At 59.9% G+C, this 113368-nt stretch carries 112 protein-coding genes and 1 pseudogene (2 of these 113 running past the window's edge); 61 read left to right on the plus strand and 52 right to left on the minus strand.

Features of this window, described 5'->3' with window-relative positions; translation table 11 throughout:
* From astA to C4J90_RS20085, 3 genes are all read right to left on the minus strand, one after another.
* On the minus strand, positions 1-882 hold the 5' portion of the coding sequence (gene astA, locus C4J90_RS20075; protein WP_124420653.1) for an arginine N-succinyltransferase. Its footprint begins 144 nt before the window's first position; only the first 882 of its 1026 coding nucleotides appear in the window; it begins with the start codon at positions 880-882; the stop codon falls past the left edge of the window.
* 60 nt (positions 883-942) lie between these two features.
* Positions 943-1962, minus strand: a complete 1020-nt coding sequence (gene aruF, locus C4J90_RS20080) for an arginine/ornithine succinyltransferase subunit alpha (RefSeq protein ID WP_124364050.1) — start codon at positions 1960-1962, stop codon at positions 943-945.
* A gap of 195 nt (positions 1963-2157) precedes the next feature.
* Positions 2158-3378, minus strand: a complete 1221-nt coding sequence (locus C4J90_RS20085; RefSeq protein ID WP_124364051.1) for an aspartate aminotransferase family protein — start codon at positions 3376-3378, stop codon at positions 2158-2160.
* Positions 3379-3681: 303 nt separating this feature from the next.
* Here C4J90_RS20085 and C4J90_RS20090 point away from each other — a divergent pair, with 303 nt between their 5' ends.
* On the plus strand, positions 3682-9585 hold the full coding sequence (locus C4J90_RS20090; protein ID WP_124420654.1) for a dermonecrotic toxin domain-containing protein: 5904 nt from the start codon (positions 3682-3684) through the stop codon (positions 9583-9585).
* Between the two features lie 10 nt (positions 9586-9595).
* On the opposite strand, the gene C4J90_RS20095 is transcribed toward C4J90_RS20090, so the two are convergent.
* The 6 genes from C4J90_RS20095 to C4J90_RS20120 all read right to left on the minus strand — a co-directional run bounded on the left by C4J90_RS20095 (position 9596) and on the right by C4J90_RS20120 (position 14952).
* The gene (locus tag C4J90_RS20095; RefSeq protein WP_124364053.1) at positions 9596-10576 is read right to left on the minus strand and encodes a GlxA family transcriptional regulator; all 981 of its coding nucleotides are present in this window, start codon (positions 10574-10576) and stop codon (positions 9596-9598) included.
* A gap of 207 nt (positions 10577-10783) precedes the next feature.
* Positions 10784-11548, minus strand: coding sequence for an ABC transporter ATP-binding protein (locus C4J90_RS20100; protein WP_124371612.1), 765 nt, complete (start codon positions 11546-11548; stop codon positions 10784-10786).
* Positions 11549-11575: 27 nt separating this feature from the next.
* Entirely contained in the window at positions 11576-12688 is a 1113-nt protein-coding gene (locus tag C4J90_RS20105) for a succinylglutamate desuccinylase/aspartoacylase family protein (RefSeq protein ID WP_124420655.1), read from the minus strand.
* A 1-nt stretch (position 12689) separates the two neighbouring features.
* Complete coding sequence (locus tag C4J90_RS20110) at positions 12690-13388, minus strand: ABC transporter permease (protein WP_124364055.1); 699 nt, start codon at positions 13386-13388, stop codon at positions 12690-12692.
* Entirely contained in the window at positions 13385-14074 is a 690-nt protein-coding gene (locus C4J90_RS20115; protein WP_124420656.1) for an ABC transporter permease, read from the minus strand. The genes C4J90_RS20110 and C4J90_RS20115 overlap by 4 nt, the downstream gene beginning before the upstream one ends.
* A 92-nt stretch (positions 14075-14166) precedes the next feature.
* Positions 14167-14952, minus strand: a complete 786-nt coding sequence (locus C4J90_RS20120; protein WP_124420657.1) for an ABC transporter substrate-binding protein — start codon at positions 14950-14952, stop codon at positions 14167-14169.
* Positions 14953-14994: 42 nt separating this feature from the next.
* Between C4J90_RS20120 and C4J90_RS20125 the strand changes: the two genes are divergently transcribed.
* A complete protein-coding gene (locus C4J90_RS20125; RefSeq protein ID WP_124364057.1) occupies positions 14995-15252 on the plus strand; it encodes a hypothetical protein in 258 nt (85 codons plus the stop codon).
* A gap of 384 nt (positions 15253-15636) precedes the next feature.
* Here C4J90_RS20125 and acs read toward each other — a convergent pair whose 3' ends face one another.
* A complete protein-coding gene (gene acs, locus C4J90_RS20130; protein ID WP_124368069.1) occupies positions 15637-17592 on the minus strand; it encodes an acetate--CoA ligase in 1956 nt (651 codons plus the stop codon).
* Between the two features lie 398 nt (positions 17593-17990).
* Between acs and C4J90_RS20135 the strand changes: the two genes are divergently transcribed.
* The 8 genes and pseudogenes from C4J90_RS20135 (at position 17991) to C4J90_RS20170 (ending at position 24125) form a co-directional block, all read left to right on the plus strand.
* Positions 17991-18260, plus strand: coding sequence for a DUF2790 domain-containing protein (locus C4J90_RS20135; RefSeq protein WP_124364059.1), 270 nt, complete (start codon positions 17991-17993; stop codon positions 18258-18260).
* A gap of 482 nt (positions 18261-18742) precedes the next feature.
* A complete protein-coding gene (locus C4J90_RS20140) occupies positions 18743-19993 on the plus strand; it encodes a ribonucleotide-diphosphate reductase subunit beta (RefSeq protein WP_124364060.1) in 1251 nt (416 codons plus the stop codon).
* 311 nt (positions 19994-20304) lie between these two features.
* On the plus strand, positions 20305-20883 hold the full coding sequence (locus C4J90_RS20145; protein WP_124420658.1) for a Bro-N domain-containing protein: 579 nt from the start codon (positions 20305-20307) through the stop codon (positions 20881-20883).
* Positions 20884-20982: 99 nt separating this feature from the next.
* Positions 20983-21696, plus strand: a complete 714-nt coding sequence (locus tag C4J90_RS20150) for an HNH endonuclease (RefSeq protein WP_124420659.1) — start codon at positions 20983-20985, stop codon at positions 21694-21696.
* Positions 21697-21769: 73 nt separating this feature from the next.
* Entirely contained in the window at positions 21770-22417 is a 648-nt protein-coding gene (locus C4J90_RS20155) for an HAD-IB family hydrolase (protein ID WP_124365199.1), read from the plus strand.
* Between the two features lie 82 nt (positions 22418-22499).
* Positions 22500-22634: pseudogene (locus C4J90_RS27315) on the plus strand (MFS transporter); the annotation flags it as partial.
* A 54-nt stretch (positions 22635-22688) separates the two neighbouring features.
* Positions 22689-23636 (plus strand): hypothetical protein, encoded by a 948-nt coding sequence (locus C4J90_RS20165; RefSeq protein WP_124415420.1) that lies wholly within the window; start codon positions 22689-22691, stop codon positions 23634-23636.
* A 108-nt stretch (positions 23637-23744) separates the two neighbouring features.
* Positions 23745-24125 (plus strand): helix-turn-helix transcriptional regulator, encoded by a 381-nt coding sequence (locus C4J90_RS20170; RefSeq protein WP_124420660.1) that lies wholly within the window; start codon positions 23745-23747, stop codon positions 24123-24125.
* A 74-nt stretch (positions 24126-24199) separates the two neighbouring features.
* Here C4J90_RS20170 and C4J90_RS20175 read toward each other — a convergent pair whose 3' ends face one another.
* From C4J90_RS20175 to C4J90_RS20185, 3 genes are all read right to left on the minus strand, one after another.
* Complete coding sequence (locus C4J90_RS20175; protein WP_124421236.1) at positions 24200-25651, minus strand: amidase family protein; 1452 nt, start codon at positions 25649-25651, stop codon at positions 24200-24202.
* A gap of 198 nt (positions 25652-25849) precedes the next feature.
* Positions 25850-26587 (minus strand): hypothetical protein, encoded by a 738-nt coding sequence (locus C4J90_RS20180; protein ID WP_177413410.1) that lies wholly within the window; start codon positions 26585-26587, stop codon positions 25850-25852.
* Between the two features lie 107 nt (positions 26588-26694).
* Positions 26695-27753: an MBL fold metallo-hydrolase gene (locus C4J90_RS20185; protein WP_124420661.1), complete on the minus strand. Its 1059-nt coding sequence runs from the start codon at positions 27751-27753 to the stop codon at positions 26695-26697.
* A 121-nt stretch (positions 27754-27874) separates the two neighbouring features.
* On the opposite strand from C4J90_RS20185, the gene C4J90_RS20190 reads away from it, so the two are divergent.
* From C4J90_RS20190 to C4J90_RS20200, 3 genes are all read left to right on the plus strand, one after another.
* Positions 27875-28495 carry a TetR/AcrR family transcriptional regulator gene (locus C4J90_RS20190; RefSeq protein ID WP_124420662.1) on the plus strand — a complete coding sequence of 207 codons (621 nt, stop codon included), beginning with the start codon at positions 27875-27877 and terminating at the stop codon, positions 28493-28495.
* 211 nt (positions 28496-28706) lie between these two features.
* The gene (locus C4J90_RS20195) at positions 28707-30026 is read left to right on the plus strand and encodes a PAS domain-containing methyl-accepting chemotaxis protein (RefSeq protein ID WP_124421237.1); all 1320 of its coding nucleotides are present in this window, start codon (positions 28707-28709) and stop codon (positions 30024-30026) included.
* Between the two features lie 73 nt (positions 30027-30099).
* Entirely contained in the window at positions 30100-30615 is a 516-nt protein-coding gene (locus tag C4J90_RS20200) for a DUF1003 domain-containing protein (RefSeq protein ID WP_124371623.1), read from the plus strand.
* On the opposite strand, the gene C4J90_RS20205 is transcribed toward C4J90_RS20200, so the two are convergent.
* Positions 30612-31496 carry a LysR family transcriptional regulator gene (locus C4J90_RS20205; RefSeq protein WP_124420663.1) on the minus strand — a complete coding sequence of 295 codons (885 nt, stop codon included), beginning with the start codon at positions 31494-31496 and terminating at the stop codon, positions 30612-30614. The two genes, C4J90_RS20200 and C4J90_RS20205, sit on opposite strands and share 4 nt — an antisense overlap.
* A 79-nt stretch (positions 31497-31575) precedes the next feature.
* Here C4J90_RS20205 and C4J90_RS20210 point away from each other — a divergent pair, with 79 nt between their 5' ends.
* Together C4J90_RS20210 and C4J90_RS20215 are read left to right on the plus strand one after the other, a co-directional pair.
* Positions 31576-32283, plus strand: a complete 708-nt coding sequence (locus C4J90_RS20210) for a CTP synthase (protein WP_124420664.1) — start codon at positions 31576-31578, stop codon at positions 32281-32283.
* Positions 32280-32603 (plus strand): antibiotic biosynthesis monooxygenase, encoded by a 324-nt coding sequence (locus tag C4J90_RS20215; RefSeq protein ID WP_124364076.1) that lies wholly within the window; start codon positions 32280-32282, stop codon positions 32601-32603. Before C4J90_RS20210 ends, C4J90_RS20215 begins: the two co-directional genes overlap by 4 nt.
* Before the next feature lie 534 nt (positions 32604-33137).
* Here C4J90_RS20215 and C4J90_RS20225 read toward each other — a convergent pair.
* Complete coding sequence (locus C4J90_RS20225; RefSeq protein ID WP_124364078.1) at positions 33138-33461, minus strand: DUF2025 family protein; 324 nt, start codon at positions 33459-33461, stop codon at positions 33138-33140.
* Positions 33462-33693: 232 nt separating this feature from the next.
* Here C4J90_RS20225 and C4J90_RS20230 point away from each other — a divergent pair, with 232 nt between their 5' ends.
* From C4J90_RS20230 to C4J90_RS20245, 4 genes are all read left to right on the plus strand, one after another.
* On the plus strand, positions 33694-34845 hold the full coding sequence (locus C4J90_RS20230) for a glycerophosphodiester phosphodiesterase family protein (RefSeq protein WP_124415426.1): 1152 nt from the start codon (positions 33694-33696) through the stop codon (positions 34843-34845).
* Positions 34846-34936: 91 nt separating this feature from the next.
* Complete coding sequence (locus C4J90_RS20235; protein WP_124364080.1) at positions 34937-35245, plus strand: PepSY domain-containing protein; 309 nt, start codon at positions 34937-34939, stop codon at positions 35243-35245.
* Positions 35246-35392: 147 nt separating this feature from the next.
* Positions 35393-36415: a transporter gene (locus C4J90_RS20240; RefSeq protein WP_124364081.1), complete on the plus strand. Its 1023-nt coding sequence runs from the start codon at positions 35393-35395 to the stop codon at positions 36413-36415.
* A 193-nt stretch (positions 36416-36608) separates the two neighbouring features.
* Positions 36609-38225, plus strand: coding sequence for an inorganic phosphate transporter (locus tag C4J90_RS20245; protein WP_124368081.1), 1617 nt, complete (start codon positions 36609-36611; stop codon positions 38223-38225).
* 13 nt (positions 38226-38238) lie between these two features.
* On the opposite strand, the gene C4J90_RS20250 is transcribed toward C4J90_RS20245, so the two are convergent.
* A complete protein-coding gene (locus tag C4J90_RS20250) occupies positions 38239-39135 on the minus strand; it encodes a LysR family transcriptional regulator (RefSeq protein WP_124420665.1) in 897 nt (298 codons plus the stop codon).
* Positions 39136-39240: 105 nt separating this feature from the next.
* Between C4J90_RS20250 and C4J90_RS20255 the strand changes: the two genes are divergently transcribed.
* Entirely contained in the window at positions 39241-40002 is a 762-nt protein-coding gene (locus C4J90_RS20255; RefSeq protein WP_124420666.1) for an SDR family NAD(P)-dependent oxidoreductase, read from the plus strand.
* A gap of 11 nt (positions 40003-40013) precedes the next feature.
* On the opposite strand, the gene C4J90_RS20260 is transcribed toward C4J90_RS20255, so the two are convergent.
* Positions 40014-40451 (minus strand): multidrug/biocide efflux PACE transporter, encoded by a 438-nt coding sequence (locus tag C4J90_RS20260; protein WP_124420667.1) that lies wholly within the window; start codon positions 40449-40451, stop codon positions 40014-40016.
* A gap of 88 nt (positions 40452-40539) precedes the next feature.
* Between C4J90_RS20260 and C4J90_RS20265 the strand changes: the two genes are divergently transcribed.
* The 4 genes from C4J90_RS20265 (at position 40540) to C4J90_RS20280 (ending at position 43591) form a co-directional block, all read left to right on the plus strand.
* Positions 40540-41394, plus strand: a complete 855-nt coding sequence (locus C4J90_RS20265; protein ID WP_124420668.1) for a LysR family transcriptional regulator — start codon at positions 40540-40542, stop codon at positions 41392-41394.
* A 180-nt stretch (positions 41395-41574) separates the two neighbouring features.
* Positions 41575-42093 carry an N-acetyltransferase gene (locus C4J90_RS20270; protein ID WP_124420669.1) on the plus strand — a complete coding sequence of 173 codons (519 nt, stop codon included), beginning with the start codon at positions 41575-41577 and terminating at the stop codon, positions 42091-42093.
* A 42-nt stretch (positions 42094-42135) separates the two neighbouring features.
* On the plus strand, positions 42136-42390 hold the full coding sequence (locus tag C4J90_RS20275) for a helix-turn-helix domain-containing protein (RefSeq protein ID WP_124364088.1): 255 nt from the start codon (positions 42136-42138) through the stop codon (positions 42388-42390).
* Positions 42383-43591 (plus strand): type II toxin-antitoxin system HipA family toxin, encoded by a 1209-nt coding sequence (locus C4J90_RS20280; protein WP_124420670.1) that lies wholly within the window; start codon positions 42383-42385, stop codon positions 43589-43591. Before C4J90_RS20275 ends, C4J90_RS20280 begins: the two co-directional genes overlap by 8 nt.
* Before the next feature lie 20 nt (positions 43592-43611).
* Here C4J90_RS20280 and C4J90_RS20285 read toward each other — a convergent pair whose 3' ends face one another.
* Positions 43612-44094, minus strand: coding sequence for a GyrI-like domain-containing protein (locus C4J90_RS20285; RefSeq protein WP_124364090.1), 483 nt, complete (start codon positions 44092-44094; stop codon positions 43612-43614).
* A 194-nt stretch (positions 44095-44288) separates the two neighbouring features.
* Between C4J90_RS20285 and alaC the strand changes: the two genes are divergently transcribed.
* Positions 44289-45506, plus strand: a complete 1218-nt coding sequence (alaC, locus tag C4J90_RS20290; RefSeq protein WP_124364091.1) for an alanine transaminase — start codon at positions 44289-44291, stop codon at positions 45504-45506.
* Between the two features lie 483 nt (positions 45507-45989).
* Here alaC and C4J90_RS20295 read toward each other — a convergent pair whose 3' ends face one another.
* Complete coding sequence (locus C4J90_RS20295; protein WP_124368091.1) at positions 45990-47342, minus strand: GntP family permease; 1353 nt, start codon at positions 47340-47342, stop codon at positions 45990-45992.
* An 83-nt stretch (positions 47343-47425) separates the two neighbouring features.
* Positions 47426-47959: a gluconokinase gene (locus tag C4J90_RS20300; RefSeq protein ID WP_124415434.1), complete on the minus strand. Its 534-nt coding sequence runs from the start codon at positions 47957-47959 to the stop codon at positions 47426-47428.
* Positions 47960-48171: 212 nt separating this feature from the next.
* Here C4J90_RS20300 and C4J90_RS20305 point away from each other — a divergent pair, with 212 nt between their 5' ends.
* Positions 48172-49203: a LacI family DNA-binding transcriptional regulator gene (locus tag C4J90_RS20305; protein WP_164488040.1), complete on the plus strand. Its 1032-nt coding sequence runs from the start codon at positions 48172-48174 to the stop codon at positions 49201-49203.
* 10 nt (positions 49204-49213) lie between these two features.
* Here the strand turns inward: C4J90_RS20305 and C4J90_RS20310 are convergent, their stop codons facing one another.
* Entirely contained in the window at positions 49214-50359 is a 1146-nt protein-coding gene (locus tag C4J90_RS20310) for a hypothetical protein (protein ID WP_124371642.1), read from the minus strand.
* A gap of 432 nt (positions 50360-50791) precedes the next feature.
* Between C4J90_RS20310 and C4J90_RS20315 the strand changes: the two genes are divergently transcribed.
* From C4J90_RS20315 to C4J90_RS20350, 8 genes are all read left to right on the plus strand, one after another.
* The gene (locus tag C4J90_RS20315) at positions 50792-51154 is read left to right on the plus strand and encodes a hypothetical protein (RefSeq protein ID WP_124420672.1); all 363 of its coding nucleotides are present in this window, start codon (positions 50792-50794) and stop codon (positions 51152-51154) included.
* Between the two features lie 176 nt (positions 51155-51330).
* Positions 51331-51708, plus strand: a complete 378-nt coding sequence (locus tag C4J90_RS20320) for a hypothetical protein (RefSeq protein ID WP_124420673.1) — start codon at positions 51331-51333, stop codon at positions 51706-51708.
* A 220-nt stretch (positions 51709-51928) separates the two neighbouring features.
* Complete coding sequence (locus C4J90_RS20325; RefSeq protein WP_124420674.1) at positions 51929-52168, plus strand: DUF6124 family protein; 240 nt, start codon at positions 51929-51931, stop codon at positions 52166-52168.
* A 165-nt stretch (positions 52169-52333) separates the two neighbouring features.
* On the plus strand, positions 52334-52762 hold the full coding sequence (locus C4J90_RS20330; protein ID WP_124420675.1) for a hypothetical protein: 429 nt from the start codon (positions 52334-52336) through the stop codon (positions 52760-52762).
* 264 nt (positions 52763-53026) lie between these two features.
* Positions 53027-53662: a glutathione S-transferase family protein gene (locus C4J90_RS20335; protein ID WP_124364099.1), complete on the plus strand. Its 636-nt coding sequence runs from the start codon at positions 53027-53029 to the stop codon at positions 53660-53662.
* Between the two features lie 13 nt (positions 53663-53675).
* Entirely contained in the window at positions 53676-54413 is a 738-nt protein-coding gene (locus tag C4J90_RS20340; RefSeq protein ID WP_124420676.1) for an NAD(P)-dependent oxidoreductase, read from the plus strand.
* Positions 54414-54425: 12 nt separating this feature from the next.
* Entirely contained in the window at positions 54426-55835 is a 1410-nt protein-coding gene (locus C4J90_RS20345) for an MFS transporter (RefSeq protein ID WP_124420677.1), read from the plus strand.
* A 134-nt stretch (positions 55836-55969) separates the two neighbouring features.
* Complete coding sequence (locus tag C4J90_RS20350; RefSeq protein WP_124420678.1) at positions 55970-56440, plus strand: hypothetical protein; 471 nt, start codon at positions 55970-55972, stop codon at positions 56438-56440.
* A gap of 36 nt (positions 56441-56476) precedes the next feature.
* Here C4J90_RS20350 and C4J90_RS20355 read toward each other — a convergent pair whose 3' ends face one another.
* Positions 56477-57403 (minus strand): aliphatic sulfonate ABC transporter substrate-binding protein, encoded by a 927-nt coding sequence (locus C4J90_RS20355; RefSeq protein WP_124420679.1) that lies wholly within the window; start codon positions 57401-57403, stop codon positions 56477-56479.
* Positions 57404-57609: 206 nt separating this feature from the next.
* Between C4J90_RS20355 and C4J90_RS20360 the strand changes: the two genes are divergently transcribed.
* On the plus strand, positions 57610-58008 hold the full coding sequence (locus tag C4J90_RS20360) for a GNAT family N-acetyltransferase (RefSeq protein ID WP_124420680.1): 399 nt from the start codon (positions 57610-57612) through the stop codon (positions 58006-58008).
* Between the two features lie 172 nt (positions 58009-58180).
* On the opposite strand, the gene def is transcribed toward C4J90_RS20360, so the two are convergent.
* From def to C4J90_RS20375, 3 genes are all read right to left on the minus strand, one after another.
* Positions 58181-58720 carry a peptide deformylase gene (gene def / locus C4J90_RS20365; RefSeq protein WP_124408002.1) on the minus strand — a complete coding sequence of 180 codons (540 nt, stop codon included), beginning with the start codon at positions 58718-58720 and terminating at the stop codon, positions 58181-58183.
* Positions 58717-59673 carry a YihY/virulence factor BrkB family protein gene (locus C4J90_RS20370; RefSeq protein ID WP_124364107.1) on the minus strand — a complete coding sequence of 319 codons (957 nt, stop codon included), beginning with the start codon at positions 59671-59673 and terminating at the stop codon, positions 58717-58719. Before C4J90_RS20370 ends, def begins: the two co-directional genes overlap by 4 nt.
* Before the next feature lie 180 nt (positions 59674-59853).
* Complete coding sequence (locus C4J90_RS20375) at positions 59854-60039, minus strand: CsbD family protein (protein WP_124420681.1); 186 nt, start codon at positions 60037-60039, stop codon at positions 59854-59856.
* 201 nt (positions 60040-60240) lie between these two features.
* On the opposite strand from C4J90_RS20375, the gene C4J90_RS20380 reads away from it, so the two are divergent.
* Positions 60241-60618 carry a hypothetical protein gene (locus tag C4J90_RS20380; RefSeq protein ID WP_124415441.1) on the plus strand — a complete coding sequence of 126 codons (378 nt, stop codon included), beginning with the start codon at positions 60241-60243 and terminating at the stop codon, positions 60616-60618.
* A 115-nt stretch (positions 60619-60733) separates the two neighbouring features.
* Here C4J90_RS20380 and fadD1 read toward each other — a convergent pair whose 3' ends face one another.
* Both fadD1 and fadD2 read right to left on the minus strand, forming a co-directional pair.
* Positions 60734-62425 carry a long-chain-fatty-acid--CoA ligase FadD1 gene (gene fadD1 / locus C4J90_RS20385; protein ID WP_124420682.1) on the minus strand — a complete coding sequence of 564 codons (1692 nt, stop codon included), beginning with the start codon at positions 62423-62425 and terminating at the stop codon, positions 60734-60736.
* Between the two features lie 380 nt (positions 62426-62805).
* Positions 62806-64494, minus strand: a complete 1689-nt coding sequence (gene fadD2, locus C4J90_RS20390) for a long-chain-fatty-acid--CoA ligase FadD2 (protein ID WP_124420683.1) — start codon at positions 64492-64494, stop codon at positions 62806-62808.
* A gap of 212 nt (positions 64495-64706) precedes the next feature.
* On the opposite strand from fadD2, the gene C4J90_RS20395 reads away from it, so the two are divergent.
* Positions 64707-65651: an alpha/beta hydrolase gene (locus C4J90_RS20395; RefSeq protein ID WP_124420684.1), complete on the plus strand. Its 945-nt coding sequence runs from the start codon at positions 64707-64709 to the stop codon at positions 65649-65651.
* 57 nt (positions 65652-65708) lie between these two features.
* A complete protein-coding gene (locus C4J90_RS20400; RefSeq protein ID WP_034115694.1) occupies positions 65709-66179 on the plus strand; it encodes a MaoC family dehydratase in 471 nt (156 codons plus the stop codon).
* A gap of 136 nt (positions 66180-66315) precedes the next feature.
* On the opposite strand, the gene C4J90_RS20405 is transcribed toward C4J90_RS20400, so the two are convergent.
* Positions 66316-66783: a PA2169 family four-helix-bundle protein gene (locus tag C4J90_RS20405; RefSeq protein ID WP_124420685.1), complete on the minus strand. Its 468-nt coding sequence runs from the start codon at positions 66781-66783 to the stop codon at positions 66316-66318.
* Between the two features lie 204 nt (positions 66784-66987).
* Between C4J90_RS20405 and C4J90_RS20410 the strand changes: the two genes are divergently transcribed.
* Positions 66988-67224: a DUF3820 family protein gene (locus C4J90_RS20410; RefSeq protein ID WP_104505342.1), complete on the plus strand. Its 237-nt coding sequence runs from the start codon at positions 66988-66990 to the stop codon at positions 67222-67224.
* 14 nt (positions 67225-67238) lie between these two features.
* The gene (locus C4J90_RS20415; RefSeq protein ID WP_124420686.1) at positions 67239-68414 is read left to right on the plus strand and encodes an aminotransferase class V-fold PLP-dependent enzyme; all 1176 of its coding nucleotides are present in this window, start codon (positions 67239-67241) and stop codon (positions 68412-68414) included.
* 202 nt (positions 68415-68616) lie between these two features.
* On the opposite strand, the gene C4J90_RS20420 is transcribed toward C4J90_RS20415, so the two are convergent.
* From C4J90_RS20420 to zwf, 3 genes are read right to left on the minus strand one after another with little or no spacing between them, the layout of a single operon-like run.
* Complete coding sequence (locus tag C4J90_RS20420; RefSeq protein WP_069076884.1) at positions 68617-69282, minus strand: bifunctional 4-hydroxy-2-oxoglutarate aldolase/2-dehydro-3-deoxy-phosphogluconate aldolase; 666 nt, start codon at positions 69280-69282, stop codon at positions 68617-68619.
* Positions 69283-69299: 17 nt separating this feature from the next.
* Positions 69300-70013: a 6-phosphogluconolactonase gene (gene pgl, locus C4J90_RS20425; protein WP_124420687.1), complete on the minus strand. Its 714-nt coding sequence runs from the start codon at positions 70011-70013 to the stop codon at positions 69300-69302.
* Positions 70000-71466: a glucose-6-phosphate dehydrogenase gene (gene zwf / locus C4J90_RS20430; protein WP_124364119.1), complete on the minus strand. Its 1467-nt coding sequence runs from the start codon at positions 71464-71466 to the stop codon at positions 70000-70002. The genes pgl and zwf overlap by 14 nt, the downstream gene beginning before the upstream one ends.
* Before the next feature lie 220 nt (positions 71467-71686).
* Between zwf and C4J90_RS20435 the strand changes: the two genes are divergently transcribed.
* Positions 71687-72547, plus strand: a complete 861-nt coding sequence (locus C4J90_RS20435; protein WP_170039859.1) for a MurR/RpiR family transcriptional regulator — start codon at positions 71687-71689, stop codon at positions 72545-72547.
* A gap of 129 nt (positions 72548-72676) precedes the next feature.
* On the opposite strand, the gene C4J90_RS20440 is transcribed toward C4J90_RS20435, so the two are convergent.
* The 10 genes from C4J90_RS20440 to C4J90_RS20485 all read right to left on the minus strand — a co-directional run bounded on the left by C4J90_RS20440 (position 72677) and on the right by C4J90_RS20485 (position 83998).
* A complete protein-coding gene (locus tag C4J90_RS20440) occupies positions 72677-73522 on the minus strand; it encodes a D-hexose-6-phosphate mutarotase (protein WP_124368116.1) in 846 nt (281 codons plus the stop codon).
* A gap of 100 nt (positions 73523-73622) precedes the next feature.
* Complete coding sequence (locus C4J90_RS20445; protein WP_124364121.1) at positions 73623-74969, minus strand: carbohydrate porin; 1347 nt, start codon at positions 74967-74969, stop codon at positions 73623-73625.
* Positions 74970-75054: 85 nt separating this feature from the next.
* Positions 75055-76215: an ABC transporter ATP-binding protein gene (locus C4J90_RS20450; RefSeq protein ID WP_124364122.1), complete on the minus strand. Its 1161-nt coding sequence runs from the start codon at positions 76213-76215 to the stop codon at positions 75055-75057.
* A gap of 2 nt (positions 76216-76217) precedes the next feature.
* Complete coding sequence (locus tag C4J90_RS20455) at positions 76218-77063, minus strand: carbohydrate ABC transporter permease (protein WP_034115702.1); 846 nt, start codon at positions 77061-77063, stop codon at positions 76218-76220.
* Positions 77056-77964: a carbohydrate ABC transporter permease gene (locus C4J90_RS20460; RefSeq protein WP_124364123.1), complete on the minus strand. Its 909-nt coding sequence runs from the start codon at positions 77962-77964 to the stop codon at positions 77056-77058. Before C4J90_RS20460 ends, C4J90_RS20455 begins: the two co-directional genes overlap by 8 nt.
* Before the next feature lie 174 nt (positions 77965-78138).
* Positions 78139-79425 (minus strand): ABC transporter substrate-binding protein, encoded by a 1287-nt coding sequence (locus C4J90_RS20465; RefSeq protein WP_124364124.1) that lies wholly within the window; start codon positions 79423-79425, stop codon positions 78139-78141.
* A 104-nt stretch (positions 79426-79529) separates the two neighbouring features.
* Positions 79530-80789 carry an AGE family epimerase/isomerase gene (locus C4J90_RS20470; RefSeq protein ID WP_124420688.1) on the minus strand — a complete coding sequence of 420 codons (1260 nt, stop codon included), beginning with the start codon at positions 80787-80789 and terminating at the stop codon, positions 79530-79532.
* Between the two features lie 263 nt (positions 80790-81052).
* Entirely contained in the window at positions 81053-81877 is an 825-nt protein-coding gene (locus tag C4J90_RS20475; protein WP_124420689.1) for an ATPase, read from the minus strand.
* Positions 81878-82004: 127 nt separating this feature from the next.
* Positions 82005-83003, minus strand: coding sequence for an NAD(P)-dependent oxidoreductase (locus C4J90_RS20480; protein ID WP_124420690.1), 999 nt, complete (start codon positions 83001-83003; stop codon positions 82005-82007).
* Between the two features lie 98 nt (positions 83004-83101).
* Positions 83102-83998 (minus strand): LysR family transcriptional regulator ArgP, encoded by an 897-nt coding sequence (locus C4J90_RS20485; RefSeq protein WP_124364128.1) that lies wholly within the window; start codon positions 83996-83998, stop codon positions 83102-83104.
* Positions 83999-84094: 96 nt separating this feature from the next.
* Between C4J90_RS20485 and C4J90_RS20490 the strand changes: the two genes are divergently transcribed.
* From C4J90_RS20490 to C4J90_RS20520, 7 genes are all read left to right on the plus strand, one after another.
* Complete coding sequence (locus C4J90_RS20490) at positions 84095-84496, plus strand: ACT domain-containing protein (RefSeq protein WP_124420691.1); 402 nt, start codon at positions 84095-84097, stop codon at positions 84494-84496.
* A 5-nt stretch (positions 84497-84501) separates the two neighbouring features.
* Positions 84502-85104 carry a LysE/ArgO family amino acid transporter gene (locus C4J90_RS20495; RefSeq protein ID WP_124420692.1) on the plus strand — a complete coding sequence of 201 codons (603 nt, stop codon included), beginning with the start codon at positions 84502-84504 and terminating at the stop codon, positions 85102-85104.
* Between the two features lie 177 nt (positions 85105-85281).
* On the plus strand, positions 85282-85878 hold the full coding sequence (locus tag C4J90_RS20500) for a superoxide dismutase (RefSeq protein ID WP_065949384.1): 597 nt from the start codon (positions 85282-85284) through the stop codon (positions 85876-85878).
* Between the two features lie 155 nt (positions 85879-86033).
* Positions 86034-86213, plus strand: a complete 180-nt coding sequence (locus C4J90_RS20505; RefSeq protein WP_104504514.1) for a hypothetical protein — start codon at positions 86034-86036, stop codon at positions 86211-86213.
* A gap of 210 nt (positions 86214-86423) precedes the next feature.
* Entirely contained in the window at positions 86424-88475 is a 2052-nt protein-coding gene (locus C4J90_RS20510) for a bifunctional diguanylate cyclase/phosphodiesterase (RefSeq protein ID WP_124364131.1), read from the plus strand.
* 127 nt (positions 88476-88602) lie between these two features.
* Positions 88603-89943 (plus strand): imelysin family protein, encoded by a 1341-nt coding sequence (locus C4J90_RS20515; RefSeq protein ID WP_124368127.1) that lies wholly within the window; start codon positions 88603-88605, stop codon positions 89941-89943.
* Between the two features lie 244 nt (positions 89944-90187).
* Complete coding sequence (locus C4J90_RS20520) at positions 90188-91642, plus strand: TrkH family potassium uptake protein (RefSeq protein WP_124364134.1); 1455 nt, start codon at positions 90188-90190, stop codon at positions 91640-91642.
* Here the strand turns inward: C4J90_RS20520 and C4J90_RS20525 are convergent.
* The gene (locus C4J90_RS20525) at positions 91599-92657 is read right to left on the minus strand and encodes an AraC family transcriptional regulator (RefSeq protein WP_124420693.1); all 1059 of its coding nucleotides are present in this window, start codon (positions 92655-92657) and stop codon (positions 91599-91601) included. The genes C4J90_RS20520 and C4J90_RS20525 overlap by 44 nt on opposite strands.
* A 162-nt stretch (positions 92658-92819) precedes the next feature.
* Here C4J90_RS20525 and C4J90_RS20530 point away from each other — a divergent pair, with 162 nt between their 5' ends.
* The 3 genes from C4J90_RS20530 to C4J90_RS20540 all read left to right on the plus strand — a co-directional run bounded on the left by C4J90_RS20530 (position 92820) and on the right by C4J90_RS20540 (position 94929).
* A complete protein-coding gene (locus tag C4J90_RS20530; RefSeq protein WP_124415450.1) occupies positions 92820-93131 on the plus strand; it encodes a DUF962 domain-containing protein in 312 nt (103 codons plus the stop codon).
* 314 nt (positions 93132-93445) lie between these two features.
* Entirely contained in the window at positions 93446-93628 is a 183-nt protein-coding gene (locus C4J90_RS20535; RefSeq protein ID WP_124420694.1) for a hypothetical protein, read from the plus strand.
* A 104-nt stretch (positions 93629-93732) separates the two neighbouring features.
* Positions 93733-94929: an MFS transporter gene (locus C4J90_RS20540; protein ID WP_124364138.1), complete on the plus strand. Its 1197-nt coding sequence runs from the start codon at positions 93733-93735 to the stop codon at positions 94927-94929.
* On the opposite strand, the gene arfB is transcribed toward C4J90_RS20540, so the two are convergent.
* The 3 genes from arfB to C4J90_RS20555 all read right to left on the minus strand — a co-directional run bounded on the left by arfB (position 94926) and on the right by C4J90_RS20555 (position 98170).
* On the minus strand, positions 94926-95339 hold the full coding sequence (gene arfB / locus C4J90_RS20545; protein ID WP_017847165.1) for an alternative ribosome rescue aminoacyl-tRNA hydrolase ArfB: 414 nt from the start codon (positions 95337-95339) through the stop codon (positions 94926-94928). The genes C4J90_RS20540 and arfB overlap by 4 nt on opposite strands.
* A 92-nt stretch (positions 95340-95431) precedes the next feature.
* Entirely contained in the window at positions 95432-96571 is a 1140-nt protein-coding gene (locus tag C4J90_RS20550; RefSeq protein WP_124420695.1) for a hypothetical protein, read from the minus strand.
* Positions 96572-96748: 177 nt separating this feature from the next.
* Positions 96749-98170, minus strand: coding sequence for an amino acid permease (locus C4J90_RS20555; protein ID WP_124415452.1), 1422 nt, complete (start codon positions 98168-98170; stop codon positions 96749-96751).
* Between the two features lie 646 nt (positions 98171-98816).
* Here C4J90_RS20555 and C4J90_RS26945 point away from each other — a divergent pair.
* On the plus strand, positions 98817-98954 hold the full coding sequence (locus C4J90_RS26945; protein ID WP_003237751.1) for a hypothetical protein: 138 nt from the start codon (positions 98817-98819) through the stop codon (positions 98952-98954).
* A gap of 73 nt (positions 98955-99027) precedes the next feature.
* Positions 99028-99987: a leucyl aminopeptidase gene (locus C4J90_RS20560; protein ID WP_124364142.1), complete on the plus strand. Its 960-nt coding sequence runs from the start codon at positions 99028-99030 to the stop codon at positions 99985-99987.
* Positions 99988-100184: 197 nt separating this feature from the next.
* On the opposite strand, the gene rluB is transcribed toward C4J90_RS20560, so the two are convergent.
* From rluB to C4J90_RS20590, 6 genes are all read right to left on the minus strand, one after another.
* Positions 100185-101396, minus strand: coding sequence for a 23S rRNA pseudouridine(2605) synthase RluB (gene rluB / locus C4J90_RS20565; protein WP_124364143.1), 1212 nt, complete (start codon positions 101394-101396; stop codon positions 100185-100187).
* Between the two features lie 144 nt (positions 101397-101540).
* The gene (locus C4J90_RS20570) at positions 101541-101732 is read right to left on the minus strand and encodes a DUF1289 domain-containing protein (RefSeq protein ID WP_124420696.1); all 192 of its coding nucleotides are present in this window, start codon (positions 101730-101732) and stop codon (positions 101541-101543) included.
* 119 nt (positions 101733-101851) lie between these two features.
* Entirely contained in the window at positions 101852-102766 is a 915-nt protein-coding gene (scpB, locus tag C4J90_RS20575) for an SMC-Scp complex subunit ScpB (protein WP_124420697.1), read from the minus strand.
* Between the two features lie 12 nt (positions 102767-102778).
* Complete coding sequence (locus C4J90_RS20580) at positions 102779-103477, minus strand: ScpA family protein (RefSeq protein ID WP_177413426.1); 699 nt, start codon at positions 103475-103477, stop codon at positions 102779-102781.
* Between the two features lie 120 nt (positions 103478-103597).
* Complete coding sequence (locus C4J90_RS20585) at positions 103598-104227, minus strand: L-threonylcarbamoyladenylate synthase (protein WP_124364147.1); 630 nt, start codon at positions 104225-104227, stop codon at positions 103598-103600.
* Between the two features lie 13 nt (positions 104228-104240).
* Positions 104241-105104 (minus strand): PHP domain-containing protein, encoded by an 864-nt coding sequence (locus C4J90_RS20590; RefSeq protein ID WP_124415454.1) that lies wholly within the window; start codon positions 105102-105104, stop codon positions 104241-104243.
* Positions 105105-105191: 87 nt separating this feature from the next.
* On the opposite strand from C4J90_RS20590, the gene C4J90_RS20595 reads away from it, so the two are divergent.
* The 7 genes from C4J90_RS20595 to C4J90_RS20625 all read left to right on the plus strand — a co-directional run bounded on the left by C4J90_RS20595 (position 105192) and on the right by C4J90_RS20625 (position 110780).
* Complete coding sequence (locus C4J90_RS20595; protein ID WP_124420699.1) at positions 105192-105788, plus strand: septation protein A; 597 nt, start codon at positions 105192-105194, stop codon at positions 105786-105788.
* A gap of 1 nt (position 105789) precedes the next feature.
* A complete protein-coding gene (locus tag C4J90_RS20600) occupies positions 105790-106089 on the plus strand; it encodes a YciI family protein (protein WP_124364150.1) in 300 nt (99 codons plus the stop codon).
* A 106-nt stretch (positions 106090-106195) separates the two neighbouring features.
* Positions 106196-106603 carry a translation initiation factor 2 gene (locus tag C4J90_RS20605; protein ID WP_124364151.1) on the plus strand — a complete coding sequence of 136 codons (408 nt, stop codon included), beginning with the start codon at positions 106196-106198 and terminating at the stop codon, positions 106601-106603.
* A gap of 7 nt (positions 106604-106610) precedes the next feature.
* Positions 106611-107288, plus strand: coding sequence for a response regulator transcription factor (locus C4J90_RS20610; RefSeq protein WP_124405115.1), 678 nt, complete (start codon positions 106611-106613; stop codon positions 107286-107288).
* A gap of 229 nt (positions 107289-107517) precedes the next feature.
* Positions 107518-107979, plus strand: coding sequence for an LTXXQ domain protein (locus C4J90_RS20615; RefSeq protein ID WP_124420700.1), 462 nt, complete (start codon positions 107518-107520; stop codon positions 107977-107979).
* Positions 107980-108046: 67 nt separating this feature from the next.
* Positions 108047-109390 carry a HAMP domain-containing sensor histidine kinase gene (locus tag C4J90_RS20620; RefSeq protein ID WP_124364154.1) on the plus strand — a complete coding sequence of 448 codons (1344 nt, stop codon included), beginning with the start codon at positions 108047-108049 and terminating at the stop codon, positions 109388-109390.
* 40 nt (positions 109391-109430) lie between these two features.
* Complete coding sequence (locus tag C4J90_RS20625; RefSeq protein WP_124420701.1) at positions 109431-110780, plus strand: CoA transferase; 1350 nt, start codon at positions 109431-109433, stop codon at positions 110778-110780.
* A 91-nt stretch (positions 110781-110871) separates the two neighbouring features.
* Here the strand turns inward: C4J90_RS20625 and arcD (C4J90_RS20630) are convergent, their stop codons facing one another.
* A complete protein-coding gene (gene arcD, locus C4J90_RS20630; protein ID WP_124420702.1) occupies positions 110872-112299 on the minus strand; it encodes an arginine-ornithine antiporter in 1428 nt (475 codons plus the stop codon).
* 401 nt (positions 112300-112700) lie between these two features.
* Between arcD (C4J90_RS20630) and arcD (C4J90_RS20635) the strand changes: the two genes are divergently transcribed.
* Positions 112701-113368 carry the start of an arginine-ornithine antiporter gene (gene arcD / locus C4J90_RS20635; protein WP_124364157.1) on the plus strand. 760 nt of this gene lie beyond the right edge of the window, so 668 of the gene's 1428 nt are visible here — the first part of the coding sequence; its start codon is at positions 112701-112703; its stop codon lies beyond the right edge, outside the window.

Here is a 113368-nt window from a genome sequence, read left to right on the forward strand (position 1 = left end):
GCGTTTGCGGTTATGGATCAGGAACGGCGTGGCGTCGTCCCCCGGCGTGCCGATGGCCAGCACCAGCGCCTGGCTGTCGCGCACCGCACGAATCTTGCTGGTTTCACACTCAACCGCCGGGCCGGCATCGAAGATATCCACATAGCCCTGGTAGCTGAAGCCTTCGCTCTTGAGCATGCTCAGCGCCGGCTCGGTATCCGGATGGACCTTGCCGATCACATTGCGCGCGTCTTCGGAAAGAAAGCAGCTGTACAGCGGAAACTTGGGCATCAGCTCAGCGATAAACGCTTTGTTGCCGACACCGGTGAGGTAGTCGGCCTGGCTGAATTCCATTTTGAAGAAGTGCCGGCCCAGGCTTTCCCAGAACGGCGAGCGCCCCGCGTCGTTGGACACGCCGCGCATCTCGGCGATGATCTTGTTGCCGAACAGTTGCGGGAATTCGGCAATGAACAGCATGCGCGCCTTGGCCAGCATGCGGCCGTTGAGGCCGTTGCGGTAATCGGCCTGCAGGAACAACGAACACAGCTCGGAGTTGCCGGTGAGGTCGTTGGCCAGGAACAGCGTCGGAATTTCGCGGTAGATGTTCAATTCCTGGGAGGCGCTGACCGTCAGGCCGACCCGGAAGTTGTACCACGGCTCGCGCAGGCCGACGGCGCCGGCGATGGCCGAGATGCCCACCACGCGGCCTTCGTCGTTCTCCAGCACGAACAGGTAGTCGGCATCGCCGCGCCCGGCTTCGCCGCGAAAGGTTTTCTCGGCCCAGCCCACGCGGTGGGTCAGGCGCTCTTCGTTGGCCGGCAAGGTGGTGAGGCCGGTGCCGGTGCTGCGCGCCAGATCAATCAGGGCCGGTAAATCGCTGCTGCGTACGGGACGAACGATCATGCTATCTCCTCGAACGGGCCGCTTTGCAGCCACCCGCGAAACTCTGTTTTATACCGGCTCTCAAACTGCAACAAGACGCACGCTCGCGCCTTCGCCAACGCCCAGGGCTTCGGCGGCGGCGAGGTCCAGCGTCACCGGTTTGCCGGGCGCGTAGTCCAGCTCCAGCATCACCGCACGGTAATCCTGCAACTGCGCGTTGCTGACCAGGTACTGGCGGCCGACACCCTTGAGCATCTCGCCGATCTTCACCGGCACCACGCGGCTCTGGGCGATCGAGCGGATGCCCGAAACCCGCGCGTGCAGGGTCGGGCCGCCGTCGAAGATGTCGATGTAATGGTCGGTTTCGAAGCCCTCGCGCATGAGGATATCGAAGGTGATCTGCGCACGCGGGTGCACCTGGCCCATGGCTTCCTGGGCTTCGTCCGGCAACAGCGGCACGTAGATCGGGTAATGCGGCATCAGCTCGGCGAGGAACGTACGGCTTTTCAGCCCGCACAGGCGCTCGGCGGCAGCGTAATTGAGGTCGAAGAAGTTGCGACCGATGGCGTCCCAGAACGGCGAATCACCGTTCTCGTCGCTGTAGCCGACGATCTCGGTCACCACTGAATCGGCAAAGCGCTCCGGGTGGCTGGCGACGAACAACAGGCGGCCACGGGAGTTGAGCTCCGACCACGGCGAACCGACCAGCTCAGGCACCACGTAGAAACTGGTGAGCAGGCTGTTACCGGTGAGGTCGTGACACTGGGACAACACGTGGATCTTGTTGTGGATCTTCAGCTCGCGGGAGGCGTGCACGAAGGTTTCATTACGGAAACTGTAGAAGGGCTCCGAGTAGCCGGCCGACGCGACGATGGCTGAGCAGCCCGCGAGCTTGCCCGTCTCGGTGTCTTCGAGCACGAAGAAATAGCTTTCTTCACCGTTGAAACTCACCTCGGCCGCGAAGGACGCTTCGCTGGCCGCGATCTTGTCGCTCAGGCGTTCCACATCATCCGGCAAGGAGGTGACACCAATCGGGCTGTCCGCAGCCAGACGCTGTACCTCGCCCAGATCAGCCATTTGCGCGGGGCGCATCACCAGCATGGTGTCACTCCTTAACTCGAAAAAATCATAGGGAAAAAATACCGCAAGGCCAGGCACACCATAGTTCCCAATGTGGGAGGGGGCTTGCCCCCGATGGGGGTGGGTCAGCTACAGATAACCTGGCTGATACACCGCAATCGGGGGCAAGCCCCCTCCCACATTTGACCCGGGTCCAGCCGGCAGAGGGTGTAGTTATCAGGCTTGGGTCAGCGTTTTTACGGCACGTTCGAAGCGATCCAGACCTTCGTTGATGTCCGCCTCTTCCACCACCAGGCTCGGCGCGAAACGCACCACGTCCGGGCCGGCTTGCAGGATCATCAGGTTTTCTTTCTCGGCGGCGTTGAACACGTCCTTGGCCTTGCCCTTGAACGCATCGCTCAACACGCAACCGATCAGCAGGCCCATGCCACGCACTTGGGTGAAGATGCCGTACTGCTCGCCGATCTGCTCCAGGCGCGCCTTGAACAGGTCGTGCTTGGCATTCACGCCGGCCAGCACCTCGGGAGTGTTGATCACGTCGATCACCGCTTCAGCCACCGCGCACGCCAGCGGGTTGCCGCCGTAGGTGGTGCCGTGGGTGCCGACCACCAGGTGCTTGGCCAGGTCTTCACGGGTGAGCATCGCGGCAATCGGAAAACCGCCGCCCAGGCTCTTGGCGCTGGTGAGGATGTCTGGCACCACGCCGTAGTGTTGGTAGGCGAACAGGTGGCCGCTGCGGCCCATGCCGGTTTGCACTTCGTCGAACACCAGCAGCGCGTTATTGGCGTCGCACAATTCGCGAGCACCTTGCAGATAAGCCAGCTCGGCCGGCAGTACGCCGCCTTCGCCCTGGATCGGCTCCAGCACCACGGCGCAGGTCTTGTCCGACACGGCGGCTTTCAAAGCCTCCAGGTCGTTATAAGGAACGTGGGTGATGCCGGTGATTTTAGGCCCGAAACCATCGGAGTACTTGGACTGACCACCGACGTTGACGGTGAACAAGGTACGGCCGTGGAAGCTGTTCAGCGCGGCGATGATCTCGTACTTCTCGCTGCCGAAACGGTCGAACGCCACGCGACGGGCCAGCTTGAAGGCGGCCTCGTTGGCTTCGGCGCCGGAGTTGCAGAAGAACACACGCTCGGCAAACGTGGCGTCGATCAGCTTGTGCGCCAGGCGCAGCGCCGGCTCATTGGTGAACACGTTGGAGACATGCCACAGCTTGTTGGCCTGTTCGGTCAGTGCGCCGACCAGCGCCGGGTGGGCGTGGCCCAATACGTTGACCGCGATACCGCCGGCAAAGTCGATCAGCTCGCGACCCGCCTGGTCCCACACGCGGGAACCTGCGCCACGCACGGGAATGAACGCGGCAGGTGCGTAGTTAGGCACCATGACCTGGTCGAAATCGGCACGTTGCACCGGGGCTTGCTCAACGGACATCGGAGTCTCCTGAAGAGGAACGCCTGCCTGGAACTGGCGGGCGATGCAGGGATTGTAAGGACAGTTTTCAGTGCGGCCTTGCCGCCAAGCGACAACTTCTTATAGCGCCAACCCGCGTTTTACGCGGGTTTACGCCAATGCGACAAATAGCGTCGCAATGGCGCAGTTTAAACCGTGCGCCCGCTCCATGGGCAGGTGATCTTCGCAAATTGGCCGAAGCACACCGCGCCAACTATCTACCGCCGTTAATCGAGCCTCGACTGGTCTGCTGGAAACAAACCAACACCGTCAAGGATCGATCCCATGCCGCACCGCGCCACCCCCGACGCCCACCTCGCCATCCTCATGCAGGCCGTTCCCCCGTGGCTGGGCGACGCCTCGCCAGCCCGGCGCACCGCCCTGGGCGAGCATTCGCCGAACTTTCCCGACTGGTACACGCACGCCAGCGCGGCCCAGCACAAAGAACTCAAGCGCCTCAACGGTGAGACCTGGACCCATCAGAATCGCCTGGACAAAGCCCTGGCCGGGCTCAAAAGCGCGGAAACCTTTGGCGCCGAGTTGCTGCAAACGGCGCTCAAGCGCCAATACGGTCTTGACCTGGATGTGCGCAGCACCTGGCTGCAGCTTTACGTGCCCTTGACCGTCGCCGGGTTTCGCGTGAAAGCCGGGGCTTCGCGCACCTGGAGTGTGTCCCTGCTCAACGCAGCCCTGCACAACTTCGAACCGGATGAGGCGAAACCCAATGCCTATGAACGCAATTCCGGCTTCAGCACCCAGCCCAATGCCGTGGGGCAGTTCCAGACACTGCCGGCGATTGCCGAAAAAATCAGCACCGCGCAATTCGCCACGCTGTGCCGCGACCTCGATATCGGTGGCCGCTACCAGCACTACCTCGAAGATTACCTGGGGATGACCAACCCAGTGGCCAAGGCCGTCCTGCAAACCCGCGTGGAACAGACCCAGGCCAGCGCGCTCAAGCTGTCGTTGTACATGGCGCTCCTCAAGAGTGATATCACGCAAGCCGGGTATGACGCGGTCCATGGCCTGATTGATCGCGGCAATAACCTCTCGACCCTGGTCGCCCATGAACTGGTGATCATGTCCAGCCGCCTGACCGGCATCGTGCTGTTTGCGCAGAATCTGGAGGCAAGCCGTGAAGCCGTACCGGTGATCGCCTATATCCCCGATGACCCGCAACATCCGATCAAGCAATACGCCAGCGCCCAGGCCTTTATTCAGGCGCTCACCACGCGGCTGCGCTCCACGGATTTCCAGCACTTCTTCAGCCGTTTCGTCAGCCACGCCGACCTGGGACGTTTTTTCGCCGACCTCACCGGCCGCTTGAGCGAAGTGACCTGGCATCCGCATACACCGGGCGACCCCTTGCCCAGCTGGCGCAAAACCGACGTCGAACGGCCCGATCTGCAATTTCGCGGCATCGCCATCCAGCAGCCCCTGTTCCAGCACCTGCACCAGATGAAGTTGAGCAAGCTGCTCGACGACGCAGGCAGCCAAGCCGTGTCCACCGCAAGCGTCAACCGCAAGGCCCGCTGGGAGCGCTGGGACCTGGTGAAGAAAATCGCCTCGGTGGTCCTGCAAGTGGCAGCCTTGATTGCCACCCCCTTTGTCCTGCCCCTGGGCCTGCTGACGCTCGGCTATACCGCCTATCAACTGTTGGACGAAGCCTTTGAAGGGGTTATCGACTGGGCTGAAGGCCTGACGCGTGAAGCCTTCGGGCACACGCTGGCGTTCGTCGAGCAACTGGTGCAATTGGGGTTGTTTGCCAAGGGAATCCCCATCGCCCAAGACCTCCTGCGCAAAGCATTGCCCGCCGCCAGCCAGCGTTTTATCGACGGCCTTATACCGGTGACGACGCCCGACGCAAACCAGCGCCTGTGGAAGCCGGACCTGGCGCCCTATCGCCATACATTGACGCTGCCCAAGACCGTGCGCCCCGACCCGCAAGGCCTGTACCGCTACAACGCCAAGTGCGTATTGCCCCTGGGCGAGCACCTTTATAACGTCGGGCAGGACCCCGCCAGCCAGCGTTATTTCCTGCTCCATCCCACACGGCCGTCCGCCTACCAGCCACGGGCCATGACCAACGGCCAGGGTGCATGGCTCACCGAAGTCGAACACCCCCTGAGCTGGGACAGCGCCACCCTGATGCGACGCCTCGGCTACCCGGCCGAGGGCCTGAGCCCCGCTCGGCTGCAACAGGCACGCAGCGCCAGCGGCACCCACGACAACGCCTTGCGCAAGATGCACCTGGGCCAGCAAACACCACCGCCCCTGCTGGCCGATACGCTCAAGCGCTTCCAGATCGACCAGGCCCTGCAAGACTTCATCGCCCAGATGAACAGCGACGATCCGACGGTTTTCAGCCAGGCGGATACCCAGACCCAGCTGCAGGTCTTGACCTATCACGAGCTGTGGCCAGCCTCCAGGACCTTGCGTTTTCTGGACGACAGCGGCAATACCCAATGGGAATTTGCCGGCCAACCCGGCGCCAGCGTGGTGCAGGTCCACGAAGCCCAACTGGAAAAGGGCGATTTATTGCACATTCTGCTGGAAAGCCTGACCGAACCTGAACGCAAGTTACTGCTGGAAGAACCCGCCGACCAACCAGCACCTCACACCCACCTGCGCGTTGCGGCCTTGCGCAAAAAAATCGCGCGCCAGGCCTACGACAAACGCTTCTCCCTGTTCGACTCGCACTACCGCACGGCAGAACGCGTCCATAGCCCGTCACTGCAAAAGATCATCGATGCCGCGCCAGAACCCGGCCTCCCCACCGCTGTAGCCGAGGAGCTGCTGGCCAATGCCAGCGGGGAGGAGTGGCGGGCCATCGACCAGGGCAAGGTACCGCCACAGATTGTCGCGCAGGCCGCCGCGGCCCAGTTGGATGTGCGCACCACCCGCGCCTATGAAGGCTTGTACCTGGACGCCGTCGACAACCCGGACACACACCTGCTCACCCTGTTGTCGCTGGAACGCCTGCCCGGATGGTTGGGCAACCTACGCCTGGAAGTGCGCCAATACCGGGTCGACGGCCCACTGCTGGAGGCCGTCGGGGCCGAGGATGCGCCCCTCAAACGAACCATCATCCATACAGACACAGGCCGCTACACCCCTGTCGATGAAAAAGGCCCGGTATTTGGCGACGGCGATTTCTACACCGCCATTCTCCAGGCCATCCCGGACAACCAGCGCGACGCCCTGAACATCCACATCGCTCAAGGCGAACGCCTGCGCCAGGCCGTAGGCGAACATGTAATAGGGCGCGACCGCTTGCGCGCATTGCTGGGTAAGGACACTTACCGCAAGCCCACCTATGACCCCAAGGTCATGCGCTTGCGCGGCGGTATGGAAGGCTATCGCGCAGGGCCATCAGCTGCACCGGAACCGACCCTGGAACAGCGCGCTCACCATCTACTTCCCAGCCTCAACCGGGAGCAGATCAGCGAACTGATACAAACCCTGGAAGGTCGGCCAGATGGCGCCCTGTCAAGCCTGATCACGCTGCAAGCCGAATACAACAAACTGGACACCGACCTGGCCGTCTGGGAGCACACCACGTCGCCCTTCCACCCCGTGACAGAGATACTGCTCACGCCCCAGGAGTATCAATACGCCCGGCGCAATCGCGCGCTATGGGCTCAGGAGATCAGGCGCGGCTGGCGTCAGGAAACCGATATCGATCCGTATCATGAGCAGCTCGCCCTCAATGGCCATACATTGCAATTGACGATGCCCATCTACGGCGAGCTGCCCTTGCTCACCGCGCGCTTCGAGCACATCACTCTGTTGGAAATGAGGGGCGAAGGCACCGCATTGGAGATCAACGATTTTGTGCAGTTGTTCCCTCGGTTGCGCCACCTGAACGTCAGCCGTTTTTCCCTGGGGCGCCTTGCCCCGAGCATTCCGCAACTGCGCCACCTCAACGCACTGATATTAATTGACTGCAACATCACGCTGACCGAAGAAAGCCAGGCAGCCCTGGGCGGTATGACCCGGTTGGTGGCCCTGGACCTGTACAACAACCCCCTGGGCCTCACCCCCAGCGTCGCCAACATGCCCCAGTTGCAAGACCTGGACCTGAGCCGTACCGGCATCAGCGAGCTCCCAGCGGGCATACTCAATCGGCCCGAGCTGGAGCTGGCGGTGCTTTCCAATAACCAGATCCACGAGCTGCCGGCAGCGCTGTTTGATTTGCCGGTTGCCACCAGCCGCAAATTCGACCTCTCCAGCAACCCGCTATCGCGAATGACCCTGCAACGGGTCAAGGCCTACCACCAAAGGACCGGCGGCCGCTGGGAGATTGACGCCCCCCGCGCAGACATCGAGCAGGCCAGACGCCTGTTACCCACCCTGAGCGACGATGACATCAACCAGCTCATCTTCGAGCTGCCGGGGGACCTGGATGCTGGCCGCGCCGCGCTGGCGCAACTGGAAGTCGACTATCTCAGGATTCGCCAAGACCTGCTGCCGTGGGCTGAAGACACGCAAGCCTCCGCCCAGGAGCGCACTTATCGCTCACTGTTCGTGGACATGCTTGAGGCGGCCTGGCGCCGGGAAACCGAACTGGATGAACATGCCCATGGGAACCACCCGTGCTACAACCTCAGGCTGCCATACCCCATCAACGGCGATATCCCCACCCTGCGCACGCCGCTCACCCACATCTCATCACTGGCAATGACCGGCAATGGCGCCACCGTGCAACTGGGGAACTTCCTGCGCAGCTTCCCTCGGCTGGAGCGGCTGTCCATCGAACGCTACGCCCTGGGTCATCTGCCCAAGTCCCTGCCCCAACTGGCGCAGTTAACCCATCTGCGCCTGGACCGCTGCGGCCTTACACTCAACCCCGTCAGCGCCCAGGTGCTGTCCGGCATGACCCAGCTCAAACACCTGGACCTGGCGAACAATCGGCTGAGCTGGCTGCCGGACTTTAATCGCCTGACAAACCTGGGCAGCCTGTCGCTCAGCAACACCGGCCTGCGGGAGATCCCGTTGGCGCTGCTCTCCCGCACCGTCGTGCGGACACGGGTGGATCTGAGCCTCAATGCCGTCGAGCACATCCCCGCACAAGGCTTCGGGCTGCCCGCCACCCTCAGCGCCGCCTTTGACCTATCCGGTAACCCACTGTCCCGACAAACACTGGAACGTCTGAAAGCCTACTGCCAAGTCACCGCCGAACACTGGAATGTCCAGGCACCTCAACCACAGCTGCAGCAGTTACAGGCGCTGTATCCGACGCTCGACAGGCGCGAAGCCAGCCGTCTGTACTTCCAACTGCCCGGCGACCTGAACGCCGCCGCCCCCGAAATCGCGCGCCTGGGCGACGAATATCAGCAGATGCAAACCCGGTTGCAGGCCTGGGCCCTGGACGTTCCGCAAAGGGATCCTTTGCTCGATACTCCGCTGGACGAAGACACCCGAGCGCAAGAGCAGATCCGTCGCCTGCACTTCAAAGACCTGCTCGAACGCTGTTGGCGCCGGGAGGGCGAACTGGATGACTCCAACGGCGTTACCCGCCGCCGCTACAAGCTGGTGTTTCACGGGCAATTATTGGGGGATCTGCCGGCGCTGACCGCGCGCTTCAACCATGTCAGCCTGCTGGAGATCATCGGCGACGGTACCAATCAACAGGTCGATGGCTTGCTCAGGTGCTTTCCCAACCTGATCAGCCTGACCCTGGAGCGCCACACACTGGGAGACATCCCCGCCACAGTGTTCCAACTCGGGCGCCTGCGCGACCTCAAGCTGGCAGAAAACCATATTCGCATGACGCCCGAGAGCAAGGAGCAGCTCTCACGCCTGGTCCACCTGGAGTACCTGGACATGAGTGACAACCCGCTGAGCCTGACACCTGATGTTCGCAACCTGGGACGACTGACGTCGGTCTACCTGCATCGCTGCGGGCTGACACTGGTGCCTGAAGGGCTCTTCAGCCTCGACCGCCTGCGCGTCGTGGACCTGAGTGATAACGAAATCGTGGAATTACCCAGCGATCTGCTGGAAATGCCCCTGCCGCTCGATGACGATTCCGACTTGAGCGGCAACCCGTTGTCCGAGCAAAGCATCACGCTGCTGCGCAACTACTATCGCCAGACCGGTTACGAATTGGGCGTAGACGAAGCGATGTTCGACGAGTTCGGCGTGGCGCTGCAGGTTCCAGGTACACCGGTACCGATGGAGGAATAAACCGCGCGTCTCAGCCGCGCTCGGACGGCACCGACGAGAGTTCGAACGGGCTGCTGCTGCGCCGCTGGTTGCGGTCTTCACGCGGGGTGGCGCCAAAGAAGTTGCGGTAGGCGCTGGAAAAATGCGGCCCCGAGGAGAAGCCGCAGGACAGGCCGATCTGGATGATCGACTTGCTGGTTTGCATGAGCATCTGGCGGGCTTTGTTAAGGCGCAGTTCCAGGTAGTACTGGCTGGGGACGCGATTGAGGTACTGCTTGAAGATCCGCTCCAGTTGTCGTCGCGACACGCACACGTGCTGGGCGATTTCATCGGTGGTCAGCGGCTCCTCGATATTGGCTTCCATCAGCAACACCGCCTGGGTCAGCTTCGGATGGCTGGAACCCAGGCGGTTTTGCAGCGGGATGCGCTGGCGCTCGCCGCCTTCGCGGATGCGCTCCACCACCAGTTCTTCGGAGACCGCACCGGCCAGTTCGGCGCCGTGGTCACGGGCCAGCACCGCCAGCATCAGGTCGAGTACCGACATGCCACCGCAGGCGGTCAGGCGATCACGGTCCCAGTCGAACAGATGGCTGGTGGCGATGACCTTGGGGAAACGCTCGGCAAAATCATCCTGCCAACGCCAGTGCACGGCGGCGCGGTAGCCGTCGAGCAGGCCGAGCTGGGCCAACGGGTACACACCGGCCGACAAACCGCCGATCACACAACCGGCGCGCACCAGCTGCTTGAGCGCCGAACTGAGCTGGGAAGCAATGACGGTCGGCGGCTCGTCGGCCAGCAGGAACAGTTTCTGGAAGCCTTCCAGCTTGCCGGCCCACGGTTCGCCCGGCAGTTGCCAGGCGCCTTCGGTGGCCGGCTCTGCGAGCAAAAACGACAGCTCGTAGACCACGTCCGGATGCACCCGCTGAGCAACGCGCAAGGCCTCCTCAGCCAGCGCAAGCGTGAGTGCTTTTGTGCTGGGCCAAATCAGGAAACCAATTTTATGGGCGGTCATGGAAGGCTATCCGAAGCGAGTAACGGTAATGAAGACAAAGGCCAATGCTAGCCCGTAAACCAACACAAATCTCAAAAACCATGAAGATCCCATGTGGGAGGGGGCTTGCTCCCGATAGCGGCGGATCAGTCAGCAAATGTGTATCTGATGTACCGCTATCGGGAGCAAGCCCCCTCCCACAGGGTGCAGCGTCTCCAGTGAAGTGGATTATTTCAAGCTGCCGGAGAGGAACTGCTGAAGACGCACAGACTGCGGATTCACCAGCACTTCACGCGGATTGCCGCGCTCTTCGACGATGCCTTTGTGCAAGAACACCAACTGGTTCGACACCTCACGGGCAAAACCCATTTCGTGGGTCACCACCACCATGGTGCGGCCTTCCAGAGCCAAATCCTGCATCACCTTGAGCACTTCGCCGACCAGCTCCGGGTCGAGGGCCGAGGTGGGTTCGTCGAACAGCATCACCTCCGGCTCCATCGCCAGGGCACGGGCGATCGCCACGCGCTGCTGCTCGCCGCCGGACATGTGGCCAGGGAACGCATCCTTGCGATGGCCCACGCCAACCTTGGCCAGATAATGCTCGGCCTTCTCACGGGCGTCTTTTTTCGACATGCCAAGCACATGCACCGGCGCTTCCATCACGTTTTCCAGCGCGGTCATGTGCGACCACAAGTTGAAATGCTGGAACACCATGGACAGGCGCGAACGCATGCGTTGCAGTTGTTTAGGGTCGGCGGCTTTCATGGCGCCGTCTTTGTTCGCGACCAGTTTCAGCTCTTCGTTATTGAGCAGAATCTTGCCGGCGTGAGGTTGCTCGAGCAGGTTGATGCAGCGCAAAAAGGTACTTTTGCCCGAACCGCTGGAGCCGATGATGCTGATCACATCACCGGCAGCGGCGGCCAGGGACACGCCTTTGAGCACTTCATGACTGCCATAGCGTTTATGCAGGTCTTGGACTTCAAGTTTGTACATGCGGTCGGTTCTCACAAAAACAGGTGGTCAGTCGTTGAGCAAGCGCCCGTGACGCAGCGCTTCGCGCCCCGCCACCTTGGCCAGCCAGAAACCCGCTTGGGCATAACGCAGCCGTTCAACGGCGAACAACACCCCGGACGTGCCCGCGCAGACGATGCTGACGCGGTCGGTCAGAGGATCAATCACTTCAAAAATCGGTTCGCCGGTTTCAACCCAGTCACCGGCTTCACGCAGGTAACTGATCACGCCGGCGTGGGGTGCGAACAGCAACTCGGTGCCCTCGAAGGGCATGCCTTCACACGCCTCGTGCTGCGGCGCGGGCCACTCGCCCTTGATCAAGCCTTGTTCGGCGAGGAACGCCAGGATGCCCTCGGCATGGAAGATCGCCTCGTCGCGGCCGGTGTCGGCCTGGCCGCCCAACTCCAGGGTTGTCGCCAGACAGGCCAGCGGGATCTGCGCCTCGGGGAACGCCCGGGACAAGCGCAGCCACGGCAGCGAACACGCCTCGTCAAACGAACTGCCACCGGAATCTTCCGCCAGCAGGCCGACCTTCACATTCAAATGCGCCGACAGCGAACGCCACTGCGGCCAGTGCTGAGGCAGCGCGTACATGTGCAGCGCGGCTTCGGCGTCGCAGTGCAGGTCGAGGACGATGTCGGCGGTGCAGGCATGGCTCAGCAGAATGCGTTGCATGCCTTGCAACTGACTACTCGGCGGCGGCAAGGCGCTGAGCACGTCGCTCATGGCCTGACGGATCAGGCGCACATTGGCGTGGGGGTCATCGCCCAGTTTGCCGTGCAGACGCTCAGCGACGGGCGCGCTCAACTCAACAAAATCGCGGTTGAAATTCTTGCCGCTGCCAATCTCGAAACGCCCCTGGTGGCTGCCCTGCAGCAATTGGCCCAGGCCCATCGGGTTGGCAACGGGCACCAACTCGATCACGCCATTGAGCGCCCCTTGGCGTTCCAGGTCGGTAAGGCGTTTTTTCAACTCCCAGGCGGCGCGCATGCCGGGTAACTCATCGGCGTGCAGGCTGGCCTGGATATAGGCCTTGCGCTCGCCACTGCCGAAACGGAACACACTCAGTTGGCGCTCACAACCCAGGTGGCCCCAGGGCAGCAGGTGATCGATACGTTCCATATCAATGCTTCCGTGGAGCCAGGTAGCTCAGCCAGCGGCGCTCGGCCAACTTGAACAGGCGCACCAGGATGAACGTCAGGCACAGGTAGAACGCGCCGGCGGTGATATAGGCTTCAAACGGCAGGTAGTACTGGGCATTCACCGTGCGCGCGGCGCCGGTGATGTCGATCAAGGTGACGATGGAGGCCAGGCTGGTGGTCTGCAGCATCATGATCACTTCGTTGCTGTACTGCGGCAGCGCGCGGCGCAGGGCCGACGGCAACAGGATGCGACGGTACAGCTTGTAGCGCGACATGCCCATGGCCTTGGCCGCTTCGATCTCGCCATTGGGCGTGGCCTTGAGGCTGCCGGCGATGATCTCGGCGGTGTAGGCGCTGGTGTTGATCGCGAACGCCAGGCACGCGCAGAACGTGGCGCTGGACAGCAACGGCCACAGGAAGCTTTCCCGCACGGACTCGAACTGGGCCAGGCCGTAGTAGATCAAAAACAGCTGCACCAGCATCGGCGTGCCGCGGATCACATAGGTGTAGAGCCACGCCACGCCGTTGACGATCGGCTGCTTGGACACGCGCATCAAGCCCAGGGGCAAGGCGGCGAGCAAGCCGAAGAACAGCGAGATGGCGAGCAGTTTCAGGGTGGTCAGCAAGCCGCCAAGGTACAGCGGCATGGCCTCCCAGATGACGTTGTAGTCGAAGATCATAGATCAGCCGCCCTTACGCCTACCGAGTAGCGCTTCTCAAGATAGCGCAGGGCCAGCAACGACACGCTGGTGATCACCAGGTACATCGCCGCCACTGCGAGGAAGAAGGTAAAAGGCTCGCGGGTGGCGTCGGCCGCCTGCTTGGCCTTGAACATCATGTCTTGCAGGCCCACCACTGAAATCAGCGCGGTGGCCTTGGTGAGTACCAGCCAGTTGTTGGTAAACCCGGGGATTGCCAGCCGAATCATCTGCGGCACCATTACCCGGAAAAACACCTGAAAGCTGCTCATGCCATACGCCAGGCCGGCCTCGGCCTGGCCCTTGGGAATGGCCATGAAGGCGCCGCGGAAGGTTTCCGACAGGTACGCGCCAAAGATGAAACCCAAGGTGCCGATACCGGCGGCCAGGGGGTTCAGGTCAATATATTCGTCAAAGCCGAGCATCGGCGCGACGCGGTTAAGCAAGTCCTGGCCACCGTAGAAAATCAGTAGGATCAGCACCAGGTCGGGGATCCCGCGGATCACCGTGGAGTACAGGTCGCCCAGCCACGCCAGCCAGCGCACCGGCGACAGGCGCAACGCGACCCCGATCAGACCCAGAACAATGGCCAGGGCCATGGACGACAAGGCGAGCTGAAGCGTCAACCATGCGCCATCGAGGATGACGGCCCCGTAGCCTTTCAACATGATTCAGGTCCTCGAAAAGGGGGATGAAAAAATGGCGCAAACTTCAGAGTGTTCTGTTGCTTGCGCCATTTCGGACAGACAGCTGCGACTATTTACTTGGCATCAGCGCCGTAAATATCGAAGTCGAAGTACTTGTCCTGGATCTTCTTGTATTCGCCGTTGGCACGGATCGCGGCGATAGCGGCGTTGATGCGCTCCAGGTTTTCCTTGTCGCCTTTGCGAACCGCGATGCCTACGCCGTCGCCGAAGTATTTGACGTCGGTGAACGCGGGACCTGTGAACGCGTAGCCCTTGCCGGCGTCGGTTTTCAGGAAACCGTCCTGCAGCAGGGTGGCGTCGGCCACGGTGCCGTCGAGGCGACCGGCTTCCACGTCCAGGTAGATTTCGTTCTGGGTGCCGTAGGGAACGATGGTGGCGCCCTTCGGTGCCAGGACTTCCTTGGCGAAACGGTCATGGATCGAACCACGCTGCACACCGATCTTCTTGCCTTTCAATTCATCCAGGCTGTCGCTGACGGCAGTGCCTTCCTTCATCACCAGGCGAGCTGGGGTCAGGTAGTAGCGGGTGGTGAAGTCCACGGATTTCTTGCGGTCTTCAGTAATGGACATGGATGACAGGATCGCGTCGATCTTGCGCACTTTCAGCGCCGGGATCAGGCCATCGAATTCCTGCTCGACCCACGTGCACTTCACGTCCATCTGCTTGCACAGGGCGTTGCCGATGTCGTAGTCAAAACCGACGATGCTGCCATCCGGCGCCTTCGAGGCAAACGGAGGGTAAGCGGCTTCGATACCAATTTTCAGCGGTTTGCCTTCAGCGAAAGCCTGCATGGACAGCACGGACAGCGCCAGGGCGCCCAACAGCACGAGTTTCTTCATCTTGGGACTCCATCGGTATAGGGCAAAACAGCAGTATGAGCCATGGCCCACGATGCGGCGAAGGTGAAACCGAAAGCGGTGCAGCGTCCTGCGCCAGTGCGTGCCAGCGACGACGAGCGAGTGATCGGCATTCTAACGACAGGCTGGAAGCCGATATTTCCTCAATGCGACAACAATTTACAGAAGCACCGAGAAAGCGGTTCCAACTCATTGACAGCCTCTGAATTTTATGCAGAGACAAAAGATATTAAACCAGCTGATGCTGCAAATTGCGGGCCTATTATTCGCAAACCCTTCTAGCACGGCAAGGGTGGCGTTTAATCTTATTTCAAAGGGTGTCTGAAATGCGGTTTTCCTGGGCGTGAGCGTAGCCGTTTGCCTCATGCCTGGGCGCGGGGTTACACATTTGCGTTAACCGGTAACATTCAGAAACGTCCTACTGTGCAAACCGATATTTATTTGCCAGCTGGCTATGCAGGCAGCAGCTGTACATGCCTTGAAATGCAATCCAAATGTGGGAGGGGGCTTGCTCCCGATAGCGGCAGGTCAGTGACAGCTGTATCAACTGACCCACCGCTATCGGGAGCAAGCCCCCTCCCACATTGATTTTTAGTGTTTTCGAGAGCGTATGAAAAAGCCCCACCCGGCCTGCGCCGAATGGGGCTCTTTCCCACCAACCCCGCCTTACGCGACGTTCATGGTCTTGTGCGTCTCGATCAAATGCGCCACCACCCCTGGGTCGGCCAGGGTGGAGATATCCCCCAACCCGTCATACTCCGCCGTGGCAATCTTGCGCAGAATCCGCCGCATGATTTTCCCCGAACGCGTCTTCGGCAAGCCTGGCGCCCACTGAATCACGTCCGGTGAGGCAATCGGGCCGATTTCCTTGCGCACCCAGTTTTTCAGCTCCAGGCGCAGTTGTTCGGTCGGCTCTTCGCCACCGATCAAAGTGACATAGACATAAATGCCCTGCCCCTTGATGTCATGCGGCACGCCGACCACCGCCGCTTCCGCGACTTTTGGGTGTGCCACCATGGCGCTTTCGATCTCGGCCGTGCCCATGCGGTGGCCGGACACGTTCAACACGTCGTCCACACGCCCGGTGATCCAGTAGTAGCCGTCCTCGTCGCGCCGCGCACCGTCGCCGGTGAAATACATGCCACGGAAGGTCTTGAAGTAGGTATCGACGAAACGGTCATGGTCGCCAAACAGCGTACGCGCCTGGCCCGGCCACGAATCAAGGATCACCAGGTTGCCCTCGGCCGCGCCTTCGATCAGGTTGCCGAGGTTGTCCACCAACGCCGGCACCACGCCAAAGAACGGCCGCGCCGCTGAACCCGGCTTGAGCGCATGGGCGCCCGGCAGCGGGCTCATCATGTTGCCGCCGGTTTCGGTCTGCCACCAGGTGTCGACAATCGGGCAACGGGATTGGCCAACATTCTTGTAGTACCAGTCCCAGGCTTCCGGGTTGATCGGTTCGCCCACCGAGCCCAACAGGCGCAGGCTGCTGCCATCGGCGCCTTCAACGGCGGCGGTGCCCGATGCCATCATGGCGCGGATCGCGGTGGGCGCGGTGTAGAGAATATTGACCTTGTGCTTGTCGACGATCTTCGCCACCCGGGTGATGTCCGGATAGTTCGGCACACCTTCAAACAGCAAGGTGGTCGCGCCATTCGCCAGCGGGCCGTAGACAATATAGGTGTGGCCGGTGACCCAGCCCACGTCGGCGGTGCACCAGTAGATTTCGCCGGGGCGGTAGTCGAACACGCGCTCATGGGTCAGGGCTGCATACAGCAGGTAACCGCCGGTGGTGTGTTGCACACCCTTCGGCTTGCCGGTGGAGCCGGAGGTATAGAGGATGAACAGCGCTTCTTCGGCGCCCATCTCTTTGGGCGCACACACGGTGCCCGCCACTTTCATCAGGTCTTCGTACCAGATGTCGCGATGCTGGTTCCACTTGATCGTGCCATTGGTGCGCTTGCACACGATGACCTTCTGGATGCTGCTGGTTTCCGGGTTGGTCAGCGCGTCATCGACGTTGGCCTTCAGCGGAATCTTCTTACCGGCGCGGATGCCTTCGTCGGCAGTAATCACCACCTTCGACTTACAATCGATGATGCGACCGGCCAGGGCTTCCGGCGAGAAACCGCCGAACACCACGGAATGAATCGCACCGATGCGGGTACAGGCGAGCATGGCGACCACGGCTTCGGGGATCATCGGCATATAGATAGTCACTACGTCGCCGCGATGCACATCCTGGCCGCGCAGGGCGTTGGCGAATTTGCAGACTTGTTCATGCAGCTCGCGGTACGTGATGTTGCGGCTCTCGGCAGGGTCATCGCCCTCCCAGATGATCGCGATCTGGTCGCCACGCTCGGCGAGGTGACGGTCCAGGCAGTTGTAGGAAACGTTCAGGGTGCCATCGGCGAACCACTTGATGTCGACATGGTGATCGTCGAACGACGTCTGCTTCACCGTGGTGAAAGGCTTGATCCAGTCAAGACGCTTGGCTTGCTCGCGCCAGAAACCATCGGGATTGACCACCGATTGCTGGTACATCGCCTTGTAGGTCGCCTCGTCGGTCAGCGTGTTGGCTGCTACTTCGGGGCGAACGGGGTACAGGGAAGCCGCACTCATCTTTCTTACCTCGGTGACATAGTTGTTGTTGTATGGCCCCTGTTGTAGCCGGGGTGGGCCTATAGAACCATTCGACGATGGTAGTAACAAGACCCTACAAATTACCCAGCTATGCCCAACTGCCGCTCTGGCCCGCGCCCCGTGGCGCTTCGCGGGTTTCTGAAAAAACCTTCATCGGGGGATTGTTACAAAAACTGCCAAAAGTGTTTATCAAAACCACGGGTATATGAATATAAGCCGCAGGCCTAGAATCAACCCCGTCAACACGACACCGAGATTAACACCGCAACAGCCCCCACGAAGGCAACGTTAATCCGAACTTCCCAACTCTCAAGTTACACACGCGGCCTCACAAGGGCCCCGTGACCCCTTTCGCCCTGAAGAAGGTAAATAGAGAAATGAAAGCGTTATTAGTTTTAGCCCTCAGCAGCCTATGCGCCACCGCCGCCCTGGCCGACGAGGCCCCGACCGAGCTGGCTGGCCAGAACGCCCCGATTGTTGAGGACTATACCTACAGCACCCACTTGGACGTCGCTAAAGTAGTCTCCATGAGCAACATCCCGGAAGTATGCGAAGTTGTACCGGCGAAGATGGAATATGAGGATTCGCAAGGTCAACGTCATATTCTTAATTATCATGTAATGGGTAACGGCTGCTCTAACGGCTGATTATTGGTTAGTGGATTCTTGTTCGCCGCAAGAAATCGTTCTTGCGGCAAAGAGCCGGTCCTTAATCCACCGCCCTCCCCTCCACAAAAAAACATCCCACCGCCCGTCAAAAACTTCCTACCCCGCCAACCCCCTGCAAACCCTCGCCCTGGCCCAAATAGCAGCCTTTTTGTCCGCTCACCGGGACAATCCGCCACAACACAAACCCGAATTTTTCCCTATAATGCGCGGGTAAATCGGGCCTGCAATATCCCTTTACACAGGGACGAAGAGCCAGACCTGAGGCCTCCGCTGGAGCAAGCCCCGCCGCTCCGCACCTCAAGCCTCATGCAGAACCCGTAGCCCAATTGCGTTTAATGCCTGCGCTAGCTGCTGCAACAAACGATTCCTTAAGATCCACCGCGGCCCGAGGGCCGTGTGAATACCCAACCATCCGGTTTCACACGGGCACCTTTGAGCCCTCACGCAGGAGACGACACGTCATGCTGAGCTGGGACGAATTCGACAAAGAAGAAGAAGGCGAAGTAGCCACCAAAGGCGCCAACGCCGGCCACGCCACCGAAGCCAACATGGACCGCCTCGACGGTGCCGGCGCTGCTGCCGCCATCGAAGCCCGCGCCGTCACCGCCAATGACTCCGCCGCCATCGTGCGCGCCAAGGCTGCCCTGGACAAACTCGACGTCGCCGAAGGCCTCGCCGAACTTGAAGGCGCCTCCGCCCGCGTCGCCGTTGACGAAAAACGCATGATCAACTGCCGCGCCGACCTCAACCAACTTGTGCCCTTCAAGTACGACTGGGCCTGGCAGAAATACCTCGACGGCTGCGCCAACCACTGGATGCCGCAAGAGGTCAACATGACCGCCGACATCGCCCTGTGGAAAGACCCCGAAGGCCTGACCGACGACGAACGCCGCATCGTCATGCGCAACCTCGGCTTCTTCTCCACTGCCGACTCCCTGGTTGCGAACAACCTGGTGCTGGCCGTATACCGCCTGATCACCAACCCGGAGTGCCGCCAGTACATCCTGCGCCAGGCCTTCGAAGAAGCGATCCACACCCACGCCTACCAGTACTGCATCGAATCCCTGGCCATGGATGAAGGCGAGATCTTCAACATGTACCACGAGATTCCATCGGTGGCCAAAAAGGCCGCCTGGGGCCTGAAGTACACCCGTTCGATCTCCGATCCGAAGTTCGAAACCGGCACCGTCGACACCGACAAGGAACTGCTGCGCAACCTGGTCGCCTACTACTGCGTGCTGGAAGGCATCTTCTTCTATTGCGGCTTCACCCAGATCCTCTCCATGGGCCGCCGCAACAAAATGACCGGCGTGGCCGAGCAGTTCCAGTACATCCTGCGCGATGAGTCGATGCACCTGAACTTCGGTATCGATGTGATCAACCAGATCAAAATCGAAAACCCGCATTTGTGGGATGCCGAGATGAAGGAAGAAGCGACCCAGATGATCCTGCAAGGGACGCAGCTGGAGATCGAATATGCGCGCGACACCATGCCACGCGGCGTTCTCGGCATGAATGCAGCGATGATGGAGGACTATCTGAAGTTCATCGCGAATCGTCGGTTGTCGCAGATTGGGTTGAAGGAAGAGTACCCAGGCACGACCAACCCGTTCCCGTGGATGAGCGAGATTATGGACTTGAAGAAAGAGAAGAATTTCTTTGAGACCCGTGTGATCGAGTATCAGACGGGTGGGGCGTTGAGCTGGGATTGATTCCCAAGCTAAGCAAACTTGAGAAGCCCTGACTTGTTCAGGGCTTTTTTACGCCTCCATGAATAGGAAGTGTCTTACACCTTGATCATCCACAAAATGATTGATGCGAATTTCGATACTGATAGCCTCGTCTGCCGGTGCCTAAGAAACGCCCAACGTAGACGCTAGCCCTGATCGAACAGTAGAAATCCGCCTGATCTTTGGTCATGTGGGTGTAATGCTGCATTGATGGCGAGCCTGTTGGAGTTTCTTGAATCCGCTCTCTACGTTGGGCCCTAGCCCTCCTGAAAATCACGTAGAGGTCATAGGAAATGCCTAACCCATATCCGCTCGACTTACCGGCGGCCAAGAATGCAGTAATGCCTGAGCCTTCTATTGCTGTCGTGTTCACCAGACATCATCTTCCTCTACACGCCCTCCTTTTAGAAAACCAACCATGGTTCTGTGCGCGGGATCTCGGGCGCTTGATGGGTTACTGCTTGGATGAACGAACGACTCGTAAGCTCGATGCCGATCAACGGCAATACTTGAAATTGCTGTTCCACGGTCAACCGGAAGAGATGCTGATGGTCAGCGAGTCCGGTGCATATGCACTGCTGGTCTATCACTACGCCCCAGAGAACAGGCTGTTACGGAGTTGGCTCACTCATGAAGTCGTCCCGACGTTGCGTGACGAGCACCAACCCCGAACGGTGGAACGACCGCTATTGAGCATGTTGGACTGGCCGGAGATGTCGTTGAACTTGCTGCACTGGCAGGATGAAGGCTGGATCCGCCTCAGAGACATGCCATATCTGTTGGTTAATCGAACCTACCGGAAAGAGTCAGCAAGGACTCCGTGGTGGCGCAAGGTCACTCAACCTTTCCGAATGAAGCAGCGAAACTACTAACGCGAACGACCGCCGAATCCTACCAATGCGTAGGAAATTTCGTAGACTCAATAGTGGCTACTCAGTATCGTCCGAGGGTTTTCTACCCTCGGCAGCTGTATGGACATTACGAAAGACAAAACGGACTGGAACGACGCAGAGTTGGCCGCAGCGGTCGAGGCGTACTTGAAGATGTTGGCCTGGGAAAAGAGCGGCCAACCTTTCAACAAAGCTCTCGAAAACCGCCTCCTACGCGAAGGCCCGGTGGCAGGTCGTGCAAAGGGTTCCATCGAATTCCGCATGCAAAATATCTCCACCGTGCTTGTGCGTATGGGCTGGGACCGCATCGAAGGCTATAAACCTGCGAAGAACGTGGGCACAGGCGTGGAGCAACGCATCCGCCAAGCGCTGGCCGCACAGGGTGTATTCGAGTCCGAAGACGCGGCCCAAACAGCGGACGAGCAAATGCTTATCCGCCGCGCGTCCAAACTGCAGCAACAACCTTTCCCTAAGCTACCGGACGGCATTGCCCAGCCGCAGAGGGTCTCGACCGTCAGCACCGCTTTTGTTCGCGACCCAAAGGTACGCGCCTGGGTGCTCAAGCAAGCCAACGGCATCTGCGAAGGCTGCGGTTCAAACGCACCTTTCGAGGTCGACGGTTTGCCATTTCTTGAAGTACATCACGTCAAGCACCTAGTCCAGAAGGGTTCGGATCGCATCAGCAATGCTGTAGCCTTGTGCCCCAATTGCCATCAGCGTTGTCACCGGTCGAGTGACCGGGAGGCGTACACCGAAGGGCTTTACGCCAAGATCGGAAGATTGGCACGGGAGTAGACTCCTGCTGTCACACCTGATGCACATTCAAAAAAATACTAGATAGGACCGAGGCCAACCCGTGAACCCAGACATGCTCGAAGCCGGCCCCGTTGACGCCAAAGTACTTTCCGTCTTTGACTTCGACGGCACCCTCACCCACCACGACAGTTTCGTGCCCTTCCTCAAGTTTGCCTTTGGCACTGGCGCTTTTTACGGCCGGATGGTGAAGCTGGCGGTACCGGGGCTGCGCTTTTTGGTGCGGCAGATCAGCCGGGATGAGTTGAAGGCGCAGTTGATCCGCACCTTTATGACCGGGGTGGAGAAGGCGTGGGTGCAGCGCAAGGCCGAGGAGTATTGCCAGCGCAATTGGGCGCGGTTGATGCGCCCGGCGGGCGTGTTGTCGGTGGAGCAGGAGTTGGGCTCGGGAGCGGTGGTGACGCTGTGTTCGGCGTCGCCGGCGCTGGTGTTGCAGCCGTTTGCCGATCGGCTGGGGATCCGCTTGATCGGGACTGAGCTTGAGGTGGTCGACGGGGTGTTGACCGGTAAGCTCACCGGGAATAATTGCCGCTGTGAAAATAAGGTGCTGCGGCTTGAGGCGGTGTATGGGGATTTGGGCGAGTATCGGCTGCGGGCCTGGGGCGATACGCGCGGAGATCGGGAGTTGCTGGCGGCGGCGCAGGATGCGCATTTTCGGCATTTTCATGCGAAGAAGAAAAGGCGGGCCCGGTTGCAGCGGTGATGCGGGCACAGGGGTGGCTGGGAGACTGAGGTGATCCCATCGGAGCCTCGCTAAAGCTCGACACCTCCCACATTTGATTGTCATCGGTCCGGTGATTTGCGGGTACCTGCTGATCAATGCCGCGCTGGCGAGCATGGTGTATGCCCTGGCGGCATTGACCGCAGCCGGGGGAACACTGTGCTTCCTGAGTGGACGATGGGTTGCAGGTTCTTGCTGATATTTGCGCAGGTTCTCGCTATTAATAGCCAAACCTCTCACGGACCCGAGCCCCATGAAATTCGACACGGCCTACAGCCTGAGTCTCGATGACAAACTGTCAATCTATGACGTACGAGACCTGAATTTCGACGAAACCGCCGATTTCGATTCCGACAAGGAGCGCTTTCTCTGCCCCAACGATGTGTGCCGTGCGGCGTTTGATGAGGGCAATACGCTGAGCACCTTCAACGCAAAAAACCTCAACTACCAGCGCACGCCCCATTTCAAGAACAAGACCAGCACCCTGCATATCGACGGTTGCCGCTACGCCAGCACGCATAAGAACGCGACCGGTGAAAATGATGACGAGCGCGAGGAAAATTTCCCTTCGGAGTTTGTGCTCACACCACGTCAATACGCACGTAGGAGCCCGCTGACAGGCGCCGAGAACGTCGCCCTGCAAGACCCAACGAAAGCCCCTGCAAATCAAGTCGCCACATCCCACGCCAACAACGACACCACCCCGGATAAAACCAGCGTATTCGCCCACCCGGTGGAATGCTACGTGTCGAATATCGACGACAAGGACAAGCTCAAATCAATGCCGTTGAAAATCGGCGAGCACACGGCGACGTACTGGACGTTTTTCAAGAAAATCGAATACCTGCAAGACAACCAGGGCCTGATCTATTGGGGCAAGATCAAAGCCATCAAGGACTACACCAACAGTGTTCGCATCGATTTCGAAAAGAAGGTATGGCTCGACAAGAAGCCCTACTCAGTCAATGTCTACCTGAGCAAGAAACTGCTCGATAGCTACCGCAAGCGCACGGCATTCCTGGCGCAGATCAAGGCTGCGGCGGGCAGCGAACGACCGTTGTATTGCTTTTTCTATGGCGTGACGCCGCAGCTCAAGCAGGTACCGAGCCAGAAGAACCCCGAACAGACGTTCGGGGTATTCAGCGCGAATATTGAAAACCTGGATCATTTGATCATCCGGGAGGCGCCGGGGATGGAGTAAACGCACACTGAAAAACACCACCCATTGCCCTGAGTTGATGAGCGGTACAAACAACTGTATAAAAACACAGTATAGTTGTGCCTCCCCTGTCGAACCTGGAGAAATCCCATGTCCTCTCTGGCAATGAGCTCTTACGTAGAACAGCAGATCGTCCTTCATCAATTCACCGCCAAACACAGCGCCCAGGCGCGCCTCATGTTGGGCTGGAGCCGCGAAGCACTGGCCCGCGAGGCTGGCGTGGCGGTGCAAGCCGTTCAACAATTGGAAAGCCACGGCGACGTGGATGATGACACTCGATTGGCCCTGGCATTTTGCCTGGAAGCGCAAGGGCTGGTGTTTTTCCCGGGGTTCGCACCGGGGTGGGGGATGAGTAAACGCCGGTTCGACAGCGCGTCGGCCGAACCGGCGACGCCGGGCCTCCTCTCTCGGTTGCTGGGCTCACCCGCTGCATCAAATGAGTCACCCACTCCCCAACCGAATGGTGCGTAGAGTCCAGCCTGATCACCGGCAACGCAATGGATTAACCCGCGTTCATGCTGCTTCAAGCAGAAACTGAATCATATTCAGACGTTGCCTGCAGGCCCCTCAACCGCGTTATCTGTCATTACGGGTGCTGGCGTAAAGGGCGCGCCAGGGCGGAATGCCGGCTGTTTAATCGCCTGTGTGGCTTGCTCATAAACATAGGCAGCCGACAGCACTGTGGCTTCGTTGTTAGCCGACCCGTAAAGGTAAAGCGCCGTGGGCATCCCTTCATCATCCATCCCGGACGGAACGGACATTCCCGGGTAACCTGCCGCAGCGCTGAAAAAATAGTTGTTTGAGAGGAAGTTCGACGCCAGGGCATCGAGCCTGTGTTTGTTCATCGGATCATCGATGGTTTTCTGGAAAACCGGAATGACGGCCGCCCACAGCTCATCGCGCTGGTCCTGAGTGCTCACCAGGCCATTGATAAGCTCCAGCAGGTTCTGGTCGGGCTCACCGGGCTGCTGGTGACGCTTATTGAAAGCAATCAGCTCCGAAAGCGATTTGACAGGCAAACCCTCGCGCCCGGCGAGATACTCTTCCAGTTGGTGCTTGACGTCTGAAAATAATGCCTCGTTGTAATCGGCGTAGGTTTGCTCAGCGACGCCATCCTCCAGCGTTCCCACGGGCACCAGGATCGCACCTTGAGACTTCAACACCTCAAGCGCATCCGCGTAATGCTTACGGTCCGCCCGCTTCGCGGGGTCTTTGGCCTCCTCTACGGACAATTCAGGCACAGGCGTGTAGCCAATTCGCTTGCCTTTCAAGGCATCGGAGCGCAGTCCCTCGGTGTAAAGCGTGGTCTCGGTCATGGCGTTGAGCGCTTCTGCCGCATCGCAGACATTGCGCGTGAACGTGCCAATCGAATCCATGCGTGAACTGGTCATGACACCCTCGGTACTCAGCAAGCCCACGGAGGTTTTCAAGCCAAAAACGCCGTTGTAGGCCGCGGGAGTAATGATCGATCCGCTGGTTTCCACCCCTAACGCCAGCGGCACATGCCCCTGGGCTACCGCCACGGCGGAACCTGAACTCGATCCTGCTACCATCCCGCCCAGGCGATGCGGGTTCAGCGTCTGGCCCCCTCGGGAACTCCAGCCATCCACCGGTAATTCAGAGCGGAAGTTCGACAGCTCGCTCATGTTGGTTTTACCTACAACCACCACGCCGGCCTTCAGCAAGTTGTCCACGACCTTGGCATTTTGAGTGGCGGCCTTGCCCACCAGAGCCTTGGAACCGGCGCTTGTCTGCATCCGGTCCTTGGTTTCGAATACATCCTTGAGCGCGATCGGAACGCCGTGCAAATACCCGCGCACCTGGCCTTTTTCACGTTCAAGGTCCAGCGCCCTGGCTTGCTGGAGCGCATCCGGGTTGGTTTCTATGAACGCGTTACCGCCCTGCAGCCCATGATCAATATTGGCAATTTGTCGGAACGTGTCTTTCACCAGCGATTCTGAGGTGACCCCGCCGCGGCTGGCCATTTCCACAGACATTTGACATGCGCCCTTGAAGCCCTGCGGCGGATTTGAAAGCGCTTGCAACAGGCCTGTCGCCCACCCACCTGCCGAAACTGGTCCGATCATGGAAATACCCCTAATTGACTGAAAGAGAGCTATCGGCCGATAACCCAACACGAGTCTAAGAGGCTGTTCCGGCGTCGCTATCCAGGCGAATCCTGCTGCCCGGTATGATCATTCCGTACCCGGTGTAGGCGCGACAGTTGATAGAAGCTGGCGGTAAGTTCGCAGCAGGACCTGCACGCGATCAGCCGCCCAGCGGGCCCCGTAAAACCAGAGTTGGGTACCATCCTCCAGCGCCTGACAGGCGCTGGGGTATCCACTTCTGCGCGCTGCATGAAACGCCGCACTCTGATCGTCTGACACCAGGGCATCCAAACGATGACTGGCCACGAGCGCATCGATGGCCGTACCGGATTCGAGCGGGTCGTCCGTACGCTGCGCGTCCACTGCGACTAATTGCACACCCGCTTGGCCGAGGATAACGAAGGCACGGTGCAAGGTTGCACGCTGGTCCGTGGGTTCAACATGCCCACCGCGTACGTAGCGGATGGCATAGCCGATGCGCCACCCCGCCAGCACAGGAGAGGCAGTAAAAGCGCTGTTGTTTTGCACCAGGGGCACTTCAACCATCACGGGCCCAGTGGGGTCGACACCACTGAGGGCAACCAGTGATAACGCGGGGTCTCGCGTGGGCTTGATCATTGGAGGCAAGGCGTTATAGCCGGGTATGAGTACCGTCCCCTCAGCACGTCCGGCACCGAAAACGATAGCACCGGTGCTGGCGTTATCGGTTCGCGCCTGGATGACGGTTGAAGAACCAGGATCGGCATGCTCGCCTGATACGGCGAGCGACGATGCTGAGAGGCACGGCATGCCCAGTCGCCAGAGTTTCTTGCAGTCCTCGTTCATTGCAACGCCCCTCGAAATTAACTTTCCGACGGATCATCGCACTCTCTTCTGACGTTTGTCGCAGAGTCGAAACACCCTGAAAAACACCTTTTTCACAGGCTCTTTAACTAACCCGCAGCCTGTTCTTTCACATCCTGAGTCTCTACCTCCAACCACCACGCATGCCCTCGTTCGGGCTGGTTGAGCCGGAACGCTTGCCCCATCGCCGGCGTAGTAATAGACACATTGCGCTCCCAGGCCAGCGCCATGATGCGGTCGAACGGCTCGTGCCAGGCATGAAACGCCAAGTCGAAGGTGCCGTTGTGAATCGGTAGCAACCAGCGGCCCCTGAGGTCGATATGCGCCTGTAACGTTTGCTCCGGCTGCATATGCACATGAGGCCAGTCGACGTTATAGGCGCCGGTTTCCATCAGGGTCAGGTCAAACGGTCCGTATTGCTCGCCGATCCGCTTGAAGCCGTCGAAATAACCCGTGTCGCCGCTGAAAAAGATCCGCCGCGCGTCATCGATCATCACCCAGGAACACCACAGGGTCTGGTTGCCGTCAAACAGGCCACGCCCGGAAAAATGCTGCGCCGGCGTGGCAACAAAACGAATGCCATCAACCTCGGTGCCCTGCCACCAATCCAGTTGCCGCACCTTGGCGGCGTCCACCCCCCATTTGACCAAGGTGTCTCCCACGCCTAAGGGCGCAAGAAAGTACCGCGTCTTGTCGGCCAATTGGATCACAGCTGTGCGGTCGAGATGGTCGTAGTGATTGTGGGAAAGGATCACCGCTTCCAACGGCGGCAACTCTTCCAGGCTGATCGGGGGTTGGTGGAAGCGCTTGGGGCCGGCCCAACTGAACGGTGAGGCGCGCTCGGCGAACACGGGGTCGGTGATCCAGAATTTACCGCGCATTTTCAACAACACGGTTGAATGGCCCAGGCGGAACACGCTGTGATCAGGGGCTGCCGCCAAGTGTTCGCGGGTCAGGGGTTGTACCGGGATGTTGCCCACCGGCCTTGTGGTGCGCGGCTTGTTAAACAACATGTTCCAGAAGATACGCAAGGTCTTGCCAAAGCCACCGTGGGGCACCAGCGCGTCGTTGGTGAAATGCCCCTGGTCGCGCTCGGCAGGCCTGAGCGCAGTGGATGTCGGGCCAACACGTGTTGAAATCGTAGCCATTACAGAGTGACTCCTGCGTCCGCTCATAAATTACACTGCACAGTGTAGTTTCTACATTGCAACAAAACTCGAAGCAAGTAAACTGCCGAGTGTAATTTCATTTTTGAGCCGAACCTCCTCCATGACTGCCTCCCAACGCCTCACCGACCGTAAACGCGAAGCCATCGTGGCAGCGGCCATCGCCGAATTTCGCGAGCATGGCTTCGAGGTCACCAGCATGGACAGGATCGCCGCCACGGCCGGGGTTTCCAAGCGCACGGTCTACAACCACTTCCCCAGTAAAGAAGAGCTGTTCGCCGAAATACTGCACCAATTGTGGGCCAGCAGCGCCGCGCAACTGGATGTGGCGTACAGCAGCGACCAACCACTGCGCAATCAACTGCGCGGGTTGCTGGAAGCGAAAATGAAGATGATGGCGGATGCCAACTTCCTCGACCTGGCACGCGTGGCCATCGCGGCCACCATTCATTCGCCGGAACGGGCCCAAGACATGGTCAACCGCTTGAGCGAGCGCGAAGAAGGCTTTACCCAATGGGTTCGTGCCGCCCAGGAAGACGGCCGCCTGAGTTGCAAAGACCCGGCGTTCGCAGCTCACCAGATACAAAGCCTGCTCAAAGCCTTTGCGTTCTGGCCGCAGATCACCCTTGGCCAGCCTACCCTCGACGCAACGTCCCAGGCTCATGTGATCGAATCGGCGATTGATCTGTTCCTTGCAGGCTATGAGGTCAGTCCGCCGCAGTAGCACAATGCCGCCATTGGTCGCCTCGCCAGAAATGTGCCGCCCCGAAGGCGAACTTCCTGGCAGGCCGATCACTCTGAACCCGTTGTTCCACCCCCCTCTGTCAGCACAAGGAGCTGACAATGAGCAAGTCAACCGTGAGGCCCAGGTGCCCTACGGGGTCAGGCGCATTTACATGGATCCCTCATACGCATGCCTGCTCGAGCTTCCGATCATGCTATTCAATGCTTACAAAAAAACCATCACCGCCTTGCAACACACCAGTGCGCAACAGGCCAGCCTGCTGGACGCGATCGAGCGCTCGATGGCGGTTATCGAATTCGATGTGCAGGGCACCGTGCTGCGCGCCAATGACAATTTCTTCAAGACCCTGGGCTACCGCGCCGACCAGATCCTGGGCCAGCCCCACCGGATGTTCTGTACACCGGCGTTCGCGCGCAGCGCCGACTACAACCAGCTGTGGACACATCTGCGCAACGGCCAATTCCAGTCCGGCACCTTTGAACGGGTAGGCGCCAACGGCGCATCGGTGTGGCTGGAAGCCAGCTACAACCCGGTACGCGATGAAGCCGGTCGCGTGGTCAAAGTGGTGAAGTACGCCATGGACGTCACCCCCCGCCTGCAAGCCGAAAGTGAAGCCAATGCCAAGCTGCAAGCCATCGACCGCGCCATGGCGATGATCGAATTCAACCTCGATGGCACCATCATCACCGCCAATGCCAACTTCCTGCAGCGCATGGGTTACAGCCTGGCGCAGATCCAGGGCAAGCATCACCGCCTGTTCTGCACCCCGGCGCTGGCCAGCAGCCCAGCCTATAGCGAGTTCTGGAAGCGCCTGAACCAGGGTGAACTGTTCAGCGGCCAGTTCGAGCGGGTGGACAAGCACGGCAATACGCTGTGGCTGGAGGCCAACTACAACCCGGTGTACGACGCCAGCGGGCGCCTGTGCAAAGTGGTTAAGTTCGCTTCGGACGTTACGGCCCGTGTGCAACAGCATGCGGCCGACGCGCAAAGCGCTGCGCAGGCTTATCACCTGTCGCTGAACACCCAGGACATGGCCGAAAAAGGCGCCGAGGTGATTCAGAAAACCGCCACCGGCATGCGCGACATCGCCGTTGATATCGACGCTTCTTCGCAACTGATCGCCAAGCTGGGCGAGCGGTCGCAACAGATCACCACCATCGTCAACACCATTCGCGGCATCGCCGACCAGACCAACCTGCTGGCCCTCAACGCCGCAATTGAAGCGGCCCGCGCGGGCGAGCAAGGCCGTGGCTTTGCCGTGGTGGCCGATGAAGTACGCCAATTGGCGGCGCGTACCAGCGGCTCCACGGCGGAAATCTCCGGCATGATCGCCATGATCCAGGACGAAACCCGCCAGGCCATCGACAGCATGGACGCCACCCGCGACCGTGCGGCCCAGGGCGTGGAACTGGCCAACCAGGCCGGTACGGTGATCCTGCAGATCCGTGAAGGCACCAGCGAGGCGGTACAGGCGGTGAGCGCGTTTGCCAACGAGCGGGGCAACCGCTGACGGCTTCTTCATGTGCGGGCCGAGGGCTGGGTCTATAGTGCGTGATGCCTCACGCCACCGACTCGAGCCCGCCATGACCGATAAACCTGACCCTACCCCTGTCGACCCCTTGCGCTTCCACCGACATCACGCCCACCTGGCACCGACCTTTGGCAACGATACCTTTGCCCTCAAGGCCGAAGCCTTTGCGCGGTTCTTTGGCACACCGACCTTCCTCGGCGCGCAAACCGCCATTGTGGTGCTGTGGGTGGTGCTGAACGCTACCGGCATTACCCACTTCGATGTATACCCATTCATCCTGCTCAACCTGGCCTTCAGCCTGCAATCGGCTTACGCCGCGCCGTTGATCCTGCTGGCCCAGACGCGCCAGGCTGCGCGCGACAAAGCCCAGTCCGACGCCGACGCACAACACCGCGAAGCCCTGGCCACCGCCAACACCGCACGCCAGGCCCAGGCCGCACAAACCACCAAACAGTTGCTGGAGCTACTGGAACAAAACACGCGGCTGACGGAAATGACTAAACAGCTGACCGAACGTATCGAAACGCTGACGTGCGAAATACATGAGCAATTTGTGCGCAAAACCTAATTGCGCAACCCGCTTACATGTCGCCCCAGCTCATCAAACAGGGTCACCACTGAACGCAACGCCCGGCAGTCGGGGCGCGTCAACAGCCATAGCGCCGTGTCATGCCCTGCCAATGCGCAGCCCAGTGGTTGCAGGCCATCGCCTATCAGAAAATCCGGCAGCGCCGCCACCCCCAGCCCGGCGCGCACCAACTCGGCCACCGACTGCATGCTGTTGCAACGATAACCGGGACGCACGCCCGGCAGATGCTCACGGCGCCAGGCCACTGTGGGATGGTCGGGTAAAAAGTCGTCCGGCGCGATCCAGGCCAGGTCAGCCAGCTCCTGGCCTGCATGCCGACGCGCATAGTCGGCGCTGGCGCACACCTGATACGTCACCGTCCCCAGGCAACGTCCGACAAGATGCTCCGGCGGCTTGCTGGTCAGACGCAGCGCGATATCGGCATCGCGGCGGCTGAGGTTGGCGAAATCATTGGAGGTGCTCAGTTCCAGGATCAACGCCGGATAATTCGCCATGAACTTGGCCAGGGCCGGCAGCAGCAGACCTTGCAGCACAGCGTCGGTGCAGGTCAGGCGCACCGTGCCGCTGATCACTTCCCCGCCCTGCTCCACACCGATGCGCGCGGCCTCTAGGGCAAGTTCTGCGCGCTCGGCCTGTTGCGCCAAGTGGGTGGCCAATCCGGTGGGCAGATAACCGGCACGGTTTTTTTCAAACAACGTCTGGCCAAGGGCAGCTTCTAGGCGCCGCACCGCCCGGAACACTGTGGACACATCCACCCGCAGCAGCCCGGCAGCCCGCGCCAGGGTGCCGCCGCGAACCAGGGCGAGGACCAGCGACAGGTCGTTATAGTCGACTTGATAGTGCACGGCTGCATTGAGCATGTGGGCAAATGCCAATATTGATTGCGTGAGCGCCAATCTATAGTGCCCCTCAGGACACCACAAGCCATGGGATCACACGATGAAAGACGCCCCGCTGCACCTCGCTCTGATCGGCGATTACAACCCTGACGTGATTGCGCACCAGGCCATTCCCGTGGCGCTGCAACAAGCAGCCCAAGCCTTGAAGCTGAGCGTCAAGGTGCAATGGCTCGACACCGACACCATCACCGCCACGGCCTCGCTGCACGGGTTCGACGGTTTCTGGTGCGTGCCCGCCAGCCCGTATCGCGACACCGAAGGCGCACTGCGAGCCATCCGGTTCGCCCGCGAACAGCGACGGCCTTTCCTCGGCACTTGCGGTGGTTTTCAGCACGCGGTGCTGGAATATGCCCGCAACGTGCTGGGCTGGGCGGATGCCGAACACGGCGAGTTGGTACCGGGCGCTAAACGTGCCGTCATCACGCCGTTGAGTTGTGCGCTGGTGGAGGCCAACGACACCGTGCGCCTGGAGCCCTACACCCGTATCGCGCAAGCCTATGGCAGCCTGGATATCCACGAAGGTTATCGGTGCCGCTACGGCATCAACCCCGAGTTCGCTCATGCACTGCTTGAAGGAGAGATGATTGCCAGCGGTCACGACGCTGCAAACGACCTTCGAGCGGTGGAGCTGCTGAACCACCCGTTTTTCGTCGCCACCCTGTTCCAACCCGAACGCGCCGCCCTCAAAGGCATCACGCCGCCGCTGGCGATTGCCCTGCTCACGGCGTGCCAGGAGGCCTCGGCATGATCGCCAGAACGCCTGCGCCGCCCTACTACGCGGTAATCTTCAGCTCACTGCGCACCGATGGCGACCAGGGCTACGGTCAGGCCGCCACGCGCATGCTGGAACTGGCGCGTGAACAGCCGGGATTTCTGGGCGTGGAATCGGCGCGGGAAGAGGGCCTGGGGATCACCGTGTCTTATTGGAGCAGCGAAGCGGCGATCCTGGCCTGGAAACAGCAGGCCGAACATCAGCAGGTGCGCGAGCAAGGGCGCTCCCTCTGGTACACAGCGTTTCATACCCGCGTGTGCAAGGTGGAGCGGGCCTATAGCTTCCACACTGAATGATCGTGCGTCTGCAAAATGCATAGGTATCTACACAAGTGTGTAGCAGCGGCCTACGCTAACCACGATGCGAAGCGAGCCGCTCTTGATCTTGCTCTTGATCTTAAGCGCCCCGTTAAACCACGCTGGCCGCAATTCGATAGTGATTTGGGGGGTAAACCGGCAGGGATGCCGGTTTAGCCGCCCCGCGCCATGGATGGCGCGTGGCGGCGGCCCCCCAAATCACTGTCGGATTACGGGCACACCGAGCCTAGGCGAGGTGCCGAGTGGTGGGGCAAGAGCCCTTTGGTTACTTTGGGGCTCTTTTCCAAAGTGACCCGCCGTCAGGGCGGAACCCTAAGCCGCCGTTACCGCAGCAACGGATATGTACTCGCCCTGATCCAACATCCTGGTCGGCCCTGAGGCCGCCATCGGGAGCAAGCCCCCTCCCACATTTGGAACGCGGGGCATCAGTTAAAGAGACTTCGGCTCCGAGCCGCCACTGGTTCGGGGCCGAACCAAATTTGTGTAGATACCTACGCTGCAAATGGCCTGCGCTTAACTGACCAAACTACGCACCGCACTGATCTGCGGGATCTCAACCCGGCGCATATACACCCGCAGCGGTTCGCTGATGTTGATGCGATCGTCAATGTTCTGTGCGAGCAGCAACTGAATGCGCGCTCGGGACAGGATCATGCTGTGGTCGGCAGCCGGCTCCCAGACGAACTCGGCTGTGGGGATGATGCCGTCATCGGCCACGTCCATGCCGAAGGCGTCTTCACTGAAACGCACGATGTACTGGCCAGTTTTGCGATTCAGGCCTACAAAACCGTGGAGTTGGTCGGCGGCCTGGCAGATAAGTTCGGAAGTGATGCGCATGGTAAACCTCACTGAAAAGTCCTACTGGGACTGGAAAGATGGTTTACACGCGTGGCAGAAAATACCGTCCTCTAACGGGACAGCTTCGGCTAAGAGTACTGCAATGCATCACAAAAAAACCGACGAAATTGGCCCGCGCACACGTTAATGTCGGTTTGGTGATAGCGCCTTTCGCAATCAATTGTTAAAAAGGACACCTTCTCAAAGTTACCTCCACGAAAGGACTTCGCATATGCCTGTCACGTTAACCAACGGCCCGGTACCCGCCACTCTAGGGAGTGCCCTGCTGCTGGCGCTGATGCTCGGCCTTGGCCCTGCACAGGCTGCCGACCCCATCAGCCCGGCTGAATTGGCGACAAACGAAGGCATTCCCTACCCTGCCGTGATCGCCCACCGTGGCGCCTCCTATGACGCCCCCGAGTCCACCGCCGCCGCTTACAAGGTCGCGCGCGACCTGGGCGCCGACTACCTGGAGCTGGACCTGCAGCGCAGCAAGGACGGCGTATTGTTCGCCCTGCACGACAACAACCTGCAACGCACCACCGACGTGGCGACCAAGTTCCCCGAGCGCAAAGACGCGCCGGCCAACGAGTTCACCTGGAAAGAGCTGCAAACCCTCGACGCCGGCAGCTGGTTCAACGCCGCCTACCCGGACCGCGCACGCCCTGGTTTCGTCGGCCTGAAAATCCAGAGCCTGGATGACATCATCAAAATTGCCGAAGGCAACCCGCAACACAAACCCGGCTTGTACATCGAGACCAAGGAGCCCAAGCAATTTCCGGGCATCGAGGCCGACCTGAAAAACAAGCTGCTGGACAAGGGCTGGTTGAGTTCCGCCGGCTCCAAGCTGGGCAAGAGCAACACCGGTGTCGGCCAAGGCAAGGGCCGCGTGGTGCTGCAAACTTTCGAGGTGGCCAGCCTGAAAGAACTGCAGAAAGAAATGCCCAACACGCCGAAGATCCTGCTGTTGTGGGTCGGTGAAGGCAGCATCGAACCGAAGTCCAAAGTGCCCTTCGCCGAATCCGGCGAGCCGACCAAAGCCGCCTATTACGCTAAGCAGGAACCAAAGGACGCGGCCGAGTTCGAAAAATGGGTCGACCAGGCCAAGAGCCTGGGCGCCATCGGCACTGGCCCTTCGGCGGAGCTGACCGACCACGGCGACCAGAGCTACACCGACCTGGTCAAGCCTGAAATGAACCAGCTGACCCACGACAAGGGCCTGCTGGTGCATGTGTACACCGTGGATGAACCGGTTGATTTCGACAAGGTGATGAAGGCCGGCGTCGATGGCATCTTTACCAACCGCGCTGCCGAACTGCTGAAGTTTTACAAGCGCTGGCCGTCGTCCAGCGTGCAGGACCTGCTGAACGACCATAAGTACTGAGGCGTTTGTGGCAGTCAGCCATTAAGCATGAGTTAAGTTGCGCCGGTTAATCTGGCGCCACTTAAACAGTTCAACCAGAAGGACACACACCATGAAAACCTTGACCACTCTGTTCGCCGCCACTGCCCTGACCCTGACTGCCGGTTTGGCACAGGCTGATGTTCGTCCGGATCACATTGAAGGCCTGCTCAAGTCCGGTGCCGTGATGAAGTTCGATCAACTGAACGCTGCGGCCGTCGCCAAACACGCTGGCGCAACGATCAACGACACCGAGTTGGACCACAATAACAGCGGCGTATTGGTCTACGAAGTGGACCTGACCGACACCACTGGCAAGAAATGGGAAGTGAAGCTCGACGCCAAAACAGGCGCCGTGCTGGAAGACAAGCTAGACACCTGAGTTCAAACTCAAAAACGCGCCACCTCCGGGTGGCGCGTTTTTTTATGGGCGCTCGCCAGACCGTCACATAACCGTCATCGCGCCTTGCAATGATTCGCGCATGCGAACCTGTGAAACGTCCTACAGGCGCTTTGTCTGCGAGCCTCCATGAACCACAGCATCGATCACGCCCATCAGGATCCCGATCTGTTTGGCCTGCTTTACGGTTTCCGCTTTCTGCCCGGCGAAAAGGGCGAGCAGATTGACTCGGCCACCGCGCTTGCGTACCTGCAACAACCCGGCGATCCGCAAGCATTTCTCTGGCTGCACCTGAACCTGGCCCACGCCGCCTGTGAGCGCTGGATGCAAGCCCACCTGGAATTGCCCGAAGAGTTCTTCGAAGCATTGCACGAAGGCTCGCGCTCCACGCGCATCGAGCACGTCGATTCCGCCCTGTTGGCGGTGGTCAACGACGTGGTATTCAACTTCAGCAGCATGGTGTCGTCGGATATTTCCACGTTGTGGGTGTGTGCGCGCAGTCGCCTGCTGATCAGTGCGCGCCTGCAACCGCTGCACTCGGTGGATAAATTGCGCTCGTCGGTGAAAGCCGGTGAACGCTTCCGCTCGCCGCTGGAGTTGCTGGTGCATTTGCTGCGCGACCAGGGCGAAGTACTGACGCAAATCGTGCGCAAGACCAGCCTCAGCGTCGACCAGATCGAAGACCAGTTGCTGTCCTCGCGCCTGTCCACCAACCGCGCCGAACTCGGTGCCGCGCGCCGCGTGCTGGTGCGTTTGCAACGCTTGCTGGCGCTGGAACCGGGCTCGCTGTTGCGCCTGCTCAACCGGCCGCCGCAATGGCTGCAAAAGGAAGACGTGAAGGAGTTGCGCAAATCCACCGAAGAGTTCGCGCTGATCATCAACGACCTGACGGCCCTGGGCGAGCGCATCAAATTGTTGCAGGAAGAGATCGCCGCCAACCTCAACGAACAGAGCAACCGCACCCTGTTCACCCTCACGGTGGTGACGGTGCTGGCGCTGCCGATCAATATCATCGCCGGTTTTTTTGGCATGAATGTGGGTGGGGTACCGCTGTCCACCGACCCGGAGGGCTTCTGGATCCTGGTCGCGCTGGTGGCGACCTTTACCTTGATTGCCGGGCGCTGGGCATTCAGGAAGCGCAAGGATTACTGAATGACGATCGTTCCCACGCTCCCGCGTGGGAATTCAGCCCGTGACGCTCTGCGTCCCCGTGCGCGGTTTTGGCGGTGCCTACCTAATAGACCAGCGGCACCCGCATATCCCTTAAACACTGACCTGCCGCAGCATCTCTGTAACATTCTGCAATGATCATGGGCGACATCCTCATCACACTGGATGCTCCGGCATGGCCACCCCTTCCCTGACTGCCTCCCCCCACGCCTCACCCACCGCCTCCACACCCCGCCTGGACACCAAGCCCGGCCTGGTGACGGTGATCATGTTCTTCGCCGTACTCGCCATGGGCCTGTTGTTCACCGCCTATAGCCTGATGCATGACATGCACGAACTGGGCACGGTGGTTACCACCTGGACGCCGTTCCTGTTGCTCGGCGTGGCGCTGTTGATCGCCCTGGGCTTCGAATTCGTCAACGGCTTTCACGACACCGCCAACGCGGTGGCGACGGTGATCTACACCAACTCGCTGCCGCCGCATTTCGCGGTGGTGTGGTCGGGCTTTTTCAACTTTCTCGGCGTGCTGCTTTCCAGCGGTGCGGTGGCGTTTGGCATCATCGCCCTGCTGCCGGTCGAGCTGATCCTGCAGGTGGGTTCATCGGCCGGCTTCGCCATGATCTTCGCCCTGCTGATCGCCGCGATCCTGTGGAACCTCGGCACCTGGTGGCTGGGTTTACCGGCGTCGTCGTCCCACACCCTGATCGGTTCGATCATTGGCGTGGGCGTGGCGAATGCCTTGATGCATGGCCGCGACGGCACCAGCGGTGTCGACTGGAGCCAGGCCACCAAAATCGGCTACGCCTTGCTGTTGTCGCCGCTGATCGGCTTCGCGTTTGCCGCCTTGCTGTTGCTGGCCCTGCGCGCCTTCGTGAAAAACCGCTCGCTGTATAAAGCGCCCCAAGGCGATACCCCGCCGCCCTGGTGGATTCGCGGCATGCTGATCGTCACCTGCACCGGTGTGTCGTTCGCCCACGGCTCCAACGATGGGCAAAAAGGCATGGGCCTGATCATGCTGATCCTGGTGGGCACCCTGCCGATGGCCTACGCGCTGAACCGCACCATGCCCGCCGATCAGTCGCTGCAATTCGCGGCGGTCGCCGAGGTAACCCAGGCCGCATTGGTGAAGGCGGTACCGCAGCCGGCACCCGCCGACTCCCGCGCAACCTTGTCGACCTATGTACGTACCAAGGAAGCCACACCGGAACTGGTGCCCGCCCTCGCCGCCATCACCGGCCATATCGGTGCCGAGGTCAAAGGCTATGGCTCCCTGGCCGCCGTACCGGCTGAAGCGGTAGGCAACGTGCGTAACGACATGTACCTGACCAGCGAAACCATTCGCTTGATGGACAAGGGCAAGGTCGGCGGTTTCGACGCCGACACCCAAGACAAGCTGCAGCTGTTCAAGCAACAGATCGACAGCGCCACGCGCTTCATCCCGCTGTGGGTCAAGATCGCGGTGGCCATCGCCCTGGGGCTTGGCACCATGGTTGGCTGGAAGCGCATCGTGGTGACGGTGGGCGAGAAGATCGGCAAGACCCATCTGACCTACGCCCAAGGCGCCTCGGCCGAAACCGTGGCGATGCTGACCATCGGCGCGGCCGACATGTTCGGTCTGCCGGTGTCGACCACCCACGTATTGTCATCGGGCGTGGCGGGAACCATGGTAGCTAACGGCGGCGGCTTGCAGATGCGCACCATCCGCAATTTGCTGATGGCCTGGGTGCTGACGTTGCCAGCGGCGATTGTGTTGTCGGGCAGCCTTTACTGGCTGTTCACGCAACTGTTCTGAGCCACGTTCGCCTCTAGAGATGCGCGTGCAGCGTGGCCGCCAACCACTCCATGAACACCCGCACGCGCAAGGGCAAATGCCGCTGGCCGGCGTAGAGCAACGACACGTCCAGCGGCGGCGCAGGGTAATCCGGCAGCACCGCCACCAGCTCGCCGCTGCCCAACAATTCGCAGATGCCCAGGCGTGGCACTTGAATGATGCCAAAGCCCCCCAGGCACGCCGCCTGGTACGCATCGGTGCTGTTGACGGTCACGCGCCCGGCCATCGGCAGCCGCTGCACCTTGCCGCCTTGCACGTATTCGAACCCCGCCGAGCGTGCGCCCAGCGGCCTTACGTAATGCACCAGTTGATGGTGCTCAAGGTCCGCCAGGGTTTCGGGCCTGCCGTAGCGCTGCACATACGCCGCGCTCACGCAGTTGACCATGGGCAGGCTGCACACCCGCCGCGCCACCACGCTTTGATCGGGCTGGGCGCCCACGCGCACGACACAGTCGAAGCCTTCGGCGATCAGGTCCACCTGGCGGTCCGAGCTGCTGATCTGCATGTCGATCAGCGGATGCCGCTCCATGAACGGGGGCAAGTTGGGCACGATCAAGGTGCGCGCCATCGCGTTGGGCATGTCCACCCGGATGCTGCCGGCCAATTGTGTTTCGTCCTGTCGGAACAGCCCTTCCAGTTCCTCCATATGCGCCAGCAAATCCTTGCTGCGCTCATACAACACCCGACCGTCCTGGGTGGCCTGCACCCTGCGCGTGGTGCGTTGCAACAGGCGCGCACCGAGCAGTTCTTCTAGAGTCCGCACCTGCTCGGAGACGGTGGAGCGCGGCAGGCCAAGGCTCTCGCCAGCCTGGGTGAAACTCGACAGTTCGGTGACACGCACGAACGTGCGCAGCAGCTCCAGTTTATTCATGGGATTGTTCGCCTTGCCCGACCAGTGATTCCGATATAGCCATGTTTATCACGTTGCCGGCGTACAAATACACTCAGTCCCACCATCACTTCAGAGGACTGCAGCATGACCCCACGTAAAATCGCACTGATCACCGGCGCCAGCCGCGGCTTGGGCAAAAGTGCTGCACTGCACCTTGCCGCACAGGGCGTCGATATCATCGGTACCTACCACAGCAAGGCCGACGAGGCCCAGGCGTTAGTGGCGCAGATCGAACAACTGGGCGGCCGCGCCGCCATGTTGCAACTGGACGTGAGCCAGAGCGCGACGTTCGCAGGGTTCGTCGCTGAAGTTACCGGCGCGCTCAAGGATGTTTTCGCACAGAACCACTTTGATTTTCTGATCAACAATGCCGGCATCGGCCTGCATGCAAGCTTTGCCGAAACCACCGAAGCCCAGTTCGACCACCTGGTGGCGATTCATTTCAAGGGACCGTTTTTTCTCACACAGAAGCTGTTGCCGTTGATTCGCGACGGTGGGCGCATTCTCAATGTGTCCAGCGGCCTGGCGCGTTTCAGCCTGCCGGGCTACGCCGCCTACGCGGCCATGAAAGGCGCGATGGAAGTGCTGACCCGCTACCAGGCCAAGGAACTGGGCGCACATGGCATCAGCGTCAATATCCTAGCCCCCGGCGCGATTGAAACCGACTTCGGCGGTGGCGCGGTGCGCGACAACGCTGACATCAATGCCATGGTCGCCAATAACACCGCCCTGGGCCGCGCCGGTTTACCCGACGACATTGGCGGCGCCATCGCGCTGCTGCTGGCCGATGGCAGTCAATGGATCACCGGCCAGCGCATTGAGGCTTCAGGCGGCATGTTCCTGTAGGCGCCTGGCGCTTACAGGGAAATCGGGGTCTTGCTGGCAATCCTTTCGCGTATCACGTCATAGCCCCAGTGATAGACGTAGGTGTACGGCAGGAAAAACAGCAGCACCCCGATGTCGAGGATGAAGGCTTCCAACAGGCTGATCTTCATCAAGGCGGCAATCAATGGCACCGCCAGCAGGATCAAGCCACCTTCGAACAGCAGCGCGTGCAGCACCCGCGTCCAGCCGCCGCTGGGCAGTTGCAGGCGCACTTTAAGGCGGTCGAAGAAGCTGTTGAAAATGACGTTCCAGCTCAGCGCCAGCAAGCTGATGCCCAGGGTCACCGCGCCCATTTCCAGGGCCGGTCGGCCGGTCACCCAGACCAGCAAAGGCGTACAGATCAACAAAGCCAAACCCTCAAAACCCAGGGCTTGCAGAACGCGTTCAGTCATCGATTTGGTAGGGTTCATGACCCGGCTCCGTGAAGGACGATGGTTGCCATGATTACCCCTTGAGCCGATACTTCATAACTAATAACCATCGATCAAGGCGATACTCATGGCGTCCCATGAAGTGCTCCAGGCGTTTGTCCAGGCGGCGACCCAAGGCTCGTTTTCCGGGGCGGCGCGTAAGCTGGGCAAGAGTCAGTCCACCATCAGTGCGGCGGTGGCGAGCCTGGAGATTGATCTGGATGTGGTGCTGTTCGATCGCAGCAGCCGCAAACCGACGCTGACCCCGGCCGGCCAGGTGTTGCTGCAGCGTGCGGAGCAGGTGCTGGAGGCCAGCAGCCGGCTGGAGCTGGCGGCGAGCCAATTGGGCCAGGGCTTGGAGCCGAAGCTGAGTATCGCCATGTCCGATACTTACCAGTCCGACCACTTCGAGGTTGCCCTCAGCGCCTTTGAACAACGCTACCCGGACCTTGAGTTGGAATGCCTGATCGCTGAATGCGAAGACTTGATCGCCTTGGTGCAAAGTGGCCGCACACACATCGCGTTTATCGAACAGCAGGAGGTCTACCCGCCGGATCTGACGTTTGCCCCCCTTGAAGAACGTACCGAAATCGCGCTGTTCGTTTCGCGTAAACACCCGTTGGCATGCCTGGCCAAGGTTCACCCGCAGACGCTGCAGCTGCACCGGGAGTTGCGCTTGGCGAGCATCATCAATCCCAATGAAAGCCGCAGCAACCAGCGCGTATGGTCGGCCCCCAGTTACCTGATGTTGATGGAGATGGCGCAACTGGGCTTCGGCTGGGCTCCGATCCCGCGCTGGCTGGTGGAGCGTTTTGGCGGTGGGCAATTGGTCGAACTCAAGGTGCGCAGCTGGCCCCGCTCGGTGGCGGTGGATGCGGTGTGGTCGCGACAAAACCCACCGGGACCGGCGGGTAGTTGGTTGCTGGGCAAGATGCTTGAGTGAGTCACTGTTGATGGGCTTGGAGTTCGGCCAGTAAATCACGCGCTGCACGCTGTCGAGGCGCTCGGGCGACTCGGCCAGGAACGCACTGCAGGCAAATCGACAGTCCGCACAAAAATAATGTCGCCTCCGGCAAAAACGCTAGAATCCGCCCCTCTTCGTAGGATTTCGGATATGCCGCACATGGAAACCCGCCTCGTCCCCTATCAGGCGCTGAATGCTGTACAAAAACAGCAGCTCGACGGACTGGAAGTCAATCCAGAACAACTGGCGTATTCCGGTGATATCTATTGCGCGCTGAACAGCCTGCTGGTCAATCCCAACCCCGACGCTATCAAAGGCTTCGCCCTGCTCGCCGACGAGCGGCCGGTAGCCTTCCTGCTCCTCAAACGCCCACCTTGCCTGCCTCATTGGGCCGACGAACACAGTGCGACGCTGCATGCGTTGCAGGTCGATCGGCATCAGCAGGGTCGTGGGTTTGGCAAGGCCTGTTTGCAGGCGCTGCCGGAGGTGGCGCTACAGGCGTGGCCGCAGATCAAAGCACTGGAATTGTCGGTGGATGCGGACAATGAAGCGGCGATGGGGTTGTATCTGGCAGCCGGTTGGGTGGATAGCGGTGAGGCTTACAGGGGAAGGATTGGGTATGAGCGCAGGTTGAGATGGGTGTTTAGTCAGCCTGGTGTTGACAACGCCAAAATGTAACGTATACATAACTTAACAACAGCAAAGTAATGTATACGCGACATGGACACTTCTGTAATTACTCAACGACTCGGCGTCCAGCTGCGCACCATGCGCTTGAATCGCGGATATAAGCAGGTGGATCTGGCGAAGTTGGCCGGAATTACCCGGCAAAAACTGATCGAAATCGAAAAAGGCAGCCTCTCGGTCTCGATGAATGCCTATGCTCGTGTGGTCGCCGCCTTGGGCAGCGAATTCAAATTGGTGCCTGTGACCTTGCCGACCCTGGAGGAACTGGAGGACTTGTTCAATGAATAGCCCCACGCTACGCGTTCATACGCCTCAAGGGGACAGCGGCAGCGTGCTGGTCGGTGCTCAAGACTATTTGTTCCGGTATAGCGATAACGCAAAAGCCGACAGCGCAATCAGCCTGTCGATGCCCGTCCGCGCGGAAGAATACCGTCGCCGGGACCTGCACCCTATCTTTCAGATGAATTTGCCCGAAGGCTACGTGCTGGAGCAACTGCGCAATCGCCTCGCCAAAACGGTGAAGGTCGACCCGATGTTGCTGTTGGCGCTCTCGGGAAGCAGCGCGCCAATCGGTCGGGTTTTCGTATCTTCTGAACAGGTGAACGAGCTGATCCATCGCAACAGCCCCCACACAACCGGAGAAAACCTCGACGAAATTCTTGCGTGGGACGGCGCGGAAGATCTGTTCGCCGAGCTGGTGGATCGCTACATCCTGCGAGCAGGTATTTCCGGTGTGCAACCCAAAGTATTGGTGCCGGAAAAACCACAAACGCCCGAACAGAAATTCACCTCGAAAACCGACGATCTGATCATTAAAAGCGGGCGCGACGAGTTTCCGGGGTTAGCCATCAATGAATACCTGTGCATGTCCATTGCCCGAGACGCGGGCCTGCCCGTACCGCAGTTTTATCTGTCCCGCAACCATAAGCTGTTCATCATGCGGCGCTTCGATCGGGACGCACAGCTCAACCCACTGGGCTTCGAAGACATGACCGCGCTGATGGGCCTGTCCGCCGAGCAAAAGTACACCAAGAGTTACGCCGCCATAGCCAAGGCTGTACGCGTGTTCTGCGCCCCGGCGCATCAACGCAGTTCGCTGGATCAATTGTTCGATAGCGTAGCGCTGAGTTGCATCGTGGGTAATGGCGATGCCCATCTGAAGAATTTCGGCGTGCTCTATAGCAATCCGGTGAAATCAGATACGCGGTTGGCACCGGCCTACGACATCGTGAACACCACCGCTTACATCCCGGAAGACTCACTGGCATTGGACCTGGGCGGAAATAAATCGTTATTCGCCTCGCGCCTGGGCATCCTCGAATTTGCCAGGACCTGCGAAGTCGAACATCCCGAGGAGCGTATCCAGGCGCTGTTGCAGACCCTTGAAATGGTGCTCAAGCGCGAAGATGACTACTGCCGGTTGGCACCTGAGGTGGCGAGCGCGATACGTCAATCCGCTCAAGGTTATCAAAATAGCTTCGGGGGCTGAGTCGCCCCCGGTTTTGGCTCTCAGGCTTTCTGTCCAACCGGCAGCCAGATTTCCACCGTTCCGGTGCCCTTTTTCCCGTCAAAGTCCGCGCTATAACGCTCGAAATCCGCGCCCATCACCTTGTAGCCCGAATGCGGCAGCCATTCGAACATGATGCGCTCGTACGTCTGTTCCAGCGCCCGCACAGGCCCGTAATGCGTGAACACGGCGTAATTGAGCGGCGCAATTTCGATGAACTGGAAATTGCTCGGCACATCGCCCTTGGTCGGGACTTCAACACCGGCCATGTAGTCGAATTCGCCGTGCTTGGGGTTATGGCAAACACCATACGTCACGCCGCCGACGCGCTTTTTGATGTCCTTGATGCACGTGTCGAACAACTCCCACAGATTGGGGATATCGCCCACGGTAGCCTTCGAATAGCGCCCCTGAACGCCGGCGATCACCATGGCCTTGCCGGCTTCCATGCGTGGCTCCAGCGGTTGTTTTGTCTGCTGATCCATACGAACAGTCTCCTTCTTATGAGGGAACAAACCCGCATCGAGTATAGGGGCATATCCGCGTCGCGCTCCATGTGGAAATTTTTCCTACGCATCTGGACAACTGGCCATCATCGACCGTATTGTCTGCCCGCAGGCCACCGCAGTGGCCGACGTCGCTCGGACGGTTCCGGGCGCTTACGTACCTCGAGGCAACAATGGCAGACCAAGGTTCGCCGCGCCGCTTTGCGCGCATAGATCGACTCCCCCCCTACGTGTTCAATATCACTGCCGAGCTGAAGATGGCTGCGCGTCGGCGCGGCGAAGACATCATCGACTTGAGCATGGGTAACCCCGACGGCGCCACGCCCCCGCACATCGTGGAGAAAATGGTCACCGTCGCCCAGCGTGAAGACACCCACGGCTACTCCACGTCCAAAGGCATTCCGCGCCTGCGCCGGGCGATTTCGCGTTGGTACAAAGATCGTTATGAGGTGGACATCGACCCCGAGTCGGAAGCCATTGTCACCATCGGTTCCAAAGAAGGCCTGGCGCACTTGATGCTGGCCACCCTGGACCAGGGCGATACCGTGCTGGTGCCCAACCCCAGCTACCCGATTCACATCTACGGCGCCGTGATTGCCGGCGCCCAAGTGCGCTCGGTGCCGCTGGTGCCCGGCGTGGACTTCTTCGCCGAGCTTGAGCGGGCGATTCGCGGCTCGATCCCCAAGCCGAAAATGATGATCCTCGGCTTCCCGTCCAACCCCACCGCGCAGTGCGTGGAGCTGGATTTCTTCGAACGCGTGATCGCCCTGGCCAAGCAATACGACGTGTTGGTGGTGCATGACCTGGCCTACGCCGACATCGTCTACGACGGCTGGAAAGCCCCGTCGATCATGCAGGTGCCCGGCGCCAAGGACATCGCGGTGGAGTTTTTCACCCTGTCCAAGAGCTACAACATGGCCGGCTGGCGTATCGGCTTCATGGTGGGCAACCCGGAACTGGTCAACGCCCTGGCGCGGATCAAGAGCTACCACGACTACGGCACCTTCACGCCGCTGCAAGTGGCCGCGATTGCGGCGCTGGAAGGCGATCAGCAGTGTGTGAAAGACATTGCCGAGCAGTATCGTCAGCGCCGTAACGTGCTGGTAAAGGGTCTGCATGAGCTGGGCTGGATGGTGGAAAATCCGAAGGCGTCGATGTATGTCTGGGCCAAGATTCCCGAGCAGTATGCCGCCATGGGCTCGCTGGAGTTTGCCAAGAAACTGCTGCTGGAGGCGAAGGTGTGTGTATCGCCGGGGATTGGCTTTGGTGAGTATGGTGACGATCACGTGCGCTTCGCGCTGATCGAGAACCAGGACCGGATTCGCCAGGCGGTGCGGGGGATTCGCGGGATGTTCCGGGCGGACGGGCTGGTAGCAAAACCCGGCGTCTGACTCGGTCAAAAAGTGGGAGGGGGCTTGCCCCCGATGACGGTGAATCAGTCACCACATGCAGTGGCTGACACCCTGCTATCGGGGGCAAGCCCCCTCCCACATTGGATTGGGTTTCCAGCTTTTGTTGCGGGGTGTGGCTTAGACCGCCAACGACAGCAACATGCCGAAGATCAGCGCCCGACTCGGTCAAAATTGTGGGAGGGGGCTTGCCCCCGATGGCGGTGGATCAGTCACCACATACAGTGGCTGACACCCTGCCATCGGGGGCAAGCCCCCTCCCACATTGGATTGGGTTCCCATATCTGCTGTGGTGGTGTGGCTTACACCAGCAACGACAGCAACATGACGAAGATCAGCGCCCGACTCGGTCAAAATTGTGGGAGGGGGCTTGCTCCCGATGGCGGTGAATCAGTCACCACATGCAGTGACTGACACCCAGCTATCGGGGGCAAGCCCCCTCCCACATTGGTTGAGTGGTGTTGCTTACACCACCAACGACAGCAGCATGATGAAGATCAGTGCCACCACGGACAGAATGGTCTCCATCGCCGTCCAGGTCTTGAATGTCTCGGCCACGGTCATGTTGAAGTACTGCTTCACCAGCCAGAACCCCGCGTCGTTGACGTGCGACAGGATCAACGACCCCGCCCCCGTCGCCAACACCAGCAGCTCGCGGTTAACCCCTGGGATCATGCCCACCACCGGCACTACGATGCCCGCGCCGGTAATGGTCGCCACGGTGGCCGAACCGGTTGCCACACGAATCACCGCCGCCACCAGCCACGCCAGCAGGATCGGGTTGATCTGCGCGTTCACCGCCATGTGGCCGATCACGTCGCCCACGCCGCTGGTCACCAGCATCTGCTTGAAGCCGCCACCGGCGCCGATGATCAGGATGATCGCGGCGGTCGGCGCAAGGCTGGCGTCGAGCAGTTTGAGGATCTGCTTGGAATGGATGCCCTGGCGATGGCCGAAGGTGTACAGCGAGAGCAGCAACGCCAGCAACAGGGCGGTGATCGGGTGACCGATCATGTCCATCCAGTTGCGCACTACGTTGCCTTCGGCAAACGCGATGTCGGCGAAGGTTTTGAGCAGCATCAAAAACACCGGCAGCAGCACGGTGACCAGGGTGATGCCGAAGCTTGGCAGCGATTTGTTATCGGTCTCGCGGGCCAGTTGATCCACCAGTTCCTGGGACGGATTGCCCGGAATGTACTTGGCGATGAACGTACCGAAGATCGGGCCGGCGATAATGGCGGTGGGCAGTGCGACGATCAGGCCATACAGGATGGTCTTGCCGATATCCGCGCCAAACACGCCGATGGCCAGCAGCGGGCCCGGGTGCGGCGGCACCAGGCCGTGCACCGCCGACAGGCCGGCGAGCAGCGGAATACCGATTTTGATCAGCGACACACCGGTGCGGCGCGCAACGATAAACACCAGCGGGATCAGCAGCACAAAGCCAATCTCGAAGAACAGTGGGATGCCCACCAGGAACGCGGCGAACATCATGGCCCACTGGACCTTGTCCTTGCCAAAAGCGCGGATCAACGTCTGGGCGATCTGATCGGCGCCGCCGGACTCGGCCATCATCTTGCCGAGCATGGTACCCAGCGCGAGGATGATGCCGACAAAGCCGAGCACCCCGCCGAAACCGTCCTGGAACGCCTTGATGATCTTGTCCACGGGCATGCCCGAGGTCAGGCCGAGGAAACCGGCCGCGATGATCAGTGCAATGAACGGGTGCACCTTGAACTTGGTGATCAGAACGATCAACCCGATGATAGTGACTACTGCGTCTAGCAGCAGGTATGACTCGTGGGACATGCCAAACATGGGGGGTCTCTCCTGTTTGTTGTTGTTATTAAAGCGGGTGTTGAACTTCCTGCCGGGGATAGCGCTATCTTTCCGGCAAAAAATTAGTGATTAGGTTCAAAGCCGTGCTTGAGCCACCAGGCGTTGGTCTGCTCGGCCAGCTCCTCGACGCTGTCTTCGCTGGCGTTGAGGGCCAGGGTCAGCGGCTCGCCCTTGGGCGATTCAAGGGTGGCGAACTGGCTGTCGATCAGGCTGGCCGGCATGAAATGGCCCGGGCGATGGGACACGCGGTCGGCGGCCACTTCACGGGTCAGCTCCAGGAACACAAAGCCCAGGCCCGGCGCGGCTTCGCGCAGGTGATCGCGGTATTTCCTTTTCAGCGCAGAACAGGTCAGCACCGGATGCTCCCCGGCCTTGAGCGAACGGCGCAGTTCATCGCAGAGGATGTCGAGCCAGCCGGCGCGGTCGTCGTCGTTGAGGGGGTGGCCGGCGCTCATCTTTTCGATGTTCGCGGCGGGGTGAAAGCTGTCGCCTTCAATGGCGGTGGCGCCGTTCAGACGGCACAGGGCCTCGCTGACGCTGGTTTTGCCACAGCCGGCAACACCCATGATGACCAGGGCAGTAACAGGTTGACTCATAAACACCTCAGGACGCAGATAGCGCTACCTTTGCACAGCGTAAGGCTAGTGCAAAAACAGGCTTTTCCCGCGCCGTCTTGTCTTTTTTTATGGAGTGACGCGTGCATCCGCTCCAATCATTTGAACGGGATCAGGCAACCCAACGTTCAAGCATTTGCAGCCGTTTGGAGACAGCGCTACCTTAGTGCCTCGATTTTTGTTTGGCAAGCCGCCTGATGACCTCCAAGAACGATAAAAATACCCGCACCACCGGTCGCCCCACCTTGAATGAAGTTGCCCGTCTGGCCGGCGTCAGCCCGATCACCGCCTCCCGCGCCCTGCGCGGTATCAGCACCGTCGCCGCCGAACTGGTGGAAAAAGTCCAGCAAGCCGCCGCCGAACTCAACTACGTGGTCAACCCCGCTGCCCGTGCGCTGGCGTCGGCCCAGAGCCATTCGGTAGTGGTGCTGGTGCCGTCTTTGTCCAACCTGCTGTTTATCGAAACATTGGAAGCCATTCATCAGGTGCTGCGGCCCAAGGGTTTTGAAGTACTGATCGGTAACTTCCACTATTCCCGTGACGAAGAAGAAAACCTGCTGCGCAACTACATGGCCTACCAGCCTCGAGGTCTGCTGCTGACCGGGTTCGACCGCACCGAAAGCGCGCGACGGATGGTCGAGGCCAGCAACGTGCCCTGCGTATATATGATGGACCTGGACCCGAATGCCGGCGTGAACTGCGTAGGCTTCTCGCAGTTGGCCGCCGGGGAAACGGCAGCGGCGCATCTGCTCTCCCGTGGGCGCAAGCGCCTGGCCTATATCGGCGCGCAGTTGGACCAGCGCACCCTGCTGCGGGGTGAAGGCTTTCGCCGCGCCCTGCAACAGGCCGGCCTGTACGACCCGGCGCTGGAGCTGCTGACACCGCGCCCCTCCTCCGTGGGCCTGGGGGGCGAACTATTCTTGCAACTGCTCGCCGCCCATCCGGATGTGGACGCGATTTTCTTCGGCAACGACGACCTGGCCCAGGGCGCCCTGCTCGAAGCCCTGCGCCACGGCATCAATATCCCGGAGCGCGTAGCGGTGTTGGGCTTTAACGACTTGCCCGCATCCTCCTTCATGGTGCCGCGCCTGAGCAGCATCAGCACGCCCCGCGAAGCCATCGGCCGGCGTGCGGCGGAGCACTTGCTGACGATCATGGCGGGTAACAAGATCGCCAAGCCGGTGGTGGATATGGGGTTTGAGTTGCAGGTGCGGGAGAGTACGTGAAGGCTCGCGCTTAGTCGGACGGAGGGAGCCTGTAGCCGCCGCCCTCTGCGCCTTCGTGCAACGCTGCCTGGATACGCTCGTATAGCGCGTTGGCCTCCCGCGAACCGATGGATCGCGAGCAATCGCGTAACACGATACGAAGCAGGATGTTCTCTTGCCCAGGCAACAACCCCAGGCGAGCGATTGCTTGCGCTGGCAACTCATCTCGAGACCAGCGCCCCTTGATCTGCATTTCTTCCACCCACGCTGCGTCCTCACCTGCGGCGAGCAGCATCTTCTCAGTGATAACTTCTTCGCTTTGCCCCGGCGTCACCGCAAGAGAAATGTCTCGGGTAATCGAAGGCAATCGAGAAATCGGCTGCCACGGCTTCAAGTCGAACATTTGCGCCCTGACGCGGGGATGGGTATCACGCAAGAGTCGAATATCCGGAATGCCCTTGCGCAGCATGGTCAAACGATCCAGGCCCATCCCCAAAGCCAAGCCGCCGTGGTGGTGCGGATCGATATTCAAGCGTTCAAGTAACGACCGGGCGATGCACCCGCACTCCAACACCTCGATCGGTTCTCCATCAAGGATCAAGTTCACCTCGATACCACCTTCGGTGTAATGGTGGGGGCTGTCCGAGAACACCCATTCCATGGCGGGCACCGCAATGTCCAGGATGTCTCCCACCAGGCGCAGTAGCTGGTCCCGCTCAGCAAGCTGCGGCTCGCCCAATACCCACAGGTCCATTTGATGCGGTTCCGCGCAATGCCAGCGATCACGGCTATCACGTCGAAATGTCATGCCGGGCGCCGCCAACAGCCTCATCTGCCCAGGCTGGCGGTTTTCACTGGCCCGCTGTAACGCTGCCGGAATCAAACTGGTGGTTTGAGTACGCAGCAGGCTGATGTCATCAACCCACCGGGTGTGGGCACTGCCCAGGGTAATTTCGCGGGTGTCGTAGCCGAGCAGGCCGTAGTTATCGTGGGCCGAAACCACACGCGGCCCTTCCAGCCACTGAGGGTCAGGCCAATGACGTGAGGTCAGGCCTTGGAGAATTTGATCAAGCAATAGTCGCACTGCGTGCGGCTCGAGGTTGAGGTCGGTTAGATCCTCTAATGTCAGGGCTCGTTTCAGTTCGGCGGCACTTATAACTTTTCTGCTTGGATACATATCTGCATCTCCTGCACCGTAAAAGCCAGAAGTACAAAAACTACGCCTTGAAACTTTACGAGCGCAACAGCCAGACACGAGAAACTATATTTTCAGATGCTACGTACAGACGTTACTTACAGACTTCGTAAAAAATCATAAAGACCTCTGACTTAAAATAAATACATATAAAAACCATCATTCAATACTTTCAATCTGCCCCCTTTGGAGAGCTAATGTTTTCACCCCGCCCAACGGGGTGCTTACAAACAGAACCGGATCAATAAGATAGGAGGCAAAATGAAAACCTTAGATCAATCGAACGAACAACAGCTCAATCGAAAAACGCCTGATTCAGAAGCGTTTACCTGGCCACCGCTGCCGTGGCCTTAATTGAAGCACTGAAGCGCCAAGGCTTAGGCTTTGGCGCCTTCGCAAGTAGGAGCCCACCCTATGATAGCGCCCAAAACCACAGTGCTGGACAAGGGAAACCTTGTGATCACTTCCGACTCACCACAGTTTCTTGAGTACTGTAGTCTTCAGCACTTTACGACAAAAAATATTATGCAAGCTCAGTCACTGGATCAAAATAGCCTGGTGTTTTCGTTTAGTGACTGCGCTGCAAAAAAGACATTTGACCTAGCTAGGCTCACCGATAAAAAACGCTGTGTATTTTTCCCTATACATGTTTTTGAAAACACAATCAACAATGCACTATATAGCTTAGAGTGCTTTCTAAAAAGCGACATTACACAAGCGCTCAAGGAGCAGCGAAAAGCCTTAGAACTGATTAACTGTAAGTCCCCCTTGCCCTGACAGGACCTTCAACCCAATCCACTGTAAACGTTTTATCCAGCGCGGTGCCCTATGCAATGCTTGACGGAGATTTAAAGGATAACTTCGTTCACTCAGCCGCCGAGTTTTTCGAAGTCCACCTTGCTCATATGCAGCCCCAAACGGCTTGCCCTTTCACTGTCAATGGAGAGTTCCGAGTGAGTGGAATTCTAACCGTTCTGAGAAAAGCGCAAAGCGCGCCTCCTGACATCACAAACTCACTCACTACACTGATTGGTGAAGTTGCTTCAAAACAGGCCAGCCTGAAGGTCGAAAGCAATAAGGTCAGGTCATTCACGGTAGACAACCGAGATTATGCCGACCTGATTAAACGCGCGGCGGGAAAAAGAGGAGCACACCTCACCGAGTTCGCCATAGGCGTAAATCAGGCGATTACACCCATTATAGATTTCAGCATTAACTCTCAGATGAACGAGGGCGTCAGTGGCGTTCATGTGGCTATTGGCGATGGTACTAATGGCTATCACATTGATTTTCTATGCCCGGATGTCGTTGTTCTTAAGGCGGTCACATGATCTGTGCCAAGCAGGGCGTAGGAACGATCACGCGCACGTAGGATGCCTGTAGGAAGCGGCTGACATCACGCCAAGTGCCTTGCTCCATTACCTACGGTTACGTCAGAATCCGCCGGCTTGTGTGACGGGGTGGCGGTCTTTAAGGTTTGCCGGTCGCTGAATTCCTCGGTGATCGGGTTTAGTAGCCCATTTTTGGACCTCCTAAACCAGGAGCATTGCAATGTTCAAAGAAATCGACACGCCGCCAAACACCCTCTTCACCGTCTTCCCCGATATTTCTACCGAAACCCTACTGATCAACAGCTACGAAACCGTGTGCTCCGTCAGCACCCTGCTGCTCGACCTGTCCGATGACCTCACTGGCAAGCAACGCGACGTAGCCCTGGCCATCCACCAATTGAGCGAGCTGAGCGTCTTGCTGGTGGGCAAGGCCATGGACCAGCACACACCGTTGGCTTAACTGTGAAGGGGGGCAATTTTTCTCTCTGTACGCTCGTCGAAAAAGCGACCCGAACGCCTCCCCCTACCTGTCAACCTTGACAGTAGGCAAGTGTTTGACGATGTCCTATAAGTGAGTTGTTGGCTGCATTGTGCTCCACAAACCGCTACTAAAAAGGACTTCGTCATGCACACATTAAAAACACAGAAAAGGTCACTTGCCCAAGGCGTAGTGAGTTGCAACGTCTCACTTATAGCTGCTCCATTCACGTCAGATAGCGTAGATTTTTTCGACTCAACCGCGACCCACTATGGCGTCACGGCATTTGATAGAAAAGCAGGTGAGCGCATGTTTTTTATCTCGCTGAAAAAAACTATTGTGCCAGGCACTTATGAGTTTAAACCCGAGTCAGACGTGTACGGTTATTACTACCACGAACATGAAAGTTTTGGATGGATTTACTATCCCGAGAAAGGGGAATTTTTACTGAAGAGCGTTGATTTTGAAAAGCTTGAGATAGACGCAACGTTCGCATTCACGTCAACGAGGACACCCGACCAACAACCCGTGACGTTCGAGAACGGCGTCTTCACACTGACCGGACCGGGTGCCTGAGATAATGTTGTTTAATTCCTTCGGTTTCATGCGACAAGGGCGGGCAGTGAGTAAGAGCACTGCTATTCATGACTACATTGACTGCACGATATCTGAATTATAAATGCAACAAATGGCCCATCCCCGCTGAACCTCTTCCCATGTTAAGGCGACATTGCCGTAAACGGGCAATTGCTCGCCTTTTCTTGCTGACGGCACTCCCTCGCTATCGTCACCAAACGTCTGTTAAATTGCCTCTGCCATTCACGAGCGCAGGGAAGCACCATGGGACACTCACTGAAAATCTTGGGCCGCGCCTCCTCCATTAACGTACGAAAAGTACTGTGGACCTGCCAGGAACTGGGTATCGACTACGTGCGTGAAGACTGGGGCATCGGCTTCAAGCCTACCCAATCCCCCGAATTTCTCGCCTTGAACCCCAATGCTCAGGTGCCGGTGCTGATCGACGACCATGGCGTGCTGTGGGAGTCCAACACCATCTGCCGCTACCTGGTCGGCCTCTATCAACGCACTGACCTGCTGCCCGTCGAGCCCGCGCCACGGGCGCGCGTCGAACAATGGATCGACTGGCAAGCGGTCGAACTCAACCGTGCCTGGGGCGATGCGTTCACCGCGCTGGTGCGTAACAATCCCGACGGCCTGGACGCAACACAGATTGCCGCCGCAGTGCAACGCTGGAACAGCGTGATGGGCATTCTGGAACAACAGTTGGCCAAGACTGGCGCTTACGTAGCGGGCGATGAATTCACCCTCGCCGATATCCTGATCGGCCTCTCGGTACACCGCTGGCAAGTGACGCCCATGGAGCGTCCGCCCTACCCCGCCATCGCGGCGTATTACCAACGACTCGGCGGGCAGCATGCAGGCTTCAAGACCTTCGCGCTCGACGGCCATAATTAAACAAGGACACACCATGAACGGACTCAACGTATTACTGACCGGCGCCTGCGGCAAAATCGGCAAGACCTTTTTCGAGGCGTCGAAAGACCGCTACCGCTTCACCCTGACCGACCGTGTCGAGCCGGATTTCGCGCTCGGCGAACACCGCTTTGTGCACGCTGACCTGAGCGACAAATCCGTCCTCGCCAGCCTGCTCGAAAACATCGAGGTGGTTGTACACCTCTCGGGTATCCCAGACCCCAATGCATCGTTCGAGGAGCTGCTGCCCAATAATATCCTCGCCACCACCTACCTGTTCGAGGCCGCCGTGGCCGCCGGCGTGCAGCGCCTGGTATATGCCAGCAGCGCGCAAGCTGTCGAAGGTTATCCGGTAGACCGTGAGATCACCCCCGACATGCAAGTGATGCCCGCCAACCTGTATGGCGTGACCAAATGCTACGGTGAGGCGCTGTGTGGCTATTACGCGGCCAAAACTCCGCTCTCGACCATCGCCGTGCGCATTGGCGCGTTTGAGTTTCCCCAGCACGCCGACCTGAACAACGCCCGCGACCTCAGCGCGTGGCTCAGCCCGCGCGATGCGGTGCAACTGCTGCAGTGCGCGGTGGACACCCGCGATGTGAAACATTTGGTCGCCCATGGCATTTCCAATAACCGCTTCAAGCGCCTGGACCTGAGCGAAACCACACGAGTGTTGGGTTACCAACCGGTGGATGATGCGTTCCAGGTCTTTGAAATCCCCATCACTTACTGAGTGTTCTGACCCATGCCTGCACGCTCCACCACTGACGGCATCGACCCGACCCGCGCCGCCCACATCAGCGCACGTATCGACCGCCTGCCCGCCGTCGCCAGCATCTGGCGCCTGGTGGCATTGCTGTCGATCGGCGGTTTTTTCGAGCTGTATGACCTGTTCCAGACGGCTTATATCAGCCCAGGCCTGATCAGCGACGGGGTTTTCCACACGGGCAGCGAGGGTGTGTTTGGCTTTTCCGACCAGGCCGCGTTCGCCTCGGCCACCTTCCTCGGCCTGTTCCTCGGCGCCAGCCTGCTGAGCCCCATCGCCGATCGTTTCGGGCGCCGGGCGATCTTTACCTTTGCGCTGATCTGGTACACCGTCGCCACGGTGCTGATGGGCATCCAGACGTCCGCCCTGGGCATTATCTGCATGCGCTTTCTGGTGGGCATCGGACTGGGCATTGAACTGGTAACGATCGACGCCTATCTGTCGGAACTGGTGCCCAAGCGCATGCGCAGTTCGGCGTTTGCCTTTGCGTTTTTCATCCAGTTCCTGTCGGTGCCGGCGGTGGCGCTGATGTCATGGTGGCTGGTGCCCCAGGCGCCGTTCGGGATTTCCGGTTGGCGCTGGGTGGTGCTCAGCAGTGCAGTCTTTGCGTTGTTTATCTGGCAACTGCGCAAGCGCCTGCCGGAATCACCGCGCTGGCTGGCGCAGAAAGGTCGTTTCGAGGAAGCCGGCACGATCATGGACACCCTTGAAGCGCGCTGCCTGAAGGATCACGGCAAGCCTCTGGATGAGCCGGAACCCGAGGCTGTCAGCGTGCAGGGCAGCGGCCGTTTCGCCGATATCTGGCAACCGCCCTACCGCCGTCGCGCCTTGATGCTCATCGTCTTCCACGTGTTCCAGGCCATCGGTTTCTTCGGCTTTGGCAACTGGTTGCCCGCCTTGCTGTCGGGCCAGGGCGTCAGCGTAACCCACAGTCTGCTCTACGCGTTTATCATCACGCTCGCCTATCCGCTGGGCCCGCTGTTGTTCGTGAAGGTCGCCAACCGTTTTGAGAACAAGTGGCAGATTGTCGGCTCGGCCTTGGGCGCGGTGATCTTCGGCAGCCTGTTCGCCGTGCAAACCACGGCGGTGGGGCTGATCTTCTGTGGGGTGATGATCACCTTCTGCAACGCCTGGCTGAGCTTCAGCTATCACTCGTATCAGAGCGAATTGTTCCCCACCAATATCCGTGCGCGGGCGGTAGGGTTCTGCTACTCGTTCAGCCGCTTGTCCACGGTGTTCAGCAGCCTGCTGATCGGTTTTATCCTCGAACACCTGGGCACACCGGGCGTGCTGGCGTTTATCGCGAGCAGCATGTTGATTGTGATGATCACCATCAGTTGGTTTGGGCCGCGAACACGTAACCTGCCATTGGAGAATATCGCCCGCTGACGGCAAGGGTTGGCCGTCGACGGGACAGTGTTTGCCGCGACGGCGGCCACTACCCCAATAAAAACGGGCACGTCGTGCCCGGCATGCTAATTGCTCCAGCTGTCACACCGACACATTTCCCCAGGTGACCGATCATGCTGGTTAACAACGACACCCAAGCCGCGTCGACCGTCCAACAGCTCAAGCGCTCCGACATGGACCCGGCCAACGCCTCTGCCAGCGCGCTGTACAGCGGTGCCCTGCAAACGGCGCAGCAAAGCGTGACGGTGCCGGCCGCCCAGAAGGACCTGGACAAGGCGAGCGATCGCATCGACGAGGCCTTCGCCAAGACCCGCGTGCAGTTGCAAGCCACAGCGACGACCTCCGGGGCGCGGGCTGAACTCAGCGAATACATGAGCAAATCCCCGGCCGAGCGCATCCGCGAGCAGTTGCTCAAGGAGCAGGGGATGACAGAAGAGCAAGTGCAGGCCCTGCCGCAGCAACAACAGGACGCGATTGCCAGGCAAGTGGCGGAGCGCCTGAAGGAACAGCAACTGCAACAGGTGGCGGCAAAGACAGCCACTCCACAGGCTGAGGCGGTAAAAGAAACCCTCGCCGCGATCTAAGCCAAGCCAACCAAGGCGAACTCGCGGCGTATCGGCTTATGGACCTTTGAAGACAACCTGCTGCACATCGACCTTTTTCGGGATCAAGCCATTGGCGAAAAACAAATCGGCGGTGCGTTGCTGATTGGCGATGTCGACCGCCTGCAGCGGCCGGATCGGCTCTGGCGAGCGGTGCTCGAAGTAGCGTTTGACCACCGCCGGTTGCAGGCCCAGGGTCTTGGCCATCAGCGCGATGCTGTCTTCGGGTTGGTCCAGGGACAGACGCTGCGCTTTGCCGAGGGTTTGCAGGATGGTGGCAATGGCCTGGGGATTTTGTCGGGCAAACGCGCTGCTGGTCACGAAGAAGCTGCCGGCCGGATTGAGGCCCTCGCCGGTGCCCAACACGCGGGCGGCACCGTCGACCACGGCGGCCGAGTAGTAAGGGTCCCACACCACCCAGGCGTCCACCTTGCCTTGCTCGAACGCGGCGCGCCCGTCGGAAGGCGACAGGTACACCACGTTCACATCTTTCCACTGCAAACCGGCGCGCAGCAGGCTCTTGAGGAACAGGTTGTGCGCACTGGAACCCTTGAGCAGCGCCACGCGCTTGCCTTTGAGCTCAGCCACGCTCTGAATGGGGCTGGCTTGAGGCACCAGCACGGCTTCGGTTTTGCCCTCATTGGGCTCGACGGCGATGTACTGCAATTCAATCCCGGCGGCCTGGGCAAAAATGGGTGGGATGTCGCCGATATTGCCGATGTCCAGGCTGCCGGCGTTCAGCGCCTCGATCAGCGGCGGGCCACCGAGAAATTCGATCCACTGCACCTGGGTGCCGGGCAGCGCGGCTTCGAACAGCTTGTGTTCACGGGCGAGGACCATGCTCACCGAGCTTTTCTGATAGCCAATGCGCAGCGTGGCTGGATCGGCGGCCAGGGCATTTGCTGCGACCAGCGAAAGAACGGCGACAGTAATAATTTTCAGCATAAGAGCGCTTCCTTGACCTTGACGGCGGGTGCGGTTGGGCACGGTATGTCGGGTGCTTCGAAGCAGCGATCCTAGCAAGCCCTCTTATTCATTAATAATATTAAAAAGTCATCTATTTATAACTTTATATGCGGACTCGCAGGCCGATGTTTGCGCCCTGCCGGCAAAGGCTACAATGCCCGCCTCGCCCTTTCATTGGTTTGAACATGCACATCGAACGCTTGGCAGCGCCGCTATGGCCGCTGCTGAACAAGTTTTACCGCAGCCACAACTCGTCGATGAAGGCGCTCAAGGACGGGCAGTTGTGGGTGGCGAGGGACACGCAGATCGTTGCCGGGTTATGCCTGACCCCCGTGGTCGGTGGGCAATGGCTGACCGGCGTGTTCGTTGACCCGGCTTATCGCGGCCAGGGGCTGGCGGCGCGGTTGATCCACCTGGCAGTGGCTGAAGTGGACGGCACAGTGTGGTTGCTGTGCCACCCAGACCTTGAAACGCTGTACCAGCGCATGGGGTTTTCCCAGCACACCGTGTTGCCGCAGTCGCTCAGTGAACGGCTGGTGCGCTACAAGCGCAACAAGCCGATGATTGCGATGGGCCTTCGATAACCTGGATGGCTTGCGCCGATAGCGGTGGGTAGGAGCGAGCTTGCTCGCGAAAAACTCACAGGCACCGCGTTCATTCAGCAAGCACGCGTTATCGTTGACATCTTTCGCGAGCAAGCTCGCTCCTACAGGGAGCAAGCCCCCTCCCACATTTGGACCTGTTGCAGTCTGCTGCTCATTCGTCGGCGGTTGGGTCCATTTCCGGGAACATCACTTCGATAAACCCGAACTTGCTGAAGTCGGTAATCCGCGACGGGTACAACCGGCCGATCAGGTGATCGCACTCATGCTGCACCACCCGTGCATGGAAGCCGTCGGCGAAGCGTACGATCGGCTCGCCCTTGGGGTCGAAGCCTTCGTAGCGGATCTGCTGATAGCGGTCCACAGCGCCGCGCAGGCCGGGGACGGACAGGCAGCCCTCATACCCCTCTTCCAGCACCGGGCTGAGCGGTGTGATCAACGGGTTGATCAGGATCGTCTGCGGCACCGGCGGCGCCTCCGGGTAGCGTTCGCTGGCCTCGAAACCAAAGATCACCAATTGCAGGTCCACACCGATCTGCGGCGCAGCCAGGCCGACGCCGCCCACGTGTTCCATGGTCTGGAACATGTCGTCGATCAGTTGCCACAGCTCGGGGCTGTCGAACATTTCCGGCGGCACTGGCGGGGCGATGCGCAGCAGACGTTCATCGCCCATTTTCAGGATTTCACGGATCATTGATCAGGCTCAACGGTGAGAGGCTTGGAATGGTCCCGGCCCAGGCCTGAGACATGTTGTTTTTCACCGGCATGGCCCGGTTCGTCGATTTCTTTTTCGCCGGGGTCCTTGCCTTCGGCGGACATGTGTTCGATCACGGCGTTCATCTCCGCGCCAAGCAACAGCACGGCGGCGGAAATATAAAAGTACAAGAGCAACACGATGATCGCGCCGATGCTGCCGTACATGGCGTTGTAGTCGGCGAAGGTTTTAACGTAGTAGCCAAAGCCGAGGGAAGCGACGATCCACACCACCACCGCCAATACGGAACCGGGGGTGATAAAGCGAAACTCCTGTTCAACATCCGGCATCACGTAGTACATGAGGGCCACGGCAAACATCAGCAGGATCACGATCAGCGGCCAGCGCAGGATGGTCCACAGGGTGACAACAAATTCCTGCATACCGATCTGCCCCGCCAGCCATTCCATCACCTGCGGGCCGAGCACCATCAGCGCGGCGGCGGCGAGCAGCATGCCGGCGATGCCGATGGTGTAGAAAATCGACAGCGGGAAACGCTTCCAGATCGGCCGCCCCTCCACCACGTCATAGGCCGCGTTCATCGCGCTCATCATCAGGCGTACGCCAGCGGAGGCGGTCCACAGGGCGATCACGATACCCACCGAGAGCAGCCCGCCCTTGGATTGCTGCAACTGGTCGATCACCGGGTTGACCTGCTCCAGTGCCTGGGGCGGCAATACCAGCTCCGACTGCAGGCGCAGCCAGGTGAAGAAATCCGGCAGATGCAGAAAACCGATCAGGGCAATCAGGAACAACAGGAAGGGAAACAACGAGAACAGCATCTGGTAGGCCAACGCCGAGGCGTAGGTGGGCATCTCGTCGTCGACGAATTCCGTAACGGTGCGCACCAGCACCTTGTGCAGCTTGAGACCATCGAGTACCGGAAAAATCATAGCGTCTCCTTTCGCCGCAAAGAGGGTGAGGTCGCGGGCGACTCAGGGGCCGTTTTCTACATCAAAGTAGCCCATTTGGCGACTTTGAAACAATTTCTAAACTTTAGTTGCAGCCTTGGATACAAAAACGGCCATCCGTAGATGGCCGTCGGGCTGCTGGGATGAGCCAGCCGGACCGTCTTACTCGGTCGCTTTTTTCACTGCGTCCTTGGTCTTGCCCACTGCCTGCTGAGCTTCGCCTTTCTTCTCTTGAATCACGCCTTCAACCTGCATTTTGTCGTTATCCGTGGCTTTGCCGACACCTTGCTTGACGTTACCGACGGCTTCATTAGCTACGCCTTTTACCTTATCGGAAGTGCTGCCCATGGTATTACTCCTGATAACTATCAAATGGTTTTAGGTCACTACGTAGCGGTTGACTCGAAGCCAAGCGACAGAGTTTCAATTATTTTTCAGTGCGCATTTCATCGAAAGGGGCAGGTTTGCCTTTATGTTTTGCGGCCAACCCACGAGAATGCCCGGCAGATTCAGGCTCGAACGCTGAATAACAGATCCCGTAGGAAGGTTATGAAACTCAATAAAGCACAGGCCATCGCCCGCAGAAACCAGGAACTGGGCGGTGCCGTACTCGGCGTCAACAACTGCCATTTCACCGACCTGGACCCCAAACGCAATATCTGGTGGTTCGACTTGCCAGTGGCGCGGATTGGCCTGGGCCAGTACGAGTGGATCCACCTGTTGATGCACAACGCCGAGACTGACCAACTGCTGCACCTGAAAGTGCCAACGGTGTTCCTGCGTGAGAACCTCGAAGGGCTGGTGGTGCGCAATGCCGGCAAGCGCAAGCCGGAAATCACCTTGGAACTGAGCGCCGACAAGGACTCGTTCCTCAAGGATGTGCGCCCTGCCGGTGCAGGAATCAGCTTTGCGCAGTTCGCCCTGTAATAACGCAGTCATAAATGTGGGAGGGGGCTTGCTCCCGATAGCTAAGTGTCAGTCACATTATCTGTGACTGGCCCACCGCTATCGGGAGCAAGCCCCCTCCCACATTTGAAGTGCGTTACTTTTTGAGACCGAGTTTCTTCAGTTCTTCATCGCGCAATTCACGCCGCAGAATCTTGCCCACATTGGTGGTCGGCAGCGCATCGCGGAACTCAACGGCCTTGGGCACCTTGTAGCCGGTGACGTTGGCGCGCATGTGTTCCATCACCTGTTCCTTGGTCAGGGTCGCCCCTGGCTTGACCACGATGAACAGCTTGATGTGCTCCCCGGACTTTTCATCCGGCACGCCGATGGCTGCGCACTGCAACACGCCCGGCAGGCCTGCCAGCACGTCTTCCAGTTCGTTGGGATACACGTTGAAACCCGAGACCAGGATCATGTCTTTCTTGCGATCGACAATACGCATGTAGCCGTCGGGCTGGATGATCGCGATGTCACCGGTCTTCAGCCAGCCTTCGCTGTCGAGCATCTCGTCGGTAGCGTCCTGGCGCTGCCAGTAGCCCTTCATGACCTGGGGGCCCTTCACGCACAGCTCGCCGGTTTCGCCCAGCGGCAGCTCGGTGCCATCGTCGGCGATCACTTTACACACGGTGGAGGGCACCGGGATGCCAATGGTACCGATCTGGATATGCTGGATCGGGTTCACCGTGGCCACCGGGCTGGTTTCGGTCATGCCGTACCCTTCGCAGATGCCACAACCGGTCACGGCCTTCCAACGCTCGGCGGCCGCCAACTGCAGCGCCATGCCGCCGGACAGGGTGACCTTCAGCGCGGAGAAATCCAGCTTGCGGAACGCTTCGTTATTACACAACGCCACGAACAGGGTATTGAGGCCGACAAAGCCGCTGAACTTCCACTTCGAGAGTTCCTTGACCATCGCCGGCAGGTCGCGGGGATTGCTGATCAGGATGTTGTGGTTGCCGATCAGCATCATCGCCATGCAATGAAAGGTAAACGCATAGATGTGGTAGAGCGGCAGCGGCGTGATCAGGATCTCGCAGCCTTCGTTGAGGTTGGAGCCCATCAGCGCCTTGCATTGCAGCATGTTGGCGACCAGGTTGCGATGGGTAAGCATTGCGCCCTTGGCCACGCCAGTGGTGCCACCGGTGTATTGCAGCACTGCTACATCACCGCTGGCCGGGTTGGCATCGCTGACCGCCTGGCCTTGCCCCTTGGCCAGCACGTCATTGAACTTGATCGCTTGCGGCAAATGATAGGCCGGGACCATTTTTTTCACGTACTTGATCACGCTGTTGATCAACAGGCGCTTGAACGGCGACAGCAGGTCGGCCACTTCGGTCACGATCACGTGTTTGACCGCAGTCTTGGGCACGACTTTTTCAGCCAGGTGCGCCATGTTGGCCAGGCAAACCAGGGCCTTGGCCCCGGAGTCATTGAATTGGTGTTCCATTTCCCGCGCGGTGTACAGCGGGTTGGTGTTGACTACGATCAGCCCGGCACGGATGGCGCCGAATACGGCGACCGGGTATTGCAGGACATTGGGCAGTTGCACGGCGATTCGGTCGCCAGGCTTCAAGTCGGTGTGCTGTTGCAGGTAGGCAGCGAATGCGCCGGACAATTCGTACAGTTCACCGTAGGTGATGGTCTTGCCCAGGTTGCTGAAAGCCGGTTTGTTGGCGAAGCGCTGGCAGGACTGCTTCAGTACCGCCTGAATATTCGGATACTCGTCTGGATTGATTTGTGCAGCAATCCCGGCGGGGTACTTATCCTTCCAAAAGTCTTCGTTCATGGAAGCCCACTCCTCAGCGACGCGAATTCATCATCGCATTTGATGCGATTATTATTGGTGTATGTTTTTTTAAGGTGAATCTGGCGCTTCAAGCAGGCCTAGACGTCACAAAGCGCGCCGAGAGTAGCAGCTTTGCCAAGGGCCGACTAGAGCCAAAAGAGGGCCCTACGGTCACTAACACGACTGTCCTACAATAATTGGTCACACTTTTAATGCAGGCAAAATAACCCACTGAAAGGCTCTGGAATGGGGCTTAGCGGGCAATACAAAACAATGTGGGAGGGGGCTTGCTCCCGATAACGGAGTGTCAGTCACTGCATCTGTGCCTGAAACACCGCAATCGGGAGCAAGCCCCCTCCCACATTTTGTAGCTATTCGGTTCAGGCGATGTCGCGCAGCTCCCGCCGCAGGATTTTCCCCACCGGCGTCATCGGCAGCGAATCCCTGAGCACAATATGCTTGGGCACTTTGTACCCGGTGAAGTTGGTCTTGCAGTAGGCCTTCAGTTCCTCAAGGCTCACACCTTCGGCACGCGCGACCACAAACAGCTTCACCGCTTCCCCCGTGCGCTCATCCGGCACGCCGATCACCGCGCAGTTGGCCACGGCCGGGTGGGCCATCACCACGTCTTCGATCTCATTGGGATAAACGTTGAAACCCGAGACGATGATCAGGTCTTTCTTGCGGTCGACGATGCGTATAAAGCCGTCGGTATCGATCACAGCGATATCGCCGGTCTTGAGCCATCCCTCGGCATCCAGCGCCTCGGCCGTGGCCGCCGGTTGCTGCCAATAGCCCTTCATCACCTGCGGGCCCTTGATGCACAGTTCGCCGCGTTCGCCCAACGGCAACTCAGCGCCCTCGTCATCGACCACCTTCATGGCCGTGGCCGGCACCGGAATGCCTACTGTGCCCAGCCGCGATTGATTGCCATAGGGGTTGGTGCTCGCCACCGGTGAGGTTTCGGTCAGGCCGTAGCCCTCGCCGATTGCACACCCGGTGATCTGCTGCCAACGCTCGGCGGTGGCCTTGATCAGCGCCGTGCCGCCGGAATTGGTCAACTTGAGATGGGAAAAATCCAGGCTCTTGAAGTCCGGATGCTCCATCAGCGCCACAAACAGCGTGTTGAGCCCCAGCAGCCCGGTGAAGCGCCACTTTTTCAGTTCCTTAATGAACCCGCCGATGTCGCGGGGGTTGGTGATCAGCACGTTGTGGTTGCCGGACACCATCATGCACATGCAATTCGCGGTGAACGCATAGATGTGGTACAGCGGTAGCGGCGCAATCATCACCTCCTGCCCTTCCTTGATCAGCGGATGGCCGTCGTCCCCCAGTTGCGACATGCACGCCCGCGCCTGCTGCATATTCGCTACCAGATTGCCGTGGGTGAGCATCGCGCCCTTGGCCTGGCCGGTGGTGCCACCGGTGTATTGCAGCACGGCGATATCCTCGAGGCTTACCGGATGTCGCGTCACGCCCAGGCCCGCGCCCATGTGCAAGGCGCGCTTGAACGACACCGCACGCGGCAGGTGGTAGGCCGGGACCATCTTCTTGACTTTGTCGACCACGGTGTTGACCAGCCAGCCTTTGGCGGCGGGCATGAAATCGCCCATTTTGGCTTCGATCAGGTAGTCGATCTCGGTGTCGGTACACACCTCCTGTACCCGCGAACCGAACAGGTTGAGGTAGACCAGCGCACGCACGCCCGCGTCCTTGAACTGGTGGCGCATTTCACGTGGGGTGTACAACGGGTTGGTATTGACCACGATCAGCCCGGCGCGCAGTGCGCCAAAAACCGCAATCGGGTAATGCAACACGTTGGGCATCTGTACCGCGATGCGCTCGCCGGGCTTGAGGTCGGTGTGCTGCTGCAGGTAACCGGCGAACGCCGCACTCTGGCGCTCAAGCTCGGCGTAGGTCAGGGTAATGCCCATGTTGCTGAACGCCGGACGGTCGGCAAAGGTCTTGCAGGAACGCTCGAAGACTTCGATCACTGACCGATAGGCAGTAAGGTCGATGGCGTTGGGCACACCCGCCGCGCGTTTGTCATTCCAAAAATCAGGTTGCATTATTCTTGTCCTCTTTACCTGAGTGTGTCCGGCCGCTTTTCTATGCAGCTACAAAGAGCGGAGCTTTGAGGACGTTAGCAGTAATGACCAAACAGGCAATACACTGAACTGTGTCATTGATTGTATGAATCTTGTTGCTGAGGCGCAGGCAGATACCCCGCCCCCCACCCGATGAGCTATACACTGCAACGACCCTGCGCAAAGGAACCGCCATGAACCACAGCACTTTCTGGCTGACCGCGAACGACCACAGCCGCCTGTACGTCAATCAATGGATGCCCGCCGAGCCCCCCAGGGCCCTGGTGATGCTGTCCCATGGCATGGCCGAGCACAGCGGCCGCTATGGGCGCCTGGCGCAGGCGTTGTGCGGCGCTGGCTATGGTGTGTATGCGCTGGACCAACGTGGCCATGGCCGTACCGCCGACGAAGGCACCTTGGGGCTGTACGCCGAAGAGGATGGCTGGAACAAAGTGGTGGGCGACCTGGCCAGCCTTAACCAGCACATCGGCCAGCAGCAACCGGGGCTGCCGATTATTTTGCTCGGCCACAGCATGGGCAGCTATATCGCTCAGGCCTATCTGCTGCATCACAGCGCCAGCCTGCATGGGGCGATACTCAGCGGTTCGAATTTCCAGCCGGTGGCGTTGTATCGCGCGGCACGGGCGATTGCCCGTACCGAACGCGCGCGCCAGGGTTTGCGCGGGCGTAGTGCATTGATTGACTTTCTATCGTTCGGCTCCTTCAACAAAGCGTTCAAACCCAATCGCACCGCCTTCGACTGGCTCAGCCGCGACCCGGTTGAAGTCGACCAATACATTCATGACCCGCTTTGCGGTTTCCGCTGCACCAACCAGCTGTGGGTCGATCTGCTCGGCGGCTTGCAGCAAATCAGCAAAGCGTCCAATCTCGCGCAGATCGATCCGGGCCTGCCAATTCTGATAATCGGCGGCGAATGTGATCCGGTGAGTGAAGGCAAGCGTCTCAAAAGCCTGGCCCATGCCCTGCGCGACGCGGGCTGCCAGCACCTGCAATTGACGCTCTACCCGCAGGCACGTCATGAAGTGTTCAACGAAACCAACCGCGACGACGTCACCGCGGATGTGCTGACATGGCTCGATCACGCCCTGACAGTGCGCAGGCCCACCCGCTGCGAATAATTTTTCGTTTAAAATCAGCCAATTAAATTATCGATTAGCCACAGGATGCACGTTTAGATGACCCAGGTAACCAATACCCCCTACGAGGCCCTAGAAGTCGGCCAGACCGCCAGCTTCAGCAAGACTGTCGAAGAACGCGATATCCAGTTGTTCGCCGCCATGTCTGGCGATCACAACCCGGTGCACCTTGATGCCGAGTATGCCAAGGCGACCATGTTCAAGGAGCGTATCGCCCATGGCATGTTCAGCGGTGCGCTGATCAGCGCGGCGGTAGCCTGCGAACTGCCCGGCCCGGGCACGATTTATATCGGCCAGCAGATGAGCTTTCAAAAGCCGGTCAAGATCGGCGACACCCTGACCGTGCGCCTGGAAATCCTGGAGAAGCTGCCCAAGTTCCGTGTACGCATTGCCACGCGCGTGTTCAACCAGCGCGATGAGTTGGTAGTGGATGGCGAAGCGGAGATTCTTGCTCCTCGCAAGCAGCAAGTAGTGACCTTGACCGAACTGCCGCCAATCAGCATTGGCTGAAAATGACGCAATACAAATGCGGGAGGGGGCTTGCCCCCGATGGCGATCTTCCAGCCACTGAATTCATTGACTGGTTGACCGCTATCGGGAGCAAGCCCCCTCCCACATTGTTTTTACAGCATGTACAACCCAGGGCTTACGACTGAGCGCGAGCCTGGTTACGCAGGGCTTTAACCTGGTCGTGGTTGCGCTGCACGCCGTGGTACTGACGTTCAACCAGGTCACGAATGCCCAGCAGGTTGTGCTTGTTGATCTTCTCGATCGCTTCCTTGTAAGCCTTCAATGCGTGGTCTTCACCGCGCTCGGCTTCGTTCAGCACGGACTCTTCGTCCTTACCGGTCACCATCGATTTTACGTCAACCCAACCGCGATGCAGCGCACCGGCCATGCTGCCGGTGTCTTCCGGGTCGCCACCCAGGGCACGCACGGCAGTTTTCAGCTCGGCGGCAGCAGTGGCGCAATCGGCGGAACGCTTGACGAACAGGGCTTTGAGCTCTGGGTGCTTGATGTCTTCAGCGCACTCCTGGAAACCCTTTTGGCCGTCGATGCTGGTTTCGATCAGGTCGTTCAGTACGGAGATGGATTCTTTATTGATGTCAGTCATTTTTCAATTCCTTATGTGGGTTGAGAAAGTTGTCTTAATGATTGCAGCGCTCGTGCCAGGTTTTGAAAAATTACTTATTTGTTTTATTTCAATGACTTACGAATTATTGAACCATCTGTATCGACGTTATTTGCATGATCTGTCATTTGGCCTTCATGCAGAATGCCTGTATTTTTCCCGCTATCGAATCAAACGCTGAAGCCCATGAACCCCGAAAAACTCGAATTGCTGATCACCCGCGAAATGCCCTTCGGCAAATACAAAGGGCGGATCATCGCCGACTTGCCAGGCCCGTACCTGAACTGGTTCGCCCGTGAAGGTTTTCCCCACGGGGAACTGGGCGGCTTACTGGCACTGATGCAGGAAATCGACCACAACGGTTTGGCCGAATTGCTTGAACCGCTGCGCGTTAAACACGGTAAACCCGCCCCTCGCCATTAATTAAGAGCCTCGCCATGCCAAGGAATGCAAACAACGAACGTCACTGGCAGGCCATCGCCCAGCGCTATGAGCTGGAGCCGGGCCCGATCAATCTGGAAAACGGCTACTTCGGGCGCATGAGCCGTGCAGTCCAGGCCCAGTACCTGGAACACGTTGCCTTCATCAATCGCAGCAACTCGGTGTACGTGCGTCAGCGTTTCGAGCAAGGGGAAAATCTCGAGATTCGTCGCCAACTGGCCGCTTTGATCGATGCGGACCCCAACTCGGTGGCCTTCACCCGCAACGCCACCGAAGCCTTGCAGTCGCTGATCCGCAACTACAACCGCCTGCAACCCGGCGACCAGGTGCTGATCAGTGACCTGGAGTACGACACGGTCAAAGGCGCGATGCGCTGGCTGGCCGGCATGCGCGGCGTTGAAGTGATCGAGATTTCCCACGCTCACCCGGCCAGTTTCGACAGCCTGGTGCAGACTTATCGCGATACTTTCAATCAGTACCCGCGCTTGAAGCTGATGGCGCTGACCCATGTCACGCACCGCACCGGCCTGGTGATGCCGGTGGCGGCGATTGCCAAGGCTGCGCGTGAACAGGATGTTGATGTAATCCTCGACGGCGCCCACGCCCTCGGCCAGATCGATTTCAACCTGGCCGAGTTGGGCATTCAGTTCGCCGGCTTCAACTTGCACAAATGGATCGGCGCCCCGCTGACCCTGGGCTTTCTCTACATCGCCCCCGAGCGCCTAGCGGATATCGACCCGGACATGGGTGAATTCCACTACCCCGCCACGGATGTACGCGCGCGTACGTCCTACAGCACACCTAACTTTCCGGCACTGATGAGCCTGCCGTTGGTGTTTGAAGAACACCGGCAACTGGGCGGCGCGGCGGCCAAGGGCGCACGGGTCAATTACCTGCGCAATCTGTGGGTGAACCAGGTGCGGGCTGTGCCGGGAATTGAGGTGCTGACGCCGGATGATCCGAGGCTGTATTGCGGGATTACCGCGTTCAAGTTCATTGGGCGCGATCAGCAGGTGATGGTCGACAGGTTGCTCAAGGAGTATGACTTGTTCACCACGACACGCTCAGGCGCGGCGTTTGGCACCTGTATTCGAGTGACGCCGGGGTTGGTGACTACGGCTACGGACATCAATGTGTTGGTGCATGCGATTACCCAGCTCAACACAGATTAAACTGTGGGAGGGGGCTTGCTCCCGATGGCGGTGTATCAGTCAGCACATGTATTGACTGAACCACTGCTATCGGGAGCAAGCCCCCTCCCACATTGGTTTTGTGGAGTGCTCCAGGTTTTCTACAGGCAAAAAAAGCGGTACACCGACCAAGTGCACCGCAAAAATGCCGTTAAGCACAGCAACAACGATTCGATGAATCAGATCAGTCCAGCAGCGCCAGCGCCTCGGCGGTGACTTCCTGGATACGCGCCCAGTCGCCGTTCTTGACCCACTCAGGATCAAGCATCCAGCTACCGCCCACGCACATCACGTTTTTCAACGCCATGTAGCTTTTGATGTTGGCCGGACCGACGCCACCGGTCGGGCAGAATTTCACTTCGCCGAACGGGCCACCGAGGGCCTTGATCGCCGCCACGCCGCCGCTGACTTCCGCCGGGAACAGCTTGAAGCGGCGATAGCCCAGGCCATAGCCTTCCATGATGCCGGAGGCATTGCTGATGCCAGGCAGCAGCGGGATCGGGCTGTGCACCGAGGCTTCCAGCAGGTCGCGGGTGATGCCGGGGGTGACGATGAACTGCGAGCCGGCCACTTCTGCCGCTTCGAGCATATGACGGTCCAGCACAGTGCCGGCACCGGTGCACAGCTCAGGGCGCTGCTCGCGCAATACCTGGATGGCCTTGAGGCCGAACTCGGAACGCAGGGTCACTTCCAGGGCGGTCAGGCCACCGGCAGCCAGGGCATCGGCCAGAGGCAGGATGTCCTGTTCGCGGGCGATGGTGATCACCGGCAGGATCCGCGCCTTGGCGCAGAGGCTGTCGATCAGGGCAACTTTATCCGCCATGGACACGGTCGGTTGAGGGCTTTTCATAGCGGCTGATCCTTGGCTCATGGGCACCAGTAAATCTCTAAAGTAGGTTGCAAAAACGCGCGAATCGGCATGGCGGCGACATCGTCACCGGCCAGCGCGGCGCTCAAGGTAGTCAACTTCGAACTGCCGGAAATCGACAGCACGGTGTAGTGGGCCGTGGCCAGCAATGCACGACTCATGGTCAGGCGCTGGTGCGGCACGGTCGGCGCCAGCATTGGCCAGCAACGGCGGGTGCCGTCGGCCTGCAACGCTTGGGCGAGGTTCGGGCTGTTGGGAAACAGCGATGCGGTGTGGCCGTCATCGCCCATGCCCAGCACCAGCACATCGATCGCCGGCAGTTCGGCCAGCAGGCGATCAGCCTGCTCGGCCGCCTCTTCAAGGTTGGCGGCCGCGCTGTACAGGCTCAAGAATTTCGCCTTGGCCGCCGGGCCCTGCAGCAGGTGCTGCTTTAACAAGCCGGCATTGCTGTCGGCGTGCTCCACCGGCACCCAACGCTCGTCGGCCAGGGTGACCGTGACCTTGGACCAGTCCAGGGCTTGCCTGGCCAGGTTCTGGAAGAACGCCACCGGGCTGCGGCCACCGGACACCACCAGGGTGGCCGCGCCACGGGCGCTGATAGCCGCGCGCAATTGTTCGGCCACGTCATTGGCCAGGCCGTCCGCCAACAGCACGGGCGTACGGTACTCATGGGCAGCAACGCCCTGAGGCAGTTTCAATTCAGATATCGCCATACCACGACCTCCCATCCCGCGTGATCAGTGCAATCGAGCTCATCGGCCCCCAGGACCCCGCCGCATACGGCTTGGGCGCATCACCGGATTTTTTCCACCCAGCGATCAACTGGTCACACCACTTCCACGCGGCTTCAATTTCATCTTTGCGAACAAACAGGTTCTGATTGCCGCGCATCACTTCCAGCAACAACCGCTCGTAGGCATCGGGAATCCGTGCGCTGCGATAAGTGTCGGAAAAATTCAGTTGCAGCGGCCCGCTGCGCAGTTGCATGCCCTTGTCCAGGCCCTGCTCCTTGGTCATCACACGCAGGGAAATACCTTCGTCCGGCTGCAGGCGGATGATCAACTTGTTGCTGATCTGCAAGCGCTGCTCGGGGGCGAAGATATAGTGGGACGGTTCCTTGAAGTGGATGACGATCTGCGACAGCTTTTGCGGCATGCGCTTGCCGGTACGCAGGTAGAACGGCACCCCGGCCCAACGCCAGTTGCGAATATCGGCCCGCAGGGCGACGAAGGTCTCGGTGTCGCTCTGGGTGTTGGAATTCTCTTCTTCCAGGTACCCCGGCACGGCTTTACCGGCGCTGTAGCCGGCAATGTACTGGCCGCGCACCACCTGGGTGGTCAGGCCTTCCGGGCTGATTGGCGCCAGGGCCTTGAGCACCTTGACCTTCTCGTCGCGAATGCTGTCGGCAGACAGATCGGCCGGCGGGTCCATGGCGATCAGGCACAGCAGCTGCAGCAGGTGGTTCTGAATCATGTCGCGCAGTTGGCCAGCCTTGTCGAAGTAGCCCCAACGGCCCTCGATGCCAACCTGCTCGGCCACGGTGATTTCCACGTGGGAAATGTAGTTCTGGTTCCATTGGGTTTCGAACAGGCTGTTGGCGAAACGCAAGGCGATCAGGTTCTGGACGGTTTCTTTGCCCAGGTAGTGGTCGATACGGTAGGTGCGGTTTTCCGGGAAAAACTGCGCGACGGCGTCGTTGACCTTGCGCGAGGATTCCAGGTCCGAACCAATCGGCTTTTCCAGCACGACGCGGGTGTTTTCCGCCAGGCCGACCTTGGACAGGTTTTCGCAGATCGCGCCATACACGGCGGCCGGGGTGGCGAAGTAGGCGATCAGGCGCTGTTCGCTACCGACCTTTTCGGCAAGGGCGACGTAGTCGTCGGCCTTCATGAAGTCGACATGCACATACGCCAGGCGCGCCAGGAAACGCTGGGCCACGGCTTCGTCCAGCTCCTTGCCGACGTATTTGCGCAGTTCGGTTTCGATATGGGCCAGGTGCTGCTGCTCGGAACCGGCTTCGCGGGCCAGGGCCAGGATGCGCGTGTCATCGTGCAGCAGGCCGGCGCCATCGAGTTGATAGAGGGCAGGAAATAACTTGCGCAGCGCCAGATCACCCAAGGCGCCAAACAGGGCAAAGGTGCAGGGTTCTACGGTTATCAAAGGCATGATGTTTGTTCTTTTATCAAGTTAAGCTACAAATACCTTTTTTCAAGGCATCACTCAAGGAAAAATGTAGTAATAACCACAACATTTTCCGCAAATACGCATTGCGAGTGGTGGTGTTCGGCTACCCTCAGTAGGATAGGCCACCGTGAAAAGCCACTCATTGACTGGTTACCGCCTTTTTATTTGCATCGTCGCCCGAAGGAAAGACTGAATGGACCGCGTGCGAAATCTTCTGGAACAGATCCGGAACCGCCTCGAAGAATTGAACAAGGCCGAGAAAAAAGTCGCCGAGGTCATCCTGCTCAACCCGCAGCAGGCCACCCGCTTCTCGATCGCTGCCCTCGCCCAAGCCGCTTCGGTCAGTGAACCGACGGTCAACCGCTTCTGCCGTTCGTTCGGCGTCAGTGGTTACCCTGAACTTAAATTGCAGTTGGCGCAAAGCCTGGCCAGTGGCGCGGCGTATGTCAGCCGCGCAGTGGAAGCCGATGATAACCCGGAGGCCTACACCCAGAAGATCTTCGGCAGCGCCATCGCGTCCCTGGACAGTGCCTGCCAGGCCCTCGACCCGGCCCTGATCAGCAAGGCCGTGGATCTGTTGATCCAGGCGCGGCAGATCCACTTCTTCGGCCTGGGCGCCTCGGCCCCGGTGGCCATGGACGCGCTGCACAAGTTCTTCCGTTTCAACCTGGCGGTGACCGCCCACGCCGACGTGCTGATGCAACGCATGATCGCCTCAGTGGCGCATACCGGTGAGTTGTTCGTGATCATTTCCTACACCGGGCGTACCCGTGAGCTGGTGGAAGTGGCGCGTATCGCGCGGGAAAACGGCGCGTCGGTGCTGGGCGTAACGGCCGAGAACTCACCACTGGCCAAGGCCAGCACGGTGAGCCTGAACATTCCGCTGCCGGAAGACACCGATATCTACATGCCGATGACCTCGCGGATCATTCAGCTGACGGTGCTGGATGTGCTGGCGACCGGGATGACATTACGCCGCGGAGTGGATTTCCAGCCGCATTTGCGCAAGATCAAAGAGAGCTTGAATGACAGCCGGTATCCGGTGGGGGATGAGTTCAACTGAGCCTGATCGTTCCCACGCTCCGCGTGGGAATGCCTCTTGTGACGCTCCGCGTCACGGCATCAAAAGCAGACGCGGAGCGTCAAGGGCTGCTTTCCCACGCGCAGCGTGGGAACGATCACAGCAGCACCACTAAATCCCAGCCCGAGCCTGCAGACTCAAATGCGCCCTCTCCCCCGGCGCCAGGCTCGCCCCGGCCATCGCCGACTCCACGCACACAAACCCCGACGCCTCGTTGAAGCTCACACCCAGCAACGGCCGGCTGCCGGGATGCCACACCACGGTGTCGGCGCTGTCGCCGGTGTCGATACACAGTTCCCGCTGCCACGCATGATCCTTGAGGTGCAACTCACCCTCATGCTGGAACACCCGCTGGCAGCCGCCATCCACCCGCAGCTCGCCTTCCTGCTGGCAAGCCTGGCGGTTGAGCTGGTCATAACCTTGCGCGCCGTCGAGCCCAGACAGCGCTACCTCGTCAACGTGACCGATACGCCAGTAGGCGTGCAAAGCGTGGCTCAACTGGCACGGCAGCTCATCTTGATGCTCGGTGCTCAGGCGCAATTCCAGGGTTTCACCCAAATGCGCGTGCAGGTCCACCTGCCAGTCACACAACTGCAGCTGCCAGTGCAGGCGCACGCCATCGTCTTCGGTGCTGCTGTCGAGCAGTTTCCAATCGATCAAGCGCGCCCAACCGTGGGAAGGCCACGCGTTTTCGCTGGGGTGACGGCCATACCACGGCCAGCACACCGGCACGCCACCCCGGATGGCACCGACTTGCGGCCACTTGGCGGCGCACCACAGCCAGGGTTTCTGGCCGGTGGGCTGAAAGTGCAGCAATTGCGCGCCCTGGCGACTGAACACCGCCTGGCACAGCGGATGGTCGATCACCAACACGTCACGCATCTGGAAGCGCTCCCAGGCGAACACCGGACGCTCGCGCAAGGATTTGAAAAAACGTTGCAGCGGTTGCTCATGCATGTGCACAGGTTCCGAATATCACAGTGCCACCCAAAAAAAAGCGGATAGCCATGGCTACCCGCAAAATGCGCACAGAGAGAAGGAGCTTATCGCAACAGCGTTAGAACGTAGACTGGATTTTCAGGCCCGCTACCAACGCGTTGTCGACTTTGTCCACGCCACCCGGCTGGACAACGTATTGCAGGTTCGGACGCACGGTCAGCCAGTTGGTGACGTGGAAACCGTAGTTGAGTTCGACGTTGTACTCAGTCTCACGAATGGGCGTGTAGAACGGATTGTCATAGTCGCTCACACCATTGGCGGCGTTGAGCAGTTGAGAGTTCTTCTTCACGTCATCGTTGACATGCAGGCGAGCGACGCCAATGCCGACGTCATCTTTTGGACGCGCGTCGAAGGGGCCTTTGTACACCAGCATCAACGACTGGTAGTTGTCGACCAGGTTGGTTTCCTTGTCGTGGAAGGTCGCGTTGGCGGCGATGTTCAGGCCACGGGTAGCGTCGCCGTTATGCGTGGTGAGTTGCTGTTGCGCAACGAACCAGTAGCCTTTCTTGCTGCTGTGGGTACGGTAGGCGGCGCCAGTAGTGGCGGCATCGTTGCCGTTGACGTCTTCGCGTACGTCAGACGCATCGGCAGCGCTTTTGTAGTAACCCACACGGTATTCGCCCGGCAGGTTGTTGACCTTCGGCGACCAGACCAACTCCACCGGAATCACGGTGCCTTTGGTACCGCTGCCGCTGAGTTTGAAGCCGTTACCGTGCTCAAGTTGCGACGGGTTCTGGTTGTAGGCACCAATCTGCGCATACAGCTCAGGCGTGATGTTGTACTTCACGCGGATAGCGGCCTGGGCGACTGGCCAGTTGTACCAGGTGTTTACGTAGTTACCGACCTGGGAGCCGCAGAACGACAGGTTCTGGAAGTCGCACGGGAAGGTGTTGAAGTCTTCGCCTTCACCGAAGTAGCCGAGTTTCACGTCCAGTTTGTTGTCGAACATCTGGTGCTGAACCCAGAACTGGGTCAGACGCACCATGTGGCCACGGCCATACACTTCCTGAGACGAACTCAAGGTGCCGGCGCGCGGATCGCCAATACGGTCATTGGAGATGTTCTGGCCATTACGGTTGGTGAACTGGATCTTGGCCTGGGTGTTATCCCAGCCCCACAGTTTTTGCAGGTCCAGCGCCACGCCCAGACCGAACTGGTCGGAGTAACGGCCGGTCTTGTCATCGTTGTAGCCACCGTGGGCGTTGTAGCCCATCTCACCTACGTAGTCGGCCTTGATGTCGATACCCTGCTCGATCAGCTTGGTACGCTCGCCGCCCCAATCGCCGGTCATCCACTTGGAATCGGCGCTGAACGCATCGGCCGCCATCGCATTGGCGGACAATACAAGGGCTGCTGCTGCTGACAGTTGGCAGAACAGCCGGGTGTTGTTGTGTTGCTTTTTCATCCCTACATCCTCGTCTTTATTGTTATTAAACTGTTTTTATCTAACGCGGGTTACATTTTTTAATTAAAACAACCAGTTATCTCGATTAACGACCTTTGAACTGGGTCACATTGCCGGCATGCCCCTGTGCCGGCAATGCAGCAACGGTGCCCAATCGCTCACCGGTCGCGGCATCGAACAGCAATACCTTGGCCGGGTCGAACTGCAGGGTCAGGGTCTCGCCGACCTGCGGTGCCACGTCCGGCGCCAGACGGCAGCAGACCTTGGTGTCATTGAGCTGCACGAACACCAGGGTGTCCGGGCCGGTGGGCTCGGTTACCTGGACTTCGGCACGAATGCTCGAAGCACCATTGCCCTCGCCCGCCGCCAGCACGATCTGCTCCGGGCGCAGACCCAGGATCACATCGCGGTCTTCCAACCCAGCGTCATTCATACTCAGCGGCAGCTCGCAACGGGCCTGGCCGCTGTCGAGCAGCGCCACCAGGCGACCGTCCTTGCGTTGTAGACGCAAAGGTACGAAGTTCATGGGAGGTGAACCGATAAAGCTTGCCACAAACAAGTTGGCCGGGTCGTTGTAAATTTCTTTCGGCGTACCAAATTGTTGGATGATGCCGTCCTTCATCACCGCCACTTTGTCGCCCAGGGTCATTGCTTCGATCTGGTCGTGGGTCACGTAGACGGTGGTGGTTTTCAGGCGCTGGTGCATCAGCTTCATTTCGGTGCGCATCTCGACGCGCAGCTTGGCGTCAAGGTTCGACAACGGTTCGTCGAACAGGTAGATCTTCGGCCGACGCGCCAAGGCCCGGCCCATCGCCACGCGCTGTTGCTGGCCACCGGACAGCTGGCCCGGCTTGCGGTTGAGCAAGTGTTCGATCTGCAGCAGCTTGGCTACGCGCGCGACTTCGGCGTCGATGTCGGCCTGGGGCATCTTGCGGATCTTCAGGCCGAACTCGATGTTCTCGCGCACGCTCATGGTCGGGTACAGCGCGTAGGACTGGAACACCATGGCGATGTCACGGTCCTTGGGGCTCATGCCGCTCACGTCCTGATCACCGATCATGATCGCGCCGCCGGAGATGGTCTCAAGGCCGGCGATGCAGTTCATCAACGTGGACTTACCGCACCCCGACGGGCCGACCAGGATCAGGAACTCACCTTCCTTGATCGACAGTTCGATGTTCTTCAAGGTGTCGGGCAGGCCGGCGCCATAGGTCTTGTTTACATTGCGAAGTTCAAGCGTAGCCATGATTACCCCTTGACCGCGCCGGCCGTCAGGCCGCGCACGAAATACTTGCCTGCGATCACATAGACCAGCAGGGTCGGCAGCCCGGCGATCATCGCCGCCGCCATATCCACGTTATATTCCTTGGCCCCGGTGCTGGTGTTGACCAGGTTGTTCAGCGCTACCGTGATGGGCTGCGAGTCGCCGCTGGAGAACACCACACCGAACAGGAAATCGTTCCAGATCTGGGTGAACTGCCAGATCAGGCAGACCATGATGATCGGCGTCGACATCGGCAGAATGATCTGACGGAAGATGGTGAAGAAACCGGCACCGTCCAGGCGGGCCGCCTTGATCAACGCATCCGGAATGCTCACGTAGTAGTTACGGAAGAACAGCGTGGTGAACGCCAGGCCGTAGACCACATGCACGAACACCAGGCCGGTGGTGGTGCTGGCCAGGCCCATCTTGCCGAGGGTGAACGACGCCGGCAGCAGCACGGTCTGGAACGGCAGGAAGCAGCCGAACAGCAACAGGCCGAAGAACAGCTGCGAACCGCGAAAGCGCCAGAACGACAGCACGTAGCCGTTCAACGCACCGATGGCCGTGGAGATCAGCACAGCGGGCACGGTGATCTTGATCGAGTTCCAGAAGTAACCGTCCACGGTGGCCCAGGCCTTGACCCAGCCAATGCCGCTGACCACGGTCGGCCAGCTCAGCAGGTTGCCGGTGCTGATGTCTTCAGGCGTCTTGAAACTGGTGAGCAGCATCACCACCAGCGGCACCAGGTACAGCAGCACCGCAAGGATCAGCACCGCGTAGATCGCGATGCGACTCAGGCTGATGGCAGGTTTAGCGGCGAGACTAGTCATTACGCTTGGTCCTCAGCTCGGAATACAGGTACGGCACGATGATCGCGAGGATCGCACCGAGCATCAGGATTGCACTGGCCGAGCCCATGCCCATCTGGCCGCGACTGAAGGTGAACGAGTACATGAACATGGCCGGCAGGTCGGAGGAATAGCCCGGGCCGCCAGCGGTCATGGCCGCCACCAGGTCGAAGCTCTTGATCGCAATGTGCGCCAGGATCATCACCGCACTGAAGAACACCGGACGCAGGCTTGGCAGCACCACGCTCCAATAGATGCGTGGCAGGCTCGCGCCGTCGATCTGCGCGGCGCGGATGATCGACTGATCGACGCCCCGCAAGCCCGCCAGGAACATCGCCATGATAAAGCCCGAGGCTTGCCACACGGCGGCGATCACCAGGCAGTAGACCACGCGATCAGGGTCGATCAGCCAGTCGAGACGGAAGCCTTCCCAACCCCAATCGCGCAATAATTTGTCCAGGCCCATGCCCGGGTTGAGCAGCCATTTCCAGGCGGTACCGGTGACGATCATCGAGAGCGCCATCGGGTACAGGTAAATGGTGCGAATGAAACCTTCACGACGGATTTTCTGGTCGAGGAAAATCGCCAGCAGCACGCCGATCACCAGGGTGATACCGATGAACATCCCGCCGAACACGGCGAGGTTCTTGCTCGCTACCCACCAACGATCGTTGTCGAACAACCGCTCGTATTGCGCCAGGCCAGCCCACTTGTAGCTGGGCAGGAAGGTGGAGGTGGTGAACGACAGCACGAACGTCCACAGGATGTAGCCATAAAAGCCCACCAGCACGATGAACATGCTCGGCGCCAGCACCAGTTTAGGGAGCCAGCGCTGCAGTGCATCGAACGGCGAGGCCTTGCTGAACACAGCAACAGAACTCATGGGAAAATCCAATACAAGGAAAAGGACTGACAGGTGAAACCATGGCGCTCCCCTGTAGGAGCGAGCTTGCTCGCGAAAGTCTTCAACGATGACGCGGGCATCAGGGATGAACGCGGTGACCTTGAGTTTTTCGCGAGCAAGCTCGCTCCTACAGAAAAGCGCTTTTAGAGCGTGTTACTTCGCAGACTTGATCGCAGCGCCCAATTTCTTGGCGGTGTCGGCCGGGTCGGCTTTCGGATCGTTGATGTAGTTGGTGACCACGTCAAAGAACGCACCTTGTACCGCCAGGGTGGTGGCCATGTTGTGCGCCATACTTGGCTGCAGGCCACCGGTCTTGGCATCGGTCAGGAAGTCCTTGGCCGCCGTCTGGGCGCAGGAGTCGAAACCGTACGAATCCATTTTGTTCAGCATGTCGTTGCGCACAGGGATCGAACCCTTGTTGATGCTGAACACTTTCTGGAAGTTTTCACCCAGCACGACTTTGGCGATGTCCTGCTGGCCAGCGGCAGTGCCTTCGTCTTTCTGCTTGAACACCGCCAGGGAGTCGATGTTGTAGGTGAAGGCTTTGTCGGTGCCCGGGAAGGCTACGCACTCGTAGTCCTTGCCGGCGACTTTCTTGGCGGCGGTCCATTCGGACTTGGCCCAGTCACCCATGATCTGCATGCCGGCCTTGCCGTTGATGACTTTACCGGCTTCGAGGTTCCAATCCTGGCCTTTGCCGTCAACGTCCATATAGGTCGCGACTTTCTTCAGCTCGGTCAGCGACTTGACCATTTCCGGGCCAGTCAGTGCGCCGTTATCCAGGTCGACCAGGGCTTTCTTGTAGCCATCGGCACCCATCACCGAGAGCACCACCGCCTCGAACACGGTGCTGTCCTGCCAAGGCTGGCCGCCGTGAGCGAGCGCAATGAAGCCCGCCGCTTTCAGCTTGTCGCCGGCGGCGTAGAATTCTTCGAGGGTGGTGGGGTTCTTGGTGATGCCGGCTTTCTTGAAGACTTCCGGGTTGATCCACAGCCAGTTCACGCGGTGGATGTTGACCGGTACGGCGACGTAGTCACCGTCGTATTTCACGGTATCGGAGACTTTCTTGTCGAGCAGGGAGTCCCATTTTTCTTCTTTGGCGACGTCTTTGAGCACGTCGGTGTCGAGCAGGCCGGTGGACGCCCATTCCTGGATGTCCGGGCCTTTGATCTGGGCAACGCCAGGTGGGTTGCCGGCGACCGCACGGCTCTTCAGCACGGTCATTGCAGTGGCACCGCCACCACCTGCAACAGCGCCGTCTTTCCAGGTGAAGCCGTCTTTCTCGACTTGAGCCTTCAAGACATCGACAGCCGCTTTTTCACCGCCCGAGGTCCACCAATGCACCACTTCAACCGTCCCTTTCGAGTCGGCGGCAAATGCACTGAGGGGAAACAACGAGGCAACGGAAATAGCTACGGCGAGGCGATTAATCGCGTTCATCTGAATACCTTTTCTTGTTGTTATGCATGCAAGTCTAGAGCTTGCGCTGCACGGAGTTTAAACAGGGATTTTCCGGGCGCAGGTAACAAAGGGACGTACAAATGTCACCACTTGGTGACATAGCGTCCGCTGCCCAATGCACTGGCCAGGCTGGGTGCCAAGGGTAGCGCCGGCAACACGACGGCTTGCCAGGCATGGTACAGGTCCGGTTTGCCCGCCCAGATTTTGCTGCCGGGCTGGTTGTGCGGGCTGAGTTCGTGGTGCCAACTGCCATGGAGCCGGTCGATGAAATGGGTTTCGCAAAACTCCCAAAACCGCCGGTACCAGATTTCATAATGCAACTCACCGGTACGCTTGAGCAGCGCCTGGGCCGCAGCGCTGGCTTCGGCATGGGTCCAGTGCAGGCGTTCGCGAACGACCGGGCGGTTGTTCCAGTCCAGGGTGTAGACAATGCCCGGCGCACCATCCACGGCCCAGGCATAGTCGCAGGCGCTGGCAAACAGCCCTTGGGCATCGCTCACCAACCAGTCCGGCGTGAACAGCCCGGCTTGCAGGCGCGCGGCCTCCAGGTGCAGTACCAGCCGCGCCCATTCGAAGCCATGGCCGGGGGTGATGCCGTAGGGACGGAAACCGTCGGCGGGGTTGTCTTCATTGTAAGCGGGCAAAGGCTTCCACTGGGCGTCGAAGTGCTCGATCACCATAAAGTGGCTACCGGCGGCGTGGGTGTGGATAACGCGCTCGACGATACGCAACGCGCGGTCCAGCCAGCGCGTGTCACCGGTGACATCGGCCAGGGCGAGGAACGCTTCAGTGGCGTGCATGTTGCTGTTGGCGCCGCGATAGGCTTCGACGCCGCTCCAATCGCGAGCGAAAGATTCGAGCATCACGCCCTCCTCTTCGCTCCAGAAGAACTGGTCGATGATATGGACCGCATCGTTCAACAGGGTGTGTGCACCGGGGGCACCGGCCACCACCGCCGAGCTGGCGGCCAGGGCGACGAAGGCATGCAGGTAAGCGGCCTTGCCAGTATTGCCATCGATGGCATCGGGCGCGGCGAACCAGCCACCGTGTTCGCTATCGTGCAACGGGCCACTGAGGGCCGCGACGCCGTGGGCTACCAGCTCGGCGTAACCGGGCAGCCCCATGGCGTGGGCCATGGCGAAGCTGTGGGTCATACGGGCAGTGTTCATGGTTTCGGCATGGGCATCGGCCGGCAGCTGACCTCGCTCGTCGAGGTTGCCAAAGCCGTGCGGCAGGCGCGAAGCCTTGGCAAATGACAGCAAACGCTGGCCTTCGGCCGCGAGCCAGGCGTGATGGGCAGGTGCGTTCAGCCAACTGCTGGCAGGCAGTGGTTGCATGGTCATGGGTAGCCCTTGTTATTTTTTATGGGTGGCCGGAGTCTAAACAAGGGCATGGAAGCGGCAAGTAACGAAGGCGAAGATAAATGTCACCGAACGGTGACAAACTTGAGCACGACAGAGATTTACTTAACTAATACAGATTCAAATGTGGGAGGGGGCTTGCTCCCGATAGCGGTGCGTCAGTCAATATTTTAGTGACCGACTCACCGCTATCGGGAGCAAGCCCCCTCCCAAATTTTGATTTCATTCACAGCTCACAGACCAAGTCATTGACCCAGTGGCGTCGCCGCCGCTGGCGCATTGAGACGTTGATTCAGGTTCTGCACCTGGCTTTGCAAGGTCGTGATATTGCGCGTGGTCTGGATGCGGAACACGTCGAATTCCTTGTTGGTCGGCGCATCAGTGGTGACGGGCTGATTCTCCTGCGCGCTCTTGAGTACCAGCACGTCCTGCTCAAGACGGGCGATGGCCGCCGTCGGATTGCCTTGCTTCTTCAAGGCCGCCACGTCGTTAGCCAGGTCCTTGGTCTCACCCTGTGTCGCCTTGAGGCTGGCGACCGCATCGGTCAGGGCCTGCACCTGGCCCTGCAATTTGGCATTCGCATTCGCAAGCTCAGTGGTGCTGGCGCTCATCTGTGCCAGGCGCTGGTCCAGCGCGGTGGCTTGGCCGGCCACGCCCACTTGTTGCTTGCCCTGCTCGAGCAACTGGGCTTCCAGCTGTTTGATCTGCAATTTCAGGGCTTCGCTGCCGTTGTTCACATTGGCTTCGCTGGCCACGACCTTGCCGGAAATATCCTGCAGGCGCCCCGCCGCTTCTTCGCTGATACGCGCAAAGCTTTCCTGGGTGGCGACCAGTTGCTGGCCCATCAGGGAAATCTGCTGGAAGCTCCACCAGGCAAGGCCGGCAAAGGCGATCAGCAATGCGCCGACCAACGCCCACAACGGGCCGGTGTTGGCCCGTTTAACCTTGACCACAGGCGTCGTCCGCGAGCGCACCGAGGTGGCGGCAGTCGGCACGAAATCATCATCGTCCCCGGGATCAGCCCGCAGGCTGGGAACGTTGTCGAAGTCGTCTTTAGCATCGTTACGCATGAATCTACCCTGAATCAATGAGATGGCCGGCTGGAAAGCCGAGCGGCGCGAGTATAAACCCTGCGCCCGGCGCATGGGTCGACACGCAACCGGCAATACGGTTCCCGATGTGTTGCTGGTTGTGAGCTTAAGCGTGGCCCTGGGCCTGGGCCTTCCACCAGGTACAGAACTCGTCGAGGGCGCTCCACAGGCTGACCTTGGGCTCATAGTCGAGATAATGCCGCGCCCGGCTGATGTCGAGGGTGAAATCTTTGTTCATGACCTGCATGCCCAGGCGTGACAACGACGGCTCCGGCCGCCCCGGCCACATTGCGCAGAACGCCTCATTCAAAGCCGCCATGCTGTAGGACAAACCATAGGAGCGATAGCGGGTGACCTGCGGCAGGTCCATTTGTCGCATCACGTAGTTGACCACGTCCCACACCGGCACCGGCGTGCCATTGCTGATGTTGTAGGCCTTGCCTAACGCCGACCCAGGCGCCAGCAAACTGCTGAGCAGCGCCTCGTTAAGGTTGTGCACGCTGGTGAAATCAACCTTGTTGAGGCCGTCACCGACGATGGCCAGGCGGTTCTTGCGCTGCATTTTCAACAGGCGCGGGAACAGGCTCATGTCACCGGCACCGGTGACGAAACGCGGGCGCAGGGCCAGCACTTCCAGACCGAATTCCTGGGCCCCGAAGACCTTCTGCTCCGCCAGGTATTTGGTCGCCGCATAAGGATGCTTGAAGCGCTTGGGCACTTGCTCTTCGGTCAGCCCCAAGTGGTCGCGCCCATCGAAATAGATGGAGGGCGAGGACAGATGCACCAACCGCCCGACCCGCTGCTTGAGGCACGCTTCGACGACGTTCTCGGTGACCAGCACATTGCCCTGATGGAAATCCTGATACTTGCCCCACAGCCCGACGGCACCGGCGCAATGCACCACGGCCTCGACATCACGGCACAGCGCGCGCACCAGGTCGGCATCGTTAAGATCACCCTGGATAAACTCGGCCCCGCGCCGCACCAGATGTTCCACACCCTCGGCACGTCGCCCGTTGACCCGCACGTCCAAGCCCTGCTCCAGGGCGAAACGCGCAAAGCGCCCGCCGATGAAGCCGCTTGCGCCGGTGACCAGAATCTTCATGGTGTCTCCTACGGATACAGCTGCAAGCCTCAAGCTGTCAGCTGTAAGTTAAATACGGTCCGCAAGCTCTTCTCTTGCCGCTTGCAGCTTGACGCTCGTCACTGCTGATAGGGCACCAACCATTGCCCACAGACCTGTGCCAGATGCTCGGTCAACAGGCCCAACAGTTGCCCGCCGCTGCGCCAATGATGCCAGTACAGCGGCACGTCGATGGGCTTATCTGGCAGCAATTCGACCAACAGGCCGTTTTGCAGTTGGTCGCGGACCTGCAGTTCGGGTACCAGGCCCCAGCCCAGGCCGGCTTCCGTCAGGCGGATAAAGCCTTCGGACGACGGGCATAAATGGTGCTCGAAACCACCGTTCACCCCGAGCGAAGCCAGGTAACGGTGTTGCAGGAAATCATCCGGCCCGAACACCAGGGCCGGGGTACTGGCCAGTTGGTCGGCCTGCACGCCAGCGGGGAAGTGCCGCGCGATAAACGCGGGGCTGGCCAATGCGCGATAACGCATGGCTCCAAGCACAAGGCTGCGGGCGCCGGCCACCGGGCGCTCGCTGGCGCAGATGCAGGCCGCCACTTCACCGGCGCGCATGCGTTTGAGGCCGACAGTCTGGTCCTCTACCACCAGGTCCAGCAGCAAGTGCTGTTCGGCGCAGAAATCACTCACCGCCAGCGCCCACCAGGTGGCGAGGCTGTCGGCATTCAGCGCGATGCGCAAGCGCTCGGGCATGCCTTCTTCGTCCAACGCAGGCACCTGGCTTTGCAGGTCGCGCTCCAGCAGCCGCACCTGTTGCACATGGTTGAGCAAGCGCCGGCCGATATCGGTGGGGGTCGGCGGCGTTGCCCGTACCAGTACCGGTTGGCCGACGCGCGCTTCCAGCAGCTTGATGCGCTGGGACACGGCCGACTGCGACAGCCCCAGCACCTGCGCGCCGCGCTCGAAGCCCGCCTGTTCCACTACGGCCGCCAACGCGGAAAGCAATTTATAGTCGAACATCAGTTTCTCTAATGAGCGATCAGCAATATTGATTTTTCTTATACAGCCTGTACCCAGAGAATAGCCAGCATCGCTTCTCTTTATAAGGAACCTTCCATGGTTGGCGAAACTTCCCTGGCAACCCTGTTGCGCAGCATGAGCCCTCAGCTCAATGACGGTGACTACGTATTCTGCACCCTGCCCGATCACCGCATTCCGGCCGGTTGCGAGGTGATCGGCAGCTTTCGCGAGCCAGAAGGCCTGACGTTGATCCTGGAGCGCCGGCACGCCGAGCAGGCCGGCCTGGCCTTCGACTATGTGGCGGCATGGATCACCTTGAATGTGCATTCGGCCCTCGAAGCGGTGGGTCTGACCGCTGCGTTCGCCAGCGCGCTGGGTAAGGCCGGTATCAGTTGCAACGTGATCGCCGGTTATTACCACGACCACCTGTTTGTCGGTCGCGCGGATGCCGAGCGCGCCATGCATGTGTTGCACCAATTGGCGGCGGACGCGGAGTAAACCCTATGTGGCAAAGCTATCTGAATGGGCTGTTGGTGTCCCTGGGTCTGATCATGGCGATCGGCAGCCAAAACGCCTTTGTCTTGGCGCAAAGCCTGCGCCGTGAACATCACCTGCCGGTGGCCGCGTTGTGCGTGGTGTGTGATGCATTGCTGGTGGCAGCCGGCGTATTCGGCCTGGCGACGGTGCTGGCGCAAAGCCCGCTGCTGCTGGGCATTGCCCGTTGGGGCGGCGCGGCGTTCCTGCTGTGGTACGGCACCCTGGCATTGCGTCGAGCGTTTTCGAAACAGAGCCTGGAGCAAGGCGCACACCTCAAGGTGCGCTCATTGCGCGCGGTGTTGCTCAGCGCCCTGGCGGTGACCCTGCTCAACCCCCACGTGTACTTGGACACCGTGCTGTTGATCGGCTCACTGGGCGCGCAGCAAACCGAACCGGGCGCGTATGTAGCGGGCGCCGCCAGCGCTTCGTTGCTGTGGTTCACAACACTGGCCCTCGGCGCGGCGTGGTTGGCGCCCTGGCTGGCGCGCCCGGGCACCTGGCGCCTGCTGGACCTGCTGGTGGCCGTGATGATGTTCAGCGTGGCCTACCAATTAATCAGTGCGCCATGAACTTATTCCAAAAGGCTCTGGAACCTCTATCCCACACAGTTGTTGCGTGGTTTTGCCGCACCCCCGGTGCTATGATCCCGAACTTGCGCCGCAAAGAGTACAGACTCGCCGGCGCTTGTTTGGCCGCCCGTGATCGGCCTTGCGCTCACCGCAACTGACCTGATTAGGAGAATCATCATGGCTTTCGAATTGCCGCCGCTGCCCTACGCACACGATGCCCTGCAGCCGCACATCTCCAAGGAAACCCTGGAGTATCACCACGACAAGCACCACAACACCTATGTCGTGAACCTGAACAACCTGGTGCCAGGCACCGAGTTCGAAGGCAAGACCCTGGAAGAAATCGTCAAGTCTTCCTCGGGCGGTATCTTCAACAACGCCGCTCAGGTCTGGAACCACACGTTCTACTGGAACTGCCTGGCGCCAAACGCCGGTGGCCAACCTACCGGCGCACTGGCTGAAGCCATCAACGCTGCGTTCGGTTCGTTCGACAAGTTCAAGGAAGAGTTCAGCAAGACGTCCATCGGCACCTTCGGTTCCGGTTGGGGCTGGCTGGTGAAGAAGGCTGACGGTTCCCTGGCCCTGGCCAGCACCATCGGCGCAGGCAACCCGCTGACCAACGGCGACACCCCGCTGCTGACCTGCGATGTCTGGGAACACGCCTACTACATCGACTACCGCAACGTGCGTCCGAAGTATGTAGAAGCGTTCTGGAACCTGGTCAACTGGAAGTTCGTGGCCGAGCAGTTCGAAGGCAAGACCTTCACTGCCTAAGCAACGCTTGCAGTAGAAAGAGCCCGGCGATTGCCGGGCTTTTTCATGGGCGCTGGAAAGTAGCGAGTTGGTTGGAATCGTGGAACTCGCCGAAGGGAATTTGCCACGCACTGAGTGAGAGGAATAACCCTCTCGCGCTCTTCTGGAGAAAAAAGATGGAAGAAATCGGAAAAGCAGGCGGGCAGATGGCGATGCAACTCATCAGCGGCCTGATGAAAGGTCTTGCCGGTGGTGCAGGTGGCGGCGGCGATGAAGGTGGCGCGAAAGCACCAGAGCGCCCCGGTGAGGACAACATGCCACCGCCACCGCCGAAGATTGATTTTTCAGTCAGTTAATCAATGCGTTTGAAATGCCAAGCTACCGTTGGCATGCAGCGCGTTAGTCAAACAGTCAGACGGCGGAACGAATCCGCCGTTTTTCTGGTTTTTTCCTTTCTGTCAGGTGTGAAGTCGCCTTGCGCGCCAATGTTCCTTTGACTGCCATCGCCCGATTGCCAATACTCATGGCATATTGAAGGCCACCCGCATGAGACAAGGAATGCCCCTTTGAAGCTGGAACTCAAAAACAGCTTGTCGGTGAAGTTGCTACGGGTTGTCTTGCTCTCGGCATTGATCGTGGGCGTAGCGCTGAGCGTGGCGCAGATCGTGTTCGATGCCTACAAGACGCGCCAGGCCGTGGCCGGTGATGCCCAACGTATTCTCGACATGTTTCGCGACCCCTCGACCCAGGCCGTGTATAGCCTGGACCGCGAAATGGGCATGCAGGTGATCGAAGGATTGTTCCAGGATGACGCCGTGCGCGTCGCGTCCATCGGTCATCCCAACGAAACCATGCTCGCGGAAAAAAGCCGCGCCTTGCAGCACTCTTCCAGCCGCTGGTTGACCGACCTGATTCTTGGGCAGGAGCGCACTTTCACCACCGCACTGGTCGGCAAGGGCCCCTACAGCGAGTACTACGGCGACCTGAGCATTACCCTCGACACCGCCACCTACGGCGAAGGCTTTATTGTCAGCTCAGTGATCATCTTTATTTCCGGCGTGCTGCGCGCCCTGGCCATGGGCCTGGTGCTGTACCTGGTGTATCACTGGCTGCTGACCAAACCGCTGTCGCGGATTATCGAGCACCTGACGTCGATCAACCCGGACCGGCCCAGCGAGCACAAGATCCCGCAGCTCAAGGGGCATGAACGTAATGAGCTGGGCCTGTGGATAAACACCGCCAACCAGTTGCTTGAATCCATCGAACGCAACACCCACCTGCGCCACGCGGCCGAGTCCAGCCTGTTGCGCATGGCCCAGTATGACTTTCTCACCGGCCTGCCGAACCGCCAGAAGTTGCAGGAGCAACTGGACAGGATCCTGACCGATGCCGGCCGTCGCCAGCGACGGGTGGCGGTGTTGTGCGTGGGGTTGGATGACTTCAAGAGCGTCAACGAACAATTCACCTACCAGAACGGTGACAAACTGCTGCTGGCGCTGGCCGATCGTTTGCGCGCCCATAGTGGTCGCCTCGGCGCGCTCGCGCGCCTGGGGGGCGACCAGTTCGCCCTGGTGCAAGCCGATATCGACCAGCCCTACGAAGCCGCCGAGCTGGCGCAAAGCATCCTGGATGACCTGGAAGCGGAATTCGCCCTCGACCAGGACCAGATTCGTTTGCGCGCCACCATCGGCATCACCTTGTTCCCGGAAGACGGCGACAGCACGGAGAAATTGCTGCAAAAGGCCGAACAGACCATGACCCTGGCCAAAAGCCGCTCGCGCAACCGTTATCAGTTCTATATCGCCAGCGTCGACAGCGAAATGCGTCGGCGCCGTGAGCTGGAAAAAGACCTGCGCGATGCCTTGAGCCGCGACCAGTTCCACTTGGTGTACCAACCGCAGATCAGCTATCGCGACCTGCGCGTGGTCGGTGTAGAGGCGTTGATTCGCTGGCAGCACCCGGAACACGGCCTGGTTCCGCCAGACCTGTTCATCCCGCTGGCGGAGCAGAATGGCACCATCATTCCCATCGGCGAATGGGTGCTTGACCAGGCGTGCCGCCAACTGCGCGAATGGCATGATCAGGGTTTCACCGAGCTGCGCATGGCGGTCAACCTGTCCACCGTGCAGTTGCACCACACCGAGTTGCCGCGGGTGGTCAACAACCTGATGCAGATTTACCGCCTGCCGCCGCGCAGCCTGGAGCTGGAAGTCACCGAAACGGGCCTGATGGAAGACATCAGCACCGCGGCCCAACACCTGCTGAGCCTGCGTCGTTCGGGGGCGCTGATCGCCATTGATGACTTCGGCACCGGTTATTCATCCCTCAGTTACCTCAAAAGCCTGCCGCTGGACAAGATCAAGATCGACAAGAGCTTCGTCCAGGACCTGCTGGACGTAGACGACGATGCGACCATCGTGCGGGCGATCATCCAACTGGGCAAAAGCCTGGGCATGCAGGTGATTGCCGAAGGTGTGGAGACCGCCGAACAGGAGGCCTACATCATTTCCGAGGGCTGCCATGAAGGCCAGGGTTACTACTACAGCAAACCGCTGCCGGCCCGGGAGTTGGCGGCTTACTTGAAACAATCGGAACGCAATAACGCGGCGATTCTTTGAGCGGGCCGAACGATTCCAAATATTTCACGCGTATAAGCCTTTACACAAAATGCAAATCTTTCGCATTATGTCGCAGCTTTTGCGCCCGCGCGCGCGCCCTATCAACAACCGAAGCAGGATGTTCGCCATGATTCGTATGCCCCTGGCCACCGCCAGTCTGCTGGCTATCGCCATTTCTCTCGCCGGTTGTGGCGAAGGTAAAGACAAGGCCGCCGCGCCTCAGGCGCCTGCCGCTGCCAGCACTACCGCCCCAGCGCCCGCCGCGCCTGCGGGCCAGGTCGACGAGGCTGCCGCCAAGGCCGTGGTCGCGCATTACGCAGACATGGTGTTTGCGGTGTACAGCGACGCCGAGTCCACCGCGAAAACCCTGCAGACCGCCATCGACACCTTCCTGGCCAACCCGAACGACGACACGCTCAAAGCGGCCCGTACCGCCTGGATCGCTGCGCGCGTACCTTACCTGCAGAGTGAAGTGTTCCGCTTCGGCAACACCATCATCGACGACTGGGAAGGCCAGGTGAACGCCTGGCCCCTGGACGAGGGGCTGATCGACTATGTCGACAAATCCTACGAACACGCACTGGGCAATCCAGGCGCCAACGCCAACATCATCGCCAACACCGAGGTCCAGGTCGGCGAAGACAAGGTCGACGTCAAGGAGATCACCCCGGAAAAACTCGCGAGCCTCAATGAGCTGGGCGGTTCCGAAGCCAACGTCGCCACCGGCTATCACGCCATCGAATTCCTGCTCTGGGGCCAGGACCTCAACGGTACCGGTCCAGGCGCCGGGAACCGCCCGGCCTCGGATTACATGACCGGTGACGGTGCCACCGGCGGCCACAACGAGCGTCGTCGTACCTACCTGCGCGCCGTAACCCAGCTGCTGGTCAGCGACCTGCAGGAAATGGTCGGCAACTGGAAGCCCAACGTCGAAGACAACTACCGCGCCACCCTGGAGTCGGAACCGGCTACCGACGGCCTGCGCAAAATGTTGTTCGGCATGGGCAGCCTGTCCCTCGGCGAGCTGGCAGGCGAACGCATGAAGGTGTCCCTGGAGGCCAACTCGCCGGAAGACGAGCAGGACTGCTTCAGCGACAACACGCATAACTCGCACTTCTATGACGCCAAGGGCATCCGCAACGTCTACCTGGGCGAGTACACCCGCGTCGACGGCAACAAGCTGACCGGCCCGAGCCTGTCGTCCCTGGTCGCGAAAGCCGACCCGGCGGCCGATACAGCCCTCAAGGCTGACCTGGCGGCGACCGAAGCGAAGATCCAGGTGATGGTTGACCACGCCGCCAAGGGCGAGCACTACGACCAGTTGATCGCAGCCGGTAACGATGCGGGTAACCAGATCGTGCGTGACGCAATCGCCGCGCTGGTCAAGCAGACCGGTTCAATCGAAGCCGCTGCGGGCAAACTGGGCATCAGCGACCTGAACCCGGACAGCGCTGATCACGAGTTCTGATCGAGGCGCAGTTGAACGAGGCGACCTTTGGGTCGCCTTTTTTGCGCCATCTTCACCACAAAACCTATGTGGGAGGGGGGCTTGCTCCCGATAGCGGTGTGTCAGTGACAAATGTATTTGCTGACCCGGCGTCATCGGGAGCAAGCCCCCTCCCACAATTTGCTCTATGTCGCTTCCAAACCCTCGGTTTACAAGACCGGCACCGCAGGTAGAATGGCGCCACCCCCACACCTGAGCGAACTTCATGGCGTTGCCGACCCTGCGCATCATCGGTTTCATCATCGGCATCTTCCTGATCACGCTTGCGATCGCCATGGTCGTGCCCATGGCCACCCTGGTGATCTTCGAACGCACCGGCGACCTGCCGTCTTTCCTGTGGGCCAGCATGATCACCTTTATCGCCGGCCTGGCCCTGGTCATTCCCGGTCGCCCCGAGCATGTGCACCTGCGCCCACGGGACATGTACCTGCTGACGGTGACAAGCTGGGTGGTGGTGTGCGTGTTCGCGGCGCTGCCGTTTTTGCTGACCCAGCACATCAGCTACACCGACTCGTTTTTTGAAAGCATGTCCGGCATCACGGCCACCGGGTCCACGGTATTGAGTGGGCTGGACAGCATGTCGCCGGGCATCCTGATGTGGCGCTCGCTGTTGCACTGGCTCGGCGGTATCGGCTTTATCGGCATGGCGGTGGCGATCCTGCCACTGCTGCGCATCGGCGGCATGCGCCTGTTCCAGACCGAATCTTCGGACCGTTCGGAAAAGGTCATGCCACGCTCCCATATGGTGGCGCGGCTGATCGTTGCGGCGTATGTGGGCATCACCATCCTCGGCAGCCTGGCGTTCTGGTGGGCCGGGATGGGGTTGTTCGATGCGATCAACCACGCCATGTCGGCGATTTCCACTGGTGGGTTTTCCACCTCCGATGAATCCCTGGCGCACTGGAAGCAACCGGCGGTGCACTGGGTGGCGGTAGTGGTGATGATCCTCGGCAGCTTGCCGTTCACCCTGTATGTGGCGACATTGCGCGGCAACCGCCAGGCGCTGATCAAAGACCAGCAGGTGCAGGGTTTGCTCGGCCTGCTGCTGGTGACCTGGCTGGTGCTCGGCACCTGGTATTGGTGGACCACCAACCTGCACTGGCTGGACGCCCTGCGCCATGTGGCGTTGAACGTCACCTCGGTGGTAACCACCACCGGTTTCGCGCTGGGGGACTACAGCCTTTGGGGCAATTTCTCACTGATGCTGTTCTTCTATCTGGGCTTTATCGGCGGCTGTTCGGGCTCCACTGCCGGAGGGATCAAGATCTTCCGCTTCCAGGTTGCCTATATCCTGCTCAAGGCCAACCTTAACCAGCTGATTCACCCACGCGCGGTGATCAAACAGAAGTACAACGGCCATCGTCTCGATGAAGAAATCGTACGCTCGATCCTGACCTTTTCGTTTTTCTTCGCCATCACCATCTGCGCCATCGCGCTGGCCCTGTCACTGCTGGGGCTGGACTGGATGACCGCGTTGACCGGCGCGGCCAGCACTGTATCCGGCGTCGGCCCCGGCCTGGGTGAAACCATCGGCCCGGCCGGCAACTTCGCCAGCCTGCCGGATGCGGCCAAGTGGATTCTGTCGCTGGGCATGCTGCTGGGGCGGCTGGAAATTATTACGGTGTTTGTGCTTTGTATTCCGGCGTTCTGGCGTCACTGACGCTCGACGCTTGCAGCAACCGCGCCCGGTATTCGCCGGGCGTGGCGTCGAACCAGCGGCGAAACGCGCGAAAGAAGTTGCTCGGGTCGGCGAACCCCAATAGGTAGGCAATTTCCAGCAAGGTCATGCTCGGCTGCGCCAGGTATTGCTCGGCCAGCTCGCGGCGGGTGTCATCGAGCAGGGTCTGGAAGCTGGTGCCCTCCTCCTGCAAACGCCGCTGCAAGGTACGCTGGGACAGGTGCAACGTCTGCGCCACCACTTCGCGCTTGGGTTCGCCCTGGGGCAGCAGGCGGCACAGCACTTGCCGTGCCTTGTGAGTCACGCGGCTTTCGGAAAAGCGCGCCAGGTATTCTCCGGCAAAACGATCATGCAGCAGCGCCATGGCCTCGTTGGCCGTGGGCAGCGGGGCATCCATGTCAGCCTGTTCGAAAATCAGCGCGTCATAAGGCGCATTGAACTCCAGCGGCGCATGGAACACCTGTTTATAGGGCGCCAGGTCAACCGGCTGAGCGCCTTGCAACAGTACTTTACGCGGTTGCAGGGTTCGCCCGGTGAGCCAGCCGCACAGCGCCAACGCGCTGGCCAGCGAGGCTTCGGCGCTTTGCCGGGTGGGCGGCAGATGGTCGCCGTGCACTGTCAGAATCAGCGCATACCCCTCGGGTAACAAGCGGAAGCTCAAGTCGGCGCTTTCGGCGATGATGCGCTGGTAACGCACCAGGCGCCCGAAGCCTTCGGCCAGGGTGTTGCTGGACATCAAGGCATAACCGGCCACATGAAACGATGCCGGGCGCACCACTTTCCCCATGTTCAGGCCAATCGCCGGGTTGCCCGACACCTCCACCGCGCGCTGCCACAAACGGGTCATGGCGTCTTGCGCAAACCGTGCGTCGGGATCACTGAGGGCGACGTAGTCCAGCCCCAGTTGTTGGAACAGGGCCCGGCAATCCAGGCCGTCCATTTCCAAGGCCTTGACTATCCCCATCGCCCAGCTTGCAGAAGTTGTTCGTTCGCTCATGGCGTCTTCTTGAATAAAGCGGGCCTGAATGGCAGGCCAGGAAGGCAAGGATACTAAAGTGGCATCTATTGTCACTGGCTGTAACCATTGATCACTCTAGACTCCAATAAGCTCCCCGCCGAACATCTGTTGGGCGGCATAACAATCAAAGGGCCGGCCACAGTGGAAAATCTCAAGCGATTCAACAGCTTCGCCGAGTTTTACCCGTATTACCTGGCAGAGCATGGCAACAGCACCTGCCGGCGCCTGCACTTTATCGGCACCACCCTCGTGATCGGCATTCTGGCGTATGCCCTGGGTCGCGGCTCGCCGGGCCTGCTGCTGGCCGTGCCGATTGCCGGCTACAGCTTTGCCTGGATCGGCCACTTCTTTTTTGAAAAAAACCGCCCGGCGACCTTTCAGCACCCGTTTTACAGCCTGCTGGGTGATTTTGTGATGTACCGCGACATGATCCTGGGCAAGGTGCCGTTCTAGTTTTCGTGGATATAAAAGTCTATTTGTCATTTACGGTGCTGTATCCTGCCAAGGCTTTTTGAGAGCGCGCAATCACCCGCGATTTAAAACAGACCTTGCGAGGAGCGACGACGATGCACGAGATACCTAATCTCCCCTTCCCAAGCCTGCACCCAACAGAGCAGCCAACACCGCAGCAGGCCAGCCCAAAGCAGCCTGAAGCCAAACAAGCCAAACCAGTCGACAGCAAACGCCAGGACTGACGCCGTACCAGACCGTGTGGAAAGCGCCACTTCAAGCGTTTTCCACACTGCCTGAACTCTGGGATACCCGCCATGACCGACACCCTTCCCGATTCCCCGGACACCGCCGTCCTCGACGCTGCCTTGCACATGATCGAGGTGTGGAACCGCCTCAGCGCGGACAAACAAGCCACGTTGCTCAAGCGCTTCGGTACCCAGGAAAACGCCTTGGCCGCCCTAGTCACCACCCAATTGCTGGCCCCTGCGCAACCCTGAGGTCTTCCCGGTCTGAGGTTTTTGCGCTTTAGCGCCCTACGCGAGCCCAACCACCGGTATCATTAGCAGCCTATCTTTACCTGCTGCGACAGTGGACCTCTCCCATGCCAGATACCCAGCGCCCCATGGCGGTCACGCTGCAAGTCGTTTCCATCGTGCTGTTCACCTTTATCGGTTACCTGAACATCGGCATCCCCCTGGCCGTTTTGCCGGGCTATGTGCATAGCGAACTGGGCTATGGCGCGGTGATTGCCGGCCTGGTGATCAGCGTGCAGTACCTGGCCACCCTGCTGAGCCGCCCGTATGCGGGCAAAATCATCGACAACCTGGGCAGCAAGCGCGCGGTGCTGATCGGCCTTGCGGGGTGTGGCTTGAGCGGTGTGTTTATGCTGCTCGCGGCATGGTTTTCAAGCCTGCCGGCCTTGAGCCTCGCCAGCCTGCTGATCGGTCGCCTGGTGTTGGGCAGTGCTGAAAGCCTGGTGGGCTCGGGCGCCATCGGGTGGGGAATCGGCCGGGTCGGTGCGGCGAACACCGCCAAGGTCATCTCCTGGAACGGCATCGCCAGTTATGGCGCCTTGGCGGTCGGTGCGCCGTTGGGCGTATTACTGGTAAGAAATTTCGGACTGTGGAGCATGGGCGTGAGCATCCTCCTGCTGGCGGCAATCGGCCTGTTGCTGGCCTGGAACAAGGTCGCCGCGCCCATCGTAACCGGCGTGCGCCTGCCGTTCATGAACGTGCTGGGCCGCGTATTGCCGCACGGCTGCGCGCTGGCGTTGGGTTCTATCGGCTTTGGCACCATCGCAACCTTTATCACTTTGTATTACACCACCCAGCATTGGGATAATGCGGTGTGGGCCTTGAGCTTGTTTGGCGCCAGCTTTATCGGTGCGCGCCTGCTGTTCGGCAACCTGATCAACCGTATCGGCGGGTTTCGCGTGGCGATTGCCTGCCTGTCGGTGGAGATCCTTGGGCTGTTGTTGCTGTGGCTGGCGCCGGACGCCAACCTGGCCCTGGCGGGCGCGGCGTTGAGCGGGTTTGGCTTTTCCCTGGTATTCCCGGCGCTGGGGGTGGAAGCGGTCAACCTGGTGCCCGCCTCCAGTCGCGGTTCTGCGGTGGGGGCCTATTCGCTGTTTATCGATTTATCCCTGGGTATCACCGGGCCATTGGCCGGGGCTGTGGCGGCAGGCTTCGGCTTTGCGTCGATCTTCCTGTTCGCCGCCCTCGCCGCCCTGGGTGGCTTGCTGCTGAGTGTGTACCTGTACCGCCAGGCGCCCAAGGCCCGCGAAGCACGCGAGGCCTAGAAGTCGACCTTGCCGCGCCCGGCCTTGATGCTGCCGCGCTTGGTCTTGGATTCGAGGCGACGCTTTTTCGAGCCCAGGGTCGGCTTGGTCGGGCGGCGTTTCTTCTCGACCTTGGTGGCGCTGAGAATCAACTCCACCAGGCGCTCCAGCGCATCGGCGCGGTTCTGTTCCTGGGTGCGATATTGCTGGGCCTTGAGCACCAGCACGCCATCACTGGTGATACGGCTGTCGCGTAATGCCAACAGCCGCTCCTTGTAGAATTCCGGCAGCGACGATGCCGGAATATCAAAACGCAGGTGCACCGCGCTGGAAACCTTGTTGACGTTCTGCCCCCCGGCGCCCTGGGCGCGAATGGCGGTCAGCTCGATTTCGGCGTCGGGCAAGTGCACGTTGTTGGAAATTACCAGCATTGGAACAGGTCCGTGATTCAGGCCGACCAGCATACGCGAACACGCCCCTTCACGGCATCGGCATCACCTATACATCGCCATACAGACGCGGGTTACTGACGGTTGGTGAACGCCGTCTCCAACTGCGCCTGTGCCAGCTGTGTCGACCTGATCATGGCGCCACGGTCTGTAGGTTTTTCATTGTTGAGCGTCATTTCAACCCCAGATACCACTTCCGGGTAGGAATGAGAAAAGATCATCGAAGGCTCAACATGCTTGGGCGGCAAACCGTGTAGATCATGACGCATCTCGTCGTAGAACCCTTGAGCGGTATCCGCGATTTTGTTGCGCATCAGATTAAACATCAGTCCGGTCAAGCCTTCGCGCCCCTGGGTTTCAGTCATCCCCTGCGGCCACATTGACTGGCCCTGCGAACGGGCAGCGTAACGAAGGGTAGAGGCGACATCTGATGCGCTACCCGACGTCCCCAACATGACCGAGGCGCCCAAGGCGTCCCGCACTTGCGTGCCCAAGTCGTTGCGCAAATCGGTGCCATGAAGATCATCGAAGTGATTGGTCTTTTTACCGTCTACCAATCGATTGGCAGAAACACGTCCCTGGGAGGCGTTTGCGTCGATATTCGCAAGCAGCGGGTCATGTTTTTTCAGCGTCTCGCCAAGTATCTTGATGCCGAACGTTACCTCCGCACCCTCGCGCGCTTGCTCATGGGTCAGCGGTCCCTGCTCTGCGTTGACCAGCATCGCATGCAGGCTTTTCATCCTCATCAGCGTCCCCGGATGATCCTTGCCAGCCAGAAAAACGTTATCGGGATCATTGTCCGGCGCGAGCAGCTCTTTATGTAATTGCTCGCGAAAAGCAGGATTGGTCGTCGACTCGGCCCACAACCCGCGAATCAGATGCACCATGTGAGAAGACAACTGCGTTGCTGGCGAGTCTTCACGCAGCAGGTCCTTTTCAACGCCCAAATCAACGGCCATTTCGGCCTCTATATTTTTGAAGAAATTCTTCGCACGGCGCTCGAGATTTTCTTTGCTTTCATAGTTTACGTTCTGCAACGTATCGTTGATAAAAGCGCTGACCAGCGAATGCTTGTCTGCCGGTGTGTAATTTTCCCCAGCGACAGAAACACCCGTATGGGGTGTTGAAACCACTTTCTTAGCGGTATCAGCCGCTTGTTCATACGCAGAGACGGCTATGAATGGGTGGGCGGGAACAGCGGATAATTCCGGCATTTGATACTCCAGAAGATTAAAGATCGTAAAGGCTCCACGACCCTATTGGTCACCTACCCGCACCAGGTTCCTCGGCCTGCCCCCCGCGCTGTAACAAACATCAACATCACTTGGCCTTGGCGGCCGCCATAAAAAACCCGGCGATGCGCCGGGTTCTTTTATTCAAGGGTTGCCGCCCTACTCCAGTACGGTCTGTGATGTGCCCAAGGCGGCCAGTGCCTTACGCTTGTTTTTCAACCAATAGCACAGAGCCATAAACGCTACCCACACCGGAATCGCATACACCGACACCTGGATACCCGGAATCATCAGCATGATCACCAGGATAAACACCACGAACGCCAGGCAGATGCAGTTGCCATATGGGTACCACAGCGCCTTGAACAGCGGCACCTGGCCGGTGCGGTCCATGTGCTGACGGAATTTGAAGTGGGAGAAGCTGATCATCGCCCAGTTGATCACCAACGTGGCCACTACCAGCGACATCAGCAACTCCAGCGCGTGTTGCGGGATGAAGTAGTTCATCAACACCGCTACCAGCGTAACGGCCGCCGACGCCAGGATCGAACGCACCGGCACCCCACGCTTGTCGATCTTGGCCAGCGCTTTCGGCGCGTCACCCTGCTCGGCCATGCCCAACAGCATGCGGCTGTTGCAGTAGGTGCCGCTGTTGTAAACCGACAGCGCCGCGGTCAATACCACGAAGTTGAGAATATGCGCGGCGGTGTTGCTGCCCAGCATCGAGAACACTTGCACGAAAGGGCTGCCGCTGTAGGCATCGCCCGATGCATTAAGGGTGGCCAGCAGGCTGTCCCACGGCGTCAGCGACAACAGCACCACCAACGCGCCGATGTAGAAAATCAGGATGCGGTAGATCACCTGATTGATCGCCTTGGGGATCACGGTGCGTGGCTGGTCCGCTTCGGCGGCGGTAAACCCGAGCATTTCCAGGCCACCGAAGGAAAACATGATGATCGCCATGGCCATCACTAATCCGCCCACGCCATGGGGGAAGAAGCCGCCGTGGTCCCACAGGTTGCTCACCGAAGCTTGCGGACCACCGCTGCCACTGACCAGCAGGTAGCTGCCCAGGGCAATCATGCCGACGATGGCCACTACCTTGATGATCGCGAACCAGAACTCGGCTTCACCGAAGACTTTGACGTTGGCCAGGTTGATCAGGTTGATCAGCACGAAGAACGCCGCCGCCGAGACCCAGGTCGGAATCTCCGGCCACCAGTAGTGCACGTATTTGCCGACTGCGGTCAGCTCCGACATCCCCACCAGGATGTACAGGATCCAGCAGTTCCAGCCCGACAGGAAACCGGCGAAACCGCCCCAATACTTGTGGGCAAAATGGCTGAAGGAACCGGCGACCGGCTCTTCGACGATCATTTCGCCGAGCTGGCGCATGATCATGAAGGCGATAAAGCCACAGATGGCATAGCCCAGGATCATCGACGGGCCGGCAGACTTGAGTACCCCGGCCGAGCCGAGGAACAGGCCGGTGCCGATGGCGCCACCGAGGGCGATCAACTGGATATGCCGATTTTTCAGGCCGCGTTTCAGCTCGCCTGAAGAGGAATGGGGTCCACTCATGAAAAAGGTCTCACGCAAGGTTTGAAGAGGTTGAATGCAGGTTGCTGCCTTGAATTACCGACTCAAGCAGCGCCGCTCAAACCCCAGCGCAGGCACCAGGAGTACAGCGTCTTTCTAGCGGTCATGCGTCACCTGTTTGTTTTTATCTGTGACGAAATCGAACCCGTCTGGCTCGTGGCCGGACGGAGTGATCAGGGCGGATACACCCTGGGTCTTGGCCTTTGCGTGGATACGCAAGAGGAGGTCACAGTAAAACGCGGCGCATTGTACACCGCTCGACAGCTTCGGCACGCACCAGGAACGTGCACCCGACAATCTGTCAGGTATTCCTTACAGGGGATTTCCAACCAAAGTGGGCAGGCCGCCAACGTAAACTTAACGTTACGCAGCGGAAAATTGGCTTTACGGGCAGGCTCAAATGACGGTTTACGGAAAATTGTCAGTCAGACTCATCTGAAGAATCGGTTCAGCCAATCCGCTGTTTTACCTGGATAAAAAATAACGTCAAAAAAACCGAAGAAAAAATCCAAATGAAACCGTGTCAATAAATATTTTGCATTTTGAAACACTCTCTCCTAGGTTCTCTTCACTTGCCTGCGAGCCGCTGGCAAGCCGTTCTCAAACAACGTCCTCTAGGAGATACACCATGCAAGCACTGGAAAAAGACCTGGAAACTGAACTGCAACTCGACGATTGGTTTGAAGCGCCGACCCATGAGGCCGCCGTTGAAATGATGCAAGCTGATGCCGTTGTGCCATTTGGCACCGCGATGTGGCCTTTCTAACACCCGGCAGGCATCCGGCAGGTGTCGTGCACGGCACCTGCCCCCTTACCCAAGGCACAGAAGGACACTCGTCATGGACAAGGCCCGCGCTGTCGAACATTTTCTCTATTACCTCGCTCACCATCCGGCTCTTCAGGGCCTGAGCCGCCCTACCGTGCTGCTGGGCCATACCGAACGCTACGATGCCATCGCCCAGGCAATCACCCAAGGCAGCGCCGCCCGTTTCAATTTCCAGGTGCAGCGCCTGGACCTGAGCGCCAGCGAATCCCTGGCCCAGGCCATCGAAGCCTGCGACCTGTACCTGTTTCTCTACGATTCCTCGACCCTGCCCAACCCGCGTGCCGAAGGCCCGGACTTCATCCGCGCGTTGCACGGCGTCATGGCCGAACATTGGAAAAAGTCGCTGCTGTTCAAGGACTACGGCGACTATTTCTACGACACTTTCAGCGTCGAACCGCAGCGCATCGCCGACCTCAACGCCACGTTGATCCGGCGCATGTCCGAGGCCAGCGTGCTGAGCTTCACCGATAAGCACGGCTCACGCCTTGAAGCACCGATGAGCAGCATCAAGAAGTGGACCAATATCAACGGCGTCGGCAACCACGACCTCGCCCCTGGCGAGATCGCCACCCACAGCGAAGCCATCAACGGGCAAGTGCGGTTTGTCGGCACCTTTCTCAGCACCATCCCCTTTGCGCGCAAATACGGCGTGCTGGAGTCCCCCCTGGAACTGTGGATCGAGAACTCCACCATCTGCAGCGTGGCCAGCGAGGTGCCGGGGCTGGCGGATGACTTCAACAAGTACCTCAACGCCAACCCGTCCAACCGCCGTGTGGAGGAATTGGGGATTGGCACTAATGAAGGCGTGAAGGATTTGTATGCGCGCAACGCAGGCTTTGAAGAGCGCCATTGCGGCTTGCACCTGGGGTTGGGTGGCGGGCAGAAAGGCAGCCATCACCTGGATTTGATCTTTGCCAGCGGCGTGTTGGCGCTGGATGACAAGCCGGTATTTGATGGGACGTTTGCGTTCTGACCATCGGTCTCGAAAACACTGGAGACCCAAATGTGGGAGGGGGCTTGCTCCCGATTGCGGTGGTTCAGCCGATGCTTATGCAAGCTGATACACCGCTATCGGGAGCAAGCCCCCTCCCACAATTGAGCGCATTTCAAATTTAAATCAAAAAAAACGCCAACCCGAAGGTTGGCGTTTTTTGTGCAGCGCTTAAAACATCACTGCGGCTTCTTGCGACCAAACCCAGGACGCTGACCGGAACCGGCCGGCGCGCCACGGCGCTTGCCCGATGGCTCGTCCGCCACCAGTTTCGGCCCAGGGCGCTTGTTAGCCGCTGGCTTGGCTGGACGCTTGGTGCTGGCGTTGTCGGCGGGGCGCTCCGCTTCACCACGGTTGCTGCGACCACCGGTTGGGGCTGGGCGCGGCGTACGTGGCGTGCGGTCACCTTCCTGACGCGATGGCGCGGTTGGACGACGCTCACCTTCGATCTGCGGCTCACGCGAGATGCGACCACCAGTGGCCGGGGCGTTCAACGCCGGACGCACGGTGCGCGCAACACGTTCGGTACGGGCCACCGGGCGCGACGACTTACGCTGCATACGCTCGAGCTTGTCTTTGCTCTTGGCGTTCATCTGCGGCATGGCCACCGGCGTCAGGCCAACTTCGGCACTGAGAATGTCGACTTCGTACTGGCTCATTTCGCGCCAGCGGCCCATCGGCAGGTCGGAGTTCAGGAACACCGGGCCGAAACGCACGCGCTTGAGGCGGCTGACCACCAGGCCCTGGGATTCCCAGAGGCGACGCACTTCGCGGTTACGGCCTTCCATCACCACGCAGTGGTACCAGTGGTTGAACCCTTCGCCACCTGGCGCCTGCTTGATGTCGGTGAACTTGGCCGGGCCGTCTTCCAGCACCACGCCGGCCTTGAGGCGTTCGATCATCTCGTCATCGACTTCACCCCGCACACGCACGGCGTATTCACGGTCCATCTCGTAGGACGGGTGCATCAGGCGGTTGGCCAACTCACCGTCGGTGGTGAACATCAGCAAGCCAGTGGTGTTGATGTCGAGGCGACCGATGTTGATCCAGCGGCCCTCTTTGGGCTTGGGCATCTTGTCGAACACGGTCGGACGGCCTTCCGGGTCGTCACGGGTGCAGATCTCGCCATCGGGCTTGTTGTACATGATCACGCGGCGTACCGATTCGGCCGCCTCTTCACGCTTGATGACTTTGCCATCGATGGTGATTGCATCGTGCAGGTCGACGCGCTGGCCAAGGGTGGCCTCGACGCCGTTGACCTTGATGCGCTTCTGGGTGATCCAGGCTTCGACGTCGCGGCGCGAGCCCACGCCGATACGAGCCAGCACCTTTTGCAGTTTTTCGCCTGCTGGGCCGATTTCCTGGCTGTCGTTCTGGTCTTTGTCGTTCATCTTAAGCACCTCCCGGTGGGTCGATTCAGGCGTGGCCTGAAGAGTGTTGAAAGCGGGGCTTTGGCCGAATAGCTCGGCAAAGGGTCGCGAATCATACGCGCATGCTGCGCGTTGCGCATCAGAGACTAGCCGATCCAGGCACAATCATTTGCTTTTCCGCCGGCCGGTGGCGCCCAGGGCCAGCAGGCGCAGCTCGGCTTCGGCCAGCACCGCGCGTTTGTCGACTTTGTCGAGTTTCTTCCAGGCACGAATTTCGCGCTTGCTGCGGCCACAGCCGACGCAGATGTCGTGGTTGAACTTGCAGATGCTGATGCAGGGGTCTTTGGTGGAAGTCATCGCTAAGGCTCTCGTTCCCACGCTTCGCGTGGTAATGCATCCCGTGACGCTCCGCGTCACAGCGGACGCGGAGCGTCCAAGGCGACATTCCCACGCGGAGCGCAGGAACGATCATTGCGTCAGTCTTCGAATTGGCGGCGTTCGTTTTCGATGGCTTCAGCCAGCGCTCGAGCTTCGTCTTCCTCGTCGCTCAACGGCGGCTGTTCGAGGGCGGCGACGGCGGCCAGCAGTTTTTCCCGGGCATCGGCAACACCGAGGATGTCTGCTTCGACGTCAGGCTCGGGCTCAACGTTCACCTGAATCTCAGGCTCTACGGCGCCATCGCGCAGCACATCATCAAAATCGGTCTTGATGCCCTGCTCCATGTCGTCCAGTTCCAACAGCAACGTATGGAAACTGGTTTCGTCTTTCGGCTCTTCCGGCTCGGCGCTGGCGTCGGCCAGTTCCTGCAAGCTGGCCGGTACCGGCGCGTCGTCGAAGTCGAGCACCGGTTCGGCTTCCATCTCGCGCAGTTCGGCCAAGGGCGGCAGGTCGTCGAGGTTTTTCAGGTTGAAGTGGTCGAGGAACACCTTGGTGGTGGCGAACATCGCCGGTTTGCCCGGCACGTCACGGTAGCCGACGATGCGGATCCACTCGCGCTCCAGCAACGTCTTGACGATATGGCTGTTGACCGCCACGCCCCGCACATCTTCGATCTCGCCCCGAGTGATCGGCTGGCGATAGGCGATCAACGCCATGGTCTCCAGCATCGCCCGTGAATAACGCTGCGGGCGTTCTTCCCACAAGCGCCCCACCCAAGGGGAAAATTTCTCGCGGATCTGCAGGCGATAACCCGACGCCACTTCACGCAATTCAAAGGCGCGACCGTCACAGGATTTGCGCAGGATCTCCAGCGCCTTCTTGAACACCGCAGGTTCGGGACGTTCGGCCTCTTCAAAGAGTTCGAACAGGCGCTCCAAAGATTGCGGCTTGCCCGAGGCCAGGAGAAAAGCTTCCAGCAAGGGTGCCAGTTCGCGGGGTTCAGTCAGATTCATCGATTCAGCTCGTTATTCGGCTCGCGCCCGCACATGGATAGCCGCAAACGGCTCATTCTGGACCAGCTCGACCAAGGACTCCTTGACCAGCTCCAGGATCGCCATGAAAGTCACCACCACGCCCAGGCGCCCTTCCTCTGCGGTGAACAGCTCGATAAACGGCACAAACCCGCCGCCCTTGAGACGCTCCAGCACATCGCTCATGCGCTCGCGGGTGGACAGGGCTTCGCGGCTGACCTGGTGGCTTTCAAACATATCGCCACGGCGCAGCACCTCGGCCATGGACATCAGCAATTCCTCCAGGCTCACGTCGGGCAACAGTTTGCGCGCGCGGGCTTCCGGCGCATCCAGCTTGGGCACCACCACATCGCGGCCTACGCGGCTCAAACCGTCGATCCCTTCGGCGGCCGCCTTGAAGCGCTCGTATTCCTGCAGGCGGCGGATCAGTTCGGCGCGCGGGTCATCTTCTTCGGCCTCGACCGTCTCCGCGCGCGGCAGCAGCATGCGCGACTTGATCTCGGCGAGCATGGCGGCCATCACCAGGTATTCGGCGGCCAGTTCCAGGCGCACCGACTGCATCAATTCGACATAGCCCATGTACTGCCGGGTGATTTCCGCCACGGGAATATCGAGGATGTTGATGTTCTGTTTGCGGATCAGGTACAGCAGCAGGTCCAGCGGGCCTTCGAAAGCTTCAAGGAAGACTTCCAGGGCGTCCGGCGGGATGTACAGGTCCAGGGGCATTTCCAGGACCGCCTGGCCATAGACCATCGCGAAGGGCAGTTCCTGCTGGACCCCCGCCTGGGAATCGACGGTTTCCACGACCGACATTCAGGCCTCGACCATGAACGGCGTCGGGTCGCCGCACCCTACACGCACCACTTGCGGCTCGCCATCGGCCAGGTTGATCACGGTGGAGGCTTTGTTGCCGCCGTAGCCACCGTCGATGATCAAGTCGACATGTTTCTCCAACAGGCGGCGCATTTCGTAAGGGTCATACAGCGGCTCGGTTTCGCCGGGCAGGATCAGCGACACGCTCATCAGCGGCTCGCCCAGTTCGGCCAGCAGCGCCAGGGCGATCGGGTGTTCCGGCACACGCAGGCCGATGGTGCGTTTTTTCGGGTGCAGCAACAGGCGCGGCACTTCGCGGGTGGCGTTGAGAATGAAGGTGTACGGCCCTGGCGTATGCGCCTTGAGCAAGCGGAAGGTGCCGGTGTCGACCTTGGCGAACAGCCCAAGCTGGGACAAGTCGCTGCAGATCAGCGCAAAGTTATGCTTGTCATCCAGTTGGCGCAGGCGTCTTACACGCTCGACCGCACCCTTGTCGCCGATCTGGCAACCGATGGCGTAGGACGAATCAGTTGGATAGATCACCACGCCGCCGGCGCGAATGATTTCCACGGCCTGTTTGATCAGGCGCGCCTGGGGGTTTTCCGGATGAATCTGGAAGAATTGACTCACGAGCTCTACCTGTTCAGACGGTGGCAATAATGGGGTCATGCTTGAATCGCCCCCACAACAGCGGCAGGTCTTGCGGAACCTGGCGATACTCGCCGATCTCGGACCAGCCGCCTGGGCCATGAAAATCACTGCCGGCACTGACCAGCAGACCAAATTCGCGGGCAAGGATCGCCAGGCTGCCGACCTGATCGGCGGGTTGATGCCCGTTGACCACTTCGATCGCGTGGCCGCCCGCTCCAATATAGTCACTGATCAGCTTGCGGCGCTTGCTGCGGGTGAAATCGTAATGCCAGGGATGCGCCAGGCTGACCCAGGCCCCGGCGGCCCGCAGGGTCTGCACGGTGTCCTCCAGGGTCGGCCAATGTTGCTTCACATCGCCCAACTTGCCCGCGCCCAACCATTTACGGAAGGCTTCGGCGCGGTCCTTGACGAAACCTGCTTGCACCATCCAGTCGGCGAAGTGCGGACGGGCCGGTGCATTACCGCTGTCGCCCAACGCCTGCTGGATGGCCCGGGCGCCGTCGAGGGCGCCCGGCATGCCTTTGAGGCTGAGCTTGCGGCTTATTTCTTCGGACCGCAGCCAGCGGCCATCGTGCAATCGGGCGATGGCCGCCACCAGGGCCGGGGCGTTTTGCTCGAAACCGTAGCCGAGCACATGAATGGTGGCGCCGCCCCAGGTACAGGACAATTCCACGCCGTTGACCAGTTGCATGCCCAAGGCCTGGGCCGCCGTGCGGGCCTCATCGAGGCCTTCGAGGGTGTCGTGGTCGGTCAACGCGAGGACTCGCACGCCTTTTTCAAACGCACGCGCAACCAGTACCGCGGGCGCCAAGGCGCCGTCGGAGGCCGTGCTGTGGCAGTGCAAATCAACATTCACGGGAGTGTGTAACCTCAAGTCAGCTGGCGCTATCGCAACCAAGGATGTTTGTTATTATGCCGCCACATCCAGCTTCTGGCTCTTACTGTGAAACAATTCATCGACTTCATCCCGCTGTTGCTGTTTTTCATCGTTACCAAACTCGACCCCAGGGTCATCGACATCGCCGGTCACGAGCTCTCGTTCGGCGGCATCTACAGCGCCACCGCCGTGCTGATCGTCAGCTCCATCGTGGTGTACGGCGCCATCTTCATCTCCCAGCGCAAGCTGGAAAAAAGCCAATGGCTGACCCTCATCGCCTGCCTGGTGTTCGGCGGCCTGACCCTGGCCTTCCACAGCGAAACCTTCCTCAAATGGAAAGCCCCGGTGGTCAACTGGCTGTTCGCCCTGGTGTTCATCGGTAGCCACTTCATTGGTGATCGCCTGCTGATCAAGCGGATCATGGGCCACGCGCTGAGCCTGCCGGACCCGATCTGGGTGCGTCTGAACGTGGCCTGGATCGTGTTTTTCATCTTCTGCGGTGCCGCCAACCTGTTCGTGGCCTTTACCTTTCAGGAATACTGGGTCGACTTCAAGGTGTTCGGCAGCCTGGCCATGACCCTGCTGTTCCTGGTCGGCCAAGGTATCTACCTGTCGCGCCACCTGCATGACACCGCCGCCACCACGCCGAAAACCGAGGACTGACATGCTCTACGCCATCATTGCAACCGATGTTGCCAACTCGCTGGAAAAACGCCTGAGCGTGCGCCCGGCCCACGTCGAGCGCCTCAAGCAGCTGCAAACCGAAGGCCGCATCGTACTGGCCGGCCCGCACCCGGCCACCGACAGTAACGAGCCGGGCGAAGCGGGTTTCACTGGCAGCCTGATCGTTGCCGAGTTCGCCTCCCTGGCCGATGCCCAGGCGTGGGCCAAGGCTGATCCTTATGTGGCGGCGGGCGTCTACGCCGATGTCGTGATCAAGCCGTTCAAGCAAGTCCTGCCGTGACCCCGGTGGCGCCGAACCCAAACGGTTCGGCTCCGCTCCACCGGCTCATCATTCCCGGTAACCTGCCGACAACGTTCTGAATATCCGTGTGGAATCAGGAGTTCCGATGCGCTTACGTCAGTTGTGTCTGTTGGCAGTGTTTACGATCGGGGCGACGGCCCACGCTGAAGAGACCTCGAGCAGCGGCAGCTCCACGCCGCTGTCCTTGAGTGCCGGCAGCCAGATCACCGAATTGCAGCAACGCTTGAAAGAAAGCGAAGGGCTACGCGAAGCGCTGAGCAAGCAACTGCAAAGCACGCAGGCTACCCGCGAAAGCGCGCAACTGAGTCGTTTGCGCCAGGAGAACCAACGCCTGGCCCAGCAACTCAAAGAGACACAAGGCGGTGCCTTGACCCGATGGCTGACCGAGCAGCAGCAATGGTTTGTCACCGGCGCGGGCGTCGCCCTGATCGCCTTGCTGTGCGGCATCTTTGCCAGCGGTGGGCACCGTCGTCGTCGACAATGGCTAAATTGAGTGAGTCATGAGCGAGCTGTTACTGATAGATGATGACCAGGAGCTCTGTGAGCTGCTGACCAGTTGGCTGAGCCAGGAAGGTTTCCAGGTACGCGCCTGCCACGACGGCTCCAGTGCCCGCAGGGCCTTGGCCGAAACTGCCCCGGCGGCGGTGGTGCTCGACGTGATGCTGCCCGATGGCAGCGGCCTGGAGTTGCTCAAGCAATTGCGCAACGACCACCCGGAATTGCCGGTGCTGATGCTCTCGGCCCGGGGCGAACCCCTGGACCGCATCCTCGGCCTGGAGCTGGGCGCCGACGATTACCTGGCCAAGCCTTGCGATCCGCGCGAACTCACCGCTCGCTTGCGTGCCGTGCTGCGCCGCAGTCATCCGGCAGCCGTGTCGACCCAACTGGAACTGGGCGACTTGTGCTTCAGCCCGGTGCGCGGCGTGGTCAGCATCGACGCACAGGAATTTACCCTGACCGTCTCCGAAAGCCGCCTGCTCGAAGCCTTGCTGCGCCAGCCCGGCGAACCGCTGGATAAACAGGAGCTGGCGCAAATCGCCCTCGGCCGCAAGTTGACCCTGTACGATCGCAGCCTGGACATGCACGTCAGCAACCTGCGCAAGAAAATTGGCCCACACCCGGACGGCCGTCCGCGGATCGTGGCGCTGCGCAGCCGTGGTTACTACTACGCGCCTTGAGCGATCGTTCCCATGCTCCGCGTGGGAATGCCGCCTGGACGCTCCGCGTCCCGCCTTGCGCTTGGGTGACGCGCAGCGTCACGGGATGCATTCCCACGCAGAGCGTGGGAACGATCGGGGCCGCCGCCTCACCCTTACCAAACCTTTACCCTCCCCTGACCGCCGCTGACCTTGTCCTGCGTAACCTACTCACATCCGGACTCACCGGAATAGAGACAGGAGAATCCCCATGCGCAAGACCCTTATCGCTTTGATGTTCGCCGCTGCACTGCCTACCGTCGCAATGGCCGCCATGCCGGAAGGTCCAGGCCCGATGGGCGGCCCGGAAGGCCATATGATGGGTGGCCCAGGCCACGGTGAACATGGCCCGCGTGGTAAAGGTGGCCCGTTCGCCCAGTTGGATTTGAGCAAAGAACAACGCGAGCAGATTCGCAAGCTGATGGGTGATCAGTGGCACGCTCGCAAAGACCTGACCCAAAAGTACCTGGCCAAACTGCCGGCCGCTGACCAGAAAGCCATGCAGGACGAGATCGCCGCCGGCAAGCAGAAAACCCAGGCCGACATCCGCGCAGTGCTCAAACCCGACCAGCAGAAGAGGTTCGACGAGATCGTCAAGCAGCAAGAGCAGCGTCGTGCCGAATGGAAAGAATTCCAGGCCTGGAAAGCGCAACAACCGCAAAAAGCGCAATAATGCCCTCGCGTTAATGCTCCCAGCCCAGTGGCCCCGCCACTGGGCTTTTCCTATTTGAGGGTTTCCCGTGCGTTCATTGTTCTGGCGCATCCTGGCGAGTTTCTGGCTGGCCATCGCCCTGGTTGCCGGATTGTCGATCCTGCTTGGGCATATGCTGAACCAGGACGCCTGGATTCTCAGCCGTCACCCCGGTCTCAACAACCTGGCGCAAGAGTGGACGCAACTCTACGAAGCCCAAGGCGAAGACGCTGCCCAGGAGTTGCTGCAGCAACGCAAGCGCCAGTATCACATTGACGTGCAAGTGCTGAACGAAGGCGGCGAGCCGGTGGTACGCGGCACGTTCCCACGCCGCGCCGCCGCCTTCGAAGCCCGGCAGAATGACAGCCAGGACGGCCATCTGCCCTGGCGGCGCCTGACCGCCGAGTACACCAGCGAAAAAACCGGCGACACCTACCTGCTGATTTACCGCATCCCGCACCCGGAACTCGACGCCTGGCACCGCAGCAGCCTGTTGTGGCCGTTCAGCGCCCTGGCCATTGCCTTGGTGGTGCTGACCCTGTTCAGCCTGTTGGTGACATTGTCCATCACCCGTCCGCTGAGCCGACTGCGCGGCGCGGTGCATGACCTGGGCCAAGCGACGTACCAGCAGAACAGCCTGGCGCAATTGGCCAACCGCCGCGATGAATTCGGCGTGCTGGCCACCGATTTCAACCGCATGGGCGCACGCCTGCAAAGCCTGATCGCCAGCCAGCGCCAACTGCTGCGCGACGTCTCCCACGAACTGCGTTCGCCCCTGGCCCGCTTGCGTATCGCCCTGGCCCTGGCCGAGCGCGCCAGCCCCGAAGAACGGGAAAAACTGTGGCCGCGCCTGACCCGCGAGTGTGACCGCCTGGAAGCCCTGATCAGCGAGATCCTGGTACTGGCCCGGGTGGATGCCGACAACGCCAGCGCCGAAGAGGTCGACCTCAACCTGTTGCTCCAGACGCTGCAAAAGGACGCCCAGCTCAGCGCGCCCGAGCAAGCCGTGCAACTGACCACTGAACCCGACCTGCGCCTCAAAGGTTGGCCGACCATGATCGAACGCGCCGTGGATAACCTGCTGCGCAATGCCCAGCGTTTCAACCCGGCCGGCCAGCCCATCGAGCTGCAGGCACAGCAGCGCGGCGAGCGCATTTTGATCAGCGTGCGCGACCATGGCCCCGGCGTTGAAGCCGAGCACCTGAGCCAACTGGGCGAGCCGTTCTACCGCGCCCCGGGCCAGACAGCGCAAGGTCACGGCCTGGGCCTGGCGATCGCCCGTCGCGCCGCCGAACGCCATGGCGGCAACCTGATCCTGGCCAATCATGCCGACGGCGGCTTTGTCGCCAGTATCGAACTGCCGTTGGTGCCGGGGGTTGTCACACCGGCCTGACGATCTTCTATAGTGGCCCTTCTCTCACGGAGGGCCTTAGATGACTGACCTGCTGACACCCATCCAAGCGGCACTCGATCTACCGCACACCCCGCTGCCTCTGAACGAGCCCGGCGCCCTGCCCTCGGCCTTCGCCGTGACTGACCTGGCCGCCGCCAGCATCGGCGCCGCCGGCCAGGCCGTCGCCGAGCTTATCCGGCAACAGACCGCACGCTTGCCCAGCGTCAGCGTGGACCGCCGCCTCGCCTCATTCTGGTTTGCCTCATCGATTCGCCCGCTGGGTTGGCAGGTGCCCCCGCTGTGGGACCCGATAGCCGGTGACTACGCCAGCGCCGACGGCTGGATTCGCTTGCATACCAACGCGCCCCATCACCGCGCGGCGGCCGAACGAGTGTTGGGCAAGGTCGCTGAGCGTGCGCAAATGGCGCGTCACGTCGCCAAATGGAACGCCGCCGAACTGGAACAGGCGATTGTCGACGCGGGCGGTTGCGCGGCGCAGATGCGTTCGTGGCACGCCTGGCAAAGTCACCCTCAAGGCTTGGCAGTGAATGCCGAGCCACTGGTACAGCGTCAGGCCTGCGAAACCAGTCGTGACACACCTTGGCTCGGCACAGCGGCCCGCCCACTGGCCGGCATCAAGGTACTGGACTTGACCCGCGTATTGGCCGGCCCCGTCGCCAGTCGTTTTCTCGCGGGTTTGGGTGCGGATGTATTGCGCATCGACTCGCCGACCTGGGACGAGCCCGGCGTGGTGCCGGAAATGACTCTGGGCAAGCGCTGCGCGCGGCTGGATCTGAAAAGCGCCGAAGGCCGACAGGTCTTCGAAGCGTTGCTCAAGGACGCCGATATAGTGTTCCACGGTTACCGCGCCGATGCGTTAGAGCAGTTGGGCTATTCGGCCGACACCCTGCAACGCATCGCGCCGGGCCTTATCGACGTCAGCCTCAACGCCTATGGCTGGAGTGGCCCGTGGCGTAACCGCCGCGGCTTCGACAGCCTGGTGCAGATGAGCAGCGGCATTGCCGATGCGGGCATGGCCTGGAAGCACGCGGATAAACCGCTGCCGTTGCCGGTGCAGGCGCTGGATCACGCCACCGGGTACCTGATGGCCGCCAGTGCGATCCGGGCCTTGACCGAGCGCCTGGCCTGCGGCCGGGGTGAGTCGGCGCGCTTGTCATTGGCACGCACGGCGAAACTGCTGGTGGAGGCAGGGCAAGTGCCGGAGCAACCGCCGCTGCGGGCCGAAGATACGCGTGATCAAGGCCTGGTGGTTGAGCAGACTGCCTGGGGCCAGGCGCATCGCTTGTTGGCGCCGCTGAGCATCAGCGGCGCGCCACTGCAGTGGGATTTGCCCGCCGGAGAGCTGGGGGCGCATCGGCCTCAGTGGTGACTTGAAGCCGCCATCGGGGGCAAGCCCCCTCCCACATTTGAACTGTGAATGCATTCAAAGTGTGGGAGGGGGCTTGCCCCCGATTAGGCCCTCACAACGACAACACCCCGCTATACAGCCCATAGGCCGCCAAGCCGGCCCCTGCAACCACGCAGCCGAAAATGCCTTTTTCCACAACGGTGAACAACGGCTGGCCCTGTTCGCGCTTGGCCTGGGCGAACAGGATCACCCCGGGCGCATACAACAGCGCCGACAGCAGCAGGTATTTCAGGCCGCCTGCATACAGCAGCCATACGGCGTAAACCAGGGCGATCAGGCCCACCAGCAAATCCTTCAAGCGCCGACGCGGGGCGCCTTCGTAGGTTTCGCCACGTCCGCTCAACAGCACCGCATAGGCCGCCGACCACAGGTAGGGCACCAGAATCATCGACGAGGCGAGGTAAATCAGGGTGGTGTAGGTGCTGGCGGAAAACAGTGTGATCACCAGGAATGCCTGGATCATCACGTTGGTCAGCCACAGCGCGTTGACCGGCACCTGGTTGGCGTTTTCCTTCTTCAGGAATGCCGGCATGGTCTTGTCCTGGGCGGTGGCGTAGAGAATTTCCGCACACAGCAACGCCCAGGACAACAGCGCGCCCAGCAGCGACACCGCCAGGCCGAGGCTGATCAATATCGCCCCCCAGCGCCCGACGATATGTTCCAGCACCCCGGCCAGGGACGGGTTTTGCAATTGCGCCAGTTCCGGCTGGCTCATGATCCCCAGAGACAGCACATTCACCAGCACCAGCAGCGCGAGTACGCCGAGAAAACCGATCACGGTGGCCCGGCCCACGTCCGCGCGCTTCTCGGCCCGCGCCGAGTAAACGCTGGCGCCTTCGATGCCGATAAACACAAACACCGTGACCAGCATCATGTGGCGCACCTGGTCCGTCACACTGCCCATTTGCGGGTTGCCCAGGCCCCAGATATCGCGGCTGAAGATATCCGCCTTGAACGCCACGGCGGCAATCACGATAAACATCAGCAGCGGCACGATCTTCGCCACGGTGGTCACCAGGTTGATGAACGCCGCTTCCTTGATCCCGCGCATCACCAGAAAATGCACAGCCCACAGCAACAGCGACGCACAGCCGATGGCCAGCGGCGTGTTGCCCTCGCCAAACGCCGGAAAAAAGTAACCGAGGGTGCTGAACAGCAGCACGAAGTAACCCACATTGCCCATCCACGCACTGATCCAGTAACCCCAGGCCGAGGAGAACCCCATGTAGTCGCCAAACCCGGCCTTGGCGTAGGCATACACGCCAGAGTCCAGTTCCGGCTTGCGGTTGGCCAGGGTCTGGAACACGAAGGCCAGGGTCAGCATGCCCACCGCCGTGATTCCCCAGCCGATCAGCACCGCGCCCGCACCAGCGCGTGCGGCCATGTTCTGGGGCAGGGAAAAAATCCCACCGCCAATCATCGAACCCACCACCAAGGCGATCAGGGCACTGAGCCGAAGTTTCTGTGCGGGGTGGGACATGACGATTCCTCGAATTAAATTTTTCAGCGGACAGCTGCGCATTCAACTAATTCAGTTTAATGAACATAGCCTTCATAACATAAGGGCATGTAATAACAGGAAGTTTAGGCGTATTTAGAATTTAAATAAGTGCAGCATAAACCACTCGTCAAACCTTACTCAAAAAGTTTGCACATTGGTAAATACCAACTAGCGTCATACATCCATGCACCACCAAATGATTAATCAGGAGGGAGGAAGCGCTCTGCAAAGCGCCTCTTCGGGTTTCTCATCGCCCACGAACCTTAACCCCCAAGTCATTAATTCATAATGAAATGTACCGATGATGTGATCTAAGTCAGCTGTTTGATCAGCCCACGGAATTATTCTGTGATCTCTCTCTCCTGCATTGGAGTCACGCAATGTCTGATTCACCCGGAAAACTTAGGCTTGGCGCGTTGGTGGCGCTGGTCGTGGGCTCGATGATTGGCGGCGGGATCTTCTCACTGCCGCAAAACATGGCCGCCAGTGCCGATGTGGGCGCGGTGTTGATTGGCTGGGTAATTACCGCCGTCGGCATGCTGACCCTCGCGTTCGTGTTCCAGACCCTCGCTAACCGCAAGCCGGACCTCGACGGCGGTGTCTACGCCTACGCCAAGGCCGGTTTCGGCGACTACATGGGTTTCTCGTCGGCCTGGGGTTACTGGATCAGTGCCTGGCTGGGCAACGTCGGTTACTTCGTGCTGCTGTTCAGCACCCTGGGCTATTTTTTCCCAATCTTCGGCGAGGGCAACACCCCGGCCGCCGTGATTGGCGCCTCGGTGTTGCTGTGGGCCGTGCATTTTCTGGTGCTACGCGGAATCAAGGAGGCGGCGTTCATCAACCTGGTGACCACCGTCGCCAAAGTAGTGCCACTGGTGCTGTTCGTCTTGATCGCGCTGTTCGCGTTCAAGCTGGACATCTTCACCGCTGACATCTGGGGCGTGAAAAATCCGGACCTGGGCAGCGTGATGAACCAGGTGCGCAACATGATGCTGGTCACCGTGTGGGTGTTCATCGGCATCGAAGGCGCGAGCATCTTTTCGTCCCG

Source organism: Pseudomonas sp. R2-60-08W (assembly GCF_003852335.1).
In the GTDB taxonomy this organism is placed as follows: domain Bacteria; phylum Pseudomonadota; class Gammaproteobacteria; order Pseudomonadales; family Pseudomonadaceae; genus Aquipseudomonas.

Excerpts from the sequence above, each read along its gene's own strand:
- aruF (WP_124364050.1), bottom strand. The coding sequence starts at position 1,962 with ATGCTGGTGATGCGCCCCGCGCAAATGGCTGATCTGGGCGAGGTACAG.
- C4J90_RS20085 (WP_124364051.1), bottom strand. The coding sequence starts at position 3,378 with ATGTCCGTTGAGCAAGCCCCGGTGCAACGTGCCGATTTCGACCAGGTC.
- C4J90_RS20090 (WP_124420654.1), top strand. The coding sequence starts at position 3,682 with ATGCCGCACCGCGCCACCCCCGACGCCCACCTCGCCATCCTCATGCAG.
- C4J90_RS20095 (WP_124364053.1), bottom strand. The coding sequence starts at position 10,576 with ATGACCGCCCATAAAATTGGTTTCCTGATTTGGCCCAGCACAAAAGCA.
- C4J90_RS20100 (WP_124371612.1), bottom strand. The coding sequence starts at position 11,548 with ATGTACAAACTTGAAGTCCAAGACCTGCATAAACGCTATGGCAGTCAT.
- C4J90_RS20105 (WP_124420655.1), bottom strand. The coding sequence starts at position 12,688 with ATGGAACGTATCGATCACCTGCTGCCCTGGGGCCACCTGGGTTGTGAG.
- C4J90_RS20110 (WP_124364055.1), bottom strand. The coding sequence starts at position 13,388 with ATGATCTTCGACTACAACGTCATCTGGGAGGCCATGCCGCTGTACCTT.
- C4J90_RS20115 (WP_124420656.1), bottom strand. The coding sequence starts at position 14,074 with ATGTTGAAAGGCTACGGGGCCGTCATCCTCGATGGCGCATGGTTGACG.
- C4J90_RS20120 (WP_124420657.1), bottom strand. The coding sequence starts at position 14,952 with ATGAAGAAACTCGTGCTGTTGGGCGCCCTGGCGCTGTCCGTGCTGTCC.
- C4J90_RS20125 (WP_124364057.1), top strand. The coding sequence starts at position 14,995 with ATGGCCCACGATGCGGCGAAGGTGAAACCGAAAGCGGTGCAGCGTCCT.
- acs (WP_124368069.1), bottom strand. The coding sequence starts at position 17,592 with ATGAGTGCGGCTTCCCTGTACCCCGTTCGCCCCGAAGTAGCAGCCAAC.
- C4J90_RS20135 (WP_124364059.1), top strand. The coding sequence starts at position 17,991 with ATGAAAGCGTTATTAGTTTTAGCCCTCAGCAGCCTATGCGCCACCGCC.
- C4J90_RS20140 (WP_124364060.1), top strand. The coding sequence starts at position 18,743 with ATGCTGAGCTGGGACGAATTCGACAAAGAAGAAGAAGGCGAAGTAGCC.
- C4J90_RS20145 (WP_124420658.1), top strand. The coding sequence starts at position 20,305 with ATGCCTAACCCATATCCGCTCGACTTACCGGCGGCCAAGAATGCAGTA.
- C4J90_RS20150 (WP_124420659.1), top strand. The coding sequence starts at position 20,983 with ATGGACATTACGAAAGACAAAACGGACTGGAACGACGCAGAGTTGGCC.
- C4J90_RS20155 (WP_124365199.1), top strand. The coding sequence starts at position 21,770 with ATGCTCGAAGCCGGCCCCGTTGACGCCAAAGTACTTTCCGTCTTTGAC.
- C4J90_RS20165 (WP_124415420.1), top strand. The coding sequence starts at position 22,689 with ATGAAATTCGACACGGCCTACAGCCTGAGTCTCGATGACAAACTGTCA.
- C4J90_RS20170 (WP_124420660.1), top strand. The coding sequence starts at position 23,745 with ATGTCCTCTCTGGCAATGAGCTCTTACGTAGAACAGCAGATCGTCCTT.
- C4J90_RS20175 (WP_124421236.1), bottom strand. The coding sequence starts at position 25,651 with ATGTCTGTGGAAATGGCCAGCCGCGGCGGGGTCACCTCAGAATCGCTG.
- C4J90_RS20180 (WP_177413410.1), bottom strand. The coding sequence starts at position 26,587 with ATGAACGAGGACTGCAAGAAACTCTGGCGACTGGGCATGCCGTGCCTC.
- C4J90_RS20185 (WP_124420661.1), bottom strand. The coding sequence starts at position 27,753 with ATGGCTACGATTTCAACACGTGTTGGCCCGACATCCACTGCGCTCAGG.
- C4J90_RS20190 (WP_124420662.1), top strand. The coding sequence starts at position 27,875 with ATGACTGCCTCCCAACGCCTCACCGACCGTAAACGCGAAGCCATCGTG.
- C4J90_RS20195 (WP_124421237.1), top strand. The coding sequence starts at position 28,707 with ATGCTATTCAATGCTTACAAAAAAACCATCACCGCCTTGCAACACACC.
- C4J90_RS20200 (WP_124371623.1), top strand. The coding sequence starts at position 30,100 with ATGACCGATAAACCTGACCCTACCCCTGTCGACCCCTTGCGCTTCCAC.
- C4J90_RS20205 (WP_124420663.1), bottom strand. The coding sequence starts at position 31,496 with ATGCTCAATGCAGCCGTGCACTATCAAGTCGACTATAACGACCTGTCG.
- C4J90_RS20210 (WP_124420664.1), top strand. The coding sequence starts at position 31,576 with ATGAAAGACGCCCCGCTGCACCTCGCTCTGATCGGCGATTACAACCCT.
- C4J90_RS20215 (WP_124364076.1), top strand. The coding sequence starts at position 32,280 with ATGATCGCCAGAACGCCTGCGCCGCCCTACTACGCGGTAATCTTCAGC.
- C4J90_RS20225 (WP_124364078.1), bottom strand. The coding sequence starts at position 33,461 with ATGCGCATCACTTCCGAACTTATCTGCCAGGCCGCCGACCAACTCCAC.
- C4J90_RS20230 (WP_124415426.1), top strand. The coding sequence starts at position 33,694 with ATGCCTGTCACGTTAACCAACGGCCCGGTACCCGCCACTCTAGGGAGT.
- C4J90_RS20235 (WP_124364080.1), top strand. The coding sequence starts at position 34,937 with ATGAAAACCTTGACCACTCTGTTCGCCGCCACTGCCCTGACCCTGACT.
- C4J90_RS20240 (WP_124364081.1), top strand. The coding sequence starts at position 35,393 with ATGAACCACAGCATCGATCACGCCCATCAGGATCCCGATCTGTTTGGC.
- C4J90_RS20245 (WP_124368081.1), top strand. The coding sequence starts at position 36,609 with ATGGCCACCCCTTCCCTGACTGCCTCCCCCCACGCCTCACCCACCGCC.
- C4J90_RS20250 (WP_124420665.1), bottom strand. The coding sequence starts at position 39,135 with ATGAATAAACTGGAGCTGCTGCGCACGTTCGTGCGTGTCACCGAACTG.
- C4J90_RS20255 (WP_124420666.1), top strand. The coding sequence starts at position 39,241 with ATGACCCCACGTAAAATCGCACTGATCACCGGCGCCAGCCGCGGCTTG.
- C4J90_RS20260 (WP_124420667.1), bottom strand. The coding sequence starts at position 40,451 with ATGAACCCTACCAAATCGATGACTGAACGCGTTCTGCAAGCCCTGGGT.
- C4J90_RS20265 (WP_124420668.1), top strand. The coding sequence starts at position 40,540 with ATGGCGTCCCATGAAGTGCTCCAGGCGTTTGTCCAGGCGGCGACCCAA.
- C4J90_RS20270 (WP_124420669.1), top strand. The coding sequence starts at position 41,575 with ATGGAAACCCGCCTCGTCCCCTATCAGGCGCTGAATGCTGTACAAAAA.
- C4J90_RS20275 (WP_124364088.1), top strand. The coding sequence starts at position 42,136 with ATGGACACTTCTGTAATTACTCAACGACTCGGCGTCCAGCTGCGCACC.
- C4J90_RS20280 (WP_124420670.1), top strand. The coding sequence starts at position 42,383 with ATGAATAGCCCCACGCTACGCGTTCATACGCCTCAAGGGGACAGCGGC.
- C4J90_RS20285 (WP_124364090.1), bottom strand. The coding sequence starts at position 44,094 with ATGGATCAGCAGACAAAACAACCGCTGGAGCCACGCATGGAAGCCGGC.
- alaC (WP_124364091.1), top strand. The coding sequence starts at position 44,289 with ATGGCAGACCAAGGTTCGCCGCGCCGCTTTGCGCGCATAGATCGACTC.
- C4J90_RS20295 (WP_124368091.1), bottom strand. The coding sequence starts at position 47,342 with ATGTTTGGCATGTCCCACGAGTCATACCTGCTGCTAGACGCAGTAGTC.
- C4J90_RS20300 (WP_124415434.1), bottom strand. The coding sequence starts at position 47,959 with ATGAGTCAACCTGTTACTGCCCTGGTCATCATGGGTGTTGCCGGCTGT.
- C4J90_RS20310 (WP_124371642.1), bottom strand. The coding sequence starts at position 50,359 with ATGTATCCAAGCAGAAAAGTTATAAGTGCCGCCGAACTGAAACGAGCC.
- C4J90_RS20315 (WP_124420672.1), top strand. The coding sequence starts at position 50,792 with ATGATAGCGCCCAAAACCACAGTGCTGGACAAGGGAAACCTTGTGATC.
- C4J90_RS20325 (WP_124420674.1), top strand. The coding sequence starts at position 51,929 with ATGTTCAAAGAAATCGACACGCCGCCAAACACCCTCTTCACCGTCTTC.
- C4J90_RS20330 (WP_124420675.1), top strand. The coding sequence starts at position 52,334 with ATGCACACATTAAAAACACAGAAAAGGTCACTTGCCCAAGGCGTAGTG.
- C4J90_RS20335 (WP_124364099.1), top strand. The coding sequence starts at position 53,027 with ATGGGACACTCACTGAAAATCTTGGGCCGCGCCTCCTCCATTAACGTA.
- C4J90_RS20340 (WP_124420676.1), top strand. The coding sequence starts at position 53,676 with ATGAACGGACTCAACGTATTACTGACCGGCGCCTGCGGCAAAATCGGC.
- C4J90_RS20345 (WP_124420677.1), top strand. The coding sequence starts at position 54,426 with ATGCCTGCACGCTCCACCACTGACGGCATCGACCCGACCCGCGCCGCC.
- C4J90_RS20350 (WP_124420678.1), top strand. The coding sequence starts at position 55,970 with ATGCTGGTTAACAACGACACCCAAGCCGCGTCGACCGTCCAACAGCTC.
- C4J90_RS20355 (WP_124420679.1), bottom strand. The coding sequence starts at position 57,403 with ATGCTGAAAATTATTACTGTCGCCGTTCTTTCGCTGGTCGCAGCAAAT.
- C4J90_RS20360 (WP_124420680.1), top strand. The coding sequence starts at position 57,610 with ATGCACATCGAACGCTTGGCAGCGCCGCTATGGCCGCTGCTGAACAAG.
- def (WP_124408002.1), bottom strand. The coding sequence starts at position 58,720 with ATGATCCGTGAAATCCTGAAAATGGGCGATGAACGTCTGCTGCGCATC.
- C4J90_RS20370 (WP_124364107.1), bottom strand. The coding sequence starts at position 59,673 with ATGATTTTTCCGGTACTCGATGGTCTCAAGCTGCACAAGGTGCTGGTG.
- C4J90_RS20375 (WP_124420681.1), bottom strand. The coding sequence starts at position 60,039 with ATGGGCAGCACTTCCGATAAGGTAAAAGGCGTAGCTAATGAAGCCGTC.
- C4J90_RS20380 (WP_124415441.1), top strand. The coding sequence starts at position 60,241 with ATGAAACTCAATAAAGCACAGGCCATCGCCCGCAGAAACCAGGAACTG.
- fadD1 (WP_124420682.1), bottom strand. The coding sequence starts at position 62,425 with ATGAACGAAGACTTTTGGAAGGATAAGTACCCCGCCGGGATTGCTGCA.
- fadD2 (WP_124420683.1), bottom strand. The coding sequence starts at position 64,494 with ATGCAACCTGATTTTTGGAATGACAAACGCGCGGCGGGTGTGCCCAAC.
- C4J90_RS20395 (WP_124420684.1), top strand. The coding sequence starts at position 64,707 with ATGAACCACAGCACTTTCTGGCTGACCGCGAACGACCACAGCCGCCTG.
- C4J90_RS20400 (WP_034115694.1), top strand. The coding sequence starts at position 65,709 with ATGACCCAGGTAACCAATACCCCCTACGAGGCCCTAGAAGTCGGCCAG.
- C4J90_RS20405 (WP_124420685.1), bottom strand. The coding sequence starts at position 66,783 with ATGACTGACATCAATAAAGAATCCATCTCCGTACTGAACGACCTGATC.
- C4J90_RS20410 (WP_104505342.1), top strand. The coding sequence starts at position 66,988 with ATGAACCCCGAAAAACTCGAATTGCTGATCACCCGCGAAATGCCCTTC.
- C4J90_RS20415 (WP_124420686.1), top strand. The coding sequence starts at position 67,239 with ATGCCAAGGAATGCAAACAACGAACGTCACTGGCAGGCCATCGCCCAG.
- C4J90_RS20420 (WP_069076884.1), bottom strand. The coding sequence starts at position 69,282 with ATGAAAAGCCCTCAACCGACCGTGTCCATGGCGGATAAAGTTGCCCTG.
- pgl (WP_124420687.1), bottom strand. The coding sequence starts at position 70,013 with ATGGCGATATCTGAATTGAAACTGCCTCAGGGCGTTGCTGCCCATGAG.
- zwf (WP_124364119.1), bottom strand. The coding sequence starts at position 71,466 with ATGCCTTTGATAACCGTAGAACCCTGCACCTTTGCCCTGTTTGGCGCC.
- C4J90_RS20440 (WP_124368116.1), bottom strand. The coding sequence starts at position 73,522 with ATGCATGAGCAACCGCTGCAACGTTTTTTCAAATCCTTGCGCGAGCGT.
- C4J90_RS20445 (WP_124364121.1), bottom strand. The coding sequence starts at position 74,969 with ATGAAAAAGCAACACAACAACACCCGGCTGTTCTGCCAACTGTCAGCA.
- C4J90_RS20450 (WP_124364122.1), bottom strand. The coding sequence starts at position 76,215 with ATGGCTACGCTTGAACTTCGCAATGTAAACAAGACCTATGGCGCCGGC.
- C4J90_RS20455 (WP_034115702.1), bottom strand. The coding sequence starts at position 77,063 with ATGACTAGTCTCGCCGCTAAACCTGCCATCAGCCTGAGTCGCATCGCG.
- C4J90_RS20460 (WP_124364123.1), bottom strand. The coding sequence starts at position 77,964 with ATGAGTTCTGTTGCTGTGTTCAGCAAGGCCTCGCCGTTCGATGCACTG.
- C4J90_RS20465 (WP_124364124.1), bottom strand. The coding sequence starts at position 79,425 with ATGAACGCGATTAATCGCCTCGCCGTAGCTATTTCCGTTGCCTCGTTG.
- C4J90_RS20470 (WP_124420688.1), bottom strand. The coding sequence starts at position 80,789 with ATGACCATGCAACCACTGCCTGCCAGCAGTTGGCTGAACGCACCTGCC.
- C4J90_RS20475 (WP_124420689.1), bottom strand. The coding sequence starts at position 81,877 with ATGCGTAACGATGCTAAAGACGACTTCGACAACGTTCCCAGCCTGCGG.
- C4J90_RS20480 (WP_124420690.1), bottom strand. The coding sequence starts at position 83,003 with ATGAAGATTCTGGTCACCGGCGCAAGCGGCTTCATCGGCGGGCGCTTT.
- C4J90_RS20485 (WP_124364128.1), bottom strand. The coding sequence starts at position 83,998 with ATGTTCGACTATAAATTGCTTTCCGCGTTGGCGGCCGTAGTGGAACAG.
- C4J90_RS20490 (WP_124420691.1), top strand. The coding sequence starts at position 84,095 with ATGGTTGGCGAAACTTCCCTGGCAACCCTGTTGCGCAGCATGAGCCCT.
- C4J90_RS20495 (WP_124420692.1), top strand. The coding sequence starts at position 84,502 with ATGTGGCAAAGCTATCTGAATGGGCTGTTGGTGTCCCTGGGTCTGATC.
- C4J90_RS20500 (WP_065949384.1), top strand. The coding sequence starts at position 85,282 with ATGGCTTTCGAATTGCCGCCGCTGCCCTACGCACACGATGCCCTGCAG.
- C4J90_RS20505 (WP_104504514.1), top strand. The coding sequence starts at position 86,034 with ATGGAAGAAATCGGAAAAGCAGGCGGGCAGATGGCGATGCAACTCATC.
- C4J90_RS20515 (WP_124368127.1), top strand. The coding sequence starts at position 88,603 with ATGATTCGTATGCCCCTGGCCACCGCCAGTCTGCTGGCTATCGCCATT.
- C4J90_RS20520 (WP_124364134.1), top strand. The coding sequence starts at position 90,188 with ATGGCGTTGCCGACCCTGCGCATCATCGGTTTCATCATCGGCATCTTC.
- C4J90_RS20525 (WP_124420693.1), bottom strand. The coding sequence starts at position 92,657 with ATGAGCGAACGAACAACTTCTGCAAGCTGGGCGATGGGGATAGTCAAG.
- C4J90_RS20535 (WP_124420694.1), top strand. The coding sequence starts at position 93,446 with ATGACCGACACCCTTCCCGATTCCCCGGACACCGCCGTCCTCGACGCT.
- C4J90_RS20540 (WP_124364138.1), top strand. The coding sequence starts at position 93,733 with ATGCCAGATACCCAGCGCCCCATGGCGGTCACGCTGCAAGTCGTTTCC.
- arfB (WP_017847165.1), bottom strand. The coding sequence starts at position 95,339 with ATGCTGGTAATTTCCAACAACGTGCACTTGCCCGACGCCGAAATCGAG.
- C4J90_RS20550 (WP_124420695.1), bottom strand. The coding sequence starts at position 96,571 with ATGCCGGAATTATCCGCTGTTCCCGCCCACCCATTCATAGCCGTCTCT.
- C4J90_RS20555 (WP_124415452.1), bottom strand. The coding sequence starts at position 98,170 with ATGAGTGGACCCCATTCCTCTTCAGGCGAGCTGAAACGCGGCCTGAAA.
- C4J90_RS26945 (WP_003237751.1), top strand. The coding sequence starts at position 98,817 with ATGCAAGCACTGGAAAAAGACCTGGAAACTGAACTGCAACTCGACGAT.
- C4J90_RS20560 (WP_124364142.1), top strand. The coding sequence starts at position 99,028 with ATGGACAAGGCCCGCGCTGTCGAACATTTTCTCTATTACCTCGCTCAC.
- rluB (WP_124364143.1), bottom strand. The coding sequence starts at position 101,396 with ATGAACGACAAAGACCAGAACGACAGCCAGGAAATCGGCCCAGCAGGC.
- C4J90_RS20570 (WP_124420696.1), bottom strand. The coding sequence starts at position 101,732 with ATGACTTCCACCAAAGACCCCTGCATCAGCATCTGCAAGTTCAACCAC.
- scpB (WP_124420697.1), bottom strand. The coding sequence starts at position 102,766 with ATGAATCTGACTGAACCCCGCGAACTGGCACCCTTGCTGGAAGCTTTT.
- C4J90_RS20600 (WP_124364150.1), top strand. The coding sequence starts at position 105,790 with ATGCTCTACGCCATCATTGCAACCGATGTTGCCAACTCGCTGGAAAAA.
- C4J90_RS20605 (WP_124364151.1), top strand. The coding sequence starts at position 106,196 with ATGCGCTTACGTCAGTTGTGTCTGTTGGCAGTGTTTACGATCGGGGCG.
- C4J90_RS20610 (WP_124405115.1), top strand. The coding sequence starts at position 106,611 with ATGAGCGAGCTGTTACTGATAGATGATGACCAGGAGCTCTGTGAGCTG.
- C4J90_RS20615 (WP_124420700.1), top strand. The coding sequence starts at position 107,518 with ATGCGCAAGACCCTTATCGCTTTGATGTTCGCCGCTGCACTGCCTACC.
- C4J90_RS20625 (WP_124420701.1), top strand. The coding sequence starts at position 109,431 with ATGACTGACCTGCTGACACCCATCCAAGCGGCACTCGATCTACCGCAC.
- arcD (WP_124420702.1), bottom strand. The coding sequence starts at position 112,299 with ATGTCCCACCCCGCACAGAAACTTCGGCTCAGTGCCCTGATCGCCTTG.